The organism is Algoriphagus oliviformis (assembly GCF_017254915.1).
Classification (GTDB): domain Bacteria; phylum Bacteroidota; class Bacteroidia; order Cytophagales; family Cyclobacteriaceae; genus Algoriphagus; species Algoriphagus oliviformis.
This window is the reverse complement of sequence record NZ_JAFKCT010000010.1, coordinates 52,669-168,011: the sequence shown is the minus strand read 5'-3', so window position 1 is coordinate 168,011 and position 115,343 is coordinate 52,669. Positions and strand designations below refer to the sequence as shown.

The window sequence follows — 115,343 nt, the reverse complement described above, 5'->3', positions numbered from 1 at the left end:
GGAGGTAGTTCCAGTCCGCACCAAACTTGGAAAACTGGTGGATAGAGGTTTCGCTGCCTTCTTTTCTCAGCACCAAGAGGGTCAGCACATCCTCGAGTCCCAAGACCAAGTCATAGCCCGCGGTACTCAAGTCTGCCCGATGGGCAGCCTCTCCCCATTCTCCAGACTCGTCCTTGCGCGTCTCCCAGATATCTCCAGGGTCGGTGGCGCCGCCAAGGTTGAGCGGATGGAAGGCTCGGGTGAAAAGCAGGGTATTGTCACCTATCCAGACTGGGTTGGTGTCGTCGTTGGGACTGTTAGCCCCAGAGAGGGAGCGCAGTTCTTGCGCTTTGGAAGAGAGGGAAAAGCAAAAAGCAAGCAGCACCAGGCCGCTTGCTTTCAGAATATGGGGTTTTGAATTTTTCATGCTTATTGATCCAACACTATGGCGAAAATCAGGGGCGCCACGATGGTTGCATCAGATTCGACAATGAACTTTGGGGTCTCCTGTCCGAGCTTGCCCCAGGTGATTTTTTCGTTGGGAACGGCTCCGGAGTAGGATCCATAGGAAGTGGTCGAATCAGAGATTTGGCAGAAGTAGCCCCAAAGCGGAACATTGGTGCGCTGCAAATCCTGGTGCAACATCGGTACCACGCAGATAGGGAAGTCTCCTGCAATTCCCCCGCCAATTTGGAAAAATCCAATGGTACTTTCTTCGGAAGCGTTCTTGGTGTACCATTCGGCAAGGAACATCATGTACTCGATTCCAGTACGTACGGTGTGTACTTTCTTGACGTCACCGGAGATCACGTGGCCGGCAAACATGTTGCCCAAGGTAGAATCTTCCCATCCAGGAACGATGATGGGGAGGTTTTTCTTGGCAGCTTCCAGCAGCCAGCTGTCTTTGGGATCGATTTGGTAGAATTGCTCCAGCTTGCCCGAAAGGAGGATCTTGTAGAAAAACTCGTGGGGAAAGTAAGCTTCGTTGGCTTGGTCAGCCTTCACCCATTCCTCCAAAATCACGTCTTCGATGCGGCGCATCGCTTCCATTTCCGGAATACAGGTATCGGTGACCCGATTCATGTGGCGCTCCAGCAGAGCCTGCTCTTCGGCGGTGGAAAGTTCGCGGTAGTTGGGCACGCGCTCGTAGTAGTCGTGGGCCACGAGGTTAAACACATCTTCCTCCAGGTTGGCACCGGTACAGGAGATGATCTGGACCTTGTCTTGGCGGATCATCTCGGCCAGGGAGATTCCCATCTCGGCAGTGGACATGGCGCCGGCGAGGGTCACCATCATTTTGCCACCGTTGTCCAAGTGGGCTTTGTACCCCTCGGCAGCGTCTATGAGGGCTGCGGCGTTGAAGTGTCGGTAGTTGTGCTTTAAAAATTCCGTGATTTTCATTTCGTTCGGGTTTTTCGATAGTGCCGCAAAAATACCCAATTTTTACCCACAAAAAAACCCGGAGAAGCTCCGGGTTTCAGTGACTGGCTTGAGGCCGATCTTATTTTTTCGCAGTGGAATCGGCTGCAGCGGGTGCTGCCCCAGCTGGGTTGGCTGCGTATTTTTTGTTCAGGCCATCCACTACAGAAGCAGTGACGTCGATCGCCTCGGTGGCATACCACATCGCGCCGCCGCGGGTGTAGCTCAGGATGATGTCGATGTTGTTCTCTTTTGCGTAGTCCTTGATGTAGGTCTGCACCTGCTCGTACACGTCATTCATCAGTTTCGCCTCGTCAGCGGACAGCTCCTGCATGAGGTTGTTGCGGTAGGTCATCAGGTTCTGCTCTTTCTGCATCAGTTCGTCTTGCTTGGCGCGGGCCTGGTTTGGAGTCATGTTGCCTCCTGTTTGCTGGAAAGTAGCCACTTCCTGCTCAAAACCTCTCGCTCTGGACTGCAGGTCAGAATCAAATCTCTTTCCCTTGGAAGTGATCTCTTCAGACATCTTCTTGAAGTAGTCATACTTGTTGATCACGGAGTCGGTATATACATAAGCCACTTTCATGTCTCCGGCGGGCATCCCCTCACCTGAAGAGGCTGGCTCGGCTGTAGCGGCGGTTTTTTGGTCACATGAATAGAAAAGCACTGAGGCAAGTGCGAATACTCCTAAGAATTTTAATCCTTTTTTCACTTTTAATACGTTAAGGTTGACTGGCCGCAAATATATAGAAAGTATTGATTTTGCAAGAATTGGGCAGAAATCTGTCCGTTAATTTCGGTTAACCTTTTAGAAATAGAGCTCCTGCGCCAGTCGGTACACCTGCGCATGCCCCTCCACGATGTCCTTGATCTGTCGGGAGTAACCCCCGCCCATGCAGCACATTACCGGGATTCCGTTTTTTCTAGCCAAAGTCAACACAAACCTATCGCGCTCCCTCACCCCAGCCTGAGTCAAAGCCAAGCGGCCGAGCTGATCCGTGGCCAATACATCCACACCGCTCTGGTAAATCAGAAAATCGGGCTCAAATTCTCCGAGCACCCGGGGCAGCGTCCCTGCCAAAATACCGCCATAAGCCACATCGTCTATGCCATCCGGCACGCCCACGTCTAGGTGGGATTTTTCCTTGCGGTGCGGGAAGTTCTTTTCTCCATGTATACTCAGCGTAAACACATCCCGATTGTCCCGAAAAATCTCCGCCGTACCGTTGCCCTGATGTACATCCAGATCCACGATAAGTACGCGCGTAGCCAGTTGCTTGCCCAATAGGTAGTTGGCGGTGATCGCGAGATCATTGAGCAGGCAAAATCCCTCCCCGCGATTGGAAAACGCATGATGCGTGCCTCCGGCGATATTCATCCCGATCCCGTGATCTAGCGCGTACACCGCCGCCTGAATAGAGCCGCTCGCAATGAGCCGCTCCCGCTCCACCAGCGCCACCGACTGGGGAAAACCGATGGCCCTGACCTCTTGCCTGCTGAGCTCCAGTGCATAGAGCCTCCTCAGGTAGTCGGCATCGTGGGTGTTTGCAAACCACCGCTCGTCCACCAGCGTAGGCTCGAAAAAATTCTCCCTAGTTAGCGTGCCCTCATACAGCAACTGCTCCGGCAAGAGCTCGTATTTCTCCATCGGGAACCTGTGCCCGAGAGGCAATGGGTGCGCATAGTATTCTGACCAAGCTACTTTGAGCATAAAAAAAGCACCGGCGACGGCCAGTGCGGAATTTGTCGTGTTTAAGTAAGGTAGCGTCTACACCAGCAAGCCGGCCTAGATCTCGTCCTCTTCAGTCTGGAAGGTATAGAGGGTGTCATCCAGCACCAAAGTATCGTCGTTAAATTCGCTCACGAAGCTGGAAATCACTTTTTCGTTGATCTCGTCCACATTGAGCGCCGCATCCAAGCCCACGCCATAATCATGGTTGGTGTCGATGTCCACAAACTCCTGGACTTTCACCGCTTCTTCTTCCTCCAGCTCCATGATGATCTCGGTGATAAACCAGCCCACTTCTTCTTCCTCGCTGCTCAGCGGCTTCATGTTTCCGTTTTCGTCTTCTTCGTAGGTAATCCCCTTGAAATTGGGGAATTTTTTGGCAGCTTCATGCTCGGCCAATTCATACACCTCGCTGGCATGGTGAAGCCTCAGCGTGTACAGGGCAGCGTCGTAGATTACCTCTCTGCCTTCAAACATCCCGACAAAATAAAAATTGACAAACTCGTCGGAGTTTTCGTCGTCGGGGATAATCTTAAAGTTCTTGCCGGACTTCTTGAGCTCGGCCTTTAAGCTATCTACGTTTTGTGGATCAAATCCGGGATTGGAAAAAGTCATATTCAAATAAACTAAGGTGGGTATTAAGGTCAATCTGGAGAGTAACGAATCTCACCAAATCACAGTTTACATTTAGATAAGAAATTAAACGAATAAAATGAAATCAGCAAAATTTGAGGAAGAATTTGTCAAAAGCCTAATTAGGCAAAAGGAGGGCGATAAATTGGATTTCAAACAGAAAATAACCTCGAAGGAAAAGATCGCAAAAACATTGGCTGGAATGGCCAACTCAGAGGGTGGATTTATTCTGATCGGCGTCTCCGACGACAAAAAAGTCATCGGCATAGACCCAGACGAGGAGCGCTACATGATCGAGTCCGCCAATGAGGAATTTTGTGTCCCGAGGATCTCGCTTTCCACGGACGAAGTCAAGCTCTTTGATGACAAAACAGCCGCCCAAACGGACCTCAACGAGAGATCGATCCTAGTCGTGGAAGTAAAGAAAAGCCAAGGGCCGACAGTCTACTGCAAAGACAAAAACGGACTCCTCAAATCCTACATCCGAGTCAATGACCAAACCCTAGCGATCCGAGCTGAGGCTGATCCCGAAGACACTGTTGATCAAACTGACCACTAGCGAAAAGCCCAAAGCCCACCAAAATCCCCCAACCGAGAAGCCAGGAACGAAATAGGCCGCGATGAGGATCACGCCTGCATTGATCACCAGCAAAAACAGTCCGAAGGTCAGCAGCGTGATCGGAAAAGTGAGGATGACCATGATGGGCTTGAGGGTGAAGTTGATCAAGATAATGACCGCCGCCAGGATAAAACCAGTCGTCCACGTGTCTATACTCACCCCCCTCATCAGATAGTCCGCGATCAGGACGGATATTCCTCCCAGGATGATCTTGGTCAGCACGGAGGTTCCGTTGTTTTTGGCACTCATATTAAATAGGTGTTTGAAAGAATAGAATCGAAAAAAAGGCCCGAACTGATATAAATCATCGCCCATTTTGCCTGCATTTTGCCTCCGGCACAGGATCAAAGCCAATCTAGCCTTATATTTGCAAACTCAATGTAAAAATTACCTCAGTGATTATCATTATCTTCTTCTTGCTTCACTGGTATTTCTCCCTGTTTTGCCAGAGTTTCTTTCTCCATAGGTACGCCGCCCACCAGATGTTTGTGATGAGCAAGTTCTGGGAAAAGTTCTTCTACTTCTTCACCTGGATATGGCAAGGTTCCTCCTACCTCTCTCCCCGGGCCTACGCGATCCTGCATCGCATGCACCACGCCTACTCCGACACCCCGAAGGATCCCCACAGCCCGCATCACACGGAAAACCTGTTTACCATGATGTGGAAGACCAAAAACATCTACAACGACTACTTCAGCTTCAAGCTGAAGCCCGAGGAGCGCTTTTCGAAAGACATCCCCGCTTGGAACGAGTTTGACCGATTTGCCGACAACATGGCCATCCGAGTGAGCTGGGTGTTGGTCTATGTGGCGATCTACGTGCTCTGCATCTCGGTTTTTGAGCTGCCCGGCACCCACTGGTGGATGTACTTTTTGCTGCCGATCCATTTTCTGATGGGCCCCGTGCACGGAGCGATCGTCAACTGGAGCGGCCATAAGTACGGCTACGCAAACTTTGACAACAACGACCAGTCCAAAAACTCCTTACTATTGGATGTTCTGATGCTTGGCGAGCTGTTTCAAAACAACCACCACAAGCTTCCAAACCGTCCAAACTTCGCGGTAAAATGGTACGAGTTTGACCCGACTTACCCCATTGTCAAGCTACTTCACGCCACCAAAATCATCCGTCTGCGTACTGCCTAGCCGACTCCAAAACACTCACAAAAAAGACCGCCGAAAGCGGTCTTTTTTATTGTCCAAAAGCGATAGCAAACCGAGGTCACCAATGCTTGGATCGTCAAGAATCTGGTGATGAAATACAAAAATATATCTGGCATCGTATTGGCTAGAAAGATTATAGTTTCAGCAAACAGGCGATCAACGCCTCTTTTCTGGATAAAAAAGCGAGAGTTTTTCAGGTCCTAAAACCTCAACTTATATAGTTTAAAATCAGGACCTTAGAATAACCCATCAACTAAATCGTATAAATATTATCTTAATTCTTTTGGAATTAAGGAACTAAACGAATAATTTTCTATTGATTTAAAACTTAACACCTTATGAAACCTTTAACTAGAGCGGAAGAGGAGATCATGCAGATCCTCTGGGATATCGAGCGCGGCTTTGTGAAAGATATCCTGTCTCCCATGACGGAGCCGAAGCCTGCATACAACACCGTATCGACCATCGTGAGAATCCTTGAAAGAAAAGGATTTGTCAGCCACAAGTCTTACGGAAAAAGCCACGAGTATTTCCCGATTGTCTCCAAAGATGAATACAGAACATTCATCATCAAGAGAATGCTGGAAGGATATTTCGACAGCTCGTTTGCGAAGATGTCCCAGTTTTTCAAAAACGACGAGTCACTGAACACCAAACAGTACCAGTAAGTCGTCAGAAAAAGAGCAAAAAAGAGCCCGATCTAACTGATGATCGGGCTTTTCCGTTTACCAGCCTTCAGTTTACGTCCTTGAGAAGTTCTTCCACCGCTTTTTCCAGCTGCTGGTCGATTCCCTGATCTACTTTGCCAGGCATATTTTTCACTTCAAACTGCGGCTTGGTTTCCTTGTTTTCCAGCCAATCTCCGGCTTTGTCCTTGGCGGAGATGGGCACCGCACCCCAGCGTGTCCCGTCTGGCAGCCCCTCCCAGCCCGCAAAAGAGCAGGTACCCGGCGTAGGCATCCCCACGGTTTTACCGATATTCAAGTCCGTGTAGCCACAGGCAAAGCAATGACCGTCCGAATAGTTTGCCTCGTTAAACATGGCCAGGGTCGGCTTTGTCCAGCGGGCTGTCGGCTCTCCACCCACCACCTTGTCGGCTGTCGCGTAGGTGAGGAAGGGATCTCCCGTGAAAAACATCGCCAAGTCCGCCACCAGGTCTCCTCCCCCGTTGAAGCGGGTGTCGACGATCACACCATCTTTTTCATAGTACTTGCCCATCATGTCCTCATACACATTTCGATAGGGCCCATCGCTCATCCCTGGTATGTGGACGTAGCCCAGTCGCCCCCCGCTGAGCCGCTCGACTTCCTCTTGGTTTTTTTTCACCCAGCGCTTGTACAGCAGCTGGCTTTCCGCCCCGAGTGAGATCGGCTTCACCGTATACTGCTTCCGATCGCCATTGTCCGGGTTTACCACTTCGATCAGGGTAAACTGGTCGGCCTTTCGATTGAGCAGCTTCGCAAAGTCAAAGTCGGCACTGACCAGCTCTCCATCGATGCGCTCGATGATCATGCCCGGCTTCACGCTGACATCGCTTTTGTCCAGCGGCCCGCCTTTGATGACTTCGGTGACCCTGATGCCATCTCCGGCAAAAGAATAATCCCAAAACACGCCCAAAGCTCCGGTGGCATCTGCCATCGGCACCGTCCTGCTATACCTCGCCCCGGCATGGGACACGTTCAGTTCACCCAGCATTTCGGATAGCATCTCCGCAAATTCATAGCTATTGCCGATGTGCGGCAGGTACTTTTGATACGCTGGATGGATGGCATTCCAGTCCACCCCATGCATGTCAGGGGTGTAAAACATCCCCTTGGTTCTCAACCAAACATGTTCAAATAGATAATCCATCTCGGCATCGCGGTCAAAAGCCATCTCTCCGGCGATCTTTACGCCTTCCTTCTTCATCGATTCCGGGTTGATCTTGGAGATGCTGCCGTCGGACAGCAGAAAGAGATTTTTTTGCTCCTTGTCCCACACTAATCTTCCCGAGTTGGCATCAAGGGCTATTTCCTGCTTGGTCTCGCGCGTCCTCAGGTTGGTACTCCAGAGGTTCATGCCTTTTTCGAAACGGGCCAGGTAGTACAGTTTCTCCCCGTCTTTGGACAGTACCGCGTCCCCCATATTGGAGGAGTGGATGGTCAGCCGAAGCTTTCGCTCTTCAAAGCCATCCCAGTCAAACCCGATAGGCTTTACCGCCTTTTCATCTTCGCTTTTGTCCGATTTGGCCTTGTCGTCTTCGGCCGGTTTCTTAGCTTTTTCGATCTCCTTCAGAAGCTCAAACTCGTCCTTGCTCAGGCGAAACTTGTCCCAAGCCGCCTGGTCAAAAAACATCGTGTACACGTCCTCTTCCATCCTACCGCTCGTGGCATAGCTTCGCAGCCCGTCCCGATTGCTAAACCAAATCATCTGCTTGCCCTCGTTGACCCACTTGGCATTGTCGTCGGAGTAGCCGCTTTGGGTGAGTTTGCGCATTGCTTCTTTGCCGGAGGCATCCAAGAGCACCACTTCGGAATTGGTCATAGTCGGTCGGTAGCTCGCCAACAGCCACTTGCTGTCTGGGCTCCAAGTGTAGTATTGGTCGCCATCACTCATATGAAACAGCAGCTCTGGCCCCATCAGGCTGACCGAAGTCTTGGAAGCGACGTCCAGGACTTTCAGCGTCCGTCGGCCTTCGACGTAGGCGAGCTTTTTTCCATCGGGGGAAAACTTAGGCAAATAGGCGTCCACTGCTACACTGACGAGTGGCTCCTCCTTGATCAGGGTTGACGCAAAGAAAAAGGGCTCCTCCGCACGCACCTTGGTAGCCTGAAAGATCTGCCACTTCCCGTCCCGCTCGGAAGAGTACACCACCGACTTGCCATCCGGAGCAAACTCCACGAAGCGCTCTTGCTCTGGTGTGTTGGTGATCCGCTTGGTAAGCGAGCCGTCCACGGAGGTGACAAATACCTCACCTCGGGCGATGAATGCTATTTCCTTCCCATCAGGTGACACGGACATTTCCCGAACCCCGCCGTTGATGGTGATATAGTTGTCCGGATTGGAGATGGATTGGGTGGAAATGGAGACCGACAGTTTCTTGGGCTCCTCTCCTTTTTTCAGGGTGTAGAGCTCCCCGTCGTAGCTGAAGCTCATCAGGCCCTGATCGGAGATGGAAAGAAAGCGAACCGGGAAGTTTGAAAAGCTGGTCAGCGCCTGCGGATTGGCAGGATCGGAGACTTGCATGCTGTGGACATTGAAGCTGCCGTTGGCCTCGCTGAGGTAATAGATTTCCGATTCGTCGGGCGAAAAGACCGGGTTTCGGTCTTCGCCATAGAAGCTGGTCAGCATCTTGTGCTCGTTTTTGGCCTGGTCATAGATCCAGATATCCCGAGCTATGCCCGACTGGTGATGCTTCCTCCACTCGTTTTCCCCTCCTTTTTTGTCGTGGTAGATCATCTTGGAGCCGTCCCTACTGCTCTGCACGTATTCCGCAGGAATCGTCCAGATCTGGTCAACGCGGCCGCCTCCTTTGGCCACCTCGTAGAGCTCGGGCTGGGAGCCGGTCGGATACTGACGATGGGCCGCATCATCCATGCGGGCGGCACCGAAGATGACTCGCTGGCCGTCGGAACTGAAGTCGTAGGGCATCTCGTCCGTGGAGTGGTAGGTCAGCCGAGTAGCTTCCCCGCCGCCGGCAGCCATGACAAAGACGTCAAAATTGCCATAGCGATCCGAGGCAAAGGCGATTTGCGTGCCATCCTTGCTCCAGACCGGTTTGAAGTCATGGGCTTCGTGGAAAGTCAGCTGGGTGGCCTTGCCCCCGGCGCTCGGCACGAGATAGAGGTCACCTTTATAGGTGAAAGCGATCTGGCTTCCATCAGGCGAAATGGCCGGGTAGCGCAGCCAGCTGGGAGCTGTTTGACCAAAAGTCGAGACTCCGCACATCAGCCCAAAGCCCAACAAAAAACCGATAACTCTTTTTTTCATAGCATAATGAAGATTGGATTCAAAGTAAACAAAAAAACCTCTTCCGCATCTGCAGAGATGTGAGGAACGGAAAATGATTGCGGCGGAATCATCCGGCATCTTTTCGATACTCCCCGGGGATGGCCTATATTTGCGACCTGATTCAAAAAAGACCCTTCCCAATGAATTCATTTATACAAGAGCTGAAGTGGAGAGGAATGCTCCAGGACATGACCCCGGAGATCGAAGAGCACCTCAACAAAGGCATGGCTTCGGCCTACCTGGGCTTTGACCCTACAGCTGACTCGCTCCATATCGGTCACTTGGTCGGCGTGATGACGCTGCTTCACTTCCAGCGGGCGGGACACAAGCCCTTTGCGCTGGTCGGAGGCGCTACCGGTATGATCGGGGATCCCTCCTTCAAGTCCGCCGAGCGAAACCTGCTGGACAAGGCAACCCTCGACCACAACGTCGCCTGCATCCAAAGCCAGCTTTCCAAATTCCTCGACTTTTCGGGCGCCACGTCCAACAAGGCGGAACTCGTCAACAACTTTGACTGGATGTCCCAGTTTTCCTTCCTGGAGTTTATCCGCGATGTGGGCAAGCACATCACGGTAAACTACATGATGTCCAAGGACAGCGTGAAGCGAAGACTGGAAGACGGAAATGGCCTTTCCTTCACCGAGTTCAGCTATCAGCTCATTCAGGGCTACGACTTTTACCACCTTTGGAAAAACAACAACTGCTCCATCCAGCTCGGTGGATCTGACCAGTGGGGCAACATCGTCACCGGCACTGAGCTCATCCGCAGGATGGGTGGAGGCGGAGCCTATGCGCTCACGGTACCATTGATCACCAAGGCTGACGGCACCAAGTTTGGCAAGACCGAAGGCGGATCGGTCTGGCTCGATCCAGAGAAGACCTCCCCCTATGCCTTCTATCAGTTTTGGCTCAACGTATCCGACGAGGACGCCAGCAAATACATCCGAATCTTCACCGTGCTGGACCAGCAGACCATAGAAAGCCTGGAAACTGAGCATGCTGCCGCTCCACACCTGCGACTCCTGCAAAAGGAAATCGCAAAGCAGGTCACCATCATGGTACACAGCCAGGCGGACTACGAGATGGCCGTGAAGGCCTCCGAGATCCTCTTTGGCAAGTCCTCCACGGAGGATCTGGCCTCCTTGGACGAGCGCACTTTCCTGGCCGTCTTCGAAGGCGTGCCACAAGTCCAGCTCAGCAAAGGGGAGTTTGACGGCTTGGAAAATGTCCTCGACCTCTTTGGGGAAAAGACCCAAGCCCAGATATTCCCCTCCAAAGGCGAGGCGCGCAAAATGATCCAAGGCGGTGGCGTGAGCATCAATAAGGAAAAGCTCTCTGACCCCAACGCTCCGTTGGCATTTGACCTGCTCCAAGGCAAGTACCTTTTGATCCAAAAAGGCAAGAAGAACTACTTCATCCTGGAAGTAAAATAATCCGCTGACTGCCAGCACTAAAGGCCTCAATCATCGATTTGAGGCCTTTTTTATTGCCAAAAGCCCAGTTCCCCACGGGCATTTTGACCCTGATTTAATATCTTTGGATTCAACTTTTGATCAGTGTCATGGCAGGAGAAAAAAACAAGGAAAAACTCATTCTCGACTCGGCGGTAGCCCTGTTTACCACCAAAGGCTACCAGGCCACACGCATGGAAGACGTGGCCAAGCGGGCAGGCATCAGCAAGGGCCTCACCTATTTTTACTACAAAAACAAGGAAGACCTCTTCATGGCCCTCAGCAAAAAGGCCTTTGACCAGTTCAAGGAGGAATTCAGGGAAGTGCTCCGCTCCAAGGGCAAAAACGGCATGGAAATGCTCTGTGACCTATTGGCCAAGCTGGTGAATTTTTCCAAAGAGCAGCCCGTCTACTATCAGGCTGTCATCAACTTCCTGGATGTGTTGAAAAAATACAACCACCCTACGCTCAGGGAAGAGATCGATCCCCTGATCCTGGATTCCATCCATTTTCACAAGCTACTGGAAGCCCACCACGAGCCTATCAAACTGGGCATTCAGATGGTATCCCAAGGCATCAAAGACGGAAGCATCCGCCCAGAACTCCAGCCAGAGATCACGTTCTACACCGTCTGGGCGATGATCATCGGCTTTGAAAAAATGAGCGGTCCCGTCGGCTACGACAGCAAGGAGGCCAAGATCAGCGCCGAGGCTTGGCAGCCGGGCTTTACCAAACTGATGCAGGACATGCTCCGGGGCACCATCCAGGCCAGTCGTCCAGCCCACGTACAGACCAGCCTTTTCTGATGAAAAAACTTGCGCTCTTCCCTGCCCTGATCTGCCTTGCGATGGCCTGCACCTCCAAGACGGAGGTAGATCTCCTGATCAAAAACGCCTCGGTGATTGAACTCCAGTCAGGGGAAGTCATTCCCGATCAGGTGGTCCTGGTACGGGGAGACTCCATCTACCTCAGCGGTGGCGACAGTCTGCTTTCCCAGTTTACGGGCAAAATCGAGATCGATGCTGGGGCCAGATTCCTCATGCCTGGGCTTTGGGACAACCACGTACACTTTGGCGGGGCGGAATACGTGGACGAAAATGAGCGACTGCTTCCGCTCTATCTCGCCTATGGGGTCACATCCGTGCGGGACGCAGCTGGCGACATTCCGCTGGAGGTGCTGGAATGGAAGCGCGAGATCAATGCTGGAGAGCGACTTGGGCCAAAAATCTTCACCTCAGGCCCCAAGATTGAAGGCATCGACTCCGTCTGGCCCGGGGATTTGGAAATAGGCACAGAGGAAGAGCTGGATCGGGCGTTGGACTCTCTGGAGAAGCTCGACGTAGATTTTGTCAAGATCACCGACAATGCCCTTTCGGCCGAACTTTTCCTTTCCGCCACGAGAAAAGCCCGTGCCAGAGGCTGGTCGGTCTCCGGACATGTCCATCCCGTCATCACGCTGGATGAAATATCCAAAGCCGGACTTACCACCATCGAACATCAAGGCTACCTCCTGAGGGCCGCGACGTCTGAGGAAGAAACCATCCGGGATGGTAGGCTTACAGGCAAGCTCTCCCCGGCGGAAGCCAGCCTACTTCAGTTCACCACCCTGAGCGATTCGGTCGCTGGGATCAAATTCCGACAGTTTGCCGCCCAAGGCACCGGCGTTGTGCCCACCCTGCTCATCAGCTACAACATCGCCTACCTCGATTCCCTGGACTTTTCCCATGACACCATCATGGACTACCTCGGTCCGAGGCTAAAGGAAAGCTATCAGTGGCGAATTGACCGCTATGCCCAAGAAGACTCGGCCAGCAGAAAAAACCGCAAAATGCAGTTTGAAGCCTCGGCGCGACTACTCCCGCTGGCGTGGGAATCTGGGATGAAAATCATGGCTGGCACCGACGCAGGCTACCTGAACACCTACGACTATCCCGGCCTGGCCATCCACCGGGAGCTGGCTCTGATGGTTCGGTATGGCCTCAGTCCACTCCAGGCGCTTCAGGCTTCGATGGTGAATGGGCCAGCCTATTTTGGCTTGGAAGAAGAATACGGCGCGATCAGGGCTGGACGAAAGGCCAGCATGGTCTTGCTGAACAAAAATCCTCTGGAAGCCATCGAAAACACCCTTTCCATCGAGTCGGTGATCGTGGATGGAACGTACCTTTCCCGCGCAGACTTGGATGGCATGCTCGCGGAGATCAAAAGTTGGGTGAAGGCGAAAAAATAACCGGTCCGAAAACATCCACGAGAATCAAAGCGCGGAACGGTCCTGTATGGCGAAAGCCAAAAAAATAAGGGGTAGAGCGCTACCCCTTATTTTTTGGCTTTCATGTTCTTTCCTCATCGGCTTCTCCAGAGATCTTTCATTTGCTTTCCGTTTACGATCAGGACAAATCTGGCTGGGTTTGGCACCAGCACGATCCGCACATCCAGCTTGTCAAACTGGTCTGACTCGATTGGTACGCCGGCATTGCCGCCTACCTCGTAGGTCACCACGCCATTGGCATCCGGAAGCATCTCTTGGTAGGCATTGGCCAAGTAGGCCGTGGGCAGCAGGATATCGGTATCCGACTTCAGTTTGGAATAGATCTTCTCTAGCTGAGGCTCCAGGATCTCCTCATATTCGTCGTTAAAATCATCCTCCAAATCATGCAGCTCCTCTTCGAGGTCATCATAGCTCGCATCGCTATAGTCCATGGTGCTGAGTTGGTTTCTTTTTTTTACGATTTCGGTGAGTTGCTGATCCAGCTGTTCCCAATTCATTGACTGTTTGGTTTGATGAAAGTGCAAAGATGACCAATACTTCTTTTTTCACCGAAAAATATCATGGAAAATAACGCCGGGAAACCCTCGGAAGCGAAAACTGGCTAAGCGATCGCCAAGTAAAACGTCCGGATGCTGAGGAAAATAATCAACACCCCCACTCCTATCATCAGATGTTTTGGCTTGATGAGCTTGCAGATGTATGCCGCAAAAGGAGCCGCAACGATACCGCCCAAAATCAGCCCCAGAACGGGTGCGAGACTGAGTTCTTTCACAAAAAACAGGAATGTGGAAGCACTCGCCAGCGAGACAAAAAACTCCACGAAGTTCCCGGTGCCGATGGCGTAGCGGGCGATTTTGCCTTTGCTCACCAAGGTGCTGTTGACTATGGGCCCCCAGCCTCCGCCACCTATCGCATCGGCAAAGCCGCCCGTGGTGGCAAGCACAGGCAGACTGCGGCTGTCCCGGTTAAACTTGGAGGCATGTTTTTTCTTCACCTTCCTCAGGATCACGATCCCCATCACAAAAAGATAGAGCGCGATGGCCGGCTTGACCAAGTCTCCATTCACGTTGGAAAGCAGAAATGCTCCCAGGATGGAGCCTAGCACACCCGGGATCAAAAGCCGCTTGGCGAGCTTCCAATCCACATTGCCCATTTTCCAGTGGGAGATCCCAGAGGCCAAACTGGTAAAGACCTGAGCAAAGTGCACCCATGCCGAGGCCGAGGCCGGCGGGATGCCTATGCCCAGCAGGATGGAGTTACAGCTCACTCCATAGGCCATCCCCAAGGCGCCGTCGATACTCTGGGCTACGAATCCCACCAGCAAAAACCACAAAAACATCTCTACGTCCAGCTCCCAGCTTTTGATGGATTCGGTGAGGGTCTGAGTCACCAGCAGCGCAAAGATGACTGCGGCAAATGCGAAAAACATCGACCAAAAGGGTTCGGTCCGAAGGCGAAGGATCAGTTTTTCCATGGAGATTTTCAAAGTTTGCAGAGGAACGTGACGCAAACTTAGGAACAAAAATCATTTATCCTACCATATTAATAGGAATTATAGGGTTTATGAAAAACAAAACCACCAGCACCTTCCGATCATGCTGGCCATGGATCTAGAGGATGCTCCCCAATCCCCCCAATCGACGCAGCGCCTCCTGCAGTTCCGCTTCCTCTTTGGCAAAGCAAAAGCGTATGATCTTGTCGTCCCGCTTGTCGGAATAGAACACCGAGGTGGGGATACAGGCAACCTTCAGTTCCCTAGTCATACGCTCGGCCAGCACCCTGTCGCTCACTTGGGAGAGATGTCCATAGGAGGCCAACTGAAAAAAGCTCCCCTGGCTCGGCGAGAAATGCAAGCCGGTTTTTTCCAGCCCCTTCACAAACACGTCCCGCTTACGCTCATAAAAACCTGGTATAGAAAGGTAACGATCTGGGTGGATCAAGTATTCTGCCAAGGCATATTGGATGGGAGTCACGGTGCTAAACGTGACGTATTGATGGACCTTTCGAAACTCGGCGGTCAGGTTTTCGGGGGCGATGCAGTAGCCAATTTTCCAGCCGGTCACATGAAAGGTCTTCCCGAAAGACCCACAGACAAAGGTTTTTGACTTGAGCTCGGGATGGGCGCCCAGAGAGATGTGCCTGATCCCGTCAAAGGTGATATGCTCGTACACCTCATCGCTCACGACGTAGATGTCCCGGTTTCTCACCAATGCGGCCAATTGCTCCAAATCCCCCTCGGTCCAGACATAACCGCTGGGGTTGTGGGGGCTGTTTACCAAAATCGCCCGAGTCTTCGAAGAAATAGCCGCGGAGACCTTCTCCCAATCCACCGAAAAGTCGGAGGCTCGCAAGGGGACGTAGACAGGAGTGCCGCCGTTCAGCGTGATCGCAGGCTCATAGCTATCGTAGGCGGGCTCCAATACAAGCACCTCGTCCCCGCTACGGACGATGGCGGTCACGGCCGAGAAAATCGCCTCGGTAGCCCCCGAGACGATGGTCACCTCCAGCTCCGGGTCTGGGAAGTAGCCCTGTGTCAGCTTGGTCTTTTCCGCCAACACCTTCCTCAGCTGGGGAATGCCAGCCATCGGAGCGTACTGGTTATATCCTTCACGGGTATATTTCCCCACCAAATCGAGGAGCAAGGGATCCGCGCCAAATCCCGGATAGCCTTGGGACAGGTTGATCGCGCCCTCCTCTGCGGCCATGCGAGACATGACTGTGAAGATGGTCGTACCGATATGGGGAAGCTTGGAGGAAAGAGGCATGGTTTGTTTGGGAAAAGCACAAAATCGCCATTGAAGAAAGCACTTTTTTGTAAAAGTAGGGGCATGAAAAAAGCCGCAATTGCTTGCGGCTTCGACTTTGGGTAGTTTATAGTTAGTGATTAGTTTACGTTTTCACCGGCGCTCTTGGCGAGGGCTTTGCCTTTTTCCAGACCTTCCAAGCCAGCAGCCTTCAGTTTTTTGCCGATATCCTCGCTAGCTTTTTGCAGCTCTCCGAGGAGTTTGACGAGTTTGTCTTTTTGGGGACCTATCTTTTCTCTGTTTTGATAAAGAAGATATCCGGCAACGACTCCAGAAGCCAATCCTGCCAACCAGTAAGTCATCGTTAATTTTGAGTTGTTCATAGCGTTAAGAATTAGTGATTAAATAATTGATTTAAGAATGGTGAACCGGTTTTTTTCGACCTTGATATCGAGGGAAAAAAGCGAATAATTAACCTTCACCTATACTTTTTCCACGTATCAAAAAGGTTTTAGGTTTTAGAATTCCCAACAAATCTTGTATCTGAAGCCTTAATTCCAATTCCTCTAGAAAACCCCGATAGAAATCGGTTCATCCTCTTAGTTCCAATCCCCATGCCTTTTGGCACAAAAGCACAAAAAACCGCTTCTATTGCCTAGAAACGCAGAACCTGAAAACGTCCGTCGTAGTCGCACCCGAGATTTCTTTGGGCAACTGTGGGGAAACTTTCCCCAGCGGAACCGAGGGACTGACGAGTTGGAGTCCGCCTTCCATGGATTGGCTCTGCCTTCGATTCTATCTTTGCAAAAAAACCCGCCCTTGACCTGACGCAGCCAAAAGATCGACAATAAGCTCGGAGTCTATCCATTAAACGAACTTGACGGAAATAATCCGCTCTATCATTACCTTCACGGGATGACACAGCTCGCTTTCACAGGCACTTTGGGGCAATTTGACTTCAACCATTGGAGCTATCACATCCCCGTTCCTGACGCCATTTCCTCCCAAATGATGGACGAGAAGCACCGACGGGTGCTCGTCTGGATCAAGGACTCCGGCCCTCACCACATGGCCCTGATGAAGTCCAAAGAATACTGGTACCTGCTGGTCAACCAGGACCTGAGAAGCAAACTTAGCCTAGATGACGCAAAGTCTATCCCGGTGCGGATCGAGCGGGACCACAGTGAGTTTGGCCATGAAGTCCCTGAGGAGCTGCAGGTACTGCTCGATCAGGACGAAGAGGGAAACGGCTACTTCCGCCAGCTCACTCCCGGCAAGCAGCGAAGCCTGGTCTATATCGTGACTACGGTGAAAAATCCCGAATCGCGTATGCGCAAATCCCTCGCAATCCTGCACCATCTCAAGCTGGCCAAGGGAAAGCTGGACTTCAAACAGCTCAACATCTGGATCAAGCATTACAACAATCTATAGGTAATTATTACTTGATATACAATAATTTAAATACTTAACATATAGACTAAAAACCCGTTCTGGGAATGCCATTCCCAGGGCCGGACGGACCTATAAAAACGAAGAGTTTTAGAAAAGCAGGTAGCATCAGGCCAAAAACGGGCGTTACCAGTTCAAACCAAAATAACCATGAAAAAACTCAACACCCTTCTTCTTTTGCTTGGCCTCTTGGCCGGAGTCCTCGCCTGCACTAGCTCAGATGGGGAAGACCCACTCGACGTCTTCCGAGAGATCGCATACAATGCCCTGTCCAGCAGCCAAAAAGCCACCATCAATTCCAACTGGCAGGAGGCCGAGGTGGGCGCATGGGTGGATGGAAACTATGTGGTAGTCTTCGAAAGCACCGACCCGACGCTGGCCGACCTGAGGGTGATAGTCGACCCCGTCAACGGCCGGGTAGTGGAAATCCTCCCGCGCAACTAAACGAAAAGAGGGCCACTTGGCCCTCTCTTTATTTTCAGGAATCTTTCAGCTTCAGCTTCTTCCTCCTCGCCTCTTTATTCTGTTTTTTCTTTGGTCTGCTTGCTCCGAAAGTTCCCCTGCTGACCTTGCCTTTTTTGGACTTCATGTCTCCTTTTCCCATTTTTTTCAGATTTAAGTGAACAATGACTAAAAATAAAAAACATCAAAAATCCGGTCAAGGCCAAGCAAGGGAAATTGCCCAGAGACAACTATTTTTAACATGCTATACACGTCTTCCGCTTCGAAACCCACTTTTGCCCCATGACCAAGCCATCCCGCTATACCATCAATTGCGACCTGGGGGAAGGCATGCCCAACGAGCCTCAAATCATCCCTTTGATCGACCTCGGCAGCGTAGCCTGCGGCGGCCACTTCGGGGACCGGGAGAGCTTGCGGAGGACGCTGGAACTGCTTCGGAACCTTGGCAAAAGAGCCGGTGCCCACCCTTCCTATCCGGACAGGGAGAATTTTGGGAGGAAATCCATGGCCATCACCCCGCCAGATCTCTTGGGCCACCTGGCGGATCAGCTCGCTCTTTTTCAGGCCCTAGCCAAGGAAACGGGGCTACTGATAGACCATATCAAATTCCACGGGGCGCTCTACAACGATGCAGCGGAGCGTCCGGAGCTGGCCGCCGTGCTGTTGGATTTTTTGGAAAAGGAATACCCCGCCATCCCCCTGCTCCTGCCACCCCACTCGGAGATGGAAAAAGCCGCCAGAGCACGGAAACACCCCTTTTGCCTGGAGCTGTTTGGGGATCGTGCTTATCGGGACGACTACAGGCTGGCAAGCAGGTCAGAGCCAAAGGCCCTTTTTACCCAAAGCCAAGACGTGATTGAGCATCTGGACGCCATCCTGCTCCATGGAGAGATCAAGACGGCCTCTGGGCGGCTGATTCCCGTGCAGGCCGACACCATCTGCTTCCACGGGGACAACCCCGGCATCCTGGACATCTTGCTGCAAGTCCGAAAACGCTACTGGACATGAAGCCAATCTATCTATCCATCAGTCCTACCTTGGGGGAACTGCATTGGGACGGGGCTCCCGACGATGCCCTGCTTGCCTCTCAGCTGGCTTGGATGGAAATGATCCAAGCCGAATACTCCCAGCAACTACTGGAAGTCAGGCAGGGATTCACCGCTTTAAGCATACGCTGGAAAAGATCTGATAGTCAACTCCTTTTACAAAGTGAACTATCCAAACATCAGCCGCCTCCGAAAGAGCTTCCGTCGCGGATCTGGGAAGTTCCTGTTTGCTATGATCCGCACAACGGGAGAGACTTGGCGGACTTGGCCCTGAGGCATCGTATGTCGATCAACCAGCTGATCGAGCTCCATTCGGCACAGACCTACCGGCTCCATTTCTTTGGCTTTCTTCCGGGATTCATGTACCTGAACGGCCTGCCTCCCCAGCTCCACACGCCCCGCAAGGCTATTCCCGACAGAAAAGTCGAAGCCGGATCCGTGGCTATCGGGGGAGGCCAAACGGGGATCTATCCGCAGGAGAGTCCGGGCGGCTGGCACCTCATCGGCAGAACGCCCCTGCAGCCCTTTGACCCTAGGCGGAATCCGCCGGTCTGGGCTACACCGGGCGACCGGATCAAATTTGAGCCCATAGATCGGGAGACGCTGGAGGTGCATCTTCAAAATCCCCCCATACCCAAAGCAAAATGAAGGAAACAGCGCTTGCCACTATACTCCGAACCGGCCCGGGCACCTCCGTCCAGGATCTTGGAAGGACGGGCATGGCACGCTTTGGCGTACCGCTCTCCGGCGCGATGGACTTGCGCTCCCTCCGATGGGTCAACCACCTACTTCAAAACGATGAAAACGCAGCGGTGCTGGAGATTTCGCAGCCGGGATTTTCCCTGCGCTTTTCCGCTCCCACTTGCATCGCCCTAGCCGGAGCACTGACAGAGGCAAGGCTCAACGGCGCCTCGGTGGCCAATTCCACCATCCTCCCCGTGCATGCAGGAGATCGACTGGAGATTGGCGCTTTGGCAAAAGGTGCACGGCTCTACTTGGGAGTCAAAAAAGGCTTCCAGACCCCGGAAATTCTCGGTTCGAGGAGCTTCTACAAAAACCTGACGGATCAGTCCTTTCTCAGCAAGGAATCCACCCTGCCCTATCATCCAGACTCCACCCTGCCGCAAAGACAACATGCCAAAGCGCGCTGGTCGGGGGATTGGTTTGATACCGACACGCTCAGCGTACACCCAGGGCCTGACTTTCCCCTGCTGGATAAAGCCCAGCGAAAACGCCTCCTCGAAGAAGCCTTCACCCTCTCCAACCTTGCCGACCGCATGGGGATGCAACTCGTCGAACCCCTTCCAAACGAACTCCCCGAACTCCCCACCAACCCGGTCTTTCCCGGCATGGTACAACTCACGGCTGGGGGCAAGCTGTTGGTTTTGCTCAGGGACGCCCAGGTGACCGGGGGATATCCACGCGTTCTTTTTTTGGAGGAGGAAAGCCAGTGGGTGCTGGCGCAAAAGAAACCAGGAGACCAAATCCGTTTTTGCTTGGCCAAAAGCCAAGAAACCAGAGACTGAATGAGGTTCAATCCCTTTTTGGCAAAATTTATCCCCGGTTTTCCCAAAAAACCTCATCGCCGATTTGAGCAAAGGGCCGAGTCCTGCTATCTTTCAAGACTAACTTTTACAACCCCCAAGCAACCATGGATGCAGCCTTAAAAGCGAATATTCTGGCTCAGGGAATGGATCCCGAGACCGTCGCCTCACAAATCGAAAACTTCAAAAATGGATTTCCATTTCTGAAAATCACCGCTCCGGCTACGCCGGGACATGGCATCCGGGTGCTCTCCGAGGCTGAACTGGCCCAATTCAAACAGACCTACCCCAGCAAGGCAGCCCAATTGGACGTGGTCAAGTTTGTACCTGCATCGGGCGCAGCCTCGCGCATGTTCAAAGACCTCTTTAGCTTCCTCGACGGAGATGGTGACCTTTCCAAAAGCGCCTTTACCCAAAAATTCATCGCCAACGCGAAGAAGTTTGCCTTCTACTCCGACCTGGACGCCGCACTGAAGGCGCAGGGAAGCAGTATCGAGGCTTGTCTGGAAGCAGGAGATGCCAAAAAGATCGTAGCGGCATTGTTGGCTGAAGATGGACTGGGCTATGGCAGCCTGCCCAAGGGACTTCTGAGATTCCACGCCTACGAAACCGAAAACCGCACGCCTGCCCAGGAGCACCTCGTCGAAGGACTTCAGTACGCACTGGGCAAGGGCAACACGGTGAGAATCCACTTTACCGTTTCCCCAGAGCATGAGGAAAAGTTCAAGGCCGAGATCGCCGCAGTTCTCCCCGCGCTGAAAGCCGCCAGCGGCGTGGACTTTGAAGTCACCTATTCCCAGCAGAAGAAGTCCACCGACACCATTGCCGTCACGATGGACAACAGCCCCTTCGAAGAGGAAGACGGTAGCCTGCTCTTCCGCCCAGCGGGTCACGGAGCCTTGCTCGACAATCTGAACGACATCGACGCGGATCTCATCTTCATCAAAAACATAGACAACGTGGTCCCCGACCGGATCAAAGGAACCACCAAGGACTACAAGATGGCCATCGCCGGACTGCTGCTGGAAGTGCAGGAGAAAGTCTTTGCCGCCCTCAGAAAGCTCGATGCCGGAATAGACAAAGACAGCGTGGCCTTTGCCACCGCGGTGTACAATGAGGACCTGGGAGGCACGATCCCTGCCACCGTTTCATCGTCCAGCCTGGAGGAGGTCGCGAGCTTCCTCAGATCCAAACTCAACCGACCCATCCGTGTCTGCGGCATGGTGAAAAACACCGGAGAACCCGGAGGCGGACCGTTTTGGATACAGGAATCTGATGGCTCACTTTCCCTTCAGATCCTAGAAACCGCCCAAATAGACCTGAGTGACCCCGAGTCAAAAAAACACCTGCAAGCCTCCACCCACTTCAATCCGGTGGACTTGGTCTGCGGTACGCGGGACTATCAGGGCAATTCCTTTGACCTGATGAAGTATCGCGACATGCAAACGGGATTCATCACGGAGAAATCCAAAAGCGGACGTGACCTCAAGGCTCTGGAGCTTCCAGGCCTATGGAATGGCGCCATGTCGGGTTGGAACACGCTTTTTGTGGAAGTGCCGCTGATCACCTTCAACCCCGTAAAGACGGTCAACGACCTACTGCGGGACGAGCACCAGTAGAGAGGGAGATTTTAGAAATTAGACGCTAGACATTAGACACAAGAGCCAAGACGAGGACATTTTCTGCCTTCAGTCTTGGCTCTTGTATTTTGTCTCCTTCTTGATTCTTTATTCTTGGCTCTTGACTCTGAGCTCTTACATCTAGTGTTATGTTAAGTCGTAAATGGCCTTTTCGACTTCGTAGCTCGCGTTGCCCAAATGCAGACGGCAAATACACTTAACGAAACATTAGTTGGGTGTTTGCATTCCGAAAAACTTGCCCAAAACAATAGCTAAGGATAAAAAAAGGTGATCCCAACTCCCTAGAAATCAGGCCACAGGCTTTGCCCTGATTTGGTCTAGGGGCGTAGCCCTGACCTCTTCGTAGAAAATCTGCCGTTCGAGAAAAAAAGGGGCGTAGCCCTGATATCTGATAGGGCCTTAGCTACAAGTAAAGATGACAGAGCTACGCTCCTACCTTGAGATTTCTTGAAACTCCGGTGCTCTTGATTCTTGAATCTGAAGTCTTGACTCTTGGCTCTGAGCTCTTATATCTAGCTACTTGCGTCTTGATACTAGAAAGCCCCCTTCGCCAGCTGCTCTTTCAAATACGCCTTCATCTCCTCGCCTTCTTCGACTTTGACTTCGCCGGGAAGCCCCAAAATAAATCTCGCCAAGCCGGGAAGCTGGGGGATTTCGCCTTGGAAATAGTATTGGTTCCGATTTTTGATCTCCATAAAGGGCAGCGCATTGGGATGCTCCTCCAGCATCAGCTGATAGGCCCGCTTGCTTAGTCTGAGCTTGACGCTGTATCTGTTTTTCCCCGTAAATCCAAAGATCGCCTGTCCCGGCAGCTCGTGCTTAGGCTCATGCTTCCAGGCATCTTGGGAGAGCACGACTTCCCCCACCCGCTCCACCTTGAAGACTTTCATGCTCATGCTTTCCACCTCAAAGGCATGGATATGCTCGTAGTCGCTGGAAAAGCCCACGGGCTCCACCAAGCGATCGGAAACCGTCTCGCTGCTGAGGGAATAGTAGTCTTTCAGCCAGATCTGCTTCTTTTCGGTGATGCCCTGCCCGATCTGGTCCACCAGATTGCCCAGATGGGCCTTGAAGAGCTGCTCGGTACCCTGCTTGACCTCGGAGCGGAGTTGCAGCTTTTGGAGGACGGCATCGCGGAGCAGATTGCCCTTGCCTTGGCTCTCGATGAGAGATTTCAGCCAGACGCTCTCCTCTTGGGAAAAGGTGCTGTAGTTCAGCGTCGTGTCCTGCCCCGGCCGCTGCTTGATCTTGTACTTGCTAAATTCCTTGATCACCTCAAAACCCAAGGCCTCCAGCAGCTTGAAGTACCGATAGATCGTCCGCTCGTCTGTCTCCAGCAGTTCGGCCAGGCGATGCACGGGCTTGCCTATGTTTCCTTGGAGAAGGTTGATCAATTTGAATACACGGAGGATTTTCTGCTGTTCGATTTGTCCTGACTTGCTCATGGTGATGTGACGATTCGTGTCTAAAAGTACTCAAGTCAGCTGAACTTGAAAAAGCAACGACAGCTATTGTCAGAGAAACTCCCGTCTTTTTTGGGACAAAAAAAGGAGGCCGCAAAGCCTCCTTTTATGAATTGAATCCGATTGGATCAGTTGTAGCCCGGATTTTGGTACATGCGCTCCGGATCGAGCTTGTACTCGTCAAAGGGAATCGGATACAGTCTGTCCTTTTCGCTAAAGTTTTGCAGGTTGGCGATTCCGTATTCAGACTGCTCCTTGCTCTGGAAAAACTCCACCAGCTCAGGAACGGTAAATGCCCGGATCAGGTCATACCAGCGCTTTTGCTCAAATGCCAGCTCTACCCGGCGCTCGTGCAGAATCGCCAGCTTCAAGGTAGGATACTGGGATGCATAGCTCGGATCCTGCATCGCCTGCTCGTAAAGTGGCAATCCTGCCCGGTCCCTGACCTGATTCAGCATGGCGATGGCCTCCGCGGTATTGCCCAGTCGCTCGTTGACCTCGGCAAGCAGGAGGATGACATCCGCATAGCGCATCATGATGTGGTCATTTCCACCAAAGCCGTTCACCCCGGCTGCGTCGCTTCGGTCACGAAACTTGGTGATAAAGTATTCCTGCACGCGGGAGTCGTTGGCAAACTTCACGGAGAAGGTTTTGCGGGGATCGTTTGGCTCGTATTCATTGACCAAATCCAAGTTGACGCGGGTACCGCTGTTGGTGGCTGGGCGCTGTGAATTGATCGTTTCGCCCAGTGCCTGGTTGTTTCTTGCTACTGCTGAACTGAGGTTTTGGTCGCCTTGCTTGTAGACGATTTGAAAAATCAGTTCCGGATTGGTGGACTTTTGCGCCACATCGAAAACCGACTGATAGCTGATTTCCTTCAGGTCTCCGAACGTTCTTCTTGAATAGGCTGCATCCAGGTTCTGCTTCGCCAGGGCGAAATATTGCGCAGGAGCTTGACCTTCGATTTGGTTGCTTCCCATCGTCAAATAAACCTCTCCCAAAAGCGCATAGGCTGCGACTTTGGATACTTTCCCTTTGCCGGAAAGGGGCTGATGATCCGGCAGGGAACTGCCCACTGACACCTCCAGGTCGGCTACGATCTGCGCATACACCGCAGCCTCCGCTTCCCGGAAAGTAACTGCCTGCAATTCATCCGGTGTTTTGATTTCCTGGGTCACCAGGGGCACGGCACCCCATTTTCTCACCAAATGATAGTAAGCCAAAGCACGCAGGTAGGTCGCCTGGGCCAGGTGGTTGCTTCTCAGGCTTTCGTCAGCATATCCCACGGACTCGATGTTGTTGATCACGTAGTTGGCGCGGGAGACGATCACGTAGAGCGCTGACCAGTGGTTTCTCAGATAGGTGTTGCTGGGCAGCAGGGAAAAGTCGGTAAACTGAAAGGGCTCGCCGGCATTGGACTGGTTGTCGTTTCGTCCCATGTCGTCCCCTCTTTCGTCCACATACAGGGCGCTGCTCTCTCCCAGGGCATTGTTGCTGCGAATGGCAGCGTAGATCCCGTTTACCGCGGCTTCCACATCCGCCGGAGATGCCAGGAAGCCATTTGCCGGCACCGCATTGGGATCAGACAGATCCAAGAACTCCTCGCCGCAGGAAAAGAGCGTCAGCGTACTGAGGACAGTGAAGAATAGTATGATATGCTTTTTCATGGTATTCAATTTTGTAATCAGATTAGAAGGTGACTTTCACGCCAAGGTTGTAGGATGTCATGAGCGGATACTTGCCATAGTCCACACCCGGAGTCAGGTTGGCTCCGTCGTTGTAGTCCACCTCTGGATTGTAGCCTTTGTACTTGGTAAAAGTGAAGGCATTGTCCACGCCCATGTACACCCGGAAAGCCGTAAGTTTCATTTTCTGCAAAGCCTCAGGCTTCACGCTGTACCCCACGGTGATGTTGGTGATGCGGAGGAATGAACCGTCCTGGATGTAGAAAGTGGAAAGACGGGTGCTGTTGCTTTGCGTTCCCCCTCGGGAAGCCTTGTACACCCAGCCGTTGCCTGGATTGGCTTCGTCACGATAGCGATCATCGACCACGGCATACTGGTTGCCGGAGGCTTCCATGTTGAAAAGGTAGTAGTCCTGGCCATCGAGTACTTCATTGCCTTGGGAGCCGTTCATCGCCACGGAGAAGTCGAAAGCTTTGTAGTTTCCGCTCAGGGTCATGCCGTAGGTGAAGTCAGGATATGGGGTACCGATCACGGTCTTGTCCTCGTCACTCACGATCCCGTCACCGTTCACATCTTCGAAATAGAGATCGCCGGGACGCAGTGGATTGCTGGAAGCAAGGGATCTCGGAGGGCCTTGGATCTCATAGCCTTCGGGGAAAGACTGGGTGGAAGCGTTGTACACCGCATCATCCGCAGCGATGTTTTCCATGTCGCTTTCTCTCACCATACCCGCTACTTTGAAGCCGTAGAACATGCCAATCGGCTGGCCAGTCGTCGTGATATGGGTCAAGTAAGAGCGCTCCGCACCTCGGGAAAGGATGGTGCTCGCGTCGCCCAGGTCCAGTACTTTGTTGCGGTTGAGCGAGATGTTTCCTGCTACATTCAGGTTGAAGTCCGCTTTGGACACCGCCACCGCATCGATCTGGATGTCGAAGCCTTTGTTTTCCACCTTGGAATCAGGCATGTTGGTCAGGATGGTAGAAGTACCGGAGATCGCCGAGATGGGACGATTCAGCAAGAGGTTGAAGGATCGGCTCAGGTAGGCGTTGGCGATCACGGAGAGCCTGCCATGGAAAAGCTCGGTATCCACGCCAAAGTTGTACTGGCTGGTGGACTCCCAGCCGAGGGACTGGTCACGCATAGCCAAAGGCCAAACGCCCGACTCTACCGTACCGTTGCCAAAGACTACGGGCTGCGGCGTGGACATCACCTGGGCATAGTTGTAGTCCCCGATGTTGTTGTTACCACTGAGGCCCCAGCTGGCTCTCAACTTGAGGGAAGATCCCTCTCCCAGCCAGTCATTGTAAAATTCCTCGTTGGAGATGTTCCAAGCAGCGGATACGGAAGGGAAGTTACCGTATCGATTGAGCGGTCCAAAGCGGGAAGAGCCATCCCGTCTGAAGGAAGCGGTCAGGTAGTATTTGCTGTCGTAGTTGTAGCCCACCCTCGCCAGATAGGAAAGTAGACGCGTCTGGGTTTTGCCCGTGCCACTGTTCATCTGGAAGTTGGATGGGTCAGCACCTTTGCCGGTGATTTCCTCGATGTTGTCGTTTTCAAAGCCGTTGGCAGTCACACTCAGCACGTCGGTATCGGTAGCCTGCACGGTATATCCGGCCAGGGCGTTGATGGAGTGCTTGTCAAAATCCTTCAGGTAGGTGAGCGTAAACTCGCCCAGTTTGTCGCGACGGTCGTAGGTCTGTGCCGTGGCATAGGCGGCAGCTTTGGCCTGGTCAGAGCCTGGAGGGTTGGCTCCGCTACTCAAGCTGGTCGGCTTGTAGAACTCGTACTTTTCAAAGTAAGTCTGCATCCCCAGGTTGGCTTTGAAAGTCAAGCCCTTTGCCAGATCATAGGCACCGTTCACATTGTAGGTTCCGCGCTGTCCACGACGGCTGATGATGGTCTCGGTGGCTAATGCGAGCGGGTTTTCTATGCTTTGAAAGCCGTAAGCCGAAGAAAGCGACGCAGCCTCGTTTTTGGCCAAAGTGCCATCCTCATTGTAAGCCTTGAAGATCGGCATGTAGATCAGCGCACCGAGGATAGGCCCCTGGTTGAAGCGTCCCTCCTGCACCTCTCGGTTGATATTGCTGGTGAAAGCCATGTTGGCTCCCACGCGGAAGCGCTCGCTGACCTTGGAGTCCACGTTCAGTCTGAGGTTAAAGCGGTCTTGGTTGGTCGACTCGATGATACCCGGCTGGTGCTGGTAGCCTCCACTGAGGAAATAGCGGGACTTCTCGTTGCCACCATTGACGGAGAGATTGTAGCGCTGGGCATGGGCCGTGCGGTAGAGCACATCTTGCCAGTCCGTATCGTATTCTGGCGCGATGGCCGTTTGCGATGCAAAGTCATAGTACTCCGTGGGAATGCTCACCCCCCCGGCATTGCCGACATTGGCCACACGGGTTTGGTTGGAATCCGAGTACATCGCGTCCGTCCAGGTACGGCCGGAGTTCTCGATGAGATTGCGATAGTTGTTGTTTCTCGCGTCGATGAGCAGGTCGACAAACTGCTCGGAGTTGAGCAGCTTCACCTTTTTCTCCAGCTGCTGCATGCCTGACTGGTAGTCAAACTCCACTTGGGCTTTGCCTTCCCTTCCACGCTTGGTGGTGATGAGCACTACCCCGCCAGAGGCTCTGGAGCCGTAGATCGCGGCGGACGCGGCATCTTTGAGAATGTCGATGGACTCGATGTCGTTGGGGTTGATATAGACATCATTGGCTGCCGGATAGCCGTCGATCACGTAGAGCGGCGAGGAGCTGGCATTGATGGAGCCAATACCCCGCACGCGGATCTTGGTGGATTCGTAGGGAGCGCCAGAGACCTGAGAGACCTGCACACCCGCCACCTTTCCGGTAAGGGCTTGACCCACGGTCGGTGTGGTAAGATTGAGGTCCTTGGCCTTCAGGTTCGATACCGCGCCGGTCAGGTCTGACTTGCGGAGGCTTTGGTAGCCGATGACTACTACCTCGTCCAGATCCAGATCTTCGGCGGTGAGCTGTACGTCAATCGTGGACTGACCTGCCACGGCCACTTCTTTGGGCCCATAGCCCATCAGCGTAAACACGAGCACCGCTCCGGCACGGGTATCCATGCGAAACTGTCCGGCGGCATCGGTGATGTCGTAGTTCGTGGTGCCTTTTTCGAGAATGGACACCCCGTCCAGTGGCGCGCCATTCTGATCCCTCACGGTGCCGCTCACGGTACCTTGGGCCAAAGCCGCGCCCATGGTCAGGAGTGATGCCAGGATCACGTTGAATAATTTTCTCATCATGTACTTGTAAAAGGTTTTAAGGGATTGAAATCAAAGCGGCATTTTGGGTACGGGAGGAAGACACTGCGACGCCCAGCGCGGAGTCCAGGAGGCAGAAGCCTTCCAATTCATCTTTTCGGTCAAAATCTATCTGTCGGATCACGACTTCCTTTCCGGCTTTCACAGAAGCGTCCATGTCCAGCAAAGTCAGCCTCCAGAGCCTTCCCTCGATTTGGTTTTGAACCAAAACCAAAATCCCCTTTTCGGATATCCAGTGAAGGTTTTGTACCCAGGGAGAGCAGGAAAACTTGCCGACCAGCACACCTTCCTCGCTGGTTTTCTTGGACTTGGCGAGTTTGGAGGGATCATAGAGGCGGACTTCGTTGCGGGAGGGGCCGTAGTCAGAAGTAGCCACGAGCCACTGCCCTTGGTATTGCACATATTCCGGTCGGGTGCCTTGGATGCAGGCATCGTCATCGATGGTAGCGAGGAGGTTGCCGTCCAGGGTTTTCTTTTCCAAAAAGCCCTCCCAGTCCAAAGAGTAAATCACCGCCTTCCACCTTGTGCCTTCCGGATTGAGCCGTACGGAGTTGCCGATGAACGTGGGGAGCCCCGCCCGTCTGGCAATGCCCGTGGGATGGTTGATCACGTCCTCTCCCTCGATGGTGAAGCGATATTCCTCACCGGAATACTGGAGGGAGTCCGTCAGGGAATACCTGCGCATCATCCCAATCTCACGGTCGCCATAGACATAGATGGCTCCATCGATAAAGGACACGCCCTGCGCCGCACCTGTTTCGGAAAGGGTCTGGAGCTTGGCGATGGACATCTCCTGGGCGAAGCCCAGTCGCCAGCCCAAGGCGAGCACAAGGATTCCTATGCTGATCGCTGTATTTTTCATGGTTTAGGGATCTAGTGGTTCGTCTGTGTCGATTTGGAGCGATAGGAGCTGAGGGTTAAACTCCAAGGTCGTCGCTGATACGCGCTTACCATTGGTATAGGGCAGGTAGCCGAGCTCCCGCATACAGCGCTCCATCATGCCGTAGATGAACCTGCTCTGGGCTGGCGTGGTGATGGTAACGGAGGGACGATCCATGGGAAAACCGTAGCGATACATGATGCGCGCGGCATTGCGCATGTTGGTCGTGGTGTGGCGTGCATGGGGCTCGATGAGGATGGCTGACTCAGGCACGCCAAGCTTCAGCAGGTAGCGCTTCATCTCTACGGCCTCGTTGCGAAGGACTTTGTAGGGATGCACATAGCCGCCGGAGACCATGATAAAAGGCGCTTTGCCCCGCTTATATGCCTCAAAGGCCAGCTGGCATCGCAGCACGCCGCCAGAGCTCAGGCTGTCCAGGTAGTTGTCCGTGCCCGCGCCGGGGATGAGGATCAGGGGATAGTCAAACTTTTCCCAGTCAGTCCTCTTGGCGGCCTCGTAGGCAGCCTTGTTTTCCAGCGCTGTCATGGGCTCAAAGTCCCCTGCCCTTTCAAACCGCGCCATTTCCAAGGCATCCATCGCATAGCCCAGGGTCATTTTGTAGAAAAGCTTCGAGCCCTCGTACTTCACGTGGGCGAGCTCATTGAGCGCTTGGATATTGGCTGAGTAGGTCCGGGAATCCAGCTTCATCCCCAGGGAGTCAATGTTGGGATAGTTTGACTTGGCACCTCGGGCGTACACATGGATGATGTGGTTCACCGTCTGGGCATCCTGTCTCCAGGCATTCGCCAAAAAGACCGCCGGATCCGCCGCCGCATTCATCTGGTACATGCCGGAAGGTGCGAGGTGGTCGGATGCCAAAGCGGCAAAATCCCTGCTTTGCGAAGCCAGCTGCGCGATGCGCTGAGCGACCTGCTCGATTTCGGCTGGCGCAAAGCCCATTTCCCTAGCATAGCACAGCCCCTCGTCGCCGCAATCCACGAGAGTGGCAGCCAAGGCATCCAGCTTCGCCTGCGCGAGGCTGGTCAATGCCACATCCTGGATAAGGATCTCTTGGAGCTTGGGTTGCTGCTCGATCAGGTTGAGGAAATAGACGTTTTTGGCTTGGGTGGGCGAATCGCCAAACTGTACTCGGTAGTCACTCCTCGGCTCCTGCTGGGCCCAAACCAGGCCTGTCAGCAGCAGAAAAAGGAAAAAAATCGGTGGTTTTTTCATGCCACAAAGGACTTAAGCCAGCCACTCAATCCGCAGATTTCCCTTTTACCAGTTCGTGAAAAAATCGTCAACTCAACCAAGAATTTCTCTCCAAGGCAAAAAGCCACCTCGAAGGAGAAAACCTACTTCCATCCCACCTGACCCCAAACTTTGATGGGAAAAAGTCGGAATTGACATCTGTTTTACGCCTTGCGACTGCGCGATTCGGGATTGTTAAGTGGATGTTAAAAAAATCCAGCTTTTGCCCAAACCATCACGCCGTGTTAAAAAATCTAGAATTTTGACAAACGGAGGAGCTTGAAAAAGCAGCAAAGCCCGGCAAACGAATCCGTTTCGGAGCCTCAGCCAAATTTCCAATTCTCTCCCCTATTTTTACCCGATGCCAATTGCCCCCACCACCGACAGAAACAACCCAAGAGGAGCCTTTGCTGCTGGGGCGGCCTTTCTTTTGGCCTATTGGATTTTTGGTTTTGACGGGATCACCTTCTCGGACGATGTCTACTACCTCTTGGCCGGAAAGAAATTTTGGGAGGGCACGATGGAAATCAACGAATACCACTTTTCCACACGTTGGGGTGCCTATGTACCCGCCGGTTTGGCAGGATGGCTTCTGAGCTTTGATCCCCACACAGTCTCCCTTGTTTCACTCCTCAGCTACCTGGGCACCCTGCTGCTTTTGCTCAGAATCCTACCCAGAGACCGCAGTCCTTGGGTGCTCGTTTTCTGGTTTTGCACGCAGGTCTATCTCCTCCATTTTTTGACCAAGGTTTATCCTGATTCCCTGCTGGTTTTCTGGGTGACACTGGTTCCCTTTTCCGCAATCTTCAGATATGAAAAACCCTTCCTTGCCGCGCTGGGCCTTGTGTCAGCCCTTTTCTTTGGCTTTCTCACCAAGGAAACCATCGTGTTTTTGGCAGCATTTCCAGTCCTGCTTTTTGTGCTTGATTGGAAAGACAAAAAGCCAAACCTCAGCTTTTATGGCTATCTCTTGGCAATGGGATTCCTCTTCGGTGCGACCTACCTCGCCTACTTCTGGCTAAAATTTGGCGACCCGCTCTACCGCCTGCAATCCCTACAGGCTGGGCACTACATCTCGGAGTACACGTATGCTGACAAGGGCGCCTGGGTGATTCTCAAGCGGCTCACGATACTTCCTATCCTGACTTTTGTCGAGCGTTCGTATTGGCTTTGGCTCGTCTTTTCCCTGCCTGCTTGGGTACAGCTTCGCAAAAAACAGGGAAGTCCGGGTCTGGAATTCGGCTTGGCGTCTCTTTGTCTGTTGACAGGATTTTGGGCGATGAGTACCAACCTCGCCTTCTACAACCCCCTCTACCTCAATCCCCGGCATTTGATTGTCTTGGTGCCGATTTTGGCATTTTTGGTGAGTATGGGTTGGGCTGTCTGGCAGGAAAGCCTCCGTATCCGAAAAGCCATGGTCTTCCTCGTCGCTCTGGGTGTAGCCGTGAGTCTCCTGCAACAGGATTGGAAAATGGTGGGCTTCCAAGCCTCGTTTGTCGGAATCCTCCTCTGGAGAAATCTCCCAATGAAAGAGTGGGCCGTGGCGCTACTCCTGCTTATCCCCGCTTTCGCCTCGGTTTACTATCAGGGAAAGCTGAAAGCCTACCCCGAATTTCTGGATGCGCTGAAAAGCGAAGTCGGAAATCCCTCCGACCAAAGCCCCATTCTGGTCAACAACTTCGTGCATTTCAGTCGGGAGGTCCTTTTTCCCGATGATGCAAGCGCGCAAAGCCTACTTCTTCCCATCGAAAAGCTGGACTCCGTTCGTACTCAGCTGCCCCAGCAGTTCCGGGTTTTCATCTACGACTATTACCAACACGCTTATCCCAAGGAGCAGCTGGATATCGACAAGCTGCGGGACTTTCTCAGCCAAGAGGCCGAACTGGTCGCTGAAGAGCGAGGCCATCGCGTCTGGAAGGGGACTTTTCGCAGAAAGTAACCCAGCTCGGGGCACTACCAGTCATTCCCCAAGAAGAACAAGCGGTTCACATTGAATCCCAGCCGGAACTCCTCCCCAGGCACGCCATTGGAACCGGCCAGCAGGTAGGGCTCATTCAGTGCGGAGGAAGTCACAAAGTACATCTGGAAGACATGTTGCCCAGCCTTGATGTCCCAGCCTATGCCCAGGTTGTTTTTGAGGTCCGAGTTGAGGTTGGGAATCCACTGCAAGGTCAGGGAGGAGCTCTTGGTCACCTGCCACTTTCCTCCCAGGCCCAGCGCGAAGTAGCTGTTTTGGGTTCCCTCGATCTGGTACACCGGAAGGGGATTGGCAAAGTGGGCGAAAGTCGGCGTCAGCGCCAGGCTGATCTTCTCCCCAAACTTCCTCGCCAGCATCGCCTGTGCGTAGTAAAGCATCCGGTCGGCAAAGTCCGGCTGCTCGTCGGTGGGCAGGTAGGAATAGTCTCCAGAGATCACCCCCGCCCCTCCCGAAAGGCTGAGGGAAAAAGGCATAGTCCCATCCTCCAGCTGCCGCAAAAGATGGTACCGTCCGTATAGCTGATAGACCTTGTCCACACTGGTGCGTGACAGTCCTATCGACACCCTTTCGCCCAGTCCATATTCAAAGCCGATCATGATGTTGGCTCCGTTGTCCAGGCCAAACAGGTTTTCCACTCCCCCATCCAAAGTGCCGAAGGTATGCATGAGGGTAAAGTGCATAGTCTTTTTGGTCAGGGGCTCCACAGTCAGCAGGTTGATATGGCGGGGCGCGTCAAAGATGTCCTCCACTTCCCTGCGCTCGTCCGCATCCTTTTCCCCTTGCCCCAGGGCATGGAAAACCGAGCCCCACAGCAGAGCGAGGGTGCAGCAGCAATAGACCAGCGCTTTCATCGTGTGATCGTCAGCGTGGTTCCAGATACGGATACAGCATATTGATCCAGGGAAGCCGTCGCCGGTCCGCTGACTACATTGCCCTGGGAGTCGAAGGTAGATCCGTGGCAATTGCAGGTGTAACGCTCTCCGGCATAGGTCCAGCTGTCAAAGCATCCCTGGTGGGTGCAGGTGGAGGATAGCGCGCGGTAGGATCCGCCCACGTTGGCCACGAGCGTGCGGGCATTGACGATCAGGAGCCAGCCGCCCGCAGCCGCCAAACCGGTCTGGATGGTCAGGTCGATGGTGATGGTGTTTCCCGACAGGCTGATTCCTGCCCCGGCGCCAGCGTTGCCCGTGTTCCCGCCGGGTGTCTTCGGGGCGGGGTTTTCGTCCTCGGAGTTGGTACAGGAGGTGAAAAATGCGACTCCCAGGCTTCCGCAAACCAGGCCGATGCCCGCTTTTTCCAAAAACTCCCTGCGGGATTTCGGCAGTCTGCCGATGATAATCTCTGTAGAATTTTCCATGGCAATATTTATTTCGTTGATGCCATGATAAACGAAATAAGTACTGCCCTTGGACGGGAGGACGCGAAAGAAATCAGAAATACTTTGGCTTTAAGATCTCGCTGACGACCACCGCATCCTTTAGTGTTTTGGGGTTTTTCAGCAGCTCGGCATAGGGATTTGTCTTCTTGGTCTTGAGACTGCTGTAGTCAAACTTCACGGAAGCGGGCTCGGTAGGGACCGTTTCACGAAAGGCCTGATAGGGATTGGACTGCCCAGATCTATAGGCTCCCTCGTAGTATTGGGCTTCCTCGTCGTCCTCCTCTACCCGGGCGGGCTTTCGGACAACGGGATTGGCTCTGGGGATCTCTACAGGGACGGGAGCGGGTTTGGGCTTCCTCTCAGGCAGGCGCTCTTCGCCCAGTGGCTTTTGGGAATCGCGGATTTCCTTGAGAAGTTCTTCGAAAGACATTCCCTTTTTGGGAGTCTCGGGATTGGGGCCTTCGGTGTCCGGCAGGTCTTGTCCGCCTTTTTTCCTGGTCGCCTGATAGATAAAGTAGGCGATAACCGCGACGATATAGATGATATTTCCCAAATCCATGGGGGTAAGATACGAGATCGAATTGAAAGATTTGAAATTTGAAATTTGAAAATCAGGGTGTGTGGTGCTTGAAAGTGGTAAGGTTTTGAAGTCGGTTCGGTGCCGGAAAGACGGCTTTAGATCGTATTTCGCAGATCGTGACCGGGGCTGTTCCCCTCAGCCCCGGATTTACTTTCCTAGTCCGCGACCTTACTCAGCTCGTTTCCAGCCGTATCAAAGGCCAGCTTCCATTCCTCCATCAGCGTCTTGGCCTCCAGCGTGTACACCGAATTTGCGCCTTCGGTGATTTTCTTCACATCCTCTAACCGATAGCCACTGTAGTTGGTTTTAATTTTGGACAACACAGCTTTGGACAGGTCGCCTTTGGAGATCTCCTCCTTATGTCGCATTACTTTACCGCTCTGATCGTACCAAATCTCGTGGTCTACCCCTGCCAGTCCGACTTCAAATTCTACTTTGTAGTGGGCTCCGTCCATCTCCCACTCCACATCCAGGGCTTTGGGAAAAGCTTGCTGGAAGTCATTCACGATCAGCGAAGGAACTTGGCTTTGGAGGATATCCTGTGCAAAAGATTGGCTAGCGAAAAGAGTCAGTGCGAGCGCGAGGATCAATGTGTTCGTTTTCATTTTTTCTGTTGGTTTTAAGTTGTGGAGTAAAGTAAACTGGGAATTCTGGAAGGAATTGGGAATCGAGTGATAGGCTAAATGACCTTGGAAAAGTGCTTTGGCTGAGGTTTGCCAAACACTTTTGATTTCTATACTCACGGGCTGGAAGCCCAAGGAAGGCAGACCTAAGAGGCCACTCGGGCAACCTCCAATCGATTCCCATGCAGTGTGATCAAGGCTCATAAATCAGTCGGAAAAAAGAACTGAAACGCTCCCCTGATCTATGTACTGGAAAGCCCGTGACCATGCCCACGGCCAGATGCTCATTCACCCGAATCTTGGCCTGAGGACGGATCGTCATACCAAAATGCCCGTGATCGATTTCCTTGTTCAGCTCCACACCCACAAAGTGTTTGGTCTCCGGAATCGAGTAAAACAAAGAAGTATTGATCCCCCAGCTGAGCTCTGTTGTGGCGGTGGCAAAATGCCGCTCGATCAGGGGATACGTGTAGACTAGACTGTGAAAGTCCTTACCCCAGCGCTTCGCCGCGACAAAAAATGGATTGAAAACAGTACCGGAAACCAGCTTGGTCTTACCGTAATCATTGAAATCGGTCAATTCCAGGATTTGGGTATATCCGACGGCGAGGGTAGCGCGATACTTGGTCGAAACCAGAAAAGAATACTGCGACGAAAACCGCAATCCTTCGAGCTTATTTCCCGGAAGTTCGGCATTGCCATTGACCGTGGATTTGAAAAAATTGAAATCTGCCTCCACTTCCAGTCCAAGTCGGTTGATCGGTGCAAACTCATATTCGGCTAGAAAAGTGTACTGGTTGTAGCCAGACCGATCCTTGAGTTCGGTACCGATGTTGATTTCCTTTTCTCCCTTTCTGGCTCCCAAGTCGCGAACCAGATCCATATACAGCGGCTCCGCGTGGTGAACCTTGGGCAGCGCCGCTTCGCCCTGCGCAAATACGTCAGCAGCAAAACCCCAGACCAATAAGAAGAGAATAGCTGCCGAAAAGTGGTTTTTTATCGTTTCCATGCGGTAAAGCACGGACTCGATTTGGGAATCAATCGGGAATCTGATTAGCTGGTAAAAAAAATGAACGCTGCTATTCCTTTGATCTGCTGATCTGCCACAGATGCACAGATAGCATTTTTCTCGAAAAGTAATGGGGAGTGGGATTCTGCCTCCGGAATCTTAGCGCCTTGGGGTCTTTGTAGCTAAAAAAGCACTTCTGCAAAAGCTCCGAGCTAGCCGCGGCTTTGCGTTGAAACAAATGCAAAGGGCTCCAGAACTCCAAAAATTCACGGGTTCAAAGCCTTACTCGAAAACCACTTCAAAACAGTGTTGACCCTTTTCGAAGCGATAGGAAAGCTCGTAGCCATACAGCCCGCAGATCGCCTTGACTATCGCCAATCCAAGGCCCGTACCCGACTGGGCTTTTCCTGACTTATAAAAACGTTCAAAGATATGCTGTCCGTCTAGCGGATCTTCCTGCCCAGAGTTAGCGATTTTAAGGCTTTTTTCGTCCAAGAAAACTTCGACGGTTCCACCTTGGACATTGTGAAAAAGCGCATTGCGGATCAAGTTTGATACGACCGTATTCGCGAGGGATGGATCCATAGCTACTTTCAGTTCTCCCTTGCTTTCGACCGAAACCCCAACCTCCCGGAAGTCTGCCATCGCCTCCAAGTCACCCACGACCTGTCGGACGACCTCATTCAGAGAGACGAGCTGATCGTCGAGAAACTGTCTATTCTCGATCTTGGACAGCAGCAGCAGCGACTTATTGACCCGTACTAGGCGGCTGATGATATCCATGACCTCGGCGATGCTTTCGGCTTGCCCACTATTCAGCTCGCCTTTTTCGATCAGCAGTTCCAGCTTGTTGGTAGCGATGGCAAGGGGAGTCTGCAGCTCGTGGGAAGCGTTACCGATGAATTGGTTCTGCTGCTCGTAGGCTTCGAGGGTGTGCTGGAGCAAAGTATTCACGGCAGTTTGCAGATCGGTAAATTCCCTGATCTTGGTCTTTGCCTCTGGCAGGGTTTTGCTCTTCCCGATCCGGTAGTTTTTCAGCTGTTCTAAAAATTCATAAAAAGGCTTCCAAAGTCGCTGCAGCACCAGATTATTGATCAAGACAATCGCCAAAAGCAAAACCAGGTACAGCCAAGAGGCTTCCAAAAACAGCTCTTTGACCAAGTCGTCCTCCTCCACCATGGGATTGATCATGCGCAGCTCGTAGTAGTGTCCATCCAGCTCAAAAGCTGTCGTGAGCATTCGCACCGGTTCCAGCTCAGGCACCTCGTCGTCCCGATCCTGCATGTATAGGAGCGTATCGGCATAGCTGTCAGTCGCCCGGAGCGCCTCTTCGGCACTGATCTCGACGATCGCAAAAAAGCCTTCATCAAAGTCCCGCTGCCGCAAAATCGTCGAATCCGACTCGGCATTATGGATGATCTGCCGCTTGTAGTTTTCCAAACCCTCGTCCACGCTCTCTTTGATCTCGCGGAGCATGTTAAAATAAAACACGATTCCCCAAAGCCCCAGAATAAGCAAAATGGAAATCGAGAGGTACTTGAGGCTTTGGTTGAGCAGTTTCATTTTTCCACCAGCTTATACCCTATCCCATAGACCGCCTCGATCTCTATCCCTGCTCCCGCAGACTGGAGTTTCTTCCGGAGGTTTTTGATCTGGTAGTAGATGAAGTCAAAATTGTCCGCTTGGTCGATGTGATCACCCCAGACGTGCTCGGCGAGGGCATTTTTAGAGACCAATCGGTTTTTGTTGAGCAAAAAATAATTAAGCACGTCAAACTCCTTCCTGTTCAGCGCGACGTTTTCCCCGTCGACCATAAATTGACGTTCACCCAAGTCCAAGGCGATATTAGCAAGCTCGATGGCATTCCGCCCGTCCAGCATTTTGCGGCGAAGGACGGCTTTCACCCGAGCATTGAGCTCGGCAATATGAAAGGGCTTGGTCAGGTAGTCATCCGCTCCCAGCTCCAGTCCTTGTAGCTTGTCATCCAAGGAATCTTTGGCAGAAATGATAATCACATTGCCGGACTTTCCGGCTTCCTTCAACTCTTCAAGCAACTGCAAGCCACTTCCGCCGGGAAGCATGATGTCCAAGAGGATACAGTCGTAGTCGTACACGGCTAGTTTTTCGCTCGCTGACTCGAAGTCATCGGCTGTCTCGATGACAAATTGCTCTTTGCGCAGCGAATCGGCCAGGGATTTTTGCAGTTCCTTTTCGTCCTCTATGATCAGTACCTTCATGGGGTAAATTTAGATTTCCAATTTGGGAAAGATTTGGGAAAATGGGTAAACGGAGGGTGGGATTGGAAGATTGGAAGATAGTCCGATGTCCGGAGTTGTCGTCTTTGCGAGCGGCCTTTTTCTGGCCGCGTGGCAATCTGTTCAATTGATAAATTGGAAGATTGAAAGACCTCGACCGTTGGGCTCTCTTGTAAGACCTCCAAGAACGTCTAGGGATAGAAACCTTCGAGGTTTCAAAAAAACCTCAAAGGTTCTCCCGCCCCTCGTAAATCGCAAATCAAAAATCCTAAATGCCCGCATGGCTTGCCAAATCCCCCTTTTGCGCTTATTTTGTCTGTTTATACAGGAGAGAAAATACGCATGCTGCTCAGTAAACTGGAGATCAAGGGCTTTAAGAGTTTTGGGGATAAGATGGTCATCCACTTCGACAAGGGGATCACCGGTGTGGTAGGGCCCAATGGCTGCGGCAAGTCCAACGTCGTCGATGCCATCCGCTGGGTGCTCGGCGAGCAAAAGACCCGCATGCTCCGCTCCGAGAAGATGGAAAACGTCATCTTCAACGGCACCAAAAACCGCAAGCCCACCAACATGGCCGAGGTCTCCCTGACCTTCGAAAACACCAAAAACCTCCTCCCCACCGAGTACACCCACGTCACCATCACCCGGCGCTACTACCGCTCCGGTGAGAGCGAGTACCTGATCAATGGAGTCACCTGTCGGCTAAAGGACATCACCAACCTCTTCATGGACACGGGGATCAACTCCAACTCCTACGCGATCATCGAACTCAAGATGATCGACGAGCTGCTCAATGACAAAAACAACTCCCGCCGCGACCTTTTCGAAGAGGCTGCCGGGATATCCAAGTTTAAGACCCGAAAAAAAGAAACCCTGCGAAAGCTCGAAGACACCGACGCGGACTTGGATCGGGTGAAGGACTTGCTTTTCGAAATAGAGAAAAACCTCAAGTCCCTGGAGAAGCAGGCCAAGCAGGCCGCCCAATATTTTAACATCAAAAAGGACTACCGACTGGCCAGCATCAACCTAGCCAAGAAGTCTATCGAAAAATACGCCCAAGAGCTCGTCGCTGCCAACGCCAAGATCCAGTCCGAATCGGATCGCAAGCTGGAGATCACCACGCAGATCAGCGATCAGGAAGCGCAGCTCTCCCAGCTCAAGTCCGACTTGATCCAAAAGGAAAAGCTCCTCGCCTCCCGGCAAAAGACGCTCAACGAGCACGTGAACAAGATCCGGGCTTTTGAATCGGAGAAAAAGATCAAAAACGAGCGCATGCGCTTCCTCGAGGATAGATCCCGCACCTTGCGTGAGCAGATCGACACCGACCGCAAGTCCAACGACCGCGCCGGATTCTCCATCCGTTCCCTCCATCAGGAGAAGGAGTCGGCCGAAAAGATCCTCCTCGAAAAGGAGACCATCGTCTCCGAGCTCCGCGAGCAGTACGACTCCCAAAAGCTCCTCACTGGAGAAAAACAACAGAACCAAAAGGAACTCAGCCTGCGCTTTGACAGCCTGAAGGAGAAAGTCTACCAGCTCGGTAAGGAGACCGAGATCAAGCAGATCCAGCTCTCCACGCTCAAGCAGGAGCTGGAGCGCACCTCCTCCGACGACTCCTCCCAGGAGGCCAATCTCCACGATTTCGAAGATAAACTCGTGGAGCTCAAGGGCCAGCTGGACGAGGCTACCGACGCCTACGCAGCTCTAAAATCCAAGCAGGAAGACCAAGACCAAAAGATCGAGGACACCAACCGCGTGATCGAGATGATCCGCGAGGAGCTCACCAGCTCCGCACGCAAGCTAGACTCGAAAACCAACGAATACAACCTCACCAAGTCTTTGGTGGAAAACCTCGAAGGCTTCCCCGAGGCCATCAAGTTTCTCCGCAAAAACCAAAGCTGGGGCAGGGATATCCCCCTCCTCTCCGACCTGCTCACCACGGACGAAAAGTACCGCGTGACCATCGAAAACTACCTGGAGAGCTACATGAACTACTATGTGGTGGACACCGAGGCCCAGGCCATCGCCGCCATACAGCTGCTCAGCGACGCCGCCCGCGGCAAGGCCAATTTCTTTGTCCTCGAGCACTTCGAGCGCTTCAAACCCAGCCAGAGCAAGCTTTTCCCCAACGCCATCGCCGCCACGGAGATCATCGAGTTTGACATCAAGTACAGCCGCCTGATCAACTTTGTCCTGGACAACGTGTACCTCGTACAGGGAGAGCACCGCGACTTCCCCAGCGATCCGGACTGCATCTTTCTCTCCGAATCGGGCAAGTACACCAAGCGCAAGTTTTCCATCTCGGGCGGTTCCGTGGGACTCTTTGAGGGAAAGCGGATCGGGCGTGCCAAAAACCTCGAAAAGCTCGACAAGGAAATCAAGGACTTGGGCAAAAAGGTCAGCAGCACACGCGCCAACCTCGACCAAAAGCTCGGCGACCTGATCAAACTCAAGGAGGTCAGCCACAAGAAGACCTTGGAAGAAAGCCAAGCCCAGATCAACGAACTCAACTCCGCCTACGTCTCCGTCCGCACCAAAAAGGAACAGCTGGCCGAGCTCCTCAGCTCCAATGCCAACAAGCGGGAAGACATCCTCGACCGCATCGCCGATTTGGAGGAGAGCCTAGCGGTGATTTTGCCCCAGCTCAGCGAGGAAAAAGCCGTCTTCGAAGGCCTCTCCGAGCAGGTCTCCCAACTCAGCGAGGAGCTGGAGCTGGAAAACAAAAAGCTGGCGGAGAAGTCCCAGACTTTTAACCAGGAAAACATCACCTACATCCAGCAGGTCAACCGGGTCAACAGCCTGGAGCAGGAGATCGAGTTTAAGCAAAATGCCTTCGATAGCTCCAAGGAGCGCATCGAAAAGTCCCAAGCGGAACTCTCCCAGCTGGACTCCGAGGTGAAGACCCTCCTCGACAACAACGAGGTGAAGGACGACGAGCTCATTGAGCTCTATGCCGAGAAGGAAAGCATAGAAAAAGGAGTGACCGAGGCCGAGAAGGACTACTACGGCGCACGCGGATTCATCGATGAGACCGACACCAAGATCCGAAGCCTGCAAAAATCCAAGGAAGGCTTTGACCTCCTGCTGCAGGAGCTACAAAACAGCATCAACGACATCAAGCTCAAGATGAGCGGGATGAAGGAACGCTTGAGCGTGGAGTTTGAGCTGGATCTGGATGCGCTGATGGAGGAAAACCCCGGTCTCGACCCCGAGTTTCTGGACTTTGCCGAGGACGAGCTCCGTGAGCTGGTGCGCAAGCAAAAGGAAAGACTGGAAAAGATCGGCCCCATCAATCCCATGGCCATGGAGGCTTATGACGAGATCAAGGTGCGCCATGACTTCATCACCGGACAGCGGGATGATCTGGTCAAGGCCAAGGACAGCCTGCTCAGCACCATCTCCGAGATCGACCAGGTGGCCAAGGACACCTTCTTGGATGCCTTTGGCAAGATCAAGGAAAACTTCGTGAAGGTCTTCCGCTCCCTCTTCACCGAGCAGGACGACTGCGACCTCACCCTCGTGGATCCCGACAATCCCTTGGAGTCCCCCATCGAGATCATGGCCAAGCCCAAAGGCAAGCGTCCGCTGACCATCAATCAGCTTTCGGGTGGGGAAAAAACCCTGACGGCCACTTCCCTCCTCTTCTCCATCTACCTGCTGAAGCCCGCACCCTTCTGTATCTTCGACGAAGTGGACGCCCCACTTGACGATGCGAACATTGATAAGTTTAACCAGATCATACAGAAGTTCAGCGCGGAGTCCCAGTTTATCATCGTCACACACAACAAGCGCACCATGGCCAGCACCGACATCATCTACGGCATCACCATGATAGAAGCGGGCGTATCGCGAGTGGTACCGGTCGATTTGAGGGAGTTGGCGTAGGGAAGCAGAATTCTGAAAGTAGAAAGCTGAAGTGGCGGTGGACAATTTTAAGTGGGCAGTAATCACCGTCATTGCGAGCATAGCGTCAATCTCGTTTATCAGATAGTAGTTTTTATAGTGAATTAAGAATTTAAAAGAGCCTTTAGGGTCAAATCGTTATAGCCCCGAGTTTTCAACCCTGGAAAATTATTAGACCATTAACTTCAGAGCGCTGGCCCGGGATTGTGTTGCGGAGACGATGACGGAACGCCAGCAAGATGTTCAGAGATCCGGATTGGAAATCCAGAAATATTGGATCGGGATTACAAATCCCGATCAGCAGAGTCACGCACAACAAGCGCACCATGGCCAGCACCGACATCATCTACGGCATCACCATGATCGAAGCGGGTGTGTCGAGGATCGTTCTGGTGGATTTAAGGGAATTGGCATAAATGTGTCTCCGAATTAAACCGGTGATTATTGCCAAATAGTGTGGCTTTGACCCTCTCTTTCTTCTAAAATTATTTAAACCTAAAACTGATATTGGACCCCTAAGTACCAGCCTTTCACACCAACATCAAAAACACCATACTTGATATCATTCTGAAGATCAGTCGTCGATTTTACGGTATCGCCAACTTTGAGATCTTCTAGCGACTGTTCCCAGGTAAATACCGCACCACCAGAGATCGCAAACTTTGATGCGGGAATAAAGATCCCTCCACCTAACAGAAGAAACGGTCTTATTTTCGTAGGATCAATCCCCACTTGAAAAAAGGGGTGAAAAAAATCGGAATTCAGGTCGAAATTGAAATTTGCAAACGCCGCCGTTATCGCGGTATTCTTTTGGAGCGTGTCCTGATTTACCACAAATTCATTTGAACTATCACTGTTGCTCAACCCAAACGTGACAATCTCTGTATCTGAGTAAAATATTCCTGTGCTGAATGTTGGATATATAAAATTGTACTTTCGCAAAACAAACTCCTTCGAAAAGTCACCTTCCAGCGGTGAAAATGTAAGAGCTTTTTGATCAAAAGAATATTCCTTAACAGCCACTCTGGCATTTACTTGTTGACCCATATCAAAACTTATAGACTTAGTCCGAAAGTACTCAGAACTTACGAAGTTCACATTACCTGAAGGTTCTGATAGAGATTTATCCAAAATAGCAACTAATGGCTTTAGCTTGTCTTTCAAGTCTCTTTCAGTCGAGACTCTTTCTTCTGCATCAGCAACTGCATTTTTTAGTTTACTCTTCATCAGATACTCAATGTTTTTATTTTCTAAATTAATTCCCGCGAATTCACCATCAAACTTCGATATTGAAAGTGGTCTTTGTGACAATTTCCCTTCCTTATTTAGCAACTCCCCTTTTATTGAAGTCAAAGCCATCTTTGCTGATTCCGCAGATTCAAGTCCTATTAAGGTCGAAAATGACTTAGTATACCATTCTTTAAAATCAGCGAAATTCTCGTTGTCAAACTTTTCTATCCTCTTTCTCATATCATTAATTGCTTTTCTATCGCTATTAACCAAGTCTTCCGAGTTAAGAAGTGACAAGTACAAATAGAAATCTTGAATATCAGGACTCATCAGTTGCTGACTAGGTATTTCTAGCTTAATAATTTGGCCTGATGCATCTCCAGCTCCTTTTTGACTATCTTTGGATGATTCGTTGTTGACATTTGCATCATTAGTCCCAGTTAAGCTTTTTGTACCAGCAGATGTACCAAGATTCAAAATCATTTTAATTGATGAAACAAACTGATCCATTTGGCTATAGCTCTCATCTACCGAAACAGAATCGAACCATGTAACCTTATATTTCAATGGATTTATCCATTTTAAATAAAAATTAAACTCCTGTCTTTTATTTAACATTAAAATCATCTTATCTGACACCAAAGCATAGTCATCCGGACTTTGATTCTTTTGATCAATCACAAATACCTCCAACTTGTTGTTACTGACAGAATAATCTAAATAGGCCGAGCCGCTATTAACAACCTTTGTCTTTGTCTGTGCTAACACACAAAGGCTCATCAAAGACAACACTAGTGAGAAACATGTTTTCATCTTTTAAATGGTTTTGAATTGATAAAGCTTATATCATTAAATCCCATCTGGGTGATTTGAGGAGTAGCATTCGGTGTTCGTTCACCAATGTCACTAGTAAACATTACATAGTTCCGCTGATACAAACCATGATTCCAAACATCACTCAATGCTTTTGTAAAGTCGCTAAATCCGTTTCTCTCTTCGGCTTCTTGCGAATCGAGGCATGCACTAATTGAAATTACAGAAGCTCGGGGATCTCTGCTGGGGCCAACGCTACGTAGAATACTATCATAAAAATTTTTATTTCTATCATAGATATCAGAAACTGTTTTGACTTTAACTTCTGACTTATGGCCAGGGAATAATTTTGCGATCGATCCGCTGTGGCATGAATCCGAAATCACTAGTATTCTAACACCTTTTTTAAATTCACATAAAAGACTGTTTATCTCATTGTCAATAAAACAACGGTCATAGAGACACCAACTCTCGGAATATCCATCCAACTCATCGCCAATAAAATCAGGTATTTGAGTACCATGGCCTGAAAAATAGATTACTACAAAATCTCCAGAAACTGCATTTTGCGAAAGCGCAACAATTTCTTGTTGAACTTCATTCGATCCTGAGTTATAGAGCTTTGTGAAAGAGATATTCTCAACATCACAGATATGTCCCATCACATCCAAATCATTCATGGGCGCATTAAGGCCAAAATCGCTACCATAGTGCTCTCTATCGAGAATGTCATTACCTAGTAAAACCGCATATCTTCCCATCTTAAATCTTGTCTAGTACTTTATTTATTATTAATTATCGACGACTATCCGAATTCCCGCTTACCACCTTAGTAGCATAGGGTACTATACCCAAGCCCAGAGCAGTAAGGATTGGCCAGAGGTCCTCGAATTCGGGAACCTTCATGCCCTTGATCGCAAAATACATGTAGTAAGAGAAGATGCAGATCGCCAAGATGGAGGCACTCATCGAGCTCAAAAAAGCGATCAAGCGGCTGCTACTCCGGTTCATCGGAATGCTGGGCGTATCTGCTGGCGGAATAGGTTGGTTATTGGCAGGATCGGCAGCGTTAGCAGCCATCATGTCAGCTCTTGTCCTTGCCAAATACGCCTGGTCAGCCTGTGCCTGCTGCAGACGCTCTTCGGGTATGTCGTCAGATAGCGCGTTGCTGATTTTGTACCCCTCCCTCTTTAGCCATCCGATGAAATAAAAAGCCCCTCCAAAAGAGAGGATAACCGGCATTAATACGTAAAGCCACGTCCAACCCAACTTCGGCTTGCAGTCCAAACACGGTTCAGCTATCTCGGTAGAGGCTGCCTGTGCGGAATCTTTTGCTTCGAGCTTTTCAATTTCCTTTCGCTGGGCAATAACTTTCTCCTGCAAGTTGGAAATCATGACAGTCGAGTCTTGGGAAGATGCCTCAACTGACATAAAAAGCAGTAATAAAACCAATATCGCTTTCATAGCCCTGACATTTAACAAACAGCCCGTTCTGTTTATTTATGCAAAAGGTAGATCGCCTAACGCCTGAAAAATATCCAAAATCAGAAGTTGGAGGGGGCTAGCTAGTAGCCGGAGGCAAATGCCTAAAAATCGGAAAACCTATTATTCAAACTCCAGAAAGTATCTGGAAAGGATCTACTTGGAAGAGGGGATCAACAACAAGCCAACCACAAAAAATCCATATTGGATGATGTTGATCAGGTTTCTCATGTACCAGATCTTGTCGATGATTTGGGAATAGAGCAGTGCGTCGATAAAAAAGGTGCCGAAGGTGTATAGAAAGATTCCAGACATAATCCAAAACCACGGATAAGACAAAAGGCCATCATGCTGCTCGGCCATGCGCAGGAGTGAAAATCCCGAGAGAAATGCAATCGTAACAAGAATGAACATTTGTATTACGGAGGAGTAGAGCAAATCCACCCCAATAAAATCAAAATAAAACTTTACGAGAAAGCAGAGTAGAAAGGCAACTCCGATGACGGTTCGAGCTCGTCTTCTAGTATCTGGTTGCAAATTCAAGCTCGTAACCCAAAGAAAAAAATACGCCTCATATACGAGGTAAACGACCAACAGGTATCCATGTATTTTCCATACAGAATTTGTCTTATAGGCGGCAAAGCCTATCCCATCCACCAAGGCGCCAAAAAGCAGAAACAGAAAAAACAGGCGAAGTTTTAAATCGCCTGTTTTTAGTTTAGCCCCCGCAATAGCCAAGGGCAGCAGTATCGAAAAAGATGAAATTTCTTGTATAGTAAACATATTCAATGATATCATCCAATTTGATAGGGAGGGGGTGGCGGTGGCCAAGAGTTTTGAAGAATCCTTGGTGTATTTGTGGTCGGTGCTTCTGCCGTTATGATATTTTTTCCTTCATCATCTACCCCTACCAATACTATACGGATCCGGTTTGACTCTTTATGGCTATCACTTTCATCATAGCCAAAGTAATACCTTACTGCCTTCAATCCAGTGTAGCCGAGAAAATCCATCACGTCCCTATTGACAAAACCCCTATTTTCGAAGAAACTACAACGGAATTTATTATATGGGACTTCATTTTCATCTGTTGGAAAATTATGTAGCAAAAATGAAACATCATCTTTATCGATTTCTTTGTCAGGGGGAATTGAAAGTGGCATTTGTTGTGAAAGAAGCATATCTACAACAGAGTCATAATCTATTCTCCCTGAATAGGTGAACGTGGAAGCAGGATAAAATAAAGTCGTCGCTCTGGGTTCGGAAGCTACGTCCCCAACTTTGTAGGAGCCATCCTCAAATGCCATAAACAACTTTGGAAATCGGCCGGAATTATCTCTACAATACCAACCCATGCATCCAAAATATTCTAATCCAACCCCTCTTATTGCAGCTTCAGAAACAGTTCCGCCAATAGCTTCGTTTCTTGCTAAGTCGATTAAGTTTCGTTCGTTCAGGAATGCCAATATAAGCTTCGCAGCCTCTTCTAAGCTGATTCTGTACGACTTATTAAGCACATCATTCAATGTTTCTCCCATAGTATATGTATGTTTTTAAGTTGAAAATTTATACCCTCCAAATTCCTTTTCCCCCACTCCAATGACTCTGGTCAATAAATACTGTGCTTCCCGGGGGGAAGAAACGCTAACCGAATAGGTGCTGCCAGGATCTCCTTTGATCACCCAGTGCAAAACATAGCTTTCACCAGTCTTCAGAACCAGCTCTTTTGTTGAGCTGCCGGTGGAGATGAGTTCCTCGTCCAAGAAAAGCCAAATCTTACCGTGTAATGCAAAAGTGGATACTACTAGCTTGACCATAGTTAAATCTTTGACCAAGCTCAACTTATATCCATCCTATTCCTAGTTAGCCCTAGAATTCGGCGCCTCTCTCCTAGATTTTGGCAGACAAGCCCCGACTTATCTCAGAGCTCCCAAAAAACCCTCCTTTCTCCGACGGGACACATCCAATACCGCTCCATCTATCAACTTCACTTGCCCTCCCTCCCCTTTGATGTATTCCGCGAGGTAGTCCAAGTTGATCAAGTGCGAATTGTGTATCCGATAGAAGCGATAACCTCTCAGCATTTCCTCACAGTCTTTGAGTGTGCGGGAGACGATGATCTGCCTTTTATCCTTTAGAAAAAACGTGCTGTAGGTATTGTCAGACTCACATCTGATTATATCGGCTACATTGACGAAGGTGTAACCCGTAAAACTCGGGAGGGCGACCTTTGGCCGTTCGGAATTTTTTGAGAGATTGTTCAGTAGCTGCTGGATGTGCTCCACGCCGCTTCCCTTTTTTGTTTTAAACCTCTCCAATGCTTCTGCAAAGGCCATTGGGTCTACGGGTTTGACCAGGTAGTCCACCGCAGCCATTCGAAAAGCCCTGACCGCGTATTCTTCATAGGATGTACTGAAAATCAGCGCGAAATCAATCTTGGCTCTTCGGCTGAGCCATTCGAAGGAGGTGCCATCTTTCAGCATCACATCGCAAATGGCCAAATCGGGATGTGTTTGCGTCACCAGTTCCTCCGCCGTGTCAGTGGAATCCGCCAACCCTGCCAACTCGAATTCAGGATACTGTCCCAACAGTCGAATGAGATTCTCCTGAGCGTGCTTTTCGTCTTCGATGATAATCGTCTTATAAGCCATAGTCCTATTCTTCAAAAGGAATTAGAATGCGAACTTCCCTTCCGCCAAGCTGTTCTGGGTTTTCGTGGAACGTGAAGGACGCTGAGGTGTGGTGAAGCTGATTGTAATAGTCGAACCGCTCCCGCATGAGCTGCACGCCCATGGAAGTCTTTTTGACGAGTTTGCCCAAGTCATAATCATCCGCTTCTTTTTTGTCTTTCCCGCCATCCCTGATTCTACAACACAGGTGATCCGCATCATAAACCGAAAAGTGGACTTTAAGCTGTCCTCCTTGAGAGAGTCCGTGCCAAACGGAATTTTCAAGAAAGGGCTGGATAAACATGGGGGGAACCCCTATTTCCTTCCCATCCAACTCGGGTTCCATTTCAAACAAAAAATCGAAGGAGGAGTTGACCCGCATCTGCTCCAGCTCCAGGTATATCTTGTTGTGTACAATTTCATCCTGGAGCTCTACTAGTGCTTTGGCTGAACTCTCCAAAACATAGCGCACCAGCTGGGAGAATTTGATCAGATAGGTACCCGCCAGTTGGGAGTTGTTGGTTTGGATGTAATGGTGGATGGAATTGAGGCAATTGAAGATAAAATGAGGGTTGATCTGTGCCCTAAGCGCCTTGAGCTCTCCCTCAGCTACGCTTAGCCTTAGCTGTACCTCCTTCTGTTTGAAGTGGGACTCTCTCTTTGAGCGATAAATCACAAATACAATAAAAGTGAAGGCGATCACGACTGGAAGAAGGATAAAGAGCAAAGCCCTATTCACCTGCGCATCGGTATCGGGCGATACCAATTCCAAGGATTGGGCTTGTAGGGATTCCAACAAAACAGGTAAGGTCAAGAGTCAAAAATCGCAGTTCAAAAATCACTTTAATGTAGTTGGTTTTCAAAACATTGACAATCAATAAACAGATATTTAGCAAAAAATTAGTTCAAATCGAAAAACCACAAAAACCCGAGCGGGACACCCGCCCGGATTTAAATGCTACAAATTCTATCCTTACTTCACCGTCTTCAGCAGACGCGCTTCGAATGCGGTGCTGTCAACAGTGAGTTGGCAGATGCTCACCAGGATGGTCCCAGCCGTGACCGCATGGCCCGCATAAGCCTGAAGGATTTCCGGTACCGCACCGGGCGCCGTCAGAATAGCGGCACCGATTGCAGCGATGAGCAATCCTGCCTTTTTCAAAAACTGAAAAAAAGGCGGTGTGGGGGCCAAAGCCCGGTTTTTTACTTCTGTGAGTAGGTTCATGTGTTTGTTATTGGTTATTGGTAACTAGTTATTGGTTCATTTGGTCAATAGCTGATAGGCCATAGACCAGGGAAGCGGTGAGCTGAAAGCGCCAAAGGACTGTCAGAAGCGCATGTTTTTGAACTGCATGCGGTATTTTTCCAACAGGGACTTGATGAGGGCCTGCTCGGCCTCCAGCCTGACAACCGACTCCTTCAACCGAGCAAGCTCAGTACCCATCAGCCTAAAATCCTGCATCAGGAGCTTGAGGAAATAGGCGATGACGGAAAGGAGGAGCGCGATGACCCCTCCCCCCAAACTCAAGAGCAAGCCGCTATCCGACACGTAGGTTGCGAATAGGGTAATGTCCTGGCCACGATCTGTAATTCTACGACCTCCCCCTTCTCCCATACCGGCTCCAGCTCATCCATCAGTTTAAGAAAAGCAAGTTGGGTAAAGAGCGGCGTGCCGTCGGCGCGGTAGGCGGACACGGGGCACAGTTCCCCCGATCCGGGTGCTTGGTTTGGGGCTTTGGAACGTATCCAGCCCCTGTCTCCTACCCTAATCCTCCAGCCCTCTTCTTCCGTGTGCACAGGCTCCAGTTCGTAGACTCCTTCCTCCAGACAATGGAGACCTGGATTGCAGCAGGCCTTCGGGGCCTCCCGGATAAAAGAGACTTGGCGGTTTCCCAGAAAGAGCCGCCCCAGGGTCACCCGGGGAGTGTATCTTCGCATCAGAAGCAGCCTCATCACCCAGCCTTCTCTACCGAGATGATCTTGGCAGCATTGTGCGCCCCGTTGTTGATCGCATACTCCACCCCATTGACCAGCTGGATGAACTCCACAGAGATCAGAAAAGCGAAGTGGGTACCTGCCAATTGGGACTTGGCTACCGAGAGCGTTTGGGCAGCGGATGCATCCAACACCGATTGCGTGGCGATGTTGGACTGTACCACCGTTCGGCTGTTTTGGTCGAAATCTACTCCCACACCTGTTGCGGAAAGCTTAAAATGGCTAGCCCCTTTCGGAATAGCAATCATGTCCTGGGGTACAAACTCAGGAAGCTGTACGTCAAATGAGGCCGCTCCATTGCTCGTTTGCATCTCAAAGCACAGGGTACTCCCCAAGGAGGATCCCGCATTAAGCTCTAGGTCTTTAAGTACATCCCAATTCCCTTCCTTCACCCGTCGGTCTCCCCTGACGTTGACCTCGTCGGATTTGAGCACCTGCATCAGCATCTGGGTGATGCGAAGGTTAAGCCGCTTATCTCCTATCTGCGAGATCACAGGACGCAGCGCATCCCGCAGCAGCTTGGAGGAATTGGCATTGTCCGTAAACTCCCGGATGTTTTCCCGGGTACGGGCGTATCGTGGATCGTTCATGATCCGGGATTTCTCCACGCCACCCTTTTCCCGGGCGAGGTAACCATTTCTGGTCTTGTAAAAGGACAGTCTCCCGACCGGTCCCTTGAGTGTGATCACTCCTGTCTGTTTTGCCATAGCATTATGGATTTCGGTGAAACATGGAGCCAAGGTCAGCGATAGCACACTGGTTATCAATTGAATGTGCAGTCTATGCGGATTTTGCCGATTGGTAAAAAATTGCAGGTTTGTGAAGGAAAATGCAGGATTAAGCTGTCGCAGCTTCAGTTTGCAGCGGGCATTCCCAGTCGGCAGGATTTACAAATGGCGGAGAAGGAATTGGAATGAAAATCCTACGATAGGTGGTTCGACGTTGCAAATGTCGAACAACGAAACAAAGGAGGGAAATAACGTGGTCTGTGAGACACAGACCACGTTTGTGGGTGATGTTGTCGTATGTCGGGAAGGACAAAAACGGCTGAGGTACACATGCCTTGTTGAAGTTCGACAGCCTTCGGGGTCGGGGAACAGTGATCTATCGGGAGACAGCCCACTGAAGGAAATGCAACGGACTGACCCTGAAGGGGGCAAATGTGAATAGCCGGGTATGGAATCCTGAGGCACGAAGGATGGAATGCCCGTCAATTAAGTGAAAAGGCTATTTCCTTCGGCACAGAAAACACGGGGAAGATCACGAGCAATTTGCCGGAGGACGGAGAGTAATTAGGGTTAATCCCAGAGATAGCCCCGTTTGTGGGGACACAAACGACGGAGGATGGTAGTTCTCCATTGCAAAAGTCGGACAGCGGACGGATTGAAGATCCTACGATATCGGGTCGGGATTGCAAATCCCGACCAGCCCCTACCATCAAATTTTCCCCAGGCAGACCGAATCTGAAAATTCGATCTTGCCTTTACGATTGGTATAGAAAGATGCGAAGTGGTAAAACTTGCCCTCCAGAGGACCTGACCAAGGAAATTGGATGGTCAAGTTTCCATTTTTTCGGTAGCCTCCGTCGACTACGCTCCACCTACGCTTGGACACTGGATCGTAAGCCAAATAAAACATTCGGTCACCTTCAGTTCCGTTTCCCTCAAAAGAATTCGGCCTCCAGGTAAGTCGAGCTGTACTTTGCCCATCCCATATCAGTTGACACTCCTCCGGAATCAATAGATCCCCGACAGAAGTCTGTATTCTCTCGACAATAAGAACCGGCTCCCCTCCGGTGTTGACTACGGCCTTCTTGACTGCAAGCGAAATTGCCTTGCCAACCCGTTTGGAATTTTCACCCCTAAGGCCAGAAAAGCCAAACTCAAGTTCAGTCCTGATAGATGCCAACATTGAGGAGACTATCGCAAAGGCTTTTCTTTGGTAGATTTGCCTTTCGGAAGGCGGCACCGAAATTTTTTCAGGCTTGGATCGAAAGCAAATTTTTCCATTACGCTGGTAGATAATGAGCTTTCCTAGCTTTCCAGAGACATTGCCCAAGATACTCTCATTTGAAGTTGCCATTTGTAATTGTTTGGGTTTTGATTTCCTGTTGAACAACGACTCCAATTGGTCTTTTCCCGAACTCATCCTCGAGGCTAGGTCGATGCTGAGTCGAAGAAAAGACGAAGATGAGTCGAAGATGAGTCGAAGAAGATGGGTCGATCGTGATACTTCACTGAAATTCGCCCGGGCCAAGTTTATCCCTACTAGATGATGTATTGGGAGACATGCTCGAGTGGAATACCTGAGAAATCGGAAAACTCCTCTTGGGTAATGAACTGGTGTTCCCCCTTTCCGTAGAACTTTCTCATTTTTTGGACTAGTGCGTGGGCGTAGCGCTCACTCCTGCCAGTGATGTTCTGGATGTCCTTGGGGTAGATGACACATCGTTTTTTGAGCATGGTTAGAGGTGTTTGGTCAGAAGTCTGTTTTGCTTGCCTGCAAAAATTGCCTGCGGGATGAAATAGAAAAGACGTCCATTTTCTTTTCCTCTACTGCGGCCTGTTTCCAACCCAGAATCCGGCTGGTCATACGAAGCATTGCCCACCTAAGGTGATAAGTGGATTTCTTAAAGCAAAAGACCCGTGGATTTTATGGATTCTGTGGATTCTTTGTAAAAAATTGGACTTGAAAAGACGTCCATCAATTACTTTGACATATGACTCCGCCCTCAACCATTTGACGGCTAGACCGGAGTAAACAAAAAGCTGAAGGGGCCTGATTTCGTCACATGTCCCTCCCTACTGCATTTCGTCCCCAAATTCCAGCTTTTAGGTATTTTTTAAGGAATTCTGAAAACAAAAAGCGATGGACTTTTTGTACAGAATGCATTTGGTGGACTTTGATCCCAAAGACGGGAGGCAAATCCAAGCTAATTGGGATTGGATCAGAGAAGCAATCAGACTCTCCTCTGCCTCACTTTACAGTGAGATCGAAAAGATAGATTACGGTTCGGCGCCTCCGCCTGTCAAAAACAAAATCCGCAAATACCTCCTAAGAGGCCGATATCGCTCCACGCCGTTCGGTATGTGGGCCGGGGTTGGTGTCGGAACATGGGGAGTCAATACCCTTGCAGAATTGCCATTGTGTTACAGCCCAATCGTCGAGGATGGCCCGATCAGCGCAGACGTGCCATTCCAAGAAGACAAAAGCTACCAGGCTGCCCCAGGATTAAAAGTCCATGGCCAAGAGATCCACTATTGGACATACTGCCCTGAATCGGAAGGCTGGAGAATAAGCTTCTTGGACAAAAACCCACTTCTTGAAATTCTTTTGGCCTATTTTGAAAAATGCCACAAACTGGATTTTGAAACATTCAAGACCTTCTTTAAAACGAAAAACAAGGAATATCTCCACCGCATCTGGAAGATGCTTTTGGAGTCGGGAGTGGTTGTTTCGGAAGACTTCGTTGAGGTATCCAGCAGTAGAGGGGATTTGGGAATAGACGTCATGCTGGTTTCAAAACTGTCCGTGAACCGTGCTGTCCAAGAAAAACTGGAACATCTGGTTACAGAAATCGGCAATCTTTTCGTGCCAGTCGAAAGCGACTATCTCGGGAAGTTCAAGGCTTGGTTTAGCCATAGTTTTGACGATCGCTTTGTGCCAATCTCCCTGCTGGCCCACCAACATGAATTCTTCAAACCTTTATTTCCCATCAAACCCGATTCAGGCTCCAATGCCGAGCTTATGCAACAGCTTTGGAAACAATCGCGAACTTTCGATTTGAGTACGTGTTTTCAAGACAAACAAACGGATTTGGACCATCTCCAAATCGCTTTCAAGGTTTTGGGAGAGAACGAGGTTTTTGTAGAAAATATAGTCTGTAACCGCCCATTTGCCTATTCGGGGAGATTCAGCCTAGCTCCATCGGTCAAACAATTCCTTATCGAAAAACACGGCAAAAGTCCGTCAGATGCGGTGCTTGCGGATATCGTCTTTTTCGAATCATCCAAGTCAAACTATATCGCGAGGCATGAAAACATCTTTCGCTATACCATTTATCCCTTTGGTCCAAGCGGAAAAAACCAGTGCCGATTGGGAACAGAGGATCTTCTATTGGGACTCAGGGAAAACCGAATGGTATTGTATAGCCAAAGGTTGGGTACCCAGGTCATTCCCATAGTTCAGCATCCGATCAATCCTGAGCAGATTAGCCATCCGCTTTCCCGTATGCAATGGGAAATAGCCAACCAGGATCAATACCGCTTCCTTCCCTATCAAGACCCCGCATTTCAAAACAGCAGATACGTCCCGCGACTTACTTGGAAAGGTGTAATTCTGCAGGGGACACGGTGGATACTGAATTCCCGGGATCATAAATCAAAAAATGAGCTATTCGAATTCCTGCAAAACTCCGGCATAGCCTGTCCCGTACAAGCAGGCCATTTAGACCGCGAGCTCGTAGTGGATTGGACCGACCCCATAGAACTGGGCTTTCTTTGGGAGGAACTTAGGCGACTGACAGAAATCACGCTCTATGAATGTCCATGGATACAATCGTCGCCATTCCAAGCAGACAACGGCCAGCAGCTCTACCCCCAAATGGTGTATTTCTGGCGAGGGAAAAAAAAGGCTGAAACTCCCCTCGGGTTTTTAAACCGTATCGTTGACAGCGACGCCGGGTGGATCTATGCGCGGATAGGCATTAAAGAGACCTACCTGATCCCTTTTCTGGCAAAGGCGCTCCCCCAACTTATCAGGGAAATAAAAAGCAAATTTCAACTGCATCGCTGGTACTGTCTTTTTTATGATTCTGACGTAAAGGAAATTCGATTGCGAATCCATCTTGCAGATCCCGATTCACTCAGGCACATACGATGCGAACTTGAAGATTCGCTCCGCAAAAGCGGATGGGTCGACTCAGTACAGTTTGGAGACTATTATCCGGAGTTTGAAAAATACAGCCTGGCCAATCAAGGCATTTCATGTTCCGAGTCCCTCTTTCACCTCGAGTCTGAAGCAATTTTTCTTGGAGACGACTGCCGTAATATACCTCCGATCTTGAGCTGGGAGCCTGGCCGACGATTGGCATGGATCACCAACCGTTACCATTGTCTGATCGAGATGACGGGGATTCAGCTCGAGTTTTTCCGCTATCTCCGAGGATTGCTAAAGCAGATCCCGTCCAAGGAGCGTCCTCGGTACCGGGTGACTGATTTAAGGCCAAGCCGCCTGGACGAAACTCTAGGCATAGAATCATTCCAGGCAATCGGAAGAAGTCTTGCGAGTGCAACGCCAGAAGAACTTCTGAGAATCATCCCAAACCAACTCCATATGTGTTGCAACCGTGCCTTTCCACTAGACACCTACTTGCAAGAGCGGCGGGTGATGTACGGGATTTACGGACTGCTTGGAAAGTCGCTTTACTGCCGATCCAGCACCTTATAGGTATTTAAAAGGGCGTCGCGAAAGGTTCTGGTAAGAACCAGGCTTTTTCCATTTTCAAGAATTACCTCGTTGGGCAGGATTTTCACCACTTTGTCCAAATTGACAATAAAGGATTTGTGAATTCGCGCAAACATCGAATTGGGAAGCACCTTTTCTACGGACTGAATGGTAGACCGCTGTTTGTACACCTGTGGTGGGGCGTGAAAATAGGTGTAGTTCTGAATTTGTTCGACGTATAGCAGTTTCCCAAATGCGACCTTGGTAAAGCCAAATGTCACGTAGTCCTCTACCAAGAAGTAATCCCGGACAGGCTCGGGGAGGACAGCCTCACTGGTGATTTTTCTGGCCACTTTTTCAAGTTTTCTTTTGAGGGAAAGCACATCGACTACTGGCTTGAGAATATAGGCGGCAACGGAAATATCAATGCTTGGAAGGGCGAATTTCTTGTAGGCGGAGCAGATAATCACCGGTATTCCCAATTCCTCCATGCGTTCGGAAATCAGAAGCCCGTTCAGCGCTTGCATTTGGACATCGGTTATCAGGATATCGCAGGTTTTTTCCGTTGCCAAACGTAAGCCTTCATGAGGGTCGGTCACGGCGAATTCTACTTTATATCCGGGAATCCCTGAAATAAAATAACTGAGTCGTTCCAATGCCAAAACCTCGTCATCGATCAGGCCAAGTTTGATTGGGTGTCGCATAGGGGATCGTTAGGTTAAGGGAGAAGACAGCCCCGTTGGAGGCTGTGTTGAGTTCCGCATTTGGAAAAAAATAGTCGATGATATTTCTGACGGTGTCGATACCAAAGCCACTTTTCTCCAAGGGTGGTGTTTTACCCACCTTGTTTGTCGTGGAAAAGCAAAAAACCTGCAAAGCACTGTCGTCATGGGCTATTCCCGCGCTAATTATTACCGGATAGTCCGCATCCTGGAATATCCCGTGTTTGAACACATTCTCAATTAGCGTGATCAGCAAAAGTTTGGGCATATACAGCTCATCTTTTTCAAGCAGGGAAGCGTCGATGTCTTCCTGGAAACAAAAGCTCTCTTCAAAGCGCACCTTCTGGCCGTGTAGATAGGATTGCAACGCCTCTACCTCCGACGCCAGGGAATTGAATTTGTCGGTATCGAGATAGGCATAGCGGAGTATGGTAATGAAATGGTTGAGATCCTCAAAGAGCTCCGGCGAATACCTGAGCGACTTGGTGGAGATATCACCGATCAGGTTCAACATAAAATGGGGGCTAAGGCGCGCATTCCTGTAGTCAATGCTCAGTTTGTCCAGCCTGATTTCGGTTTTGTGTTTTTCCTGAAGCGCCCGGATAAGCATGTACACGGCCCAGACCGTCATAGTGACCGGAAAAAACACCAGCTGCCTCATGAGTTCATACACCACAAAATCACCGAAGGCATAGTCGACGATGCCTGTAGCCCAAAACATGACATACTTTGTCAAAGCCAAAACGGCTATTGAAGCCATGGAGATACCCGCAATGAACAATGTACGCTTAGAGTAAAAAAAAGAGGGAATCAGCCAGAAAAAATAAATACAGGAAGTCAAAAAGCCTATGACCGTAGTGACCAGCGCGAAGGGGATACCGTTTGACTCCAGCTTGAGGTAGACGGTGGAAATGATATCAACGGTAGGATACACTATCCAGGGGACAGCCAAAATCAAGATTGGCCTCTCGATGAAAGGCCTCATTTTGTCACTGAGCCATTTAATGCGGGGATTTGTCCCAGACAACTGGATCACCGGTGGAGGCCATATACTTTTCATAAAAATCACACTTATGATCAAAGAAAAAGAATTACGGACACTGGACCTGCGGGCAGGCCACACCCAAGTCAATTGATCTGCCTACGCTGGCAGGCAAAGCAATCGTCTCACCGGAAGCATTATAAGGGAATGCATCACGACGATTACCAGAATCTGACTTTAAGGAAGTTTTTGTAACAGCAATCGGTACAGGCCACTGGGCAAAGTGCCTGTTTTCAAACATGTCTATTTACCCACCACACCATGCAATACCGGATCGTCATTCCGGTGGGGTAATCCCCAACTCAAGCGGATTTCATCAAATGAAATCCGCTCTTTGTTGTACGGCTTGGGTTTTCCCGATGATGGAAAACCTCAATCCGTCGACGGAGATACCATGAAATTCGGCAAACTCCTGGAGGGTAACCAGGTGATGCTTTGATTTTCCGTAATGCTCCTTCACCCGCTTCAAACAATAGTAAGCGTACGATCTACTCCTTCCGGTCAACATCATGATATCCTGAGCATAGATGATTCTTCTTTCGGTAAGTATCATTGAATGTTCAGCAAATAAACTTCTAAGACAGGGCAAAAATTTTCCTTGCCAATGCCCACCTTGGAACTCCCTAGAAACTAAAAAGGCCTTAATACCCACAAATTATAAAAATCGTTTAAAAAGCAAAACTAATTCTATTTTTTATTTTCATCCTATCGTGAGGCAAGCGGAGGCGCTCAAAACGTGTTTTGCCTCATGGAGAGAGCTCTCGCTCCTGAAGTGGCTAAATTTTGTCCCGTAGCAATCAACTTTTAGCATTTCGTCCCAAAACACGACACGACACAATATTTATTTTGAAGTTGGCCGGACAATAAGACGGTCATGGAAAAGCTAGTAAACACCCTACCCAATTTTACTCTCATCATGCTTTGGACCTATACCGGAGTTGACAAACTGCTTCGATTTAGGGAAAGCAGCCGCGCTTTTCACAACCAGACCTTTCCCGCGCAGCTTGCGGAAGTTTTGAGCTACGTCGTACCCGGAGTCGAGTTGCTGATTGCCCTGCTCCTGCTCTTTTCAGTCACCCGTTGGTGGGGGTATCTGGGCAGCGTCATGTTGCTGACGGTATTCACTACTTACGTAGGGTTGATCTGGGCGGGGGCTTTTCCACGGGTGCCCTGCAATTGTGCAGGGATATTGGAGAGTTTGGGGTGGGCGGAGCATTTTGCGCTGAACGTGATTTGTATCGGGGTGGCGGTGTGGGGAATTACAATTGAGGGTTGTAGAGTGGAAAAGTTGGAAGGTTAAAAGTGTCGGGTGTCGGATGACCGGCGTCGGGTGTTGACCCGTTGTCGCATGCGAAATGCGCCGTAGGTGCGACATCTTGGTAGCCGGGGGTGCAGCGCTAGCGGAACCCAGGGTAAAAAAAAAAAAAGAAAAAGGCCGTTGAATCCGGCGCAGAAAACATTGTGAAAACAGAAGGGGAAAAATGCCGGAGGACGGAGAAGAAAATATGGATAGGAAAATGGTGGGAATGCCGTCCGTTTTCCGGGGAAGTAGGACAACACGAGGCGGATTGAAAATCCTACGATAAATGGTCGGGATTGCAAATCCCGACCAGCGGCAAAACACGGTGAGAACCGCGGGATAAAATGCCGGAGGACGGAGTGCGGAACATTGCCGGATTAAAAATCCTGCGATGCGCGGTTCGACATTGCTCCCGACAATTGTCGCGGATGCCGAACAACTAGGACAGTCGGTACAATCGGGACTATAGGGTCGGGGTTGCAAATCCCGACTAGCAACCAAGAAAAGCGCCGTAGGTGCGACATCTTGGTAGCCGGGGGTGCAGCGCTAGCGGAACCCAGGGTAAAAAAAAGAAAAAGGCCGTTGAATCCGGCGCAGAAAACATTGTGAAAACAGAAGGGGAAAAATGCCGGAGGACGGAGAAGAAAATATGGATAGGAAAATGGTGGGAATGCCGTCCGTTTTCCGGGGAAGTAGGACAACACGAGGCGGATTGAAAATCCTACGATAAATGGTCGGGATTGCAAATCCCGACCAGCGGCAAAACACGGTGAGAACCGCAGGATAAAATGCCGAAGGACGGAGTGCGGAACATTGCCGGATTAAAAATCCTGCGATGCGCGGTTCGACATTGCTCCCGACAATTGTCGCGGATGTCGAACAACTAGGACAACCGGGACTATAGAGTCGGGATTGCAAATCCCGACCAGCAAATCAATAAAGAGGTGCATCCCTCTCGGAAGCTTGAGTTGAGAGGCAAGCTTGCAACTGATGAACCTCTTACAGGGCGATGCCGAAAACCCTTTCCAGAGTAGGCATGATGATGAAACGGTTTGTCACTTTTTGATGGGTTAAAAAAGGGTCACTGATTATGAAACGAGTATTTAAAATGCTGCCCGCACTGGCACTTGTGCTCGCAGCCGGATTGGCTTTTGGCTTCAACGCGCCAGAAATTTTGGCCAAGAAAACAGCCACCAAAATCTGGACCCCCGGAGGCCCGCTGCCACACGGCTACCGGGACGTGACTGATGTGGTCAACAACGGCAACTATGACTGTGATTCCCAGTCTGCAGAATGCATCGTGGAGTTTTCCAACGATGATCCTGCGACCGGGATCAAGAATGTCCTGGACACCGGTGTGTACAGCCAGACTATGTAGTTCAGTATACCCAGGGCCTTTCGGCCTTGGGTATCTTTTTTGGCTATCGGGGATTTTGAAGGATCCCGCTTCTTGCCAATTCTTCGTCCGGAATGGGAAATGCATATTTTGCGGAACCGGGCAATAGCTGATATTCCTGCCCCAACACACTTCTTTGCAACGTCGTTTTCGATCCTTCCCACTGGTTTAGCCTTCGGATATCTGCCCACCTGAGTCCCCTCCCCACCAGCTCCTTTCTACGCTCCATGACAATCCTGTCCAGCAGAACCTGACCCGTAGACACAACAGGTTCAAAAAACCCGGTTTTATACCTCAATGCCAGAAGCCTGTTGAGAAAGTCCCTGGCTTTCTCCTCGTCTCCGCTTCTGAAGAAGCCTTCCGCAGCCGTGAGGTAAAGCTCGCCCACGCTGATTCCGCCAAAGAATTGGTTGGTACCGGTCAAAAACTTGGAAAAGGTAAACTTCCCGCCCGCTCTGGCGATGAAATAGGCCTGCTTCCTCAAGTCAGCAGGCCCGTAAGATGCAATCAATGCGGAGTCCACCGAAGCCTCGGCAGATCTCATGAAGCCGTTGGTAAGCAGCGAGGAATAAAACACCATCTCCCCGTTGAAAGCGGTGAAGGGCCTAGGCAGGGAGAGATTCAGGGTATTGAAGTCAACTCGTTCAACGTAAATTCCCAGCGCCTTTTCGGCGCTTTCCGCAGCCTGCCGAAACTGAAAGGTGTCCATCAGCACCCTGGACATCAGCCCGAGTGCGGCAGCCCTGGAGGGTCTGGTCTTGGGTACCGAACTGTCGGGAAGCAGGGCTAGCGCCATTTCCAGATCCGATACCAGCTGCCGATAGGAGTCTTCCAGGCTTGCCCGCTTGGGTTGGGCGTTGATGTCCGCTCGATCCCTGAGCACGATACCGAGCGTTTTACTATTGTCCCCGGACTGCAGATACGGCATCGCAAAGACCTGAAGGAGTTGATGATAGGCATAGGCGCGGTAAAACAGCGCACTTCCTTTGAGATGGTTGTATTGATCGGATCCTTTATCCGGGCTTCCTTCCAGCGTTTGCAGGGCAACATTGGCGTAAAACACCTGCTGGTAGAGCCTCGTCCAATCAGCCACGGGCTGGCCTTGGTAGGGGTCGTCTTCCCAGAGGTAGACACCCCGCTCTTGCGGGGTTGCCAGCGCGGTGAAACCCGCGTCGGAAATCTCGAATTCGTCGGCGGCGAGGTATGGAATGGAGGGCTGGACGTTAAACACAACGGTGTTGTCCAACAAGGCCTGTACGTCGTCCAAGGTATGTGGAACTACCAGGCTCTGCTCCGGCTTGGCGTCCAAAAAGCCCTCGCATCCCGAAAGGACCCATGCGGAGGCTAGGTAGATGTAGTGTAGTTTTTTCATGTTTTCATTTTTTGGGTAAAGGGGGTGCGGAGCCTAAGCCCCGCAGCCGGGATTGAATTAAATCTGGAGGTCACCATCCTCCCCTTATGAAGAAAGCCCCGGCTTCCCCGTTTTTGTCAAAGCTCAATCAAATGGATACGTCGGCTCCACTTTGTCAGAAGTCCAAATTGATTCCCACTGCTATGCTTTTTAAGGGACGGCTGGCACCAAAATCCGGATCCCAGTCCGTCTCCGTGGACTTCCAAAGCATGGCCAAATTGTTGGCATAGAGGAACAACTCCGCATTTCTGAACGATTTTGTCCAAGTAGCCGCTAGCGGCAGCCGGTAGCCCAAGCGGATATCCTGCAGGCGGATATGGTCGCCCTTTTCCACCAATACCGAACTGCTCCGATAAAACTGGTCCCGGAAGGCATCCCTTGCCGCGGGCTGGGAAGGAACTTGCGTGGACATTTCATCTCCAGGATTTTGCCAGCGGAGGGCATAGTCCGAATGGCCGCCCAAGCCTTGGAGAATGGTTTCGTATTGCACCGAGCTTCGCCTGAAGTAGTAGCCAAATCGGTAGGAAATGTTTGCCGAAAGGCTGAATCCCCGGTAGGCGAGCGTGTTTCTCAAGGAACCAAACACCGTGGGCCGGGCCGGGCCATGGTAGATGATCTCCTCCAATGTGGCGGAATTGATGATGGCGCGGTAGTCCTCGGAGGGCTCGCCATCCAGCAACCCTACTGGTGCCCCCGTATCCGGGTTGAGTCCCTCCCAAGGAAGCGAATAGACCGCAAAGAGCGGTTTGCCTACGACCGGGAAATAGGTGCCTCCGGAACCTGAAGTCCCGTTGAGCAGCAGGTTTTGCACAGCCACCTCGTTTTCATAGGCTGTGACTTCCTCCCTCACCCCACTCAACAGAAACACCGTCGACCAGGAAAGTTGGCCCCCTAGGTTTTGGGATTCCAGGCTTAGGTCATATCCCGTGGTAAGCATTGCGGCATTGTTGCCCGTGAAGGTGCTGATCCCGGTAGACGGGGCATAGGGTGTGGTGCCGATCAAGTCGACCCCCTGCTTGCGAAAGGCCTCGAAAGTCCCTGCAAGGCGACCCGATCTCGTTTCAAAATCCAAGCCTGCGTTGAAAATCCTGATGCGTTCCCAGCGCAGGTTTTCGTTGGGCGGGTTCACGATCTGGGAATAGGGAATCTGGGTGACTGGATTGAAAGTCACCGTCCGGGCGGTCGTAAAAGCCGAAAGGCTCCTGTCCACGTTGCCGTTGTAGCCATAGGACAGGCGCAGCTTGACAAAGGGCATGGCCTTCCAACGGTAGAAATCCTCCCCGCTGAGTGTCCAACCCAAACCCGCAGACCAGAGCGGCACGGCCTTTTGGTTGGCTTCCACCCCAAAAAGGTTGGACGCATCCTTTCTGGCACTGAGCGTGAGCAGGTACCTGTTTTGATAGACCAAGGCCCCATTGGCAAAGAGCGAGGTAAAGCGGTCAGTGCTGCGCGTCTGCCCGTCCCTGTTCGGAATTCTCGCAGAGGATTGTGGCGCATAATATTGGGAAAACAGTCCGGTATAGTCCACCGCTTGCGAGCTGTACAGCTCCGGATTGAAGCCATAGTATCTGCCGGATAGGCCAGTCGCTTGGTGGGACTTCACTTCTGCGCCTCCGAGGAGGTTGAGCGTCCAATCTTCCTTCCAGGACTTTTCGTAGTCCAGCTGTGCCCGTGCGGTGTGGCTGTAGGCCCTGTGGTCCATCCAATCGTAAATCCCCCCTTTGGGAATGGGATAAGAAAGCCTGCCTGACGCGTCAGACTGGGTGTAGGAGTTGACCAGATTCCTGGCAAAGTAGCTTGCCGAGCTGTAGACCGTCTCCGTCCGTCCCTGGTTTTGCCAGTACTGGTAGAGAATAGCCGCCTTGAGTCCCTTTGCCAAGCGGTAGTTGCCTCCGAGATTCAGACGCCAGTCGTCGCGCTGTGATTCCTCCGGGCTCAGGCCTATTTCGCCAAGGGGGACATAGGCCCAGTCCAGAAGGCCGTTCTCTTCGGCTTGGCGCTTGAAGCTCTCCCTATAGTCTTTGGAAACCGCCAGGGGATTGCCGTTTTCGTCGGAGAGGCGGGAATAGGGATATAGCTCGGCCATGGAGTTGACCATCAGGTCTTCCGGGCCTAGGCCTCCCGCTGTCCCGGTAGTCTTCACCCCAAAAATGGCCGTCTGGAGCTGCAATCGGTCTTTTAGCAGGTTGAGGTCATTCTTCACCATGACCGACACCCGTCTGGCACGATCGCCAACGCGGCTCTCCCGGTTTTCGTCCAGCCCCAGACCGATGCGGTAGGCATGGTGCTTTCCCCCTCCCGCCAAGCCCAGGCTGTACTGCTGGTTGAGCTGGGTTTGGTACAGATCCCGATCCAGGTAATCCCGCAGGTCATAGCCCCCGAGCCTTGCGATCTGGGAATCGGCTTCGGACTGGGAGATCACCCCGTCACGTGCCAGGATGAGTGTCTCGACCACCGGGCTCAGGACGGGATTGGAAAGGCTGCTTTCGGCCGTATTGTAAAATCCGGAGGAGAAGAGCTGCCGCTCCACGTTGATGAAATCACTGACTGATAGGTTTGGGGCAAGAAAAGGGTCGGGATGCTGGATCCAGTTGGCATTGGCGGAAAGACTGGCCTGAAGGGGCTGCTCCCTGCGGCCGGACTTGGTGGTGACGACGATGACTCCGTTGCCGGCCCGAGCGCCCCAGATGGAAGCGGCGGCGGCGTCCCGAAGTACGGTGACCGAAGCGATGTCGTTGGGGTTGATATCGTCTAGACTGCCGTCAAAGGGGAAGTTGTCGATGACCACCAGGGGCTGGGAATAGCGGCCAAGGGTGCTTCTTCCCCGGATGGTGATCGGGTCACGGCCGGTATCCCCGGTCCGGTTGATGATCAGCCCGGAGGTAACGTCCTCTAGGCGGTCGACAAAGCCGGTGCTGACGCGCCGGGTGACCAGCTCCTGGTCCAGCTGCACAAAGGAGCCCGAAGCCCGGTTTTTGGGGATTTCCTGATAGCCCGTCGCCAGCACCTGCACCTCCTCCAAGCCCATTTCCAGGGGCTCGAGGCTGAGCTTCACTTCCCTGTCAGTAGGGAGGTCAACCCGACTCTTGAGGGTCGCATAGCCAAGGGACTGGACGGTAAGCTCGTAGCCACCGACTGGCAGGCTGAGCACAAAGCGGCCTTCGGCGTCCGCGACTGCAGAGGCCCTCCCTGGCTCGGCCGTGACAAAGGCTCCCTCCAATACCGCTCCTGTACGGGAATCGGTCACTACACCGGAAAGGGCGGACAGGGCCTGCCCACAGATCTCATGGGCGGCACAATAGAGCACCACCGTAAACAGAATCAGGAATTTTTTCATGGGATGATGGGATTGGGTTGGCTGTTTTTGCGGAGCACGAGTATTGGGATCTCCTCTTCCCGCTCGATCAGGTCAAGGCCGTTTAGCCTGAGGGCTTGGCGGAGGCTTTCTACACTGGACAGCTGGGCCTCCAGCTCCAAGTCTATGGGATAGTCTATGCCCGTGCGATTGATGACCGGGATGGGGGAGCTCTGCAGAAAGACCACGTTGAGGTGGTAGACGAAGCCCTGGAGGGGATAGTGGGTCATTTTCACTCCGATGGGTCCTGTCTGGTAGCTTCTCTCCTCGGCAATGGACCTGGGAAAGGTTTTTCCCGGCTGTTGAACCAGGGCATAGACCTTTTTCTTTTTGGTCTCGACGGTGGCGCTGATCTCCGGAAAGTAGCGCTTCAGGTCTTCCCGCATCAGCTGGTAAGGATTGGCCGTGGGCGGTGCGATCAGCTCGTAGCCAAACACGTGCCCCCCCTCCTCCATCCATGCCCGATAGTCTGCCCCGGACTTGTTGGTGAATACCTCCTCCCGGCCAAAGCCGACCGTCTCGATCCGGTTTGTGCCAAAATAGTCGGTTTGGCTGCGCTCCGAATAGGCCAGCTGGTAGTGGGAGTACAGTGCCATGTTGACGATGCGGATGTGGGAGAAGTCCTCGTAGCGCTGGATCAGGGAGCCGTTGACATCGGGGATGTAGCCGGTCAGTGCGGACTGAAACCAGATGTTTTTGTTGGCAAGCCCGGGGCTCCCGGATATCAGCTTTTCGTTCGGGTCGAGCCGGATGCGACGGTCCTCCTTCAGTCGGAATGCGGACACGCCCGTATCCAGGAGGAGCTCCAGATTCTGCTCGGTGAGGTCCTCCATTCCCGTGATCGCTACCACCACACCCTTGGGATCGAGGATGATGAGGTGGGGTATGGTCGCGTGTGGAAAATAGGCCCTCAGACTGGACGCATCAGCCACCATGGGCAGCTGCATTGCGGCAAGCGAGGCATAGCTTTGCAGGGCTTCGTCCACACGATCCTCGGAAAAGATGCTGAGGGGGAGCACTTCGAGCCGGTCGGGGTACTTTCGGGCGATCTTCTCCAACTCCGGGAGCGAAGCGATACTGCCTGTGCAGGTGGGCGACCAAAACTCGAGGATAAGGTATTTGCCGCGGTAGTCGTCCAGCCTAACCCTGTCGGAGCCGTGGCGCAGGACGGAGCGGAACTCGATCCCCTCGGGGATTTTGTCCCCGATTTTCAGGGAGTCGGGGAAAGCGGGAAGATCCCGCTCCTCCCCTAACCTGGGTGAAAAGGCAACTTTTGCCATTGTTTCGCTCCCAGTCCCGATAAAAACCGGGAGGCATAGCATCCCGATAGCCATCGGGACTAGGAAGCATGTGAGTAAGATTTTTTTCATGAGTATGTGTTTGTTTTTAATGGCCTCCCCGAAAAGTCGGGGCTGGCTATGGAATGCCTTCTAGCGTGGTTTGGATTAGATATAGCTATCCTGCTTCAGGCATTTCATGTGCTTTGAATGAGTTGGAAGACCGAAGACGGGAGACGGAAGTATTGTCGGATGACCAATGCTTCGACGAGCTCAGCACGTGTGTCCGATGTCCGATGACCGATGTCGATCCTTCGAATAAGAAATAGGTAATGGACTAAGCCTGGCATCCCTGCAGTGGATGGGCTTATTGGTTTCGTCACTGCGAGCGGAGGCACGGAACGAAGCAGTCTCTTCAATCGGAGACGTCACTGCGAGGAGGAACGACGAAGCAGTCCTACCATAAACGGTACCCACACAGTGAGATTGCTTCGGCGGCCTTGATCGCCCAAAGGTCTTCTGGACATAAGACGACCTTCTCGCAATGACGTGCGTCACTCCCGAAATCCTTCGGGACTAGTGCGAGGAGCCTTTTGGGGCGACGCGGCAGTCTAATCCACGAGAATACTGCTTCCACTAGTGAGATTGCTTCAGGGTTTTGGCCACAACCTTAGCTATCAAACTCTTGGAACCCTTCGCAATGACGGTTTCGTCAATCAGTAACGTCACTGCGAGCGGAGGCACGGAGCGAAGCAGTCTCTTCAATCGGATTCGTCACTGCGAGGAGGAACGACGAAGCAGTCTCATCAATAGAAATCCTGCTTCCTTTGAAAAGATTGCCGCGTCAACCCTCTCTCCTAGCGTCGAGTGGCTTTCCTCCCGCCACGGCGGACAGGCGCAATGACGGATTCGTCACTGCGAGGAGGAACGACGAAGCAGTCCTCTTATAAGCAGTACTAAGCCGGTTAGATTGCTTCGCTCCTACGTCGCTCGCAATGACGTGCGTTACTCTCCGATGATGGAGTGGTGTGCCAACCGGAGTGTACAAAGTCCTGGTCGGGCAATCGGGGAGAAAAAGTGTTAAGTTTTAAACAGGCGATCAGATCGGATTCTTGGGCTTGAGAGGATACAGACGGTCTCCGGCAAGGATGCCTTGTGTACGGTACAACCCGGTGGGGCTCAGATAGCAAGACATACCCATCTCCGATACGAGCGAAATAATCGAATTTGAAATTGGCTCATCCTGCATCATGGTGATCTATCAAAGTATGACTCATGTTGTCAGGCCCTTCCATTGCAAAAACAACTATAGATATAAATGATCAAAGAAATATCCTATATTGCTTTAGCCGACTTTGAAGCCTTAACAAACCAAATATGTAGGCGGAGATTCGAGTAAAAAACCACCAGCCGTGGTAACTTACCACAGGACAAATTTTTATCTTTCAAGCATGAGCGAAGCAAAAAAAGACCGAAAGCAAATCCACCTCGGGCACAATATCCAGAGAATCAGAGAAATCGTGGGAATCAAGCAATATGCCCTTGCCGAGGCCTGTGACTGGAGCCAGCAGCAGATGTCCAAACTGGAAAACAGTGAGTATATCGATGATTCCACTTTGGAAACAATCGCCGAGAAATTGGGCGTGACGCCTGAGTTTATCAAGAATTTCGACGATGAAAAAGCTGTCTACAACATCCAAACGAACAATACCTTCAATGATCATGCGGTCAATTCAAGTCAACATAACCGACCGAACATTCAGTATTATCCAGTTGACCAAATCGTCAAGCTTTTAGAGAAGTTTATTGCCGATGACAAGCAAAAAAGTGCTCAAATTGAATCTTTGACCAATACAGTGAAGGAATTGGCGGAGGAAGTGAAGAGGATGAAGTCTAAATAGGAGAGCAAATAAAGCCAATCAACTAAATCCATTTTTAAATTAATGGCCAAAAATAAAAATACTTCTGCCCGCCATTAAAGTGGATTCCAAACTATCTAATTAATAATTGATGATGAAAAGTCATAGTAATGCAATTTAGAACAAAAGCCAGAGCAGTAGATTTATTGGGAAAGGGACAAATTGCAGACTTGCCAACTGCAATCACAGAGCTATGGAAAAATGGCTACGATGCTTATGCGGACAACCTGAAAGCTGATCTATACAAAGAAGGCTACAACGGACTTTCAAAATCATATTTTTTAATCGCTGATGATGGAAAAGGAATGTCCAGTACAGATGTTTTAGACAAGTGGCTAGTGCTTGGTACAGACTCAAAGTCTAGGGCCGAATTGGAGGAAGAGTCGGAAGATACCCTATGGAAAAGACCACGTATTAAAGCCGGAGAAAAAGGCATAGGACGTTTGTCTGTAGCCTATCTTGGTAATCCGATGCTCATGCTTACAAAGAAAATCGGCTATCCTTTACAAGCTTTGTATTTTGACTGGAGATTGTTAGAGAACTACAATTTGTTCCTTGATGATATTACTATTCCGATTAGGTCTTTTGAAAAAACCGAATTACTGAATACCGATTTTCCTAAACTGAAAAAAATGTTCTTATCAAATTTTGATAAAGAAACGGACTCAGATGATAAACCAATTTGGGAAGGAAAACAAATAGAGTTGAAATCTGATATTATTTTTGAAACGGAAAATGCCATATTGGAAGAACCGATTCTGAATAATATCCTATCTTTCTTTGGATCTAAAGACGCTCACGGAACGATGTTTTTGGTTTTTAATCCTATAAATCAAATTATAGAATTATCGGAAAAAGACGATGACAATATAGATGAAAAAATGTTTGTAATAACCAGCTTATCAGGTTTTACAAATCCGTTTAAAGAGAAAACCATAAACATCGCCACCGCTATAAATATTCATACAGAATCTGAACAATACGATTTACTTACCTCATCAGGCAACTTCTTCACAAGGAAAGACTTTGATTTAGCAGATGTATTTATCGATGGAAAATTTGATGGTAAAGGGGGGTTCGCCGGACAAATAAGAATTTATGATCAAATAATTGATTACGATTACGCAAATCCAAGAAAAAGAAACTCAACATCATTTTACGGCGAAATCCCAATTGAATTAGGATATTCGCAAGGTGAAGAGAAGTCATCTCTTCTTACGGAGCAACAATTTGCAAGTCTAAAAACAAAAGCAAATCTATATGGAGGGCTTTATATCTACCGTGATGAATTTAGAGTACTGCCTTATGGAAGACACAATGCAGATTTCTTAAATTTTGAGCAAAGAAGATCTAGAAGAGCCGGAACGTTCTATTTTTCATATCGAAGAATGTTTGGTTATTTAGGATTGAAAAGAGAAAAAAATCCCAAATTAATAGATAAATCAAGTAGAGAAGGCTTAATAAACAATACTCAATACCGAGCTTTTACAAATGATGTTATAGGTTTTTTTGTAACATTAGCACAGGACTATTTTGCCACAGAAGCGAAAGAATCGCTGTTTCTCGACAAAAAGAAACAAATAAATGACCAAAACGAAGCGCTGCAAGCTGACAAAGCCAGAGAAAAAGCAGAGAAAATTGCTTTTACTAAGTCGCTGAACAGCTATCCGCAAAGAATAGATGACCATCAAACAAAATACGAAAGTCTTCTAGACACACTGGACGAGAAACTAGACACTATTAATATCACATACTCAGAGGTTGAAGATATTCTAGATGAACTTCAAAAGTTAGATTTAGAACTTAAAGGTTTAATTCCTAAAATTCCGAAACGCTATAAACCTACGGAAACACAAATAGAGCGGTTGTATAAATTTGAAAACCGCCTAAACAAATACATTGAGCTTGTCACTCCGAGAAGAGAAGAACTAAATAAAAGAGCACAAGACAAATTAGAAATCCGGGATTTAAAGATTGACTTTACAAAAAAATACAACGCATATATTTCTTCTTTAGAAAAGATGCTCAATGAATACAGACAGCAACTTGATGAAAAATCTGTTTCATTAAATAAAGATTACAGAGAAAGAGCTAGACGACTAATCAACTCCTTATCAGAAAACAAACAAAAAGTACTCGATAGTATAGTTTCTAAAGAACAGGTAAGCCTATATACTAATGAAATTGAGAAGCAATACAATACTCTGTCAGAGGAAGCTGAAAAAACACTATTTCCGTTAGTTGAGCACATAAAAAGACTATCGTTTGATATCGACGAAGAACAAGTTCAGGGAGCATATAAAGCTCAATACGAGCAAATGAAATATCAATGGGAACAAACTAGAGATACAGCTCAATTAGGAATTGCAGTTGAAATTATCGACCACGAGTTTAATCAGCTGTATGCTAAAATCAACAGTCAACTAGGAGAATTAAGTAAAAATGAAGCCATCAGTTCATTTAAGGAATTTGGATATTTAGAAAAGAATTTCCAACAATTGGAAGACAAGTATGCCCTGTTATCTCCGTTGTACAGAATTTCTGGCGCACTAGTCAAAAATATTTCGGGTGATACTATTTACAATTATTTACAGGAATTTTTCGAAAATCAGATCAAAGAATACAATATAATATTTGAGGTGTCAGAGGAGTTCAAAAAAAATTTGATTAGTATTAAAGAGCCTATAATTCACACGGTATTTATTAATATTATAAACAATGCCATCTATTGGATGCGTAACAAAGAACAAAGAACGATAAAACTGGATTATTTGCCTGAAATAAAAGAAATAATTATTGCTAATTCTGGACAAAAAATACCTGATTACAGATTGGATAAAATTTTTGATTTATTTTATTCTCAGCGTCCTAACGGGAGAGGAATTGGACTTTACTTGTCAAAGCAAAGCTTGAACGAAGCAGGCTTAGACATTTATGCAACCAACGATAAGAAATACAACACTTTAAACGGAGCCTGCTTCGTGATAAAACAAAATACTGAATAAAATGTATAACGATAAAGCGTTTACCATATTAAATTCTTCCATAAATTCGGCTGTTTTTATCGATGATAAGGCTAAAGATTTTTATTCTGAAACTCCTATTAACATGAGCGTGGGTGAAGAAAAACTATCTGGGGACTTATTCAGAACTTTCAAAGAGAATGGGAAAAGTTTGATTGTCCATAAATTTGAGAAAGAACAAATGACAAATGATTCATTGATCAATTATTTGTTTGCAGGAAAAGACTTAATTCTGTTAGACTGGGAACTCGATGATAATGACGGACAACAATATTCACTAGAACTGCTTTCAAAATCCATAGAAGCCCCATACATTAATTTTTGCTGCATTTACTCAAGGTCAACAAATTTCAACAAAATACCTCTTTATTTAACAGCATACTTCTCTGGATTACAAGAGAAAGAAATTGAAAATATAGAGAACACGTACAACCATCTAACAGTCGAAGAAATAGAAGAGTTTCGCAATAACGCAAGTAAAGACATTGACTCATTTTTTAATGAAAATCAGATAGCTGTAGACACTTTTCCGATTGAGAAATTTAGAGATAAACCAAAGGAAACTATACTGGATTTAATCAACATCGCCCTTAATAGAAATTTATACTTCTTTCCAAAAAAGGCGCAAATCAATCATGAAATCATTTACTCAGGAGAAGATTCTTTTATTATAAACAATACTTTTGTGCTAGCCATAAAAAAAGAAAAGGGAGATTCAGACTATAATTATTTAATCAAAAGAATATCAAACGAAATTGTAAAGAATAGAAGTAGTTTCTTCCAACTACTTGGATTAGAAATGCAGTCGGTATTTAACTCAAATGAACGGTTCATTGATGAAACAATATTAAAGTCTTCAACAGAAGCTCTTTTTCAATTCAGAAATCACATTAAAGATGACAAATCATTCGGAATTATTATTAAAAAATTGCTGATAGAACAAGCTACATTAAAATTGAGAACCGCAAAACTAAAGCTTCTTGATTCTGATTTTTTGGAACATAAAAGTGGTGAAATTAAAAAAGCTGCAACAAATGAAGATTTATTTCAATTAAACGTCTTTTATAATTCAGTAAGTGTCAGAAGTTTAAACCCAGACGATGTCCCTAACTTAAATTTCGGAGACGTATTCAAAGATTCGCTCGACAATTATTATTTATGTATAACAGCCCTTTGTGACTGTTACTACCCTAATAAAATTGAATCAAATTTTTATTTTGCAAAAGGAAAGGAATTTCCGGATATGGAAACAGCTTTGCGATTAGGAGACACTGCTTTCCTAAATTTCTTGCCAAATAATAAGATAGTACAATGGGGGGATACAGAAATTGTAAAGAAAGGAAAAATCAGAAAACAGGAAACTGAAACAGATGAACAGTTTAACTATAGAAAGTTAGAGATAGAACTACAAGCTTACAAGCAATTTTTGCACAAGCCCTTTTACATAAAGCCTAAAGTGTACAACGTTGAAAGAAACAAATTAATAGGCAACAAAATTAGAATTTGGGATATAACAAATAAATTCACAAAAGAGGAGATTGACCAAAAACTTAATTATTTTGATGTTGAGTATGTAACCACTTTACGTAATGATTATGTTCAAAGAGTAGCCAATCATGCTTTCGGTCATCCGGCGAGGGTTGGGGTCGATTTTGTAAAATTGGCATAAATTATTTTAACAAAATTTAAAGTAGAAAAACGAGGTATAGTTATTTTATCCTAAGTATAAATCGATGTGGTTTCTTAACTGAGCTGATTGAATCCTACTGAATTCAGGCGGTAAAGCATTTCCAATCATGAGCGCAATATTGGTTTTAGGAGCGTCGAGGGGAAATTTATAATTCGATGGAAACGACTGCAACAGAGCAGCTTCCCTTGCCGAGATGCATCGATCTTGCTCCGGGTGAAGGAATCTCCCTTTGGATGGATTAAGGCAACCGCCAGTGATGGTAGTAGAATATTCGTTCCACCGAAGTCGCCCGTACACATCATTAAATCCCACACTAGGTCTTTGGTGGCACTTCAACTGTCTCTCCGGCCCTAGATCTTTTCTGCTTCCACCGTTCTTTGGAATGTCCTGAATCAAACTCTGTATCTGCGGAGTGTGCTTAGGGAAAACGGAGTGTAAAGGATCAGAGGAATTCCCCGGCAACGGAAGGTCTCCTATCACATCTTTCACCGTCACTTTCCCCTCCACCGGCCCAGCTACTTTAATGTCTCCCAGCCTAGATCCAACCAATACCAGCCGTTTTCTGCTTTGGGGTACTCCATAGTCCTTCACATTGACCACCTTGTAATCGACTTTATATCCAGCTCCCTTGAAAGTCTCAAGCGCTGCAAGAAAAAGATCGTACTTCTCCAAAGCAGGTACGTTCTCCATCATAAAGGTATAGGGTCTGAGTTCCATCACAAACCGCACATACTCATTAATCAGGTCATTCCTTTCGTCGAAGACCTCCTGTTTCCGATTCAATCTTCTCATCGAACTGAATCCCTGGCATGGAGGGCAGCCTGCGAGGAGGTGAATCGTCTCGCCATTTAGCTTGTCCCTGATCTCCTGAAGGTCTACCTTTCTGATATCCTTAGTAACTACCTCGGTTCCCTCATGGTTCAATTTATAGGCTTTGGAGGCCAAAGAATCGATTTCAAAGGCCATTTTTGTATCAAAACCAGCTTGGTGCATCCCTTCCGTCAAACCACCTACACCGGCAAAAAGGTCGATTGCTAAAAGTTTCATTGATTGTGTTTTTGCATTTTCATGGGTAATCCACCATGTCAAGCAAAAATCAATGATTTTAGGAACTAAAACGAGAAAAGTACGAAGTATTTTGATGCAATTAATACCACTTGATGTATTTCAAAGAGGGTGGTGTTCGTGTTCTTCCTTTTGTCTGATTACAAGTTCCACACAGCAACTGCAAATTAGACACATCATTAAGTCCGCCTTCGGCTAGAGGAACCATATGGTCATAATGGCGTTTGCTGTTAGGAGTAAGCACTCCCGAAATCTCTTTCAGGCAAAAGGTACACTGACCTTTATCTCTATGAAATACTGCATTCTTGGCCCACTGAGGTATATGAGCTCTTTTAAGCGTTCCCTTTGAGGTAAAAAGTGATGAAACATCAAGATCAGAATCCTCATTGTCATTCCGATATAGATCCAGATTTCCAGCCACTAACTCATTAAAATCATTCATTAAGCCTCTGTTGTTAAAAATAACATAGAAAACCTCATCAGCTATTCGATTAACTACTTCCTCAAAGTAGCCGGTAATGAGTACTTCTTCGTAATACTCCTCCAAATCGGAGAATTCATGATTTGATTTACCTTCTAAAAACTCATCAAAAGACCAGTTTAAGCCAAACACAGAAAAGGCATTGTCGATGTAAGGACGAAACTTGAAGTAGGAATTTATCTTACATAACTTCCAATCCTCCTCATCATATGCGGTCATGTCTTCATGGAGGAAGTCAGAAATTACTGATCTGCAAAAGGAATGAAGAGCACTTTCTTTTTGATAAGGAAGAAAAATACTACTGCCTACATTTTCCCGGAAATTGGATAAAAATCCAATCGTATCAGGGTCACCAGTCAATATATTTGAAATGATATTTGAATAGTAGTAGGTGCTGTAGAAATTGTTGTCGAAGATCTTAGAATTCTTCATTCGCTTGAACTTTTGAAACACCTTAAAAATTCAATCGTATTTTTCAATTTTCCCTCTGTCCCAGGATCTAAAGGCCCTTTGTTGTAGCTTTCAAAGTTATCCCTTATTCCTTTACTCCTATTTTTAAAAGCTTCCTCATTTAAGCCACCTTTGACGAGCATAAATGCAAATTCTTCTTTCTCCAAAACTCCATTTTTGTATGGAATGAAATATGGAATACACCAAGGCTCCAAAAAAGCGCCAGGGACCTCGCCCTTATCCGTAAGGTAATCGACAACAGATTGATCTATTACCGTTCCAGCCCAATTCTGGGACTCAGCTTTTTCATACGCGGAGATTAGCCCTCTACCATATACTGAGTTAATATTGTATTTATTGCCCCTGCCATTCAAATAAGAAAAGTCAACTCCTTCTAGTTCTCCATGAACAACCGCTCCCCTTGCAGGAAAAAAATAACCATTAGTTCTCCAATTGAATATATACGAAACTTCGAGAATCTCTTTCAGAGACTCTATACCGTCATCTTCAGTCCAAAAAATGATTGTGTCAGAGAAATTGATGCAATTAATGTTACTTTTTTCTAAATCTGCGACTATACCATGCGGCGCATCTTTTGTTTTTTGTTTTGCAATAGCCTGCTCGATTTCTCTGAATATGTGGCTCATTCCTTTTTCTTGGTCAAGCACATCATTCTTCTCGATGAATTGTCGAAAACCCAAGTAATCAAAATATGCGATGAATTTTTTCATATAAATATTATCAAGGTGAAAACAAAGAAAGTCAAAACCACCCCCTGTACTGCACCGGTTCTTTGGTACAGAACGAATCAAAGTCACCTAGGAGCGTAAAGAACTTGGGAGACTTCCCGAAATCGAACACCCGATAGAGATGATAATTTGCCTCATTTTCCCTTGAAAACCTGTATTCATTTGAGGTAAAAAAGATCGGGGTCTCCTTGGCCAGCTTTGTGGTCTTAACTTCGATGTATTTGTCGGTGCCATTTGGGTTTCGGGACAGGATATCGAAGCCAGCGCCATCGTCATAGGCAGAAACCAATTCCACCTTTTCGGAGAGATTATGCAATCCCTGTTCATTTAACCTCCATTTCTCATACTCAATCACCAGTGATTCTCCCCTACTGCCGAGTTCCTGATTTGCCTGCTCCCGCTGGAGGTAGTTAATCTTGACTGGCCGTCTTTTGTAAAGAGCCCGTGGCTCCGCTACCTCTTCGATCTTTGGCGGCGACACCAGCATGGTTTCGAAGTCCTTACTGGGATTGGCCAATTCAGGAACCATTTCGGCAAAGCGCTCAAAGCTATGCTCAAATTCAGTGAAGTGAATTTGGATGTAAGAAGCTGCCTTATCTTCAAGTACCTGCTGGTAATTCCATCGCGGCTTATATCCTTTTATGAAAGGGATGCCAAACTTGGCCAATACGGCACTGATGTTCTGGTGTTTGAATTCTATTGATCCTTCTGATCTGTTTTTCAGAAGCCGAATTAACTCCTTTCGATGAGCGGACTTGTTGTAAGGCCGTCCATGAAGCTCATTTTTAAGCATTTGGAAATAGTCGGCAATAGCCAATTCGACCTCTTGTTCTGACCAATCTTCTTTCATTAATGGACTAAATGCTATAAGAGCTGACGACTTTGATTTATAAGACCAAACTAATGAACTCTTTTGACAAAACAAGTTGCAGAAGCCAGACAGTTGGTGACGAGTATCTGGATAGTTATCCTGGGATTGGAGAATTTAACCCCATGAAAAACATCCGCCTGAACTACCGCTACCGGGATGCGCATAATTACAAGGAATTTGGGAGCATGGTCTTTGCCAATCCTGCCGGAATGTCCGTCGAAGCGGCCACAGACCTGCTACGGGGAAAACTGATCTCGGAGGAGTTTTTCGTGCCACAGGACTGGGGACTAGCCCGGCTGCATGCTAGTTCCTATAATCCGGAAGTGGATCATGAATGGCATGAGTTTGAGGAGTTTGAAAATACCGATGATCCGGCTACGGATGGAAGGGATGTGATGGAGTTTTTGGAAGGGGTGGTGAAGGGGGACTAGGCCTGAATGCTTTGAATATAGTAGTGGGCAGCATACATTGCTCTCTTCCTTTATGTCCTTTTTCCTTGATGAAAAAGAACGAAAAAATCAAGACGCAAAAAAGCTTCCTCCCGCAAGGCCGGACGCCGGCCCGCTTTTGCGTCGGCCCACCGCGCCTCTCCGATTGATGTTTTGTAATAGCAGGGCAAGCTTCAGATGCAAAGCCACACCTCTGTTGTCCTGTTGGGATTTACATCCTCAGTTACTCCCTCATTTACACCCTCGTACTCCCTCAGTTAGTCCCTCATTTTTTGCTAAGTCGTGGCCTTCAGGAGAGAAATGCTTGTTCATCTTCGGCAGTTGCGACAAATTCAAATCCGCATCCCTTGTCGGGACATCGGTGAAGCTGTGTTTTGGCCAGCGTATGACTTAGATCTGAAAGTATTTCGCTTCGAAGTCCGCAAACGGAGCAGGTTTGTGGCTGGTCAGTCAGGATAGTTTGATGGTCAATCAGGGACTTTTTCATTGATGACGAAAATTACCGGATTTCCACAATTCCAACGTAGTGACCGTCTTCATCTGCGACAAGGTGTGTCATTCAATCTGCGATATGGCAAGGGTATGAAAAGGATCAACGACATTCGACTAAATATAAATGGCTTATCGACGAGGTTATGGCAGAAATAGAAAGCTTGGTTGGAAGAGCACTGTTGGGATTTGGCAATGCTGAATTCCTGCTTGATCACCTATTGTATAAAATCGGCCTGACTCAGTCCAAGTTTGAGTTTATGGGTAACATCAATACTGGCGTCAAGATGAAAGAATACCGCGCCAAAGTAGCTGAATCCGGATTTGACAAAACTGAGGAGCTTATTGAGCTGATGGATGAGGTCGACTGCTTCCGAGAGCTGAGAAATTCGCTGGCGCACTCGATGATCTTGAAGAGTATGTCAAATGAAGAGCTATACATCAAACATCGGTTTAAGTCTTCAAAAACGGGGGTTCAACGCTTCACCGAGAGTTTTACCAGAGCAGAATTGGAGCGACAGATCCAAGAATTCAGCGAGACTCGGAGAAGATTAAATGGGATGTTGAGAGAATACCAGGTTTGATTCTCTAGAGAAATGCAGCCGTAGTTTTCCAATCAGTGGGGAAACCCATGTATATTTTATTGATTTCCGGAAAATTTTCCAGAAGATCAATCAGTTTTTGCCTGAACCTGTGACCAGGCGAAATGGAATCGAGCAATTTTGAAATCAATGTGACTACGCCATAAACTGTCGTATTGGAGTGTTCATCCCAAAATCCGGCAAACGCATATTTTTTACGGGTGGGGATTGCAGGTCTATCGGCAGTGATTCTTCTATTCCAGAGTCTGCAATGATGAGCACATACATTTCGAACGTTGTTCAGGTAAATCAGCCAAGAAGACAGAATACTGCTCGGCAGACCAAACGCTGAGGCAATATCGTTTTTGCCGCCGGCCGACTTTAATCCGTCGTATAGCCTTGTCAGTTTCCCAAAAGAAAGGAGCTCCAATGCCATATTAGAAGGAGGAAGTCTTTCTGAGGTGTATTTTGATTTGAATGCTTTGATAAACTGCTCTTTTTCATCCCCCACAGAATCATGAATGTCAGCCTGAATCATATCAAAGACATCTCTTCTGTCGAAAAGGGTAACATCGGTGTACCAGAAAAAACCGAACTCCAGACTGAAGCGATTAGTCATCAACGCGCGAAGCGACACCTCGATTCTTTCGAGGTAATCCATCAATAGCATCCTTAGTTTTTTGTCAAAATGATAGGTATCGATCACTTGGCCAAAGGTGATGCCCGGATAAAATCCATGATCGCCATCCGAGGATTGCAGATGATACATGTAGCCGGTCAACCGATAATATCCGATCGATTCGATGAACTTTGTCGCATGCTTTTCATCCCTAATAAGAAGACCTCTTTGTCTTAAAAGTCGAATATGATCGTCTGTCGAGATTGGCGGCTTTTCGTATCTCATGTTAAAAAATTGAAAAATTTGGCAAAAAAAAGCCCTGCAAGATGCGCATGTAAACAGAGGCGTGCAGGGGATTGATAAACCAAAGGTAAATAATTCGATTATATTATCCAACGGGACATTGAAATCCAACGGGACATTGAAACTTTTGAAGTCCAGCTTTTCTATTATGCGTATGCCCTAATTCATTTGTAACTGATCAATGATTGATTTCAAACACTCTCCCACCTCCCCCTTCACCTCAAAATCCCAAAACCTCAACACGGTCCAGCCCTTGGACCGGTAATAGGCATTGACTTCCTGATCGCGCTGCATGTTGCGCTCGATTTTGGCGATCCAGAATTCCCGGTTGGATTTGATGCTGTGTTTTCGGTTTTCCCAGTCATACCCATGCCAAAAGACGCCGTCCACAAAGATGACCAGCTTATATTTTTTAAGGCTGATATCCGGCTTGCCGGGCAGGGGCTTCTTTGGGGATTTGTAGCGGACCCCGGCCTGCCAGAGGACTTTCTTCAGCAACTTTTCCGGTTTGGTGCCCTTAGACCGGATGCGGGACATGGTCTTCGAGCGCTGGGCGGTGGTGTAGAAGCCGTTTGCTTCGCAAAACACCGGCACGGCTACCCTGGGGCGTACGTAGGGCTTGAGCTTCATGGGGTTAATATAATGGATTTTGGGAGGTATTGAGGTAGGGAGGAAGGAAGATCGGAGACGGAAGCTTCTTCGGTATTTTTCTAACGTGGGAATTTGGGTAGCCGTATTCTTCCCGTCTTCTGCCTGTAAATCGTAAATCAAAAATCGTATATCCTTCGTCCGAATTGCAAATCCTACGATAGTCCATTCGCCATTGCAAATGCCGAACAGCGGGGTGTTAGGGGTTGGGAAATTAGAGGAGGAGGATGCTTCGGTTTCGCTCTGCACAGGTGTTGGGCGGTTTGGAAGTCTGAAGTCGAGAGCTTGGGGGGTGGTGAGTCCGGAACTTGGACGGATACGGGATAAGGTTTATTTTTAGTCACAACGGAAACCCATTGACCTATGAAAAAAATTTTTCTACTATGCTTTTTGGCCTGCCTACCTATGGCCTTGGCACAAGCCCAGCAAGGCCACAAAGAACGAGTCAAAGTACATAGCACTGCCCTAGAGGGAAATCTGATCGGCGATCCAGCCGACAGGGATGTGACGGTGTACCTTCCCCCCTCCTATCAAAGCCATCCGGAAAAACGCTTTCCCGTGCTCTACATGCTCCATGGCTTCACCGACACGGATTCCCAGTGGTTTGGCTGGGAAGCGCACTGGATCAACCTGCAGGAGGTGATCGAAAAATCAATTGCCGAGGGTCTTTCCAAAGAAATGATCGTGGTGATGCCCAATGCCTTCAACACCTTCAAGGGAAGCATGTATGCGAGTTCGGCCACGGTCGGCGACTGGGAAACGTTCGTCACGAAGGAACTTGTCCAATATGTTGACAGCAAGTATCGCACCCTCGCGAAAAAGGAAAGCCGCGGCCTGGCGGGGCACTCCATGGGCGGCTATGGCACGCTACGTCTGGGGATGAAATATCCAGAGGTCTATGCTGCCATCTATGCCTTGAGTCCCTGCTGCATGGACGGAGGCGCCTCGACCAACCCGGAAATGATTGCGAAGCTGGAAGGAATGTCCAAGGACCAAATACAGGGGGCCTCCTTCTTTGAGGTAGCCACACTGGCGACCTCCGCGGCTTTTGCCCCCAATCCTAAGAACCCGCCCTTTTACCTCGACCTCCCAGCCAAGGATGGAGAAGCAAGACCCGAGGTGATCAACAAAATCATCGCGAATCGTACCCTGACCACCATTGACCAATATATCCCAAACCTGAAAAAACTCGGGGCTATCGCCATGGATGCGGGTACAGAGGATAGAGGAATCAGCGAGGCAACGAAAAAGCTCCACGAGGTGCTGGATGCCTACCAGATCCCGCATCTTTACGAAAGCTATGAAGGCGACCACCTCAACCGCATCGCCGAACGCATCCAGACCAAAGCACTCCCCTTCTTTTCGGAAAAACTGAAATTTCAAGCCGAACCCGTGTCCGAAATCATCGAAAACGGAGGCACAGGCGCCTATTCCGCGATCATGGTCACCGAGCACTCGCTGCCGACTCACACGGTTTTCAAGCCCCAAGACCTGAATGCATTCGGTAGAAAGAACAAGCTACCCATCCTTGCCTGGGGGAACGGAGCCTGCTTCGACTCGCCTTGGGAGCATGTTAATTTCTTGAATGAAATCGCCTCACACGGCTTTTTGGTCATTGCCATCGGCACCATGCCCAAGCAGACGGAGATCCGTTCCAAATCCCAAAAACTGTTGGATGCCATTGATTGGGCGATTGCGCAAAATACCGACCCCAACAGCCCCTACTACCAAAAGATCGACACCGAACACATCGCCGTGAGCGGGATGTCCTGCGGTGGACTGCAAACGCTGGAGGTAGCGGACGATCCGCGAATCACCACAGTAGGGGTCTTCAACAGCGGTATCCTGCCAAATCCAGGAGCTGGGATGCCGGGTATGCCACAGGTAGCCAAGAGTCAGTTGCAAAAAATAAAAGTGCCTACCCTCTATCTCTTGGGAGGGGAATCCGACATCGCCTACGGAAATGGCATGGACGACTTTCAGCAGATCAACCACGTACCGGTTTTCGTCGGTAACATGGATGTGGGACATGGTGGGACGTACGGCCAACCGCATGGAGGCGAATTTGCCCGTGTGGCCACAGCTTGGTATCAGTGGCAACTGAAAGATAACCGGAAAGCAGGAAAGCTCTTTAGGGGAGATTCCCCCGAGCTCGCTGACTCTTCGGAGTGGACTATCCAAAAGAAAAACATGCCTTGAATCCCGAGAGCTTTGTAGGCTAAAAAGCAGGGGTCGGCGCTGAAAGCGAGAAAGTCTGTCTGCCCTGTCGACGGACGCATGCTATTCACCTATAGGTAAACTACATTGAACAGAACGTACCGATCAGAGTCAGGAGCATACTGTAGTTTTGGGCAAATGAAAGGAAAAAAGTTGTTCTGTCACCCAACCAGTCCCCCCAGATTCTAAGCCTATGAAACCAGCAAGTCAACAAGCAAGCCAAGCCGCCACCGAGACCGATGCTCGGGAAGAACTCATTGACACCTACGACCTATTCGCTGGCATTTTTGAAGAATTGGGGGGACCTTATTCCTTGACTCCCAGACTAGACAGCAATCTGCCGTTGATCTACGGCAAGTTTGCCAAACTCTGCCACCTGATCAGCCTCTCCCTCCAAGACTACCTCGAGGCCCAGCCCACGGGAGGGAAAGGCAAGCTCATCCACATCTCCCACACCAAGAGCCGCCTATACTGGATCTTCAATTTCCAAATGCTCAGCCCCCAGGCTGTACCTGTCCAGTCCCTATCGATCCAAAAATCCTCCATCCTTAGCATCTACTCCCACTCTCCCTTTGGCGGAGAGCTATCCTAAGCCCAAACTCCCATGGAGCCCACTTTTAGCTACCTAGACAATCTCTCCGGAGAGAACAGGGAATTCAAGATGAGAATCATCAAGATCATTCTCACCGAACTCCCAAAGGAACTTGAGCTTTACCACTTTGCACTGAGCCTGAAAAACCACTTCTGGGCTTCGGAAATTGTCCATCGGATCAACCAAAAGATCTCCTTTCTCCAGATGAACGAGGCGGTGAACCTGGTAGACATCCACGAAGTCCAGCTCAGGGCGGGTAGTACGACCTATGTGGATGCGTTCAATGAAATCGTCAACACGATCCTCGAATTCTTGGAAAATAGCCAAAAGTGATCCGTGGACTAGCACAGGGGCTCTTTGGCGTGTTGTTACTGAGGCACATACCACGTAACTCTCGCGTAGGCCATGGCCTATGACCTAATAAAAAATCTATTGTCGCCGACGGTGATTTGGCAAGTAGCCCTTCCTTTCCGTCGAAATTGACGATCTCCAAATCCTCAGTCCTCGGCCTCTCCAGGCGCAGGTACTTACAAAACTCGGGAATGGTGTAGGCAAATAAACGACAAACCTAAGCAATCCCCTTCTTCCAAGGACGAAACGAATCACTGGCAAATGGATACAGATTACGGATTTGCCAAAAGACCTGATCGCATAGTGGGACAAACAACAGGAACAGACCTAGCGCCAGACCTGTCGATGTATTGCTTTATTTCTGGCTTCGGAGGCGGAAGACCAAATACTCTGCAAGCTGACACATGATCCTCGGCAGGAAAAAAATACTGCCAAAGCAAACCCTTCGGCAGTATCCCATAGCTATCCAGTCTTTCTGCTTTTACCTCCAGCCCAGTTCAGGCGCGACATAGTTCAGGATGGATTCCAGCACGTGGACATTGTACTCCACCCCTAGCGTGTTTGGGATGGTCAGGAGCAGCGTGTCGGCCTCTTGGATGGCTTCGTCCTGCGCGAGTTCCTTGACGAGCTGCTCCGGCTCAGCGGCGTAGCTTCTGCCAAAGATCGCCCGCTTGTCGGCCTCGATCATACCGACTTTGTCCTTCCTGCTTGCTTCCTGCCCGAAATAGTATCGATCCTGGTCGCTGACCAAGGCAAAGATGGATCGGCTCACGGACACTCTTGGCTCCCGGGTATGGCCGGCCTCCCTCCAGGCTTCCCTGTAAAGCCTGATCTGCTCGGCCTGCTGGATATGGAAGGGCTTGCCGCTCTCGTCGTACTTCAGGGTAGAGCTCTGGAGGTTCATGCCCATCTGCGCCGCCCACACGGCCGTGGCATTGGAGGCCGAGCCCCACCAAATGCGGTCACGCAGCCCTTCTGAATGCGGCTCCAAGCGCAGCAAACCCGGAGGGTTGGGAAACATGGGATAAGGATTGGGTTTTGCAAAGCCTACACCTTTCAATCTTTCGTAAAACTCCAGAGCCTTTCTCCGACCCATATCCGCGTCTGTTTCGCCCGGCTCCAAGTCATAGCCGAAATACCTCCAGCCGTCGATCACCTGCTCGGGCGATCCCCGGCTGACTCCGAGTTGCAAGCGGCCTTCCGAAATCAAATCAGCGGCCCCCGCATCCTCGACCATGTACAGGGGATTTTCGTAGCGCATGTCGATGACGCCAGTTCCGATCTCGATCTTGTTGGTTTTGGCACCGATGGCCGCCAGCAGTGGAAAGGGGGACGCCAGCTGCCGGGCAAAGTGGTGTACGCGAAAGTAGGCCCCATCCAAGCCGATCTCCTCCGCCGCCACGGCCAAGTCAATGGATTGGAGCAGGGTGTCGCTTGCCGTCTTGGCTTGATAGGCAGGATGCTCTGCCCAGTGGCCAAAGGATAAAAATCCGATTTTTTTCATGTGATAGTTTTATGAGAGTCACCTACCCCGCTAGCCACAAAAGGCGATGGGATAGTCAAGCTTGCAAACAATGCTTGGGGAAAAACTGTTCAGTGGGAAAGAGGGAAGTTAGGAAGCAGGGACGTGGGAAGTGGCTCGGAATATCTTTGGTACCTTCGCATTCCCAACCCCCTTCCCATGAACTGCCTACTCCGCCGGCTGGGTATCTTTTGCCTGCTTCTTTTCCCCAGCCTCACTTCCCTGGCCCAAGGCCAGCTCCGTTACCACAACCTGAGCCTACAGACCGGCGACCTGCTCTTTGTGGGTGCGAAAAAAGACCAGCTCTCCGGAGCGATCAACCGGGTCACGCAGCGGGAGGCGGAGGCTTCCTTCGACCATCTTGGCATCTTGGAAACCGACAATGGGCAGCTATACATCCTCCACGCCAGTACGGAAAAAGGCTCCGTCCGCGAGCCCCTGGACAGCCTTGTGAACCGTGCCAGGTCCAAGGAAAAGCAACTTGTCGTCTACCGCCTGACCCAAGAGGCCCAGGCATCCATCCCGCGGGCGATTGCCGTAGCCAAGAGCCTACTGGGTAAACCCTACAATTGGACCTACGTGCTCAACGACTCCTCGCTCTATTGCTCGGATTATGTGGAGCGGGCCTTTCGCCATGCGGGACTGTTCCAGTTGGAACCCATGACCTTCATCGATCCGGCGACAGGGCAGACCGATGTCTATTGGGTGGAGTTTTACAAAAAGCTGGGAATGGACGTCCCCGAGGGACAGCCCGGCTGCAATCCCAATGGTTTGGCGGCAAGCGAGTATTTGATGAAAATCGGAGAATTGGAAGTGGAAAACCAGGCCCTAAACGCCGATTTTCCAACCAAGCCAAGATAACCTGCATGCCCCGCTAGGTGATAGGCTGAAGTTGGTCGAGGATATTTTTCAGGCAAGCGCCCAGTTCATCCTTGATCTCAAAGTCCCAGAAGCGCAGGACCGTCCAGCCTTTGGACCGGTAGTAGGCGTTGACCTCCCGGTCGCGCTGCAGGTTGCGTTCGATCTTGGCGATCCAAAATTCCCGGTTGGAGTGAATGCTCTCCTTTCTCCGCTCCCAGTCATAGCCATGCCAAAAGGAGCCGTCCACGAAGATGACCAGCTTGTACTTCTTTAGGCTGATGTCCGGTTTGCCGGGCAGGGGCTTCTTGGGGGATTTGTAGCGGACTCCGGCCTGCCAGAGGGCTTTCTTCAGCAGCTTCTCCGGTTTGGTGCCCTTAGAGCGGATGCGGGACATGGTCTTCGAGCGCTGGGCAGTGGTGTAGAAGCCGTTTGCTTCGCAAAACACCGGCACGGCGACCTTGGGGCGTACATAGGGCTTGGGCTTCATGGGGTTAATATAGTGGATTTTGGGGACGGAGGTGGGAAGGTCGGGAAGCAGGAGGCTGGGAAGTTGGAAGTTGGGAAGTTGGGAGTTAGGAGGCTTGGAAGTTTGGAAGACGAAAGACCGGAGACGGAAGTACCTTCGGCATGTTCCAAACAGCGGTTTCTGGAAAGCGGCATCCTGTGTCTTGCGCTCGTAAATCGCAAATCAAAAATCATAAATGTCGGGAAGCAGGAGGCTGGGAAGTTAGGAGGCTTGGAAGTTTGGAAGACGAAAGACCGGAGACGGAAGAAGGTTCGACGCTGCCTTGGGCCAACTCCCCCTTTGATTCGAATTCCCAAAGTGGAATACTGCATTCCGTCAAAGGGGGCCGGGGGGATTTGTGACGCAAACCTCCAGTCATCCGCTCGTAAATCGCAAATGTTGGAAGGAAGGAGGACGGGAGGTGGGAAGTTGGAAGTTGGGAGGTTTGGAAGACTGAAGATCGGAGATGGAAGACCGGAGACGGAAGTACCTTCGGCATTTTCGAAACGCCGGCGTCTAGGAAGCGGTATCCTGTGTCTTGCCCTCGTAAATCGTAAATCAAAAATCATAAATGTCGGGAAGCAGGAGGCTGGGAAGTTAGGAGGCTGGGAAGTTAGGAGGCTTGGAAGTTTGGAAGACGAAAGACCGGAGACGGAAGAAGGTTCGACGCTGCCTTGGGCCAACTCCCCCTTTGATTCGAATTCCCAAAGTGGAATACTGCATTCCGTCAAAGGGGGCCGGGGGGATTTGTGACGCAAACCTCCAGTCATCCGCTCGTAAATCGCAAATCAAAAATCATAAATGTCGGGAAGCAGGAGGATGGGAAGTTGGGAAGTCGGAAGGCATGGAAAATCGCTTGATCGACAGGTAGCTACCATTCACCTATAGGTAAACCGTCCTCGACGGGATTCGCCGATCTGGGTCAATAGGGCTTCGTAAATTTGGGTACATGAAGGGAAAAAAGTTGTTCAATCACCCCATTTTGTCCCCCCAAATTCTAAGCCTATGAAACCAGCGTGTCAACAATCAACCAAAGCCAACACCGAGATCAACACTCGGGAAGAACTCATTGACACCTATGACCTCTTCGCTGGCATTTTTGAAGAATTGGGGGGACGATACGCTTTGACTCCCAAGCTGGACAATAACCTGCCCCTGATCTATGGCAAGCTCACCGAGCTCTGCCGCAAGATCTGCCACTTCCTCCAGGACTATCTCGAAACCCAGTCCTGGGGGAAAAGTGGCAACCTACTCCACATCTCCCACACCAAAAGCCGCCAACACTGGATCTTCAACTTCCAGGTGGTCGGCCCCCAGACGGTCTCCGTCCCTGTCCAGTCCCTTACCATCCAAAAATCCTCCATCCAGAGCATCTACTGCCACTCGCCCTATGGGGGAACACTATCCTAATCCCCTGCACTCATGGAACCGACCTTCAGCTACCTAGATCAACTGTCCGGAGGAAATCCGGAGTTTAAGATGAGGATCATCAAGATCATCCTCAACGAACTTCCCAAGGACTTCGACCTGTACCACTATGCGCTGAGCCTGAACAACTACTTCTGGGCGGCAGAGATCGTCCATAGGATCAAGCAGAAAATCTCCTTTCTCCAGATGAACGAATCCCTGAAGCTGGCCGACAAACACGAAATCGAGCTCAGGGAGGGGAATACAACTTATGTCGAAGAGTTTAATGAAATTGTTAATAAAATCCTTAAATTCCTCGAAAATAGCCCAGAGTAGTCCATGGATTGTATTGTTTTGGATGACGAAAGTGTTTCGAGGGAAATAGTCAGATTTTTGTGCGAAAAAGAGCCCGACATCAAGCTGATCGGGAGTTTTTCTTCCCCTATCGAAGCCTTCAAACTGTTAAACCAACAAGAGGTAGACCTGATCTTCCTGGACATTCATATGCCCGACTTTTCGGGCTTTGAATTTATCCAAACCCTAAAAAAACCTCCCCTGATCATTATCACCAGCTCGGATGTGGAGCAGGCCACGGAGGTGTTTGACTACGAAAGCATCATCGACTTTCTCAAAAAACCCATCAACCCGGACAAGTTTCAAAAAGCCATCAACAAGGCCAGAAAAATCCTCGAAGACAAAGAAGAAAAAAAGGAAAAACCCATTGCCCGGACCAGCAGGCCCAGCGCCAATCCCGCGCGACACCTCTACATCAACATCGACAAGAAGCTGATCAAGCTCGAGGTGCAAAAAATATCCTTTGTCGAAGCCCAGGGGGACTATGTCAGCGTACAGGGCGAGGCCATCGACTACCGCGTACACACGACCCTGACCAACATGGCCCAGAAGCTGCCCGAGGAGATTTTCTTCCGCGTTCATCGCTCCTACCTCATCAATCTCCTCAAGATCATCGACATTCAGGACAACACCATCCTGATCGACAAGTCGGTGATCCCCATCAGCAGGAGCAAGCGGGTACCACTGATGCAAAAGCTAAATCTGATCTAGGATTTCTTTGGACTAGTCGCCGTCCATGAGGCCGAGGACTGTCTCGATCTCTCCCAAAGTCTTGTGGATCAAGTCCTGCATGGCCGGCTCTTCCCAGCGCTCTGACAGCTCCAACTCCCGCGTCAGCGTAGCCAAAACTCCAAAGCCCGAGCTGACAGAGGTGCCATAGAGCTTATGCCCCGTCTCCTTGACTCCCTTGAGGTTTTTGGTTTTCAGGGTCAGCTTGAGATTTCTGGAGGAGCTGTTGAGCTCGTCCTTGACGATGGACAAGATCTTCTGTAGGAAGTCCAGGTTGCCGTCGGCGTAGGCTTTCAGCTTCTCCGAATCAAAGTGCATGGGCATCTCCTGGGATTTTCCCTCGGAGCCTTCCGTCCCGGCAGGCTGGCCCAGCCACTTGTCCAAGACTATCCTCAGCGTCCCCTCCACCACAGGCTTGACTACAAAATCGTCCATACCGGCCGCGAGGCACTTCTCCTTCTCTCCTTTCACATTGCCGGCGGTCAGTGCTACAATGGGCACTGCGGCGCAGTCGGGAATCCGGCGGATGTTTTGGGTGGCTTCGTAGCCGTTCATTACCGGCATCTGCACATCCATGAAAACCAAGTCCGGCACTTCTCTCTTGCAATAATCGACAGCCAGCTGTCCGTTTTCGACCTTGGTCAGGGCGACGTTGGGCAGGCAGTTGACCAAGATGGTCTCGGCCAGCAGCATGTTGATGGGATTGTCCTCGGCGATGAGGATCTTGAACACCTTGGTATTCAGCATCGGATCTTCCGTCACAGGCTCTACCGGCTCGTGTTTTTCGGCCAGATGCGCAAGTGCGTGATAGAGCTCCTGGATCTTCAGCGGCTTGATCAGCCTATACTTGATCCCAAACTCCTTGCAAGCCTGGATGATGCGCTGATCATCGGAGGAGCTGTGGAGCAAAAGGATCGGCATATCCTCCAGGTGACCGCTGAAGGTCTCCCTGATTTTGCGGATGGTCTCGACCCCGTCCATGAAGGGCATGTGGTAGTCCATCAGCACCACGTCGTAGCGCTTTCCGTTGGCCAGGTGCTGCAGCGCCTCAAAGCCGTTGGTCGCCTCGGTGGTCTTGATGTTTTTCAGCCGGAGCATCTGGTTGACGATGGTTCGGTTGTTTTCGTTGTCGTCCACCACGAGTACATGGTGGATGTTTTCCAGCCCCTCCCACTCGATGGGCTCACCTTTTTCGGAGGAAAAGGTCACGTCAAAATAAAAGGTACTGCCCTTGCCGAGCTTGGAGCGGATCCGCAGCTTGCTGTCCATCAGGCCCAGCAGCTTGTTGGAAATAGTCAGGCCCAGACCGGTACCCCCATATTTTTTGGTGGTGGAGCTATCCTCTTGGGAAAAGGCCTCAAAGATCTTGGCCTGCTTCTCGGGATGGATGCCTATGCCCGTGTCCCGCACTTCAAATCGGATCGAGGTTCTGTCTTCCTCGCTGTCCAGCATGTGGATTTTCAGCTCTATTTCCCCCTTTTCGGTAAACTTGGAGGCATTGCCCAGCAGGTTTACCAAAACCTGCTTTAGTCTTACCGAATCGGAATAAATGAATCTCGGCAAATCCGAGTCCACGTTGAGCAGCAGCTCCAGTCCCTTTTTCTGGATCTGGTAGGTGATGAGGTCAGTGGCTTGGGAGGCGAGCTCATAGAGGTCTGTTTTCTCCACGTCGAGTTCGAGCTTTCCCGCCTCGATCTTGGAAAAGTCCAGGATGTCGTTGATGATGCCCAGCAGGGCGTTGGCCGACTGGTTGACGATGGTCAGGTATTGGTTTTGGGTATCGGTGAGCTTGGTCTTGAGGACCAGGTCGGTGAATCCGATCACCCCGTTGAGCGGGGTGCGGATCTCGTGGCTCATATTGGCCAAAAACTCGGACTTGGCGCGGCTTGCTTCCTCGGCCATATTTTTGGCGAGCTGCAGCTCCTCCCGACGCTTCACCATGCCGGTGACGTTTTGGGTGAACATCATGATGCCGCCGATCTCGCCTCCATGCAGATACCAAGGCCGCATCTCCCAAGAGATGTATTGGGCCTCTTCCGCTCCAGGAAACATGATTCTCTCCTCCTGCTTGCTTTCTACAGCTCCGCTGAGGACGCGCTGATGGCGCTTGGTAGCCTCCTCGTTCATCATCTTGCTGAAGAGCTTGTAGTGGGACTCCCCTACTACCTTTTGCCCTTCTTGGTTGAACTCCTGCAGCCACTTGTTGCTGACGGCGATGTAGGTCATCTTCCTGTCCAGCATGGCCACCGCCGCCGGAGTATGCTTCACAAAGGCCGTAAGTCTGCTTTTCTCGTTGATCAGCTCGATCTGTGCTTCCCGCTTGTCGGTGATGTCGATAGCGATGCCCAAGTAGCCGATGGTCACCTGATCCAAATCCTTGATGGGCGTGACGACCAGCTCCACGAGCTTTTTCTTCCCATCCTTGGTAAGATAGGTCCAGTCTTTCTTTTCGGAACCGGTCTTTTCGGCACGGGCGACAAAAACCTCAAACCCCGTGACCGGATAGCCAAACTCCTCGGAGACTTCCTCGGAATGGCGGTCCATCTCCTCGGGCAAGTGGATGATGGCGGGGCTTTGCTTCCCTATCATCTCCTCGGCGGTGTAGCCGAGCATTTTCTCCGCTCCTTTGTTAAAGACAGTGATGATCCCCTCCGTGTCAGTGGCGATCACGCTCACTTCCGATGAGGCGTCAAAGACATCCACCAGCAGTTTTTTGGCCCGAGCGGCTTCCAGTTCTGTCTTCTTGGCCAGGTCTATGTCTTGGAAAGTCCCCACCAGACGCACGGTTTTGCCGTTTTCCTGGATAGGGTTTCCGATAGCCCGCACCCAAATGGTATTCGCCTGGGCAGTGATGATCTGTAGGTCAAGATTCCAGGGCGTTCCCTCTTCGATCGCCAGCTTGACAGCCTGGCTGATCTTTTCCCTGCTTTCCCCTTCTTTGTAAAACTCAATCCCCTGCTCCAGATTGGGAACAAAGTCCTCTGGCACTTCATGGATGAGCTTGGTAGCGGGTGTCCAAAGCAGCTTGTTGGTGGTCAAGTCCAGCTCCCAGCCGCCTACCCGTGCCACCCGTCCCGTCTCTTCGAGGAGGGTCTTGGTGACTTTGAGGTCCTTTTCCAGCTGAGCTCTGGAGGTAATATCGATGGCGTTGCCGATGACATAGGGCTCCTCCCCGTCCATCGGGCGCTGTAGTACATTGTTATAGAGCCAAGTCCGGACTGAGCCATCCCGGTGGCGTATATACATCTGCCCCTCTGCCTTGCCATGGGCCTTGATTTGCTCCAGGTAGTAGTCTATGCCTCCTTTGTACTCGTCGGGCACCAAGTCAAAAAGCGACTTTTCCAAGACTTCGGACCGGGAATATCCCGCCATGGCGGCACCGGAGGAGTTGACGGTCAGGAAGCGTCCGTTTATGTCGTGGGTACACATGAGCCCTTGGGAATTTTCGAAAAACTCCCGCATGCGGGCCTTGCTGTCCTTGAGCTTGTTTTCCAGTTTTTTCTCCTCGGTGATATCGCGCCCGATGGCATAGATACGATTGGAGTCCACATCCGGGGTAGCCGTCCACTGGATCACACGGAATCCGCCCGAGTGGGTGAGAAAACGGTGCATAAATTTCTGTGCAGTCTCCCCCTGGAGGAGCTGTCCAAAAACCTCGTTGGTAAGGGCCAAATCCTCGGAAAAAATATAGGAGTCAAAGGTCTGCCCCCCGATCTGCTCCCAGGTCCATCCCAAGATGGAGGTAAAGGAAGGATTGATCCGCTCAAACCGACCCTGGAAGTCGATGATACACACCAAATCATTGGAAAAATTGAAGATCTTCTCGAAGCTGCGGATCTTTTTGAATTCGGCTTTCTGCCAAAGACAATCTACCAGATTCTTCCCTACAAGCTCCAAAGCCTGCTTTTGCCCCTCTTTCAGCTTGGTTTCTTTTTTGCCAAACAGCGCAATGCCGCCCAGACTCACCGCACCCCTCAGCCATACGCAGCCTATGAAGGCCAAGCCCTCAGGCACAGCGGTCGAGACGGCGGTCTGGGCGAAGCTTTCCTCGGCGGTATCCAGGGATGCCAGGAAGGGAATGAAGTCCTCCGGATGTGCGATTCCCACATTGGATTTTGGCAGGAGCTGATTTTCGCCAAAGAAAAACAGCAGCGCCGCGGCGTCATCTCCGAGGGCACTCGCCAGCTGGCAGGCACGGTCCAGCTCATGCTCGGAAAGAAGGTCGATAGGTGGGTTTTCGGGAAACACAAAATCCCCTGAGGGGAATTGTTCGGAGTAAAAACTCATTCTGTTGGCAGTTGTTGAGTGCGCTAGCGCACGATAGTTGGCATCCAATATATAAAACAGCTTTGGTTTGATCTAGTCCTGTTTGGGCAGAGGTCGGAGCACAAAAACCTGCAGCACGCAAAAGACAGATTAACACCTACGAGAGGCAAATGAGGGGATTTCAAATGCAGCCCTCCCTCCAAATATTTTCATCGATTTTTCGGTCTCTTTTTGGGACAAAACCCAAAGAAGCCAATTTCCCGCCTGAGCAGCATATTCCATTCCCTGATTTTGGCGAGCGCGATTTCTGCCCGCCCCATTTGCCAGCGGCGGTGGAACCCTACCCCAGCTCGGCTTCCCCAACTATTTTCCGGATAGATTGTTTTCGAGGATCAGCACATTGGGAATCTCAGAGATGCCCCGTAGGAGGAGCTTGGTGTATTCCAGGGTGTTGTGTGCATAGGCTCCGAGGACGATATCCGCGTCCCCATCCCCATCCAGGTCACCCACATCCATGGTCAGCCACTTGGCGAGCGAGGCCTCTGGGATAAAAAAGGGCCTAAAGCCCAGCCCACCGAGGTTTTCAAAAAGAAGAAACTGCTGCTCCGCCTCGGCCAGCTCGTCATAGAAGGCGATGGTAGCCAAGTCCAGATCCCCATCACCGTCAAAATCCAGCGCCATCATCTTGGCTGCGCCGTATTGGGGATAAAACCAAGCCTCCTCATAGCGTCCCCCACCCTGGTCGGTATAGATGCGAAAACCATGGTAAGGCTTCAGCACAGAGGAATAGTCCCAGTTGTCACCGTTGCTGAGAAGGATATCCAGCGCTCCGTCCCCATCCATGTCCCGCAGCTCAAAATAGCTGCTACCCATGACCGGCGGAAAGCGGAGGAGAATCTTTTCCGGCTCAAAGTCGCCACCGCCCTTTCCATAAAAAACCGAGATCCGCTCATCCCCCTGGCAAAAAAGGGCCACGATATCCGATACGCCGTCGCGGTTTAGGTCGGCGACCTCCACCCTCCTGGCTCCCGCTCCACCCAGTCTGGTGGGCTCTACGCCCGCATCGCCATCGGGATAAATAACCAATCCCCCACCATGATGGCCATAGTTGCACAGCAGCAGGTCGGGCTTGCCGTCCTTTTCCAAATCTTCCCAGAGTCCATAGACAGGTCGCGCCAAGTCGTCCATGACCTGGCCCCAAGTGCCTTCGTTGAGGTCTATTTGATACACCGCTCCTTGGGAAAGATCGCTGGGTGCGATCGAGCCGATGGTGATGAAGTCGTACACGTTGGGGGATCTTTTCAGGAAATGTACTGCCGGGCTGGATATGGGAGGAAGGGTAAAGAGCTCGTCTTGGGTGTCTTTGGCGTAGAGCTGCAGGCTGCCTGCGTCGGAGATTAGCAATTCTCCCCTCTCCTCGTTGATCGCCACGAGGCTGGTTTGAGGGCTTTTGATCCCTTCGATGAAGAGCTCTTTTGCGGCAAAATGCTCCAAAATCTCCGGCGACACCTTGGGGATCTGGGCAGGCAATTCTACCGGCGCTTCTTGGCCATAATAGGCCACGATAGCCTGAAAATCCCGAGCGGGGAGCTGACTCGAAGCGGGGTAGCTGTCCAGCTTTCTCAGGATGGCAATCTCCTCGGCGGTCTTTTCCTCCCAAATCCCCAGACTGTCCTGAGCCGCCTTGAAGCCCATGTAGGCAGCCATTTGCGGCAAGACCTTCTTGGCCCATGTTTCCTTGGGCAAAAGCGAAGGCTCCGGGAAGGCGTGGCAGGAGGCGCAGTAGCCCTGCGCCAGCATTTTGCCCCTGAATACTCCGTCATCCTGAGCCCAAGCGACTGAGGAAAAAATCGCCAAAGCAATCAGGGCGATGCAGATGCGGCAGCATGCAGACTTTACTCGAAAAGGGAATTCTGAGGCCAAGGGATAGAGTTTTACCAAAGGCCTAATGTCCTGAGAAAATCCGGATGTTCCATTCCCTCCTTCAAAAGGTTTTGGCCAAGCGATGCCGGCACCTCGCCCCCAAGTTTTCACACAAAAAAGCCACAGATGCAGGAGTCAACCTCCGCACCTGTGGCAAAAATTTTGGGTTGAAGACTAAGGTCAGTTTTGACTGGAACCGTTTTCCACGGCCGCGACCTCGCTCCGGTTGACGTGAAACTTCATCCCGTTTTCGTTGCGGATGTAGAGCGTACGCGTAGGGAATGCGAGGGAAATGCCGCGGTTACCGAGCTGCTCATAGATCTGCAGGTTGATCTCCTGCTGTATGTCCATGTAGGCATTGTATTCGGCGTTTTCCACGTAGTACACGATCTCAAAGTCCAGGCTGGAATCCCCGAAAGCCTTGAAGTGCGCCCGGTCAAAAGTCACGTCCTTCTGGGCAGACACGATCTCCTGCAGCAGGGAAGGGATGGCTCTCAGGTCTTCTGGGGACGTCTCGTAGGTGACTCCCACGGCGAAGACAATCCTCCGGCGCTGCATCTTCTTGTAGTTGTGGATGCGGGAGCTGGTCAGGTCACTGTTGGAAAAGACCAACTGCTCTCCGGACAGGGTGGCCACGCGGGTAGTCTTGATCCCGATCTTTTCCACGACGCCGTTTTTGTCCCCGATCACGAGAAAATCCCCGACCTCAAAGGGGCGGTCAAAAAAGATCACGAAATAGTTGAACAGGTCACCGAGGATATTCTGCGCAGCAAGGGCGATGGCGATACCGCCTATCCCCATCCCCGCGATGATCGCCGTGACGTCATAGCCGAGGTTGCCAAACATGAATACCAGTCCCGTGATCCAAATCACCACGTTCACTATCAGGATGATTCCACCCATCTGCTTGACTTTTTCCTCTCCTCCTTCCTGGCCCCTGATGTAGGTACGCAGGAGCATAAGGATCACGCTTGAGACAAAGCGGATGGCGTAATAGGTCAAAATGACGACAAAGACCACCTCTAGAATGTTGGCGAAGCGCTCCGGCCATACCAGGGTCTTGAGCCCGGCATAGATGATGACAAAGTACACCATCGGCACCATGAATTTGCTCACCGTCTCCACGGCAAAGTCATCGTAGCTGTTGTCCGTCTTGGCGACGAGTGCGTGCAGCCGCCTCAGGAGGATTTTCTTGAAAGCGGTGACGAGAAGGAATCCAAGCAAAATGCCGCCTAGGACAATGGCGTAGGCTTGGACGGTGTTTCCGAAGAATTCTTGTTCCAATAGAGTTTCCATGTAGTTAATAGGTTGTGGTGTGTAAAATCACTGCAATCGCGTGGATGATGCAGCAGCAAAAGAAGGAAAACAGGACTTTGGTATCGGCATGGCCCGCATACCGTCACGTGAGACGGCCGGGGAAAAGGAAGTTTACCGAAAACCGACGGATCGGCTAGTTTGGGAAATTGTCTAGTAGGGTAAGGCCATTTTGCCTGTAATTGTTCCGCCCAAGGCCAAAAGATTGCATCTCTTTTTGGTCAAAGCGCAGGCGAAACCAGACTTATTCAACATTGATTTACAAGTATTTGCAAACAAAAACCCTGCTTCTGTCCGCTCTAGGGGCAGATCCTAGAAATTGCTGGCCAGACAACGTAGCTAGACTGTCCCTTCAAAAAAATTCGCTCCCGCAGTGCTCCATCCTCCCGAATTAGCCTGCAGCAGGATGCTATTTGCCTGTCCAACCCCTATATTCCAGCCCCTTACTCCTCTACCTATGAACCTAAAAAAGACCGTCCTCAGCGCCCTGCTGCTTTTGCTCAGCACTTTTTCCCTCCAGGCCCAAAGCACCAAAGCCTGGACACGCTGGTGGTGGATGGGCTCTGCGGTGAGCAAAGCGGGCATCAAAGCGCAGCTCACGGCCTTTCACAAGGCGGGCATCGGAGGCGTGGAGATCACGCCCATCTACGGGGTGAAGGGCCAAGAGGGCAACTTCCTCCCCTTTCTTTCTCCCCAGTACCTGGAGATGCTTGACTACACCACGCAGCTGGCCGACAGCCTGGGCATGGGCGTGGACATGGTCTTGGGTACGGGCTGGCCCTACGGTGGCCCGCAAGTGGAGCCAGCGCATGCCGCGACCCGACTGGAGCATCAGGCTTTTGAGTTGAAAAAGGGAGAAAGCTTTGCCCAAAACCTCAGTCCCGCAAAACCCGAGTCCAAGCTCGTGGCGGTACTGGCCTATGGAGAAGGCGGCTTTTTCGAAGATCTGAGTGAAAAAATCCAAAACAGCCAACTGCAGTGGACTCCGCCCCAGGACCTGAAGGTCTATGCGGTCTATGAGGCCAAAACCGGCCAAAAGGTCAAGCGCGCCGCGCCGGGTGGCGAGGGGTTCACGCTGGACCACTATTCCAGAGCGGCCTTAGCCGACTATGTGATTCCCTATGACCAGAAGCTCAAGGCCCCCGTTCGGGCGATCTTCAACGACAGCTTTGAGGTCTATGGAGCGGATTTCACGCCGGGATTTTTGGAGGCCTTCGCAAAGCTGCGCGGATACGATCTCCGGCCCTACCTCCATCTGCTGATCGAGAAGACAGACTCCGAGCTCGCCAACCGCGTGCGCAGCGACTACCGCGAAACCCTAGGCGACCTGCTGAAAGTCGAGTTTGACCGCCCCTGGACGGCCTGGGCCAATGCCAAGGGATATGTGACCAAGCTTCAGGCCCCACGGCTCGCCCGGCAATCTCCTCGACCTCTATGCCACGGCTGACATCCCCGAGGCGGAAACTTTCGGCTCCATGCCTTTTGACATCCCCGGACTGAGACGCGAGGAGGCCGATATCCGCCCCGGCGACGCCGACCCCATGATGCTGAAGTTTTCCTCCTCCGCTGCCCACATGACCGGCAAGCCCCTGGTGTCCTCGGAGACCTTCACCTGGCTGCGGGACCACTTCAAAACCGCCCTTTCCCAGGCCAAACCCGAATTGGAAGAGCTCTTCCTCAGCGGGATCAACCACACCTTCCTCCACGGCTCCACCTACACCGATCCCGGAGCGGAATGGCCGGGCTGGAAATTTTACGCCTCGGTCAACTTTAGCCCCCAGCTCACGATATGGAGAGATTCGCCGGCTTTTTTTACCTATGTGGAAAACTGCCAGCGCATCCTGCAGAGCGGGCAGCCGGACAACGAAATCGCACTCTACTGGCCCGTCTATGACAACTGGGACAAGTACTATGAAGGAGCGACTTTCTTCCAGTTTAAGATCCACTCCCTGGGCGAGTGGCTGCTGGACACGCCCTTCTACCAAGCCGGTGTGGGCTTGATGAAGGAGGGCTACTCCCTGGACTTTTTCTCGGATGAATTTGTGCAGAGCGCCCGGGTGGAAAAGGGAAAAATCCGATTCAAAGGCGCAAGCTACCAGGCCATCGTGGTGCCACAGGTAGGACTCATGCCGCTGGAAACCCTCGAAAAGCTGCTGGAGCTAAAGAAAAACGGGGGAAAGGTCCTTTTCCTCGGGAAGCCCGAGTCCGTTCCTGGGCAGTTTGAACTCGAAAAAAGACTGACTCAGCTCGAAACATTGAACCGCTCGGTGACGGTCACGGAGGATTTTATCGGGACGCTGAAGGCTTCGCAGATTTTACCGGAAAGTTTGGTGGAAACTGGGTTGAAATTCATCCGGAGAAAGACCGAGCAAGGCAGCGCCTACTACCTCGTGAACCATCTGGCAAAAGACGTGGACGCTTACATCCTGCTGAATGCAGACGGGGAGGAAATCAGCCTGTTTGATCCGTATTCCGGAAAAATGGGAACGGCCCAGACCAGAAGCGAGGGAGGGAAAAAGCAGGTTCGTGTGCAGTTGAAGGCCGGTCAAAGCATGTTTGTGATCGTGGGGGCAAAGACCTCTTCGGAGGCCTGGAGCTACTGGAAGCCAGAAGGTGCCCCGCAAGCTATCGCAGGCCCGTACCAGCTTGGCTTTTTGGAAGGAGGCCCTGCCCTGCCCGCTGCGCAAACCCTGACGCAGCTGAAATCCTGGACGGAACTGAATGCCGACGCGGAAGCCTTCAGCGGGACCGCGGCCTATGAGATGAGCTTTGACCGGCCAGCAGGCGGGGCCGAGGCTTGGCTCCTGCAGCTCCCCGAGGTACGGGAAAGCGCCCGCATCTACCTCAACGGGGAGTACGTCGGAACGCTCTGGGCCAACCCTTTTGAAATCGTTCTTCCCCGGCTACGGGAGCACGACAACCAACTCCGCATCGAAGTCACCAACCTCTCCGCCAATAGAATCCGGGCTTTGGAGCTTTCCGGCAAGGAATGGAAGATCTTCCACGAGATCAACATGGTCAACAAGGATTACCAGCCTTTCGACGCCAAAGCATGGGACCCCATGCCTTCCGGGCTGATCGGGGAGATTCGGATTCAGGGCTTGGTAAGAGATTGATTTCTGGGACAGTTCCACAAACGCCAAAAGACTTGGGATGGAGGGCTGGTATTTGGTATTGCAACCAGCCCTGTTGGTTTTAAGCCGATATCGAATACTGAAAGACTCAAACGTCGAATTTTCCGATGATTTCCCACACGGTCTGCCTTAGCCTGGGAACCACCCTTTCCTCAAACCAAGGATTGCGCCGCATCCAAAGCCTGTTTCTTGGAGATGGGTGGACGAGGGGAAAATACTGCGGCAGATAGCTTTCGAAATTCCTGACCGTCTCGGTGAGCGTACCTTTCCTTTCGGCACCCAAATAATAGGCCTGCGCATAGCTGCCGATCAGCAAGGTCAGCCGGAGATTGGGAAGGTGCTGGCGCAAAGCTCCATGCCAAGTGGGGGCGCATTCCGGGCGGGGCGGCAGGTCTCCTCCTTTGCCCCTACCGGGGTAGCAAAAGCCCATGGGGATGATGCCGAAGACTTTTGGATCGTAGAAAAGCTCCCGGTCCACTTCCAGCCAGCGGCGGAGGTTGTCCCCGCTGGGATCGTTCCAAGGAATCCCAGTCGCATGCACCTTCGTACCCGGAGCCTGGCCTATGATGAGGACTTTACAATCGGGATGTGCGGACAGCACGGGTCGAGGGCCAAGGGGGAGATCCTTTTCACAAATCCTGCACTGGGCGACACGATGTAAAAGTGATTCCAAACTCTCCTGCATACGACCAATATCTGGATTTTGCCGCTCTTTTTCGAACAGTAAGCACCGATGGCACTATCCAAATGCATTCGGCGCTGCTATTTGCCGACAAAGGATTTCTGCCCTTTCAGTTTCCTAGTCGCTGCCTGGGTGATTTTCAGGATGTAATTCTTGGTGTAGTAAAAGAGAAAATTCCGGTAGTAGCGGTTGTCAAGCAATCTGCCTCGGCCTTTCAGCAGGCTTCGGGTATTCTTCAGGACGATCAGATTGCGGTTTACCTCGCTGCGGCCACAGACATGTACAAAGAGCGCGGCCTGATGGTCGTGAGTCCCGTACAGGCAATTCAACTTTTCCGGGTCGTGGATCACCACCTGGTTCCCGTATTTCGGCACGATGTAGTCGATCACGAGCTTTTGCTCGTAGGGAAAAGGGCAGCCTTTCCGTTGGGCATAGATCTCTTCCTCCCAGTGCATGGCGTCGCGGTGCACGAGCTTCACCCCCGTATTCACCGGATAGCCCCAGGGCTTTTCGTGGAAAACATGATACAGAACTCCGGGATCGCTTAGGTCGATAAACTCCTCTATACGCCTGTCCATGGCCTGAATGTAAATATCGGTATCGAGCCAGAGGTACCACTCCGCATCCGGAAACGCTTCGGCAGCTTTGCTTAAAAGCAGGCATCTGCGAAAATGTAACTCCGACACCTCGAAAGGTACTGCTGTCTCTGAATCGTAATACAAGTCATAGCCGTGGGTCTGGGCGTATTCCCGCAGAATATTTTCGGTCAATTCGGCAAAGAGAACGCCCTTCGGATAGTGACCCGAGACAATGCATAGATGCTTTTTCTCGATCATTTCACTGTGCTTTTTAGGTCGCGGAATCGCCCGGCTTCTCACGCGTTTTCACTTCCGCCAACACTAAGTTTTGCGAACGAATATAAGGCTTTTAATCAAGTGGGACATTGCTCCAGAGGGCATCAAAGCGCTTTACCCTACCTGCCTAGAAAAAACTTTGCCGAATGGAGGTCATTTCCAAAGTTGTTGGCTTGGCCAGTTCGACCAGCTTGCCACGCATCTGCTCATCGTATGACTGGCTATGTGTGACGATTTCCGTGGATTCAAGCTTGAAGTTCGCAAGGTTCTGCAACTTGGGATTGAGCATCACTAGTTCCGCTGGAAGAGAGAGCTGCACGGACGACTCACTGCCGAATACAAACCAACGCAGTGAGGCGTAAGGCGGGCCTACGAAGCGATCAGACTGATCCCAAACCGCAAACCAATTGGTGACACCTGGAGGCTTGGTAAAGCGAAAATCAGAAACCAGCTGACTTTGCGGCTGCACGGTGTGTTCGATCGGAAGGGAGATCGAGGCTGGAACGGCACCTATTTTTCTGTAGGTGAAAAAGGTCTTGGCATTGGCAGAGCGGTTTCCGGAAATCACGATCTCATAGAGTTCGAAGCTGTTGATGAATCCCAGCTCGTATTCGGAATGGGCATCAAAACTCACCCCATAGTTATTGCCGTTGACACGGTAGCGTCGGGCAAATCCGGAGTCGGTCCTATCCAAGGCAACAGAGGAAAAATAAAACTGACTGAAGTCCGATCTCTTAAACTTCATCGTTCGATCATAGGCATTCAAGTCAGAAAACTTATAGGAAAGCTTGGCATCGGGACCTGTGACTTTCAGCATTTTGTAGCGGGTTTGGCCATTTTGATCTTTGGCCACCACCATATAGTCTGTGACTCCTTGATGGTAGCTTGCGGTCATCTCCAAATGGCCATTTACCAGCTGAAAGCTATGGTTCATTCCGCCTATATTGCTGGTCACATAGGCACCAAAAGGAAACTCCACACCAGTCATATCTACCCGGAAATCTCCCGTGACTGGGGGAGTCGGCGCGCTAGTAGGCGACAAACCCAACGTGATATCTTCTGCTACGGAGATGTATGCATAAGTCTCCAACAACTCTGACTGAAAGTCACCATTCCGGGTTTTGAGATAGGTGGTGAGGTGATAGCGTTTGGAATCGTCCAATTCCACCCCCATCGTCCCGCCGGAAGGCATTTGTTGGTGGGCAATCGGCTTGCCCTCCAAATCATGTATTACTACCCAAAAGTCTTCGGCTTGGAGCGGATAGCGCGGAACCAGGCTGATATTTAGCCTCCCGTCTAATTCCACCGGATTTTCGATGCCCTCATCCTCTATACAGGAAAAAAACAAGACCCCCAGCAGCAGGAAAGAAAACAGTGATTTCATCATCGTTGAATTTCCCGAAAAATGAACAAAACATTTCAACTAACAATGCTATGAACCCTGCGATTATTAAAAAAATATCAGTTTTGATCTTCGTCAAAACACAAGCTCGGCATTTCCGGTAAAACCATCCCTTGCGATCTAGGTATCTGCTTTTACAGGAAGGATTTGGACAGTCTTTAGGCCTTGATCCAGCACTAAAAACGCGCGATTCCCTATCTTGGCCCTATGAGCAAGCAACCCGAAGTATGGCTGAGAGGACCGATTCCAGGCCTTTCTCCCCTTTTGCAACCCGCAGCACACGCCATCCTGCAGATGCAGGAGGAAGTCCACACCCTGATGGAGGACTTTCCTTCTTCACTTCTTTGGGAAAAACCCGCGGAATTGGCCAGTCCGGCATTTCACCTCCAGCATATCGCAGGCGTGCTGGACCGGATGATGAGCTATTCCAAAGCGGAAGCCCTGAGCGAAAGCCAATTTGACTTCCTAAAGGCCGAGGGAATAGAAAACTCCCAAATCACCACAGCGTCCCTGCTCGGACAGCTGGATCACCAAATTGGAAAGTACGTGGAACTCTTGGCGAAAACCGATGACTCCACCCTTGCGGACTACAGACCGGTAGGAAGGGCACAGCTGCCTTCGACGGTCGGCGGACTGCTTTTCCACGCCGCTGAGCACGCGCAGCGCCACTTCGGCCAGCTGCTGGTGACCGTGAAGGTGATACTTTTGGGTTAAATTCGCTATCCTGCTTCTCCTGAAGCAGGATAGCGACTCAAACAGCTGTCAGTGATGGGCGTGGCTGAGCTCTGAGGATTCGGACACATTCTTTTCACCCAGCTTCTGCCAAGTGTACTCCAGCAGCAGAGGGATCTTCGCATTCTCCGCCAACACCAAAGCCCGCTTCGCATCCAAGTCCGTCAGCGGCTCGAGCGCATACCACAGCATCAGAGGAAGATTGTGGTCAACGGCATCCTCGGCGTGCTGGGACAGGGCAGCAAGTACCTCCCAGCGCTGGCTCGCATCCAGGCGAAGCAGCGCAGAGGCGAGGTAGAGCCTCACCATAGGAGAAGAATCCGCCTTTGCCATGTCGGTGAATTTGGCCAGAGTCAGGTCAGAGACGGATTTGCTCTCGGCCAGAAGCTGAATAGCCCAGCTACGGAGATACTCGTTGGAGTTGGAGAGTAGGGAATGCATTTCCTTCTCACTCATCGCACTCATCGCGTGCAATGTCCACAAGGCACGGAGCTGATGGGCCACATCCGGATCGTCGGAAAGGATGGCTTTGAGGGCCTTTTGGGACTTTCGGTTGCCACCTCTCTCCTGCAGGATCATCCGCGACTGACGGGCATACCATTCGTTGTCGTGGGTCTGGTAGTAGGCCAGTTCCAGATCGGAGGCTTCGTAGAGGTTTTCTTTCACAAAGACATCGCTTTCGTGGCTGATCTTGAAGATCCTGCCGAGGGTTTTGTCGTGGACATCGGGATTGGGACTGTGGCATTGGTTTTTGTCGTACCAATCGATGGCAAAGACCGACCCGCTGGCATCGTACTTGAAATTGAGCCACTGGGACCAGGAGTCGTTCATCGCCATGAAGTCCTCGTGGTGTCGGCCGATGTAGCCGGAACCCGACTTTTCGAGCAAGTCGATATTGAGCCTCGCGCCGTTGATATTGTTCATGAAAATCGCATTGCGGTACTCCTCGGGCCACTTTTCACCTCCCAAGTAGATCATGGCCCCAGCATGGGCATGTCCTCCCCCGGCAGCGGCCGAGCGGAAGTTGCCGGCATGTGGCCCTCTATCCCCCAGCCAGTGCACGTGGTCGCCGATGGTTTTGATGTCGTCAAAGGTGTAGGGATTGAAATGCTTGCCCGCCTGGCGCTGGTACCTGGCTCCCTGCACCACGTAATAAAGGTGGGGAATGACGCAGACGGTGATAAAGGAATGCCCGTAGCTATTGAAGTCTATGCCCCAGGGATTGCTGCTTCCTTCTGCGAAGACTTCAAACTCATGCCGGGTCGGATGATACCTCCAGACTCCCGCGTTGATTTTGGTACGATCGGCATCAGGAGCACCGGGTTTGCCCACGTTGGAATGGGTAAAGACGCCATGCGTGCCATACAGCCAGCCGTCCGGACCCCAGCGTAGGTTGTTGAGCACCTCGTGTGTATCCTGGGTTCCCCATCCGTCAAGCAGCTTTTGCGCAGGACCGGCAGGCTTGTCGGTCGCGTAGTCGATGGGGATGAAAAGCAGGTAGGGCGCCGCTCCCAGCCAAACCCCACCCATGCCGACCTCGATGCCGCTGACCAAGTTCAGTCCTTCGGCAAAGACCTTGCGGCTGTCCAGCGTCCCGTCTCCATCCGTGTCCTCAAAGATCAGAATCCGGTCTCTGCCCTGTCCCTCGGGCGCTGGCTCGGGATAGGTGTGTCCCTCCACTACCCAAAGGCGGTTTCTTGCATCGATGGTAAAACTAATCGGGCGGACTATATCGGGCTCAGCAGCGGCCAGAGTTACCTTGAATCCCGGAGGTGGGGTCATCGCTGCGGCGGCAGCCTCCCCGGAAAGTCCCGCGTTCAGTACCGGATCCAGCGGAGGCAGGACGATGATGTCCTCTTTGTCCAGCTCGTTGGGAAAATTGGGGCGCGTGGGGTAAAAGCGGAAATCGTCAAAATTGATGTGCGCCCACTGATCGTCCTTGATATAGGGAATCTGCGAAATACCGGTTTCATTGTCAATCACTTTGATCTGGATTTGTTGTCCCAAAAACGGGGTCAAGTCTGCCACCACGGGCTGCAGGGTTGCCCTGCCTTGGCCTGTGGACTCGAAGATGACCTTTTGGCTTTCCGCCAAAACCAACTCCACCCGGGTATCCACCAAAGCACCACCCGAAACCCGAAATGCCGCAAATGGCGCAGTGACCTCAAAAGGATCGGAGGTAAGCGTTCCGGTGAGCGTGTAGTTTTTCAGGCCTCCGCTGCTGAGGAAGTTTTTCCCCTCGAAGAAGATCGGTCCCTCTTCGCCGTGAAGTGGAGAGGGGTCGGCTTTAACCAGAGGATTACGGAACGCCTCCCCTTCCGCCGTCCAGTTGCTTAAGTCGCCGGTCTCAAAATTGAAATTGAGCGGCTGCCCATCTTTCACGGGCAGCATCCCTCCAGGGATCTCTTCGGTTTCCCCCTCGCGCAGCAGTCGAAAGTCCCCCACCATGCCTGCCGCCCGATGTCCCGGCACGGTGCAGTAGTAGGTATCGTCCTCCACCGCCACGAAGGTGATGCTGGTAGAGAGCCCCTTGTCAAAGATGGTTTCGCTTTTGATCCCGAGCTTTTCCATGGCTACGTCATGCGTCATGATCTCGCCGTTGGTGATGGTGATGCGGACGGTCTCCCCTTTTTTGGCTTTCAGCGTGGGGTTTCTGCTGCCATCTTTGGCAAAATACCCAAGCATCGTAGCCTCGAGATGGAATTCCCGGTCTGGCTTGGAGTCTTGGGCTTTTACCGAAACCATGAACAGAACAAACAACAAAAACAGGGGAAAAAAGCGGAGGCGCATAGACGGCGGGTTTATCGGGTTATAGATTTAGTGGGCTATTGTCAAATGGTTTACTCGCGAATGGGCCTGGGGGACTATCGGCCTCCGCTGAGTTCTTCTATCCAAAGATCCTTGACGGCGACCTGGGCCTTGCCGCCCCCGTGGATCTGGATTCCAATGCGCCCCAACTGTGGAATCCCGGCATCGCGCTCAGTGTAGTCGACGGTTTGGTGGCCATTGATGAAAAGCTGGATGCGGCCATTCTCAGCGTGGATCTTGTAATCGTTCCAGTCGCCTATTTTGATCCAATCCATGATTTGGGCGGAGTCTGGGGCCGCAAGGGTTTTGTTGCGCCGAGACTCGTCATAGAGGCTAGCCCAGTAGCCCTGGCCCCAGTCGGCCTGGTAGCCGGTCATTTCGTAGGGCGGGTCGGCCAGACGCTGCGAGTGAAACTGGACACCAGAATTGATGAAGCCCTCCTCTCCGCTCAGCTTGATTTTTAGGGTAAGAATGAAATCGCCGTATTCCCGCTCGGTGACCAAAAAGTCATTGTGGGGGACGGTCTCCAGCAGCGATCCTCCCAGGATCATCCCTTCGGCTATTCTCCAGGTATCCAGCGTATCGCCCTCCCAACCCTCGAATGACTGCCCGTCAAAAAGAGGGCGTTGTGTTGAAGTAGTCGCAGTCTCGCAGGCAAAAAAAGCATAGACAAGCAGGAATGGAAGGATTCCGGAGAAGGTTGGTCGCATGGTCAATTGGGCTTTATCCCAAAGTACAAAAAAAGGTCGGGGCTTCACAGGAAAAAGACCTGCGACCCGATACGTCCATCGCTTTGGCTTCGCCCAGCCAAAAACACTTCCATCAAATCATCGACCTGCGACTACTTGGTCTCCACCCACTCTTTGGAATAAAAGTCCGCTGGCCTAGCCTCATCGGCAAGTGTGACGCCGATGAAATCCACCCGATTTCTATCGCCTAGGATTTGCCCATTTTCCACCTGCTGCCATGCAATGGAGGCCGGAAGAGTCACTCCCTCGACTGCCGCCCATTGATCGTACTTGATGATGCTTGGCGGGCCCGGCTTCAGTTCTTTCCCAAAAGTAGCCCTATACCCTAGCCAAGCCATTTGATAGCTGCTGGGCTCGTAGTAGAGGAAATACACGTCTTCCGAGGAAGCCCCTACCCCATTGTTGAAGGTGATTTTGATGCCTGGATAGCTTTTTCCCTCATGCTCCAGAGGCTCGGTCTCGCCATAGTTGATCCCTTCATCTGCCAAGACAAAGGGCATCGCGAAAAAATAAAACATAAGGTCATGCCTGAAAGAAGGATCCCCTTCGTATTTCTCGGCTTTGTCTTTGGACCAGGCGCTGGTCCCGTCGAAGCCAATGTCATAGGCTGGAGATTCGACTCTGTCCATCCTCGAATGCAAGTCTATGGTATGCACCTCCTCAAAGCCTTCTTTTGGGATCCCAAAGCGGAGCGTTTTCATCGCATCCCACTGTACCAGCCCTCCATGGGCTTCCAAAACTCTCGCAAAGTCATCCGGGTATCGATCCATATTTCGGGAGGACTGGGGCTGGGTAGAGCAGGCAGAGACGATCAGCGCCACCAAAACTCCAAGAAATGGGTGTTTCATAGTCTAAAGTTGTCCACAATAATGGTTTTGGGCAAGCAAAAACACGCCTTATCCACAGTACCGCAACAGGCGCAAGGCTACGCAGTCCAGGGCCGGCTTCGCACAAACGGGAAAAACTTCCACTCCAAGGGGCAGGGACATCAGGGCAAGCAAAAGAACCGAAACGGCAATCGCCCGTGGAAAATGGCCGGATACTTTCCCGAAAAAGGCAGATTATCCCTTTTCCAATCCCTATCTTTCCCGCCCAAATTTTTCCCAGATCTATGCACCACACCATCGAATCCGAGTCCCTTCGCGTCCAAGTGAAGCTCAAAGGAATGGAGCTGAGCTCCATCCAGTCCAAGGCCAGCGGCCAAGAATACCTTTGGCAGGGAGATGCCCAGTTTTGGACTGGGCAAGCGCCGATACTCTTCCCCATCATCGGCGCGCTGAAGGGCGGGAAAACGAGCTTTCAGGGAAAAGACTACGCGCTGCCCAAACACGGATTTGTGCGCAACTCCACTTTACCCAAACTTGTCCGGCAGGAAGCAAGCCTGCTGGTCTTCTCCGTGGAGTCCAATGATGAGACTCGGGCCGTATATCCGTTTGAGTTTCGCCTAGAGGTCAGTTTTTCCCTTTCAGGAAAAAAACTGGAAGTCTCGCACACCGTCACCAACACCGGAGACCAGGCGCTTTATTACTCCCTCGGAGGGCACCCAGCCTTCAACTGCCCGCTGCTTCCGGGCGAGCGTCTGGAGGAGTATAGCGTGGAGTTTCCCCAAAAAGAAAAAGACAGCACCTGGATGATCACACCCGAAGGACTGATCGGAGGGAAAGGCGATCTCGTGCTGGACGACAAGGCCAGCATCCCGCTGCATGCACACCTGTTTGACCAGGATGCGCTGATCTTCAAACACCTCAACTCGAGGGAGGTTTCCCTGAGCCATCGAGACAAAGGCCCGGTTCTGAAAATGGAGTTTGGCGACTTTGACTACCTGGGCATCTGGGCCAAGCCAGGCGCTCCCTTTGTGTGCCTCGAACCTTGGCTCGGCATCGCCGATTCCGCAGACCACTCTGGACTGCTGGCTGAAAAAGAAGGGATAAGAGTTCTGGCAGCGGGAGCTTCGGAGACCAAAAAATACAGCATAGAAATCCGCTAGCCTTTGCGAAAGCCACTCGTTTTGAGGGCGAAAATGCAAGTAAAGTTTAAAGACAAGAGGCTGGCCTGATCTGGGCCAGCCTCTTGGTTTTTAGGCAAAAACGGGCTTTTTCTCCTCTATTTTACCCCAATATCCATAGGATACGACCAGCAACACCAGAAAGACGAAAGGCGCAAACGAGACACTCATCGCATCCCCTGAGGCGATGTGGGCTACGATGGCGGACACAAAGGTCAAGCCGAACCCAAAGTAGGCAAACAGCTTTAGGGTCGCTGGTACGGCAGGGATCAGCAGCAAGAGGGCGCCGATCAGCTTGGCCAGCCCCAGTTCGATCCGGAAGTAGGCTGGAAAGCCCAAATGGGTGAAAGCAGCCTCCAAGTCGGGGCTGGTGAGGTACAGAAATCCGCTGAAAAGCATCATTCCCGATACGATGGCAGTGGTAGTCCAGAAAATAACCTTGTTCTTTTTCATGGTTTAGTTGTTTTTGATTACGTGCCAAAACTAGGTACATTTGCTATACATTTGTAAGTACTATACCGTTGTATAGCACTATACTTGAGTATAGCAAACTACCCCCATGGAAAAGCTCTGCGAACAACCCCGTACCCATTCCAACTGCATGAGGATGGTCCAGCCCGTGACCGACGCCCTCTACGTCCTCAATGGCAAGTGGAAACTGCCCATCCTGATCACGCTGCAGTTTGGAAACAAAAGATTTGGCCAGATAGCCAAGGAAATCCCAAAAATCACCGACCGCATGCTCTCCAAGGAGCTGCGGGAGCTGGAGGCCAACGAGCTCGTCAAGCGAACTGTCCACGACACCGTCCCCGTCACGGTGGAGTATTCCCTGACCGAGTACGGCCATTCCCTCGATCCGGTATTCAATGCGCTGGCCGATTGGGGCATGCGACATCGGGAGCGGATCTTCCAGGCTGAGAAGGACTTGGTTGAAAAGTAAAAAGGCCCGTAGGCCTCAGTACTCCGTTATTTTGAACTCCGTCCTTCTGTTTTGCTGGTGCTGCACTTCGGTACAGACAGCGCTGTCACCGCAGGCGTTGAGCAGCTTTTCCTCCCCAAAACCAACCGCAACCATCCTACCTGCCCGGATCCCCCTCGACTCCAGATAGGCGACGACCGAATGGGCCCGCTTGTCGGAAAGCGTAAGGTTGTATTCCGCGGGACCTCTCGAATCCGTGTGGGAATGGAGCTCGATTTTCAAAGTAGGGTTTTCGTTCATGATCCTGAGTAGCTTTTCGAGCTCGGGCTTGGCGTCTTCCCTGATTTCCCACTTGTCAAAGTCGTAATAGATATTTTCCAGGCTATACACTTTTCCGACTTCGATCTTGTCCAGAAAGATATCCCGCACCAAGACCGAGTCTGCCGGATCGCTGGAGAGGGGAATGGATAGAGAAAGCAGCTCCGAATTCAGGTAGCCGGTTTTCCGACCCGAAAGCCGAAGCTCTCCACCCGGCTCCACCTGGAAGCGAAAGCTTCCATCCGCTTGGGAGACATACACGCCCAACTGCTGTCCATCCCGATCTGCCAGGGTCACCACCGCTTCTGCCAGCAGTTCATTGCTAGTCAAGTCATAGACTTTCCCCTGCAGCGTGAATTTCACCGCTTTTTCCCTCGCAAAATAGATGTCATCCAATCCCCTCCCTCCCCCCCTGTCCGAGGCAAAAAATGCGAGACCTTTGGCTTTCTCTGCTTTGAAAAAGCCGAAATCATCCCGATTGGAATTGATCGGGCTGCCGAGATTTTGGGGAGCTTGGTAGGAGTCGTCCACGTATTCGGCCACAAAGACATCCAAGCCTCCCAGGCCAGGGTGTCCCTCACTGGAAAAGTAAAGACTGCCTGACTCCGCCAAAAACGGACTCCTTTCCCTGCCCGTGGTATTGACCGCTTCGCCGAGATTCACCGGCTGGCCCCAACGCCCATCACCCAGATAGTCCACGTAGTACAGATCCGCCTCGCCGAAACCACCCTGCATGTCCGAGGAAAAATACAGCCGTCTGCTCTGGGCGTGGTAAAAGGGATCCGAGACGGAATATTTAAACGGGGAGTTAAAGGAAAAACTGACAAAGCCGGCATCTCTCGCCTGGTTGTCCCTGAAAAACAGCTCGGGGAAAAGCGTGTAGTTTCTCGCGGAGCACTTCTTGTCCGTCTTGACAAACTTCTGCTGCTGCGTGATCGTGGCAAAATCCATTTCATCGGCCTTTGCCACCGGCCCGATGTGCAGCTTGCTCTGGAAATCGGCACTGCCCGCCACTGCCCCCTCGAGGTTTGTGGGGTCTTCTTTCCATCTGGCCTCATACACTTTCAGGAAGCCATTGCCTGTCCAGCCGTAGAGATCGCTTTTTAGCGCATTGTTGGCATCTATGTGCCTGACTTTCCCCTCCAGTCGGTCGGAGACAAAAAGCAAGAGGCTGTCCTCGGTGAGGCTGGGGCCAAACTCATCGTAGGCGGTATTGACCTCCGAAAGAGCGGATACGGAGAAACCGGAAGCCTGATTGAGCTGTTCAGCGGCCTGCGCAGCGGTGCTGGACAGCCTAACCCAACGCGGCTCCTGCTTATCCTGTGCCAGGGAGAGTATTCTGGCAGCTTCTGAATACTTGGAATTGGCAATGAGCACTTCGGCAAAAGGCAGCAGGTCTTCCTCGAGCAGACTGCCGTCCCGATTGAGCTTGCTGTACCATTCCTCAGCCTGCTGGAAATCACGAAGGTGAAAATAGGCCTGAGCCAGCGCGCGCGCCGACTCAGGCTGGGGTGATCTATCCCAACTTTTCAAAAAATAATCTATTCCCAAAAAATAATTCAAGTTGTCCACCTGCCGCTGGCCCTTCCTGTAGTCCCGCTGGGACACAGACTTGCAGGAATAAACCAAAACCAGGAATAAAGCAATCAGCGCGTAGTGTCTATGCATATCAGAAATATCTAGGGGAAACAAGTCTCACCCGCTTGGGGGGAAACAAATAGGAAATGGAGATGTCGTGGGAGGAAAAGTCCTTGACCGAAACGCCAGACACATTGTGGTCATAGGCATATCCCAGCCGGAGACTTTCCCTGATCAACACCTGGACGGTACCTATCACGGCCGCCGATTTGGACAGCCCTGCCTGGATTTCCCTGCCGGGCATGTCTATTCCCATCCTATATCCCCCACCTATCCATACCGCGTCGTTGATCACCAGGGAGGTATTCAAATCCAGCCTGGCCGGCGCTTTGAAATCGTCCATGTACATGAATGATGGAAGCAGGGACAGGCTGCTCGACAGGTCCAGAAACAATCCCCCAGAAAGGTAGGCATGGGGTACGGGCTGGATCATCATGTCACCTTTGTCCAAGTCCAACAGGCTCGATATCATCTGGTCCACGGACAAGCCCAGGAAAAACTGCTGGTCATAGAGAAACAGGCCCGCCTTGAGGTCGGGATAAAAAACCTGTTCCCTCCCGGCAGCCATGGTCGGGTCGTCGTCCGAACCATAGTGAAGCAGCTCTCCGTCCAGCGTGGAATTGACCAATCCCACCGCCGTACCAAAGCTCAGGTAGCGCGTGTCTCTGAGCTGCAAATGGTAGGACAGGTTGCCATAGACGGCGCTGGTGCGCTGGGCGCCGACCCTATCGCTGATGACCTGTCCCCCAATTCCCAGTCTCGATTCCGGCAGATACACGTCCCCGGCCACCCCAAAGGTCTCCGGGCTGCCAGCGACACCTGTCCATTGCTTTCGGTAAAAAGACTGCAAATACAGCTCTTGCTTGTATCCGGCATAGGCCGGATTGATGTAGACAGGATTGAAAATGTATTGGCTAAACTGGGGGATCTGCTGCGCAAACCCCTCATTCACAACACTAAAAACCAACACAATAGAAAGAAGTACTAGCCTAAATAATTTCATATCCTTATTTGATAAGCGTGATAAAACCTGTGAATGTGTGCTCCTTGCCCGAGCTATCCCTTACCTCCAGCTGGTAGAAGTAGGTGCCGCCGTTGAGGTTTCCACCGCTCCAGTCGTTTTGGTAGTTGGAGGACTTGTACACCTCCACTCCCCATCTGTTGACGATGGTGACCTTGTTGGTGGCAAAGAATTCCCTCAAGCCCTTGATCACCCAGGTGTCGTTGACACCGTCTCCGTTTGGCGTGATGGCATTGGGGATTTCAAATTCCATCTGCGTATGGGACACCGTGTCAGTATTGTCCATAGGCTCGGTCTCCAGATCCTCGGAGCTTACTTGGGCGGTATTGCTGACCAGCCCTGCGCTCAAGGCCACCACTTTGATGGTCAGGAATTGGGAGCTGTTTGCGGACATGGTCTCCAGCGTCCAAGTGACGGTATGGTTTTCCGAGTCATAGCTCGCCGATCCGGAGCTTGCCGACACGTCAACCAGCCTGACGAGCGGGGACAACACGTCCGTGACCACCACCGCGTTGGCCGTAGAGGCACTGTTGTTTTGGAGTGTGATTTTATACTCAAACTCAGCCCCCAAATTGACTAGGGATGCGGAAACCTCTTTTTGGACTCGGAGATCCACTTCGTTTTGGGCAGCCTCAATTTGGATCGGCGCAGAGCTGGATCTTACCGGAGGGAAGTTTCTTCCTGAGGCAAAAACCCAGTTGACCAAAGGAACTCCAGCGTCTGTCACCATCAGCTGAATCTCCACTTCCCATACGGCACCAGGATCCAGTGAACCCCTGGTCCAGGTGACGGCTTTTTCCCCAACGTCCCCTTGAGGCGTGGTCTGGATCGGCAGGGTACCCAGAGGGATACTGTCGGTCAGCACCAGATCATAGGCTGGGCTTGTGCCGGTGTTCACTACGCTGATCGTGTAGGTCACCATACCTCCCAGCGCCACCGACTGAAGGTCGGCCGTCTTGGTGAGCGAAAGACTGGTCTGTGCCGGCTCGGGCTCTCCATCAGGGTCTGCGATGATCAATACTCCGTTTCCACGGTCCGACTCTTGTGGACTTCCCAGTCCGGCATCTACCGAAACCGTGGCGACGTTGTGGATCACTTGTCCGACGACAGCATCCCCGTTGACCACTACCTGAAGCTGCAGGGCCATGCTTTCTCCAGCTGCTAGGCTTGGAACCAGCCAAGAGACCACTCCGTCCTCGAACTCCCCTGCACCACTTGCCGCGACAAAGGACAATCCAAGAGGAAGTCTATCCTGCACGAGTACCTGCTCCAGTGTCACCAGTGAAGTATTTGAAACCGTGATCACGTAGCTGTAGCCTTGGCCTACTTTCGCTTCTTCAATGCTAGGAAGCTTGGAAATGGCTAGAGGCCGAGGGTCTTGCACCGTCACCACCGCCGGATCTGACTCTTTTGGCCCATCCGGATCATCCGGGCTGGATACCACCGCCACGTTGGAAAGCTGGGTACCTGCTGCCAAATCCGCAGCCAGGGAAACAACCAATGTCAGCTCCACGCTTTCGCCTGCTGCCAAAGAAGCGATCTTCCAGGTCACTAGACCCTCGGAATGAACCCCGCCCTGGCCTGCCGAACCGAACACCAGGCCTGCGGCCAAGGCATCCGTGACGGTCAACTCCGCCGCATCGCTAGGACCGGCGTTGGCCACGCGGATCGTGTACTCCAAGTCCCCTCCTGCCAAAGCCGTTGAAGAACTGGCTGTCTTGGTAACGGAAAGTTTTGCTGCATTTTCAACCGTCACCACCGCCGGGTCGGACTCTTTTGGACCATCCGGATCATCCGGGCTGGATACCACCGCCACGTTGGAAAGCTGGGTACCTGCTGCCAAGTCCGCAGCCAGGGAAACAACCAGCGTCAGCTCCACGCTTTCGCCTGCTGCCAAAGAAGCGATCTCCCAGGTCACCATACCCTCGGAATGAACCCCGTCCTGACCTGCCGAGCCGAACACCAGGCCTGCGGCCAAGGCATCCGTGACGGTCAACTCTGCCGCATCGCTAGGACCGGCGTTGGCCACACGGATCGTGTACTCCAAGTTCCCTCCTGCTAAAACCGTTGGAGAACCGGCTGTCTTGGTAATGGTAAGGTTTGCGGCTTTTTCCACTGTCACCACCGCCGGGTCGGACTCTTTTGGCCCCTCCGGGTCATCCGGGCTGGACGCCACCGCCACGTTGGAGATTTGCGTGCCTGGGGCAAGATCGGAGGAGGTAGACACCCAAACCGTCAAGTCAAGGGCCGAATTCGCCGGAACCGATGGAATATTCCACACCACCGCTCCTGATGCAAATTGGCCTGAGTTGCTTGAGTTTTCGTATCTCAGCTTGGCATCCAAGACGTCCGTCACGGTCACATTGGAAATCGGAGTTGAATTGGTATTGACCACCGCAATGGAGTAGGTGAAAGTCTCTCCGGCAGTTACGGTCGCGCTTTCGGCGGCTTTAACGACCAAAAGTCCTTCACCCGCATCACAATTGACCAAGGAAACGGTCACCCTCGCCCGGTCTTTACTTTCGCAGTTCGTATCTGAATCCACCCTAGCAGCAAAATAGCTTTTGCCATTTTCCAAAATTGTGGATGCAGCCAAAGGTATTCCTCCAATCTCAGAGGCATACCACACGATCCCCTCCCCTTCGACAGAAATCGAAGCCAAAGCCGGAGCGCTTGAAGCACAGAAACTTTGGTTTGGATTGGCTATAACCGGAGCCGCGGTAGCGTTCACATTAACAGTCAGGACAGCGGCTTGGCCGGGAGCATTTTCGCAGACCCCGTCGCCTGCCACGGTCACGTAGTAGCTCGTGGTCACCGTCGGGCTGACGCTGAGGTTGGCCAGCTCGGTGGTCAGGGCCGCGTCGGCGTAGAATCGGAAGACTGGACTCGAAACCGTGCCGGAAAGGGCGGAAAGCACCACGCTTTCCCCTTCGCAGATCGTCAGGTCCGACACATTGATGTCGGCGGCGGTTGCAGCCGTATTTACATCAACAGTCAGCACAGCGGCTTGGCCGGGGGAATTTTCGCAGACCCCGTCGCCTGCCACGGTCACGTAGTAGCTCGTGGTCACCGTCGGGCTGACGCTGAGGTTGGCCAGCTCGGTGGTCAGGGCCGCGTCGGCGTAGAATCGGAAGACTGGACTCGAAA

At 50.9% G+C, this 115,343-nt stretch carries 99 protein-coding genes (1 of these 99 running past the window's edge); 35 read left to right on the top strand and 64 right to left on the bottom strand.

The features are described 5' to 3' along the window. The 5 genes from J0A68_RS19495 to J0A68_RS19475 form a co-directional block, all read right to left on the bottom strand. On the bottom strand, window positions 1-406 hold the 5' portion of the coding sequence (locus tag J0A68_RS19495; RefSeq protein ID WP_206579925.1) for an OmpA family protein. 1,292 nt of this gene lie to the left of the window's left edge; the window shows 406 of its 1,698 coding nt (coding positions 1-406); the start codon lies at window positions 404-406; its stop codon lies beyond the left edge, outside the window. Window positions 407-408: 2 nt separating this feature from the next. Beyond that, on the bottom strand, window positions 409-1,380 hold the full coding sequence (locus J0A68_RS19490) for a deoxyhypusine synthase family protein (protein WP_206579924.1): 972 nt from the start codon (window positions 1,378-1,380) through the stop codon (window positions 409-411). Window positions 1,381-1,480: 100 nt separating this feature from the next. Next, a complete protein-coding gene (locus J0A68_RS19485) occupies window positions 1,481-2,107 on the bottom strand; it encodes an OmpH/Skp family outer membrane protein (RefSeq protein ID WP_206579923.1) in 627 nt (208 codons plus the stop codon). A gap of 96 nt (window positions 2,108-2,203) precedes the next feature. Next, complete coding sequence (locus J0A68_RS19480) at window positions 2,204-3,106, bottom strand: histone deacetylase family protein (RefSeq protein ID WP_206579922.1); 903 nt, start codon at window positions 3,104-3,106, stop codon at window positions 2,204-2,206. A 75-nt stretch (window positions 3,107-3,181) separates the two neighbouring features. After that, the gene (locus J0A68_RS19475; RefSeq protein ID WP_206579921.1) at window positions 3,182-3,739 is read right to left on the bottom strand and encodes a hypothetical protein; all 558 of its coding nucleotides are present in this window, start codon (window positions 3,737-3,739) and stop codon (window positions 3,182-3,184) included. Between the two features lie 97 nt (window positions 3,740-3,836). Between J0A68_RS19475 and J0A68_RS19470 the strand changes: the two genes are divergently transcribed. Continuing rightward, the gene (locus tag J0A68_RS19470; RefSeq protein WP_206579920.1) at window positions 3,837-4,316 is read left to right on the top strand and encodes an AlbA family DNA-binding domain-containing protein; all 480 of its coding nucleotides are present in this window, start codon (window positions 3,837-3,839) and stop codon (window positions 4,314-4,316) included. On the opposite strand, the gene J0A68_RS19465 is transcribed toward J0A68_RS19470, so the two are convergent. Next, a complete protein-coding gene (locus tag J0A68_RS19465) occupies window positions 4,260-4,625 on the bottom strand; it encodes a phage holin family protein (protein WP_206579919.1) in 366 nt (121 codons plus the stop codon). The genes J0A68_RS19470 and J0A68_RS19465 overlap by 57 nt on opposite strands. Window positions 4,626-4,771: 146 nt before the next feature. On the opposite strand from J0A68_RS19465, the gene J0A68_RS19460 reads away from it, so the two are divergent. After that, window positions 4,772-5,521 (top strand): acyl-CoA desaturase, encoded by a 750-nt coding sequence (locus J0A68_RS19460; protein WP_206579918.1) that lies wholly within the window; start codon window positions 4,772-4,774, stop codon window positions 5,519-5,521. Window positions 5,522-5,877: 356 nt separating this feature from the next. Next, window positions 5,878-6,207 carry a BlaI/MecI/CopY family transcriptional regulator gene (locus J0A68_RS19455; protein WP_206579917.1) on the top strand — a complete coding sequence of 110 codons (330 nt, stop codon included), beginning with the start codon at window positions 5,878-5,880 and terminating at the stop codon, window positions 6,205-6,207. 67 nt (window positions 6,208-6,274) lie between these two features. On the opposite strand, the gene J0A68_RS19450 is transcribed toward J0A68_RS19455, so the two are convergent. Beyond that, window positions 6,275-9,466: a S41 family peptidase gene (locus J0A68_RS19450; RefSeq protein WP_236025681.1), complete on the bottom strand. Its 3,192-nt coding sequence runs from the start codon at window positions 9,464-9,466 to the stop codon at window positions 6,275-6,277. A 203-nt stretch (window positions 9,467-9,669) separates the two neighbouring features. Between J0A68_RS19450 and tyrS the strand changes: the two genes are divergently transcribed. The 3 genes from tyrS to J0A68_RS19435 all read left to right on the top strand — a co-directional run bounded on the left by tyrS (window position 9,670) and on the right by J0A68_RS19435 (window position 13,207). Then, entirely contained in the window at window positions 9,670-10,962 is a 1,293-nt protein-coding gene (gene tyrS / locus J0A68_RS19445) for a tyrosine--tRNA ligase (protein ID WP_206579915.1), read from the top strand. Window positions 10,963-11,090: 128 nt separating this feature from the next. Continuing rightward, entirely contained in the window at window positions 11,091-11,786 is a 696-nt protein-coding gene (locus tag J0A68_RS19440; protein ID WP_206579914.1) for a TetR/AcrR family transcriptional regulator, read from the top strand. Beyond that, window positions 11,786-13,207, top strand: a complete 1,422-nt coding sequence (locus J0A68_RS19435; protein ID WP_236025670.1) for an amidohydrolase family protein — start codon at window positions 11,786-11,788, stop codon at window positions 13,205-13,207. Before J0A68_RS19440 ends, J0A68_RS19435 begins: the two co-directional genes overlap by 1 nt. Before the next feature lie 113 nt (window positions 13,208-13,320). On the opposite strand, the gene J0A68_RS19430 is transcribed toward J0A68_RS19435, so the two are convergent. From J0A68_RS19430 to J0A68_RS19415, 4 genes are all read right to left on the bottom strand, one after another. Beyond that, the gene (locus J0A68_RS19430; protein WP_206579913.1) at window positions 13,321-13,743 is read right to left on the bottom strand and encodes a hypothetical protein; all 423 of its coding nucleotides are present in this window, start codon (window positions 13,741-13,743) and stop codon (window positions 13,321-13,323) included. A gap of 104 nt (window positions 13,744-13,847) precedes the next feature. Continuing rightward, a complete protein-coding gene (locus J0A68_RS19425) occupies window positions 13,848-14,720 on the bottom strand; it encodes a sulfite exporter TauE/SafE family protein (protein ID WP_206579912.1) in 873 nt (290 codons plus the stop codon). Window positions 14,721-14,856: 136 nt separating this feature from the next. Further along, entirely contained in the window at window positions 14,857-16,011 is a 1,155-nt protein-coding gene (locus tag J0A68_RS19420) for a methionine aminotransferase (protein ID WP_206579911.1), read from the bottom strand. Window positions 16,012-16,130: 119 nt separating this feature from the next. After that, complete coding sequence (locus J0A68_RS19415; RefSeq protein ID WP_206579910.1) at window positions 16,131-16,352, bottom strand: hypothetical protein; 222 nt, start codon at window positions 16,350-16,352, stop codon at window positions 16,131-16,133. 553 nt (window positions 16,353-16,905) lie between these two features. On the opposite strand from J0A68_RS19415, the gene J0A68_RS19410 reads away from it, so the two are divergent. Together J0A68_RS19410 and J0A68_RS19405 are read left to right on the top strand one after the other, a co-directional pair. Next, entirely contained in the window at window positions 16,906-17,421 is a 516-nt protein-coding gene (locus tag J0A68_RS19410; protein ID WP_206579909.1) for a YdeI/OmpD-associated family protein, read from the top strand. Between the two features lie 168 nt (window positions 17,422-17,589). Then, window positions 17,590-17,883: a hypothetical protein gene (locus tag J0A68_RS19405; protein ID WP_206579908.1), complete on the top strand. Its 294-nt coding sequence runs from the start codon at window positions 17,590-17,592 to the stop codon at window positions 17,881-17,883. Between the two features lie 34 nt (window positions 17,884-17,917). On the opposite strand, the gene J0A68_RS19400 is transcribed toward J0A68_RS19405, so the two are convergent. Further along, window positions 17,918-18,043 (bottom strand): 30S ribosomal protein THX, encoded by a 126-nt coding sequence (locus tag J0A68_RS19400; protein WP_206579907.1) that lies wholly within the window; start codon window positions 18,041-18,043, stop codon window positions 17,918-17,920. A 140-nt stretch (window positions 18,044-18,183) separates the two neighbouring features. Between J0A68_RS19400 and J0A68_RS19395 the strand changes: the two genes are divergently transcribed. The 4 genes from J0A68_RS19395 to J0A68_RS19380 all read left to right on the top strand — a co-directional run bounded on the left by J0A68_RS19395 (window position 18,184) and on the right by J0A68_RS19380 (window position 22,110). Further along, window positions 18,184-18,909 carry a LamB/YcsF family protein gene (locus J0A68_RS19395; RefSeq protein WP_206579906.1) on the top strand — a complete coding sequence of 242 codons (726 nt, stop codon included), beginning with the start codon at window positions 18,184-18,186 and terminating at the stop codon, window positions 18,907-18,909. Beyond that, the gene (gene pxpB / locus J0A68_RS19390) at window positions 18,906-19,595 is read left to right on the top strand and encodes a 5-oxoprolinase subunit PxpB (RefSeq protein WP_206579905.1); all 690 of its coding nucleotides are present in this window, start codon (window positions 18,906-18,908) and stop codon (window positions 19,593-19,595) included. Before J0A68_RS19395 ends, pxpB begins: the two co-directional genes overlap by 4 nt. Beyond that, window positions 19,592-20,473: a 5-oxoprolinase subunit C family protein gene (locus J0A68_RS19385; RefSeq protein WP_206579904.1), complete on the top strand. Its 882-nt coding sequence runs from the start codon at window positions 19,592-19,594 to the stop codon at window positions 20,471-20,473. Before pxpB ends, J0A68_RS19385 begins: the two co-directional genes overlap by 4 nt. A gap of 125 nt (window positions 20,474-20,598) precedes the next feature. Then, window positions 20,599-22,110, top strand: coding sequence for a DUF4301 family protein (locus J0A68_RS19380; RefSeq protein WP_206579903.1), 1,512 nt, complete (start codon window positions 20,599-20,601; stop codon window positions 22,108-22,110). A 554-nt stretch (window positions 22,111-22,664) separates the two neighbouring features. Here J0A68_RS19380 and J0A68_RS19375 read toward each other — a convergent pair. The 5 genes from J0A68_RS19375 to J0A68_RS19355 form a co-directional block, all read right to left on the bottom strand. After that, window positions 22,665-23,576 (bottom strand): helix-turn-helix transcriptional regulator, encoded by a 912-nt coding sequence (locus J0A68_RS19375; RefSeq protein WP_206579902.1) that lies wholly within the window; start codon window positions 23,574-23,576, stop codon window positions 22,665-22,667. Window positions 23,577-23,722: 146 nt separating this feature from the next. After that, the gene (locus J0A68_RS19370) at window positions 23,723-25,261 is read right to left on the bottom strand and encodes a RagB/SusD family nutrient uptake outer membrane protein (RefSeq protein WP_206579901.1); all 1,539 of its coding nucleotides are present in this window, start codon (window positions 25,259-25,261) and stop codon (window positions 23,723-23,725) included. A gap of 22 nt (window positions 25,262-25,283) precedes the next feature. Further along, window positions 25,284-28,547, bottom strand: coding sequence for a SusC/RagA family TonB-linked outer membrane protein (locus J0A68_RS19365; protein ID WP_206579900.1), 3,264 nt, complete (start codon window positions 28,545-28,547; stop codon window positions 25,284-25,286). 16 nt (window positions 28,548-28,563) lie between these two features. Next, complete coding sequence (locus J0A68_RS19360; RefSeq protein WP_206579899.1) at window positions 28,564-29,427, bottom strand: hypothetical protein; 864 nt, start codon at window positions 29,425-29,427, stop codon at window positions 28,564-28,566. Between the two features lie 3 nt (window positions 29,428-29,430). Further along, window positions 29,431-30,678: a YdcF family protein gene (locus J0A68_RS19355; protein WP_206579898.1), complete on the bottom strand. Its 1,248-nt coding sequence runs from the start codon at window positions 30,676-30,678 to the stop codon at window positions 29,431-29,433. A 379-nt stretch (window positions 30,679-31,057) separates the two neighbouring features. Between J0A68_RS19355 and J0A68_RS19350 the strand changes: the two genes are divergently transcribed. Continuing rightward, window positions 31,058-32,635: a hypothetical protein gene (locus J0A68_RS19350; RefSeq protein WP_206579897.1), complete on the top strand. Its 1,578-nt coding sequence runs from the start codon at window positions 31,058-31,060 to the stop codon at window positions 32,633-32,635. A 14-nt stretch (window positions 32,636-32,649) separates the two neighbouring features. Here J0A68_RS19350 and J0A68_RS19345 read toward each other — a convergent pair whose 3' ends face one another. From J0A68_RS19345 to J0A68_RS19315, 7 genes are all read right to left on the bottom strand, one after another. Next, window positions 32,650-33,525: a DUF5777 family beta-barrel protein gene (locus tag J0A68_RS19345; RefSeq protein WP_206579896.1), complete on the bottom strand. Its 876-nt coding sequence runs from the start codon at window positions 33,523-33,525 to the stop codon at window positions 32,650-32,652. Next, window positions 33,522-34,031 (bottom strand): QcrA and Rieske domain-containing protein, encoded by a 510-nt coding sequence (locus J0A68_RS19340; protein ID WP_206579895.1) that lies wholly within the window; start codon window positions 34,029-34,031, stop codon window positions 33,522-33,524. The genes J0A68_RS19345 and J0A68_RS19340 overlap by 4 nt, the downstream gene beginning before the upstream one ends. A gap of 73 nt (window positions 34,032-34,104) precedes the next feature. After that, a complete protein-coding gene (locus tag J0A68_RS19335) occupies window positions 34,105-34,611 on the bottom strand; it encodes a hypothetical protein (RefSeq protein ID WP_206579894.1) in 507 nt (168 codons plus the stop codon). A gap of 176 nt (window positions 34,612-34,787) precedes the next feature. Continuing rightward, window positions 34,788-35,237 (bottom strand): PepSY-like domain-containing protein, encoded by a 450-nt coding sequence (locus J0A68_RS19330; RefSeq protein ID WP_206579893.1) that lies wholly within the window; start codon window positions 35,235-35,237, stop codon window positions 34,788-34,790. 211 nt (window positions 35,238-35,448) lie between these two features. After that, entirely contained in the window at window positions 35,449-36,264 is an 816-nt protein-coding gene (locus J0A68_RS19325) for an HAEPLYID family protein (RefSeq protein ID WP_206579892.1), read from the bottom strand. Between the two features lie 282 nt (window positions 36,265-36,546). Further along, a complete protein-coding gene (locus tag J0A68_RS19320) occupies window positions 36,547-37,827 on the bottom strand; it encodes a sensor histidine kinase (protein WP_206579891.1) in 1,281 nt (426 codons plus the stop codon). Then, complete coding sequence (locus J0A68_RS19315) at window positions 37,824-38,501, bottom strand: response regulator transcription factor (protein WP_206579890.1); 678 nt, start codon at window positions 38,499-38,501, stop codon at window positions 37,824-37,826. Before J0A68_RS19315 ends, J0A68_RS19320 begins: the two co-directional genes overlap by 4 nt. Window positions 38,502-38,861: 360 nt before the next feature. Here J0A68_RS19315 and smc point away from each other — a divergent pair, with 360 nt between their 5' ends. After that, window positions 38,862-42,401 (top strand): chromosome segregation protein SMC, encoded by a 3,540-nt coding sequence (gene smc / locus J0A68_RS19310; protein ID WP_206579889.1) that lies wholly within the window; start codon window positions 38,862-38,864, stop codon window positions 42,399-42,401. Between the two features lie 257 nt (window positions 42,402-42,658). Beyond that, on the top strand, window positions 42,659-42,835 hold the full coding sequence (locus tag J0A68_RS19305) for a hypothetical protein (RefSeq protein WP_206579888.1): 177 nt from the start codon (window positions 42,659-42,661) through the stop codon (window positions 42,833-42,835). A 79-nt stretch (window positions 42,836-42,914) separates the two neighbouring features. Here J0A68_RS19305 and J0A68_RS19300 read toward each other — a convergent pair whose 3' ends face one another. The 14 genes from J0A68_RS19300 to J0A68_RS19235 all read right to left on the bottom strand — a co-directional run bounded on the left by J0A68_RS19300 (window position 42,915) and on the right by J0A68_RS19235 (window position 53,070). Further along, window positions 42,915-44,462, bottom strand: a complete 1,548-nt coding sequence (locus J0A68_RS19300) for a hypothetical protein (RefSeq protein WP_206579887.1) — start codon at window positions 44,460-44,462, stop codon at window positions 42,915-42,917. Then, a complete protein-coding gene (locus J0A68_RS19295) occupies window positions 44,459-45,223 on the bottom strand; it encodes a caspase family protein (RefSeq protein WP_206579886.1) in 765 nt (254 codons plus the stop codon). The genes J0A68_RS19300 and J0A68_RS19295 overlap by 4 nt, the downstream gene beginning before the upstream one ends. Before the next feature lie 34 nt (window positions 45,224-45,257). After that, the gene (locus J0A68_RS19290; protein WP_206579885.1) at window positions 45,258-45,926 is read right to left on the bottom strand and encodes a hypothetical protein; all 669 of its coding nucleotides are present in this window, start codon (window positions 45,924-45,926) and stop codon (window positions 45,258-45,260) included. Window positions 45,927-46,100: 174 nt separating this feature from the next. Further along, window positions 46,101-46,775: a hypothetical protein gene (locus J0A68_RS19285; RefSeq protein ID WP_206579884.1), complete on the bottom strand. Its 675-nt coding sequence runs from the start codon at window positions 46,773-46,775 to the stop codon at window positions 46,101-46,103. After that, window positions 46,739-47,482 carry a hypothetical protein gene (locus J0A68_RS19280; RefSeq protein ID WP_206579883.1) on the bottom strand — a complete coding sequence of 248 codons (744 nt, stop codon included), beginning with the start codon at window positions 47,480-47,482 and terminating at the stop codon, window positions 46,739-46,741. The genes J0A68_RS19285 and J0A68_RS19280 overlap by 37 nt, the downstream gene beginning before the upstream one ends. A gap of 15 nt (window positions 47,483-47,497) precedes the next feature. Then, a complete protein-coding gene (locus tag J0A68_RS19275) occupies window positions 47,498-47,761 on the bottom strand; it encodes a hypothetical protein (RefSeq protein ID WP_206579882.1) in 264 nt (87 codons plus the stop codon). Window positions 47,762-47,860: 99 nt separating this feature from the next. After that, window positions 47,861-48,595, bottom strand: a complete 735-nt coding sequence (locus tag J0A68_RS19270) for a LytR/AlgR family response regulator transcription factor (protein WP_206579881.1) — start codon at window positions 48,593-48,595, stop codon at window positions 47,861-47,863. A 4-nt stretch (window positions 48,596-48,599) separates the two neighbouring features. After that, entirely contained in the window at window positions 48,600-49,385 is a 786-nt protein-coding gene (locus tag J0A68_RS19265; RefSeq protein WP_206579880.1) for a sensor histidine kinase, read from the bottom strand. Window positions 49,386-49,586: 201 nt separating this feature from the next. Next, a complete protein-coding gene (locus tag J0A68_RS19260; protein WP_206579879.1) occupies window positions 49,587-49,838 on the bottom strand; it encodes a hypothetical protein in 252 nt (83 codons plus the stop codon). A 102-nt stretch (window positions 49,839-49,940) separates the two neighbouring features. Next, a complete protein-coding gene (locus J0A68_RS19255) occupies window positions 49,941-50,141 on the bottom strand; it encodes a hypothetical protein (RefSeq protein WP_206579878.1) in 201 nt (66 codons plus the stop codon). Further along, window positions 50,138-50,566: a hypothetical protein gene (locus J0A68_RS19250; RefSeq protein WP_206579877.1), complete on the bottom strand. Its 429-nt coding sequence runs from the start codon at window positions 50,564-50,566 to the stop codon at window positions 50,138-50,140. The genes J0A68_RS19255 and J0A68_RS19250 overlap by 4 nt, the downstream gene beginning before the upstream one ends. After that, on the bottom strand, window positions 50,566-51,315 hold the full coding sequence (locus J0A68_RS19245; RefSeq protein WP_206579876.1) for a hypothetical protein: 750 nt from the start codon (window positions 51,313-51,315) through the stop codon (window positions 50,566-50,568). Before J0A68_RS19245 ends, J0A68_RS19250 begins: the two co-directional genes overlap by 1 nt. 730 nt (window positions 51,316-52,045) lie before the next feature. Then, window positions 52,046-52,690 (bottom strand): DUF6266 family protein, encoded by a 645-nt coding sequence (locus J0A68_RS19240; protein ID WP_206579875.1) that lies wholly within the window; start codon window positions 52,688-52,690, stop codon window positions 52,046-52,048. A 185-nt stretch (window positions 52,691-52,875) separates the two neighbouring features. Further along, the gene (locus J0A68_RS19235) at window positions 52,876-53,070 is read right to left on the bottom strand and encodes a hypothetical protein (protein ID WP_206579874.1); all 195 of its coding nucleotides are present in this window, start codon (window positions 53,068-53,070) and stop codon (window positions 52,876-52,878) included. 406 nt (window positions 53,071-53,476) lie between these two features. Here J0A68_RS19235 and J0A68_RS19230 point away from each other — a divergent pair, with 406 nt between their 5' ends. Next, window positions 53,477-56,056: a lantibiotic dehydratase gene (locus tag J0A68_RS19230; protein ID WP_206579873.1), complete on the top strand. Its 2,580-nt coding sequence runs from the start codon at window positions 53,477-53,479 to the stop codon at window positions 56,054-56,056. On the opposite strand, the gene J0A68_RS19225 is transcribed toward J0A68_RS19230, so the two are convergent. Beyond that, window positions 56,032-56,757 (bottom strand): LytR/AlgR family response regulator transcription factor, encoded by a 726-nt coding sequence (locus tag J0A68_RS19225; RefSeq protein ID WP_206579872.1) that lies wholly within the window; start codon window positions 56,755-56,757, stop codon window positions 56,032-56,034. The two genes, J0A68_RS19230 and J0A68_RS19225, sit on opposite strands and share 25 nt — an antisense overlap. Further along, window positions 56,723-57,760 carry a histidine kinase gene (locus J0A68_RS19220; protein WP_206579871.1) on the bottom strand — a complete coding sequence of 346 codons (1,038 nt, stop codon included), beginning with the start codon at window positions 57,758-57,760 and terminating at the stop codon, window positions 56,723-56,725. Before J0A68_RS19220 ends, J0A68_RS19225 begins: the two co-directional genes overlap by 35 nt. Window positions 57,761-58,691: 931 nt before the next feature. Here J0A68_RS19220 and J0A68_RS19215 point away from each other — a divergent pair. Beyond that, on the top strand, window positions 58,692-59,117 hold the full coding sequence (locus tag J0A68_RS19215) for a MauE/DoxX family redox-associated membrane protein (RefSeq protein ID WP_206579870.1): 426 nt from the start codon (window positions 58,692-58,694) through the stop codon (window positions 59,115-59,117). A 1,090-nt stretch (window positions 59,118-60,207) separates the two neighbouring features. Next, the gene (locus J0A68_RS19210) at window positions 60,208-60,495 is read left to right on the top strand and encodes a DUF6520 family protein (protein ID WP_206579869.1); all 288 of its coding nucleotides are present in this window, start codon (window positions 60,208-60,210) and stop codon (window positions 60,493-60,495) included. Window positions 60,496-60,538: 43 nt separating this feature from the next. Here J0A68_RS19210 and J0A68_RS19205 read toward each other — a convergent pair whose 3' ends face one another. From J0A68_RS19205 to J0A68_RS19195, 3 genes are all read right to left on the bottom strand, one after another. Then, window positions 60,539-61,885, bottom strand: coding sequence for a RagB/SusD family nutrient uptake outer membrane protein (locus J0A68_RS19205; RefSeq protein ID WP_206579868.1), 1,347 nt, complete (start codon window positions 61,883-61,885; stop codon window positions 60,539-60,541). Window positions 61,886-62,039: 154 nt separating this feature from the next. Beyond that, complete coding sequence (locus J0A68_RS19200) at window positions 62,040-65,261, bottom strand: SusC/RagA family TonB-linked outer membrane protein (RefSeq protein ID WP_206579867.1); 3,222 nt, start codon at window positions 65,259-65,261, stop codon at window positions 62,040-62,042. Further along, window positions 65,258-66,559, bottom strand: coding sequence for a TlpA family protein disulfide reductase (locus tag J0A68_RS19195; RefSeq protein WP_206579866.1), 1,302 nt, complete (start codon window positions 66,557-66,559; stop codon window positions 65,258-65,260). Before J0A68_RS19195 ends, J0A68_RS19200 begins: the two co-directional genes overlap by 4 nt. Window positions 66,560-68,007: 1,448 nt before the next feature. On the opposite strand from J0A68_RS19195, the gene J0A68_RS19190 reads away from it, so the two are divergent. The 3 genes from J0A68_RS19190 (at window position 68,008) to J0A68_RS19180 (ending at window position 73,167) form a co-directional block, all read left to right on the top strand. Then, entirely contained in the window at window positions 68,008-68,457 is a 450-nt protein-coding gene (locus J0A68_RS19190; RefSeq protein ID WP_206579865.1) for a helix-turn-helix domain-containing protein, read from the top strand. 128 nt (window positions 68,458-68,585) lie between these two features. Then, a complete protein-coding gene (locus tag J0A68_RS19185) occupies window positions 68,586-71,480 on the top strand; it encodes an ATP-binding protein (RefSeq protein ID WP_206579864.1) in 2,895 nt (964 codons plus the stop codon). A 1-nt stretch (window position 71,481) separates the two neighbouring features. Then, window positions 71,482-73,167: a response regulator receiver domain gene (locus tag J0A68_RS19180; RefSeq protein ID WP_206579863.1), complete on the top strand. Its 1,686-nt coding sequence runs from the start codon at window positions 71,482-71,484 to the stop codon at window positions 73,165-73,167. 45 nt (window positions 73,168-73,212) lie between these two features. On the opposite strand, the gene J0A68_RS19175 is transcribed toward J0A68_RS19180, so the two are convergent. From J0A68_RS19175 to J0A68_RS19160, 4 genes are all read right to left on the bottom strand, one after another. Then, on the bottom strand, window positions 73,213-74,235 hold the full coding sequence (locus J0A68_RS19175) for a DNA cytosine methyltransferase (RefSeq protein ID WP_206579862.1): 1,023 nt from the start codon (window positions 74,233-74,235) through the stop codon (window positions 73,213-73,215). A gap of 100 nt (window positions 74,236-74,335) precedes the next feature. Next, window positions 74,336-75,166 (bottom strand): HNH endonuclease, encoded by an 831-nt coding sequence (locus J0A68_RS19170; protein WP_206579861.1) that lies wholly within the window; start codon window positions 75,164-75,166, stop codon window positions 74,336-74,338. After that, window positions 75,163-75,915, bottom strand: a complete 753-nt coding sequence (locus tag J0A68_RS19165) for a hypothetical protein (RefSeq protein WP_206579860.1) — start codon at window positions 75,913-75,915, stop codon at window positions 75,163-75,165. Before J0A68_RS19165 ends, J0A68_RS19170 begins: the two co-directional genes overlap by 4 nt. A gap of 31 nt (window positions 75,916-75,946) precedes the next feature. Next, window positions 75,947-76,783, bottom strand: a complete 837-nt coding sequence (locus J0A68_RS19160; RefSeq protein WP_206579859.1) for a protein NO VEIN domain-containing protein — start codon at window positions 76,781-76,783, stop codon at window positions 75,947-75,949. A gap of 143 nt (window positions 76,784-76,926) precedes the next feature. Between J0A68_RS19160 and J0A68_RS19155 the strand changes: the two genes are divergently transcribed. Together J0A68_RS19155 and J0A68_RS19150 are read left to right on the top strand one after the other, a co-directional pair. Further along, the gene (locus J0A68_RS19155) at window positions 76,927-77,235 is read left to right on the top strand and encodes a hypothetical protein (RefSeq protein ID WP_206579858.1); all 309 of its coding nucleotides are present in this window, start codon (window positions 76,927-76,929) and stop codon (window positions 77,233-77,235) included. A gap of 653 nt (window positions 77,236-77,888) precedes the next feature. Then, window positions 77,889-78,326: a hypothetical protein gene (locus tag J0A68_RS19150; protein WP_206579857.1), complete on the top strand. Its 438-nt coding sequence runs from the start codon at window positions 77,889-77,891 to the stop codon at window positions 78,324-78,326. A gap of 4 nt (window positions 78,327-78,330) precedes the next feature. On the opposite strand, the gene J0A68_RS19145 is transcribed toward J0A68_RS19150, so the two are convergent. Both J0A68_RS19145 and J0A68_RS19140 read right to left on the bottom strand, forming a co-directional pair. Then, window positions 78,331-79,227, bottom strand: coding sequence for an Abi family protein (locus J0A68_RS19145; RefSeq protein ID WP_206579856.1), 897 nt, complete (start codon window positions 79,225-79,227; stop codon window positions 78,331-78,333). A 177-nt stretch (window positions 79,228-79,404) separates the two neighbouring features. Further along, entirely contained in the window at window positions 79,405-79,875 is a 471-nt protein-coding gene (locus tag J0A68_RS19140; RefSeq protein WP_206579855.1) for a very short patch repair endonuclease, read from the bottom strand. A gap of 381 nt (window positions 79,876-80,256) precedes the next feature. Here J0A68_RS19140 and J0A68_RS19135 point away from each other — a divergent pair, with 381 nt between their 5' ends. The 3 genes from J0A68_RS19135 to J0A68_RS19125 all read left to right on the top strand — a co-directional run bounded on the left by J0A68_RS19135 (window position 80,257) and on the right by J0A68_RS19125 (window position 83,035). Then, complete coding sequence (locus J0A68_RS19135; RefSeq protein WP_206579854.1) at window positions 80,257-82,092, top strand: alpha/beta hydrolase-fold protein; 1,836 nt, start codon at window positions 80,257-80,259, stop codon at window positions 82,090-82,092. Window positions 82,093-82,303: 211 nt separating this feature from the next. Beyond that, complete coding sequence (locus tag J0A68_RS19130; protein WP_206579853.1) at window positions 82,304-82,702, top strand: hypothetical protein; 399 nt, start codon at window positions 82,304-82,306, stop codon at window positions 82,700-82,702. A gap of 12 nt (window positions 82,703-82,714) precedes the next feature. Then, complete coding sequence (locus tag J0A68_RS19125) at window positions 82,715-83,035, top strand: hypothetical protein (RefSeq protein ID WP_206579852.1); 321 nt, start codon at window positions 82,715-82,717, stop codon at window positions 83,033-83,035. A 499-nt stretch (window positions 83,036-83,534) separates the two neighbouring features. Here the strand turns inward: J0A68_RS19125 and J0A68_RS19120 are convergent, their stop codons facing one another. Beyond that, window positions 83,535-84,557, bottom strand: coding sequence for an LLM class flavin-dependent oxidoreductase (locus tag J0A68_RS19120; RefSeq protein ID WP_206579851.1), 1,023 nt, complete (start codon window positions 84,555-84,557; stop codon window positions 83,535-83,537). A 177-nt stretch (window positions 84,558-84,734) separates the two neighbouring features. On the opposite strand from J0A68_RS19120, the gene J0A68_RS19115 reads away from it, so the two are divergent. Continuing rightward, on the top strand, window positions 84,735-85,436 hold the full coding sequence (locus J0A68_RS19115; RefSeq protein WP_206579850.1) for a YiiX/YebB-like N1pC/P60 family cysteine hydrolase: 702 nt from the start codon (window positions 84,735-84,737) through the stop codon (window positions 85,434-85,436). Window positions 85,437-85,449: 13 nt separating this feature from the next. On the opposite strand, the gene J0A68_RS19110 is transcribed toward J0A68_RS19115, so the two are convergent. Next, entirely contained in the window at window positions 85,450-85,923 is a 474-nt protein-coding gene (locus J0A68_RS19110) for a very short patch repair endonuclease (RefSeq protein WP_206579849.1), read from the bottom strand. A gap of 1,023 nt (window positions 85,924-86,946) precedes the next feature. Here J0A68_RS19110 and J0A68_RS19105 point away from each other — a divergent pair. The 3 genes from J0A68_RS19105 to J0A68_RS19095 are packed head-to-tail and all read left to right on the top strand — an operon-like array spanning window position 86,947 to window position 88,413. Further along, complete coding sequence (locus J0A68_RS19105) at window positions 86,947-87,351, top strand: hypothetical protein (RefSeq protein WP_206579848.1); 405 nt, start codon at window positions 86,947-86,949, stop codon at window positions 87,349-87,351. 12 nt (window positions 87,352-87,363) lie between these two features. Further along, the gene (locus tag J0A68_RS19100) at window positions 87,364-87,684 is read left to right on the top strand and encodes a hypothetical protein (protein ID WP_206579847.1); all 321 of its coding nucleotides are present in this window, start codon (window positions 87,364-87,366) and stop codon (window positions 87,682-87,684) included. A gap of 3 nt (window positions 87,685-87,687) precedes the next feature. Further along, entirely contained in the window at window positions 87,688-88,413 is a 726-nt protein-coding gene (locus J0A68_RS19095; protein ID WP_206579846.1) for a LytR/AlgR family response regulator transcription factor, read from the top strand. Between the two features lie 12 nt (window positions 88,414-88,425). On the opposite strand, the gene J0A68_RS19090 is transcribed toward J0A68_RS19095, so the two are convergent. The 3 genes from J0A68_RS19090 to J0A68_RS19080 all read right to left on the bottom strand — a co-directional run bounded on the left by J0A68_RS19090 (window position 88,426) and on the right by J0A68_RS19080 (window position 95,916). Beyond that, the gene (locus J0A68_RS19090) at window positions 88,426-92,718 is read right to left on the bottom strand and encodes a PAS domain S-box protein (RefSeq protein ID WP_206579845.1); all 4,293 of its coding nucleotides are present in this window, start codon (window positions 92,716-92,718) and stop codon (window positions 88,426-88,428) included. A gap of 342 nt (window positions 92,719-93,060) precedes the next feature. Continuing rightward, the gene (locus tag J0A68_RS19085; protein ID WP_236025669.1) at window positions 93,061-94,620 is read right to left on the bottom strand and encodes an FG-GAP repeat domain-containing protein; all 1,560 of its coding nucleotides are present in this window, start codon (window positions 94,618-94,620) and stop codon (window positions 93,061-93,063) included. A 180-nt stretch (window positions 94,621-94,800) separates the two neighbouring features. Beyond that, complete coding sequence (locus J0A68_RS19080; protein ID WP_206579844.1) at window positions 94,801-95,916, bottom strand: mechanosensitive ion channel family protein; 1,116 nt, start codon at window positions 95,914-95,916, stop codon at window positions 94,801-94,803. 475 nt (window positions 95,917-96,391) lie between these two features. On the opposite strand from J0A68_RS19080, the gene J0A68_RS19075 reads away from it, so the two are divergent. Continuing rightward, on the top strand, window positions 96,392-97,381 hold the full coding sequence (locus J0A68_RS19075) for a glycosyl hydrolase (protein WP_206579843.1): 990 nt from the start codon (window positions 96,392-96,394) through the stop codon (window positions 97,379-97,381). A 28-nt stretch (window positions 97,382-97,409) separates the two neighbouring features. Beyond that, entirely contained in the window at window positions 97,410-99,050 is a 1,641-nt protein-coding gene (locus tag J0A68_RS19070; protein ID WP_206579842.1) for a glycosyl hydrolase, read from the top strand. 106 nt (window positions 99,051-99,156) lie between these two features. Here the strand turns inward: J0A68_RS19070 and J0A68_RS19065 are convergent, their stop codons facing one another. From J0A68_RS19065 to J0A68_RS19055, 3 genes are all read right to left on the bottom strand, one after another. After that, window positions 99,157-99,669 carry a uracil-DNA glycosylase family protein gene (locus J0A68_RS19065; RefSeq protein WP_438839576.1) on the bottom strand — a complete coding sequence of 171 codons (513 nt, stop codon included), beginning with the start codon at window positions 99,667-99,669 and terminating at the stop codon, window positions 99,157-99,159. A gap of 161 nt (window positions 99,670-99,830) precedes the next feature. Next, the gene (locus tag J0A68_RS19060; protein WP_206579840.1) at window positions 99,831-100,586 is read right to left on the bottom strand and encodes a glycosyltransferase family protein; all 756 of its coding nucleotides are present in this window, start codon (window positions 100,584-100,586) and stop codon (window positions 99,831-99,833) included. Window positions 100,587-100,731: 145 nt separating this feature from the next. Continuing rightward, on the bottom strand, window positions 100,732-101,988 hold the full coding sequence (locus J0A68_RS19055) for a hypothetical protein (protein WP_206579839.1): 1,257 nt from the start codon (window positions 101,986-101,988) through the stop codon (window positions 100,732-100,734). Between the two features lie 225 nt (window positions 101,989-102,213). Between J0A68_RS19055 and J0A68_RS19050 the strand changes: the two genes are divergently transcribed. Beyond that, entirely contained in the window at window positions 102,214-102,720 is a 507-nt protein-coding gene (locus J0A68_RS19050) for a DinB family protein (protein ID WP_206579838.1), read from the top strand. Window positions 102,721-102,768: 48 nt separating this feature from the next. Here the strand turns inward: J0A68_RS19050 and J0A68_RS19045 are convergent, their stop codons facing one another. From J0A68_RS19045 to J0A68_RS19035, 3 genes are all read right to left on the bottom strand, one after another. After that, a complete protein-coding gene (locus J0A68_RS19045; protein WP_206579837.1) occupies window positions 102,769-105,528 on the bottom strand; it encodes a PVC-type heme-binding CxxCH protein in 2,760 nt (919 codons plus the stop codon). 74 nt (window positions 105,529-105,602) lie between these two features. Then, window positions 105,603-106,256, bottom strand: a complete 654-nt coding sequence (locus tag J0A68_RS19040; protein WP_206579836.1) for a 3-keto-disaccharide hydrolase — start codon at window positions 106,254-106,256, stop codon at window positions 105,603-105,605. Between the two features lie 131 nt (window positions 106,257-106,387). Continuing rightward, window positions 106,388-107,143 (bottom strand): DUF6503 family protein, encoded by a 756-nt coding sequence (locus tag J0A68_RS19035; RefSeq protein WP_206579835.1) that lies wholly within the window; start codon window positions 107,141-107,143, stop codon window positions 106,388-106,390. Between the two features lie 263 nt (window positions 107,144-107,406). Here J0A68_RS19035 and J0A68_RS19030 point away from each other — a divergent pair, with 263 nt between their 5' ends. After that, window positions 107,407-108,282, top strand: a complete 876-nt coding sequence (locus J0A68_RS19030) for an aldose 1-epimerase family protein (RefSeq protein WP_206579834.1) — start codon at window positions 107,407-107,409, stop codon at window positions 108,280-108,282. A 90-nt stretch (window positions 108,283-108,372) separates the two neighbouring features. Here J0A68_RS19030 and J0A68_RS19025 read toward each other — a convergent pair whose 3' ends face one another. Next, a complete protein-coding gene (locus tag J0A68_RS19025) occupies window positions 108,373-108,753 on the bottom strand; it encodes a DoxX family protein (protein ID WP_206579833.1) in 381 nt (126 codons plus the stop codon). A 106-nt stretch (window positions 108,754-108,859) separates the two neighbouring features. Between J0A68_RS19025 and J0A68_RS19020 the strand changes: the two genes are divergently transcribed. Continuing rightward, window positions 108,860-109,240 carry a winged helix-turn-helix transcriptional regulator gene (locus tag J0A68_RS19020; RefSeq protein WP_206579832.1) on the top strand — a complete coding sequence of 127 codons (381 nt, stop codon included), beginning with the start codon at window positions 108,860-108,862 and terminating at the stop codon, window positions 109,238-109,240. A 15-nt stretch (window positions 109,241-109,255) separates the two neighbouring features. Here the strand turns inward: J0A68_RS19020 and J0A68_RS19015 are convergent, their stop codons facing one another. The 3 genes from J0A68_RS19015 to J0A68_RS19005 form a co-directional block, all read right to left on the bottom strand. Further along, window positions 109,256-111,205, bottom strand: coding sequence for an OmpA family protein (locus tag J0A68_RS19015; protein ID WP_206579831.1), 1,950 nt, complete (start codon window positions 111,203-111,205; stop codon window positions 109,256-109,258). 1 nt (window position 111,206) lies between these two features. Then, entirely contained in the window at window positions 111,207-112,178 is a 972-nt protein-coding gene (locus J0A68_RS19010) for a PorP/SprF family type IX secretion system membrane protein (protein ID WP_206579830.1), read from the bottom strand. A gap of 4 nt (window positions 112,179-112,182) precedes the next feature. Further along, window positions 112,183-115,343 (bottom strand): T9SS type B sorting domain-containing protein (locus J0A68_RS19005; RefSeq protein WP_206579829.1); only part of this gene is annotated, 3,161 nt, incomplete at its 5' end.

Bases quoted from the DNA above. Each gene is read 5' to 3' on its own strand.
- J0A68_RS19490 (WP_206579924.1), bottom strand. From the start codon at position 1,380: ATGAAAATCACGGAATTTTTAAAGCACAACTACCGACACTTCAACGCC.
- J0A68_RS19480 (WP_206579922.1), bottom strand. From the start codon at position 3,106: ATGCTCAAAGTAGCTTGGTCAGAATACTATGCGCACCCATTGCCTCTC.
- J0A68_RS19475 (WP_206579921.1), bottom strand. From the start codon at position 3,739: ATGACTTTTTCCAATCCCGGATTTGATCCACAAAACGTAGATAGCTTA.
- J0A68_RS19470 (WP_206579920.1), top strand. From the start codon at position 3,837: ATGAAATCAGCAAAATTTGAGGAAGAATTTGTCAAAAGCCTAATTAGG.
- J0A68_RS19465 (WP_206579919.1), bottom strand. From the start codon at position 4,625: ATGAGTGCCAAAAACAACGGAACCTCCGTGCTGACCAAGATCATCCTG.
- J0A68_RS19455 (WP_206579917.1), top strand. From the start codon at position 5,878: ATGAAACCTTTAACTAGAGCGGAAGAGGAGATCATGCAGATCCTCTGG.
- J0A68_RS19450 (WP_236025681.1), bottom strand. From the start codon at position 9,466: ATGTGCGGAGTCTCGACTTTTGGTCAAACAGCTCCCAGCTGGCTGCGC.
- tyrS (WP_206579915.1), top strand. From the start codon at position 9,670: ATGAATTCATTTATACAAGAGCTGAAGTGGAGAGGAATGCTCCAGGAC.
- J0A68_RS19440 (WP_206579914.1), top strand. From the start codon at position 11,091: ATGGCAGGAGAAAAAAACAAGGAAAAACTCATTCTCGACTCGGCGGTA.
- J0A68_RS19435 (WP_236025670.1), top strand. From the start codon at position 11,786: ATGAAAAAACTTGCGCTCTTCCCTGCCCTGATCTGCCTTGCGATGGCC.
- J0A68_RS19430 (WP_206579913.1), bottom strand. From the start codon at position 13,743: ATGAATTGGGAACAGCTGGATCAGCAACTCACCGAAATCGTAAAAAAA.
- J0A68_RS19425 (WP_206579912.1), bottom strand. From the start codon at position 14,720: ATGGAAAAACTGATCCTTCGCCTTCGGACCGAACCCTTTTGGTCGATG.
- J0A68_RS19420 (WP_206579911.1), bottom strand. From the start codon at position 16,011: ATGCCTCTTTCCTCCAAGCTTCCCCATATCGGTACGACCATCTTCACA.
- J0A68_RS19415 (WP_206579910.1), bottom strand. From the start codon at position 16,352: ATGACTTACTGGTTGGCAGGATTGGCTTCTGGAGTCGTTGCCGGATAT.
- J0A68_RS19410 (WP_206579909.1), top strand. From the start codon at position 16,906: ATGACACAGCTCGCTTTCACAGGCACTTTGGGGCAATTTGACTTCAAC.
- J0A68_RS19405 (WP_206579908.1), top strand. From the start codon at position 17,590: ATGAAAAAACTCAACACCCTTCTTCTTTTGCTTGGCCTCTTGGCCGGA.
- J0A68_RS19400 (WP_206579907.1), bottom strand. From the start codon at position 18,043: ATGGGAAAAGGAGACATGAAGTCCAAAAAAGGCAAGGTCAGCAGGGGA.
- J0A68_RS19395 (WP_206579906.1), top strand. From the start codon at position 18,184: ATGACCAAGCCATCCCGCTATACCATCAATTGCGACCTGGGGGAAGGC.
- pxpB (WP_206579905.1), top strand. From the start codon at position 18,906: ATGAAGCCAATCTATCTATCCATCAGTCCTACCTTGGGGGAACTGCAT.
- J0A68_RS19385 (WP_206579904.1), top strand. From the start codon at position 19,592: ATGAAGGAAACAGCGCTTGCCACTATACTCCGAACCGGCCCGGGCACC.
- J0A68_RS19380 (WP_206579903.1), top strand. From the start codon at position 20,599: ATGGATGCAGCCTTAAAAGCGAATATTCTGGCTCAGGGAATGGATCCC.
- J0A68_RS19375 (WP_206579902.1), bottom strand. From the start codon at position 23,576: ATGAGCAAGTCAGGACAAATCGAACAGCAGAAAATCCTCCGTGTATTC.
- J0A68_RS19370 (WP_206579901.1), bottom strand. From the start codon at position 25,261: ATGAAAAAGCATATCATACTATTCTTCACTGTCCTCAGTACGCTGACG.
- J0A68_RS19365 (WP_206579900.1), bottom strand. From the start codon at position 28,547: ATGATGAGAAAATTATTCAACGTGATCCTGGCATCACTCCTGACCATG.
- J0A68_RS19360 (WP_206579899.1), bottom strand. From the start codon at position 29,427: ATGAAAAATACAGCGATCAGCATAGGAATCCTTGTGCTCGCCTTGGGC.
- J0A68_RS19355 (WP_206579898.1), bottom strand. From the start codon at position 30,678: ATGAAAAAACCACCGATTTTTTTCCTTTTTCTGCTGCTGACAGGCCTG.
- J0A68_RS19350 (WP_206579897.1), top strand. From the start codon at position 31,058: ATGCCAATTGCCCCCACCACCGACAGAAACAACCCAAGAGGAGCCTTT.
- J0A68_RS19345 (WP_206579896.1), bottom strand. From the start codon at position 33,525: ATGAAAGCGCTGGTCTATTGCTGCTGCACCCTCGCTCTGCTGTGGGGC.
- J0A68_RS19340 (WP_206579895.1), bottom strand. From the start codon at position 34,031: ATGGAAAATTCTACAGAGATTATCATCGGCAGACTGCCGAAATCCCGC.
- J0A68_RS19335 (WP_206579894.1), bottom strand. From the start codon at position 34,611: ATGGATTTGGGAAATATCATCTATATCGTCGCGGTTATCGCCTACTTT.
- J0A68_RS19330 (WP_206579893.1), bottom strand. From the start codon at position 35,237: ATGAAAACGAACACATTGATCCTCGCGCTCGCACTGACTCTTTTCGCT.
- J0A68_RS19325 (WP_206579892.1), bottom strand. From the start codon at position 36,264: ATGGAAACGATAAAAAACCACTTTTCGGCAGCTATTCTCTTCTTATTG.
- J0A68_RS19320 (WP_206579891.1), bottom strand. From the start codon at position 37,827: ATGAAACTGCTCAACCAAAGCCTCAAGTACCTCTCGATTTCCATTTTG.
- J0A68_RS19315 (WP_206579890.1), bottom strand. From the start codon at position 38,501: ATGAAGGTACTGATCATAGAGGACGAAAAGGAACTGCAAAAATCCCTG.
- smc (WP_206579889.1), top strand. From the start codon at position 38,862: ATGCTGCTCAGTAAACTGGAGATCAAGGGCTTTAAGAGTTTTGGGGAT.
- J0A68_RS19305 (WP_206579888.1), top strand. From the start codon at position 42,659: ATGTTCAGAGATCCGGATTGGAAATCCAGAAATATTGGATCGGGATTA.
- J0A68_RS19300 (WP_206579887.1), bottom strand. From the start codon at position 44,462: ATGAAAACATGTTTCTCACTAGTGTTGTCTTTGATGAGCCTTTGTGTG.
- J0A68_RS19295 (WP_206579886.1), bottom strand. From the start codon at position 45,223: ATGGGAAGATATGCGGTTTTACTAGGTAATGACATTCTCGATAGAGAG.
- J0A68_RS19290 (WP_206579885.1), bottom strand. From the start codon at position 45,926: ATGAAAGCGATATTGGTTTTATTACTGCTTTTTATGTCAGTTGAGGCA.
- J0A68_RS19280 (WP_206579883.1), bottom strand. From the start codon at position 47,482: ATGGGAGAAACATTGAATGATGTGCTTAATAAGTCGTACAGAATCAGC.
- J0A68_RS19275 (WP_206579882.1), bottom strand. From the start codon at position 47,761: ATGGTCAAGCTAGTAGTATCCACTTTTGCATTACACGGTAAGATTTGG.
- J0A68_RS19270 (WP_206579881.1), bottom strand. From the start codon at position 48,595: ATGGCTTATAAGACGATTATCATCGAAGACGAAAAGCACGCTCAGGAG.
- J0A68_RS19260 (WP_206579879.1), bottom strand. From the start codon at position 49,838: ATGAACCTACTCACAGAAGTAAAAAACCGGGCTTTGGCCCCCACACCG.
- J0A68_RS19250 (WP_206579877.1), bottom strand. From the start codon at position 50,566: ATGAGGCTGCTTCTGATGCGAAGATACACTCCCCGGGTGACCCTGGGG.
- J0A68_RS19245 (WP_206579876.1), bottom strand. From the start codon at position 51,315: ATGGCAAAACAGACAGGAGTGATCACACTCAAGGGACCGGTCGGGAGA.
- J0A68_RS19240 (WP_206579875.1), bottom strand. From the start codon at position 52,690: ATGGCAACTTCAAATGAGAGTATCTTGGGCAATGTCTCTGGAAAGCTA.
- J0A68_RS19235 (WP_206579874.1), bottom strand. From the start codon at position 53,070: ATGCTCAAAAAACGATGTGTCATCTACCCCAAGGACATCCAGAACATC.
- J0A68_RS19230 (WP_206579873.1), top strand. From the start codon at position 53,477: ATGGACTTTTTGTACAGAATGCATTTGGTGGACTTTGATCCCAAAGAC.
- J0A68_RS19225 (WP_206579872.1), bottom strand. From the start codon at position 56,757: ATGCGACACCCAATCAAACTTGGCCTGATCGATGACGAGGTTTTGGCA.
- J0A68_RS19220 (WP_206579871.1), bottom strand. From the start codon at position 57,760: ATGAGGCCTTTCATCGAGAGGCCAATCTTGATTTTGGCTGTCCCCTGG.
- J0A68_RS19215 (WP_206579870.1), top strand. From the start codon at position 58,692: ATGGAAAAGCTAGTAAACACCCTACCCAATTTTACTCTCATCATGCTT.
- J0A68_RS19210 (WP_206579869.1), top strand. From the start codon at position 60,208: ATGAAACGAGTATTTAAAATGCTGCCCGCACTGGCACTTGTGCTCGCA.
- J0A68_RS19205 (WP_206579868.1), bottom strand. From the start codon at position 61,885: ATGAAAAAACTACACTACATCTACCTAGCCTCCGCATGGGTCCTTTCG.
- J0A68_RS19200 (WP_206579867.1), bottom strand. From the start codon at position 65,261: ATGAAAAAATTCCTGATTCTGTTTACGGTGGTGCTCTATTGTGCCGCC.
- J0A68_RS19195 (WP_206579866.1), bottom strand. From the start codon at position 66,559: ATGGCAAAAGTTGCCTTTTCACCCAGGTTAGGGGAGGAGCGGGATCTT.
- J0A68_RS19190 (WP_206579865.1), top strand. From the start codon at position 68,008: ATGAGCGAAGCAAAAAAAGACCGAAAGCAAATCCACCTCGGGCACAAT.
- J0A68_RS19185 (WP_206579864.1), top strand. From the start codon at position 68,586: ATGCAATTTAGAACAAAAGCCAGAGCAGTAGATTTATTGGGAAAGGGA.
- J0A68_RS19180 (WP_206579863.1), top strand. From the start codon at position 71,482: ATGTATAACGATAAAGCGTTTACCATATTAAATTCTTCCATAAATTCG.
- J0A68_RS19175 (WP_206579862.1), bottom strand. From the start codon at position 74,235: ATGAAACTTTTAGCAATCGACCTTTTTGCCGGTGTAGGTGGTTTGACG.
- J0A68_RS19170 (WP_206579861.1), bottom strand. From the start codon at position 75,166: ATGAAGAATTCTAAGATCTTCGACAACAATTTCTACAGCACCTACTAC.
- J0A68_RS19165 (WP_206579860.1), bottom strand. From the start codon at position 75,915: ATGAAAAAATTCATCGCATATTTTGATTACTTGGGTTTTCGACAATTC.
- J0A68_RS19160 (WP_206579859.1), bottom strand. From the start codon at position 76,783: ATGAAAGAAGATTGGTCAGAACAAGAGGTCGAATTGGCTATTGCCGAC.
- J0A68_RS19155 (WP_206579858.1), top strand. From the start codon at position 76,927: ATGAAAAACATCCGCCTGAACTACCGCTACCGGGATGCGCATAATTAC.
- J0A68_RS19150 (WP_206579857.1), top strand. From the start codon at position 77,889: ATGGCAGAAATAGAAAGCTTGGTTGGAAGAGCACTGTTGGGATTTGGC.
- J0A68_RS19145 (WP_206579856.1), bottom strand. From the start codon at position 79,227: ATGAGATACGAAAAGCCGCCAATCTCGACAGACGATCATATTCGACTT.
- J0A68_RS19140 (WP_206579855.1), bottom strand. From the start codon at position 79,875: ATGAAGCTCAAGCCCTACGTACGCCCCAGGGTAGCCGTGCCGGTGTTT.
- J0A68_RS19135 (WP_206579854.1), top strand. From the start codon at position 80,257: ATGAAAAAAATTTTTCTACTATGCTTTTTGGCCTGCCTACCTATGGCC.
- J0A68_RS19130 (WP_206579853.1), top strand. From the start codon at position 82,304: ATGAAACCAGCAAGTCAACAAGCAAGCCAAGCCGCCACCGAGACCGAT.
- J0A68_RS19125 (WP_206579852.1), top strand. From the start codon at position 82,715: ATGGAGCCCACTTTTAGCTACCTAGACAATCTCTCCGGAGAGAACAGG.
- J0A68_RS19120 (WP_206579851.1), bottom strand. From the start codon at position 84,557: ATGAAAAAAATCGGATTTTTATCCTTTGGCCACTGGGCAGAGCATCCT.
- J0A68_RS19115 (WP_206579850.1), top strand. From the start codon at position 84,735: ATGAACTGCCTACTCCGCCGGCTGGGTATCTTTTGCCTGCTTCTTTTC.
- J0A68_RS19110 (WP_206579849.1), bottom strand. From the start codon at position 85,923: ATGAAGCCCAAGCCCTATGTACGCCCCAAGGTCGCCGTGCCGGTGTTT.
- J0A68_RS19105 (WP_206579848.1), top strand. From the start codon at position 86,947: ATGAAACCAGCGTGTCAACAATCAACCAAAGCCAACACCGAGATCAAC.
- J0A68_RS19100 (WP_206579847.1), top strand. From the start codon at position 87,364: ATGGAACCGACCTTCAGCTACCTAGATCAACTGTCCGGAGGAAATCCG.
- J0A68_RS19095 (WP_206579846.1), top strand. From the start codon at position 87,688: ATGGATTGTATTGTTTTGGATGACGAAAGTGTTTCGAGGGAAATAGTC.
- J0A68_RS19090 (WP_206579845.1), bottom strand. From the start codon at position 92,718: ATGAGTTTTTACTCCGAACAATTCCCCTCAGGGGATTTTGTGTTTCCC.
- J0A68_RS19080 (WP_206579844.1), bottom strand. From the start codon at position 95,916: ATGGAAACTCTATTGGAACAAGAATTCTTCGGAAACACCGTCCAAGCC.
- J0A68_RS19075 (WP_206579843.1), top strand. From the start codon at position 96,392: ATGAACCTAAAAAAGACCGTCCTCAGCGCCCTGCTGCTTTTGCTCAGC.
- J0A68_RS19070 (WP_206579842.1), top strand. From the start codon at position 97,410: ATGCCTTTTGACATCCCCGGACTGAGACGCGAGGAGGCCGATATCCGC.
- J0A68_RS19060 (WP_206579840.1), bottom strand. From the start codon at position 100,586: ATGATCGAGAAAAAGCATCTATGCATTGTCTCGGGTCACTATCCGAAG.
- J0A68_RS19055 (WP_206579839.1), bottom strand. From the start codon at position 101,988: ATGAAATCACTGTTTTCTTTCCTGCTGCTGGGGGTCTTGTTTTTTTCC.
- J0A68_RS19050 (WP_206579838.1), top strand. From the start codon at position 102,214: ATGAGCAAGCAACCCGAAGTATGGCTGAGAGGACCGATTCCAGGCCTT.
- J0A68_RS19045 (WP_206579837.1), bottom strand. From the start codon at position 105,528: ATGCGCCTCCGCTTTTTTCCCCTGTTTTTGTTGTTTGTTCTGTTCATG.
- J0A68_RS19040 (WP_206579836.1), bottom strand. From the start codon at position 106,256: ATGCGACCAACCTTCTCCGGAATCCTTCCATTCCTGCTTGTCTATGCT.
- J0A68_RS19035 (WP_206579835.1), bottom strand. From the start codon at position 107,143: ATGAAACACCCATTTCTTGGAGTTTTGGTGGCGCTGATCGTCTCTGCC.
- J0A68_RS19030 (WP_206579834.1), top strand. From the start codon at position 107,407: ATGCACCACACCATCGAATCCGAGTCCCTTCGCGTCCAAGTGAAGCTC.
- J0A68_RS19025 (WP_206579833.1), bottom strand. From the start codon at position 108,753: ATGAAAAAGAACAAGGTTATTTTCTGGACTACCACTGCCATCGTATCG.
- J0A68_RS19020 (WP_206579832.1), top strand. From the start codon at position 108,860: ATGGAAAAGCTCTGCGAACAACCCCGTACCCATTCCAACTGCATGAGG.
- J0A68_RS19015 (WP_206579831.1), bottom strand. From the start codon at position 111,205: ATGCATAGACACTACGCGCTGATTGCTTTATTCCTGGTTTTGGTTTAT.
- J0A68_RS19010 (WP_206579830.1), bottom strand. From the start codon at position 112,178: ATGAAATTATTTAGGCTAGTACTTCTTTCTATTGTGTTGGTTTTTAGT.